We start from the raw sequence: 115,343 nt of genomic DNA, 5'->3' as shown, positions 1-115,343 counted from the left end.
ACGGTCTCGCTGTCGTGGAAGCGCCGGACCAGCTCCTCCTCGTGCTGCGGCACCCAGGGGGCGCCGTGGCCGGGGTAGAGCTCGCGCAGGACGTCACGGTCGGGGATGGGCTCGGAGACATCGGCGACGATCGCCAGGGCCCGCAGCGCGCGGTTGAGCGCGATCCGCAGCGAGGCGACGTCCTCGACCGGCAGCCGGAGCTTGCCGGAGGCGAGGGGCGCGGCGGCGGCCCCCTCGCGCCAGCCGGTCAGGGTGAGGGTGACCTCGCGGTCGTCGTCGCTGGCGAGTTCGATCCGGAAGACCTTGTCGCCGAGCGGGAGCTCGTTGAGATGACGGAATGCCATGGCAGGACCCCCAAGTGTCGTGCCAGGTACGCACCTTGGGGGTGCGCCCTGAACAACTACATTCTCTCGCGGGGGTCTGACAATCGGGCCCTCCGAGGCTGCCCGATCCCGGGGCTCAGCCCTTCTCCATGTAGGCCGCGCGGTCCTCGTCGATCAGGCTCTCCAGCACGGTGCGCAGCTCCGGGTGGGTGGCCAGCTCCGGGTCCTCGGCGACCAGCCGGGTGGCCTCGGCCCTGGCGGTGACGATGACCTCCTCGTCCTCCAGCACCGAGAGCACCTTGAGCGAGGACTTGACCCCCGACTGCGCCTGGCCCAGCACGTCGCCCTCGCGGCGCTGTTCGAGGTCGATCCGGGAGAGCTGGAAGCCGTCCAGCGTGCCGGCCACCGCCTCCAGCCGGGCCCGGGCGGCACTGCCCGCGGGCATGTCGCTGACCAGCAGGCAGAGCCCGGCCGCGCTGCCGCGCCCGACCCGGCCGCGCAGCTGGTGCAGCTGGGAGACGCCGAAGCGGTCCGCGTCCATGATCACCATGGCGGTGGAGTTGGGCACGTTGACGCCGACCTCGATCACCGTGGTGGCCACCAGGACGTCCACCTCGCCGCCCGCGAACCGGCGCATCACCTCGTCCTTGGCCTCGGGCGCCAGCCGCCCGTGCAGGATCTCCACCCGCAGCCCGGCCAGCGGGCCCTTCAGCAGCATCTCGGCGGTCTCCACCACCGAGAGCGGCGGCCGGCGCTCGTCGCTGTCGGCGCCGACGTCCTCCAGGTCCGCGCCGGCCGCGGCCTTGCGCCGCTTCTTCGGGTCGGCGGGCTCCTCGTCCCCGATCCGGGGGCAGACCACGTACGCCTGGTGGCCCTTGCCCACCTCCTCGCGGACCCGCTCCCAGGCCCTGGCAAGGAAGTTGGGCTTCTCCACGGCCGGGACGACATGGGTGGAGATCGGCGAGCGGCCGGCCGGCAGCTGGTCCAGCACCGACGTCTCCAAGTCCCCGAAGACGGTCATCGCGACGGTCCGCGGGATCGGGGTGGCCGTCATCACCAGCAGGTGCGGCGGCTGTTCGCCCTTGGCCCGCAGCGCGTCCCGCTGCTCGACGCCGAAGCGGTGCTGCTCGTCCACCACGACCAGGCCGAGGTCCTGGAACTGCACCCTGTCCTCGATCAGCGCGTGCGTGCCGATCGCGATCCCCGCGTCCCCGCAGGCCATGTCCAGCAGCGCCTGGCGGCGAGCCGGGACGCCCATCGAGCCGGTCAGCAGCGCCACCTTGGTACCGAGGTCCGAACCGCCGAGCATGCCGCCCTCGGCGAGGTCCCCCATCATCTCGACGATCGAGCGGTGGTGCTGCTGGGCCAGCACCTCGGTGGGCGCCAGCAGGACGGCCTGGCCGCCCGCGTCGACGGCGACCAGCATGGCGCGCAGCGCGACGAGGGTCTTGCCGGAGCCGACCTCGCCCTGGAGCAGCCGGTGCATCGGGTGCTCGCCCGCGAGGTCGGCGAAGATCTCGGTGGAGACGGCCTGCTGGCCCTCGGTGAGGGTGAACGGCAGCCGCTCGTCGAAGGCGTCCAGCACGCCGCCGGCCCGGCGCGGGCGGGGCTTGGCGGGCAGCGCGGAGTCGGCCGCCCGGCGCTGGGCGAGGGCGACCTGGAGGACGAAGGCCTCGTCCCAGCGCAGCCGGCTCTGGGCGCGCTCGCGGTCCGCCTGGCCGCGCGGGCGGTGGATCAGCTCCAGCGCCTCGGGCAGCGGGATCAGGTCGTGCCGCTCGCGCAGGTCGGCGGGCAGCGGCTCACCGACGTCGGACAGGTGCTTGGTGAGCGCCGTCTCGATGCAGATGGACAGCTTCCAACTGGGCATCTGGGAGCTGGCGCCGTACACCGGGATGAGCCGGCCGGCGAACTGCTGCGCGGCCTCGGAGCCGGCCTCCTCGTCGAGCAGCTGGTAGTCCGGCGAGACGAGTTGGCGGGTGCGGTTGAAGACCCCGACCTTGCCCGCGAACAGGCCCTGGGCGCCGGACCGCAGCTCCTTCTGCCGCCAGCCCTGGTTGAAGAACACCAGGGAGAGCCGGCTGCGGCCGTCGGTGACGACGACCTCCAGGCGGTCGCCCTTGCGGCCGCGGAACGGGATCAGGGTGACCTTCTCGATCCGGGCCAGCACGGTGACGTGCTCGTCGATCTCCAGCTCGTCCAGGCTGGTGAGCTGGCCGCGTTCGACGTAGCGGCGCGGGTAGTGGTGCAGCAGGTCCCCGACCGTGCGCAGCTTGAGGCTGTCGGCGAGCACCTTCGCGGTGCGGTCGCCGACGAGCTTGGTCAGTGGTTCGTCGAGAGCGCCCATCACCGCCCTGTTTACACCACCGGGCCGACAGTCCGGGCGCTACTCCACCCCGATGAGCAGCGGCGCGGACTCCTGGCCGCCGTGGAAGACCACCGCGTCCACCTCGGGCCGCCGGTGCCGGGCGTGCGCGACCAGCCCCTCGGCCAGGCCCTCGGGTGCGCCCTCGCCGAGGATCAGGGTGACGAGTTCACCGCCCGCGCCGAGCATCCGGTCGAGCACGCTCGTGCCGACCTCGGCCAGCCCGGCGCCGATCACCGCGACGTCCCCGTCGATCAGCCCGAGCACGTCCCCGGCCTGGCAGACCCCGGCCATCGTCCAGGACTCCCCCTCGGCGAAGGCGAGTTCGGCGTACCGGGTGGCGCCGGCGGCCGAGGTCATGGCGACCACGTCCTCGTCGAAGCGCCGGCCGGTCTCGTGGACGGCGAGCGCGGCCAGGCCCTGGACCGGCGAGCGGGTGGGCAGCACGGCGATCCGCACGCCCTCCTCGCGCAGCTGGTCGGCGGCGGCCCCGGCGGCGGCCCGCAGTTCGGGGTCGTTGAGCAGCAGCACGACCTCGCGGGCGGCGGACCGTCGGACGGCGGCGGCGAGTTCGGCGCTGGCCGGCGGGCGGTCCGGGTCGGCGTGCAGGACGACGGCGCCGGCCTGTTCGCAGAGTTCGGCCAGGCCCGTGCCGGAGACCACGGAGAGCACCGCGCGGGTGCGCTCCTCCCGCTCGCCCCGCTCGTCGGCGGTCCCGGAGCGGGCGGCGGCCTCGGCGAAGTGGGTGATCCGGATCTGGTGCGGCCGCCCGGCCCCGACCCCGGCCTCGACGGCGGCGCCCGCGTCGTCCACGTGCACGTGGACGTTCCACAGGCCGTCGCCGCCGCCGACCACCAGGGAGTCGCCGAGTTCCGCCAGCCGGGCGCGCAGCGCGGGCAGCGCCTCGTCGGGGGCGTCCAGCAGGTAGATCACCTCGAACGCGGGGTGGCCGGGGCCGGGCGGCCGCACGTGCCCCTCGCAGCTCTCCGCGATCCGCACGTCCCCGCGCAGCGCGACCGGGCCCATCGGCTGGTGCCCTGCGACGGCGTCGGCGAGCGCGCCGAGGACGGCGACCAGGCCGCGTCCGCCGGCGTCCACCACCCCGGCCTCGGCGAGCACGGCGAGCTGCTCGGGGGTGTGCCGCAGCGCGTCCCGGGCGGCCCGGTAGGCGGTGTCGGCGACCTGGGCGAGGCCGCCCCCGGCCCGGACGGCCTCCCGGGCGGCGACCCGGGCGACGGTCAGCAGCGTCCCCTCGACGGGCTCGGCGACGGCCTGGTAGGCGGAGTCGGAGGCCCGCTGGAGGGCGGCCCGCAGCTGGTCGGCGCCGCCGCCCTCGGCGAGCGTCTCGGCGGTGCCGCGCAGCCACTGGGCGAGGATCACGCCGGAGTTGCCGCGGGCGCCGATCAGCGCGCCGCGGGCCATCGCCCGGGCGGCCTCGGCGAGCCCGGGTGCGGCGCCCCCGACCGGATCGGTGAAGCGGGTCTCGACCGCGGCGGCGGCGGACTCCACGGTCAGGTAGAGGTTGGTGCCGGTGTCGCCGTCGGGGACGGGGTAGACGTTGAGTGCGTCGATCTCCTCGCGGGCCTGGCCGAGCGCGCGCAGGGCCAGCTGGCACCAGGTGCGCACGGCCGGGGCGTCGAGCGTGTGCAGCACCAGGTCTCCTCCGGATGGGACGCCGCGATGGCCTCAGGATGAACGGCGAGGGGTGATACCGGCAGGTTATCGGGGGCCGCGGGCGGGTGCGGGGGGCGGCGAGCGCAGCGATCACCTGCGCGGTCGTGGTAGTTTCGTTGAACGGAAGCAAGCGTTGTATGCTCTTCCGGTTGCCTGGAACAGTCCAGGCTCACCCCATTAGTCCAGTCTGGTTCACGTGAGTGCTCCGGTGGGTTGGCGGGGTTTTCGAACGTAAATGATCTGAAGTCTTGGAGTGACTCCTGTGGCTGCCAACTGCGACGTCTGCGGCAAGGGGCCGGGCTTCGGCAACAGCATCTCCCACTCTCACCGCCGTACCCCCCGTCGTTGGAACCCCAACATTCAGACGGTGCGCGCTGTGATTGGGCGGACGCCGAAGCGGCTCAACGTCTGCACCTCGTGCATCAAGGCCGGTAAGGTCTCGCGCTGACGCGCAGACCGGTAAGCCGGTCCTCCAGTAAGCCGGTTCATCCTCGGATGGGCCGGCTTCCTGTTTTTCCTTCCGCGCCTGCGCACCTCCGGTGCCTTCCGCGCCTTCCTGGGCGGGCCCTCGGGCCCGCCCAGGGCCGTTCTCAGCGCCAGCGCCAGGCGTGGTCGACCGGTCCGATCCCGGCGCCCAGCGCGAACCCGCCGGCGATGGCGCCGGTGATGTACTCCTTGGCGGAGGCCACCGCCCCGGGCAGCGGCTCGCCCTTGGCCAGCCCGGCGGCGATCGCGCTGGCCAGTGTGCAGCCGGTGCCGTGGGTGTGCCGGTTGTCGTAGCGGGGGGCCCGGTACCAGTACTCCTGGCCCGCGCCGCCGTAGAGCAGATCGGCGGCCTCGCCCTCCAGGTGTCCGCCCTTCACCAGAACCCAGCGCGGCCCGAGGTCGAGCAGCGCCTTCGCCGCGTCGAGCATCTGTGACTCGTCCTCGACGGTGCGGCCCGTGAGCTGCGTCACCTCGTGCAGGTTGGGGGTGGCGAGGGTGGCGACGGGCAGCAGCCGCTCCCGGACGGTCGCGACGGCCTCGGCGGCCAGCAGCGCGTCCCCGTGCTTGGAGACCCCGACCGGGTCGACCACCACCGGCGCGGACACCCCGGCCAGCAGCTCGGAGACGGTCTCCACCAGTTCGATCGAGGCGAGCATGCCGGTCTTCACGGCCTGGACGCCGATGTCGTCCACCACGCTGCGGAACTGCGCCCGGACGGCCTCGGCGGGCAGCTCCCAGTAGCCCTGGACACCGAGCGAGTTCTGCGCGGTGACGGCGGTGATCACGCTCATGCCGTGGACGCCGAGGGCGAGCATCGCCTTCAGGTCGGCCTGGATGCCGGCGCCGCCGCCGGAGTCCGATCCGGCGACGGTGAGCACGCGGGGAGGCGCGAGGGAGGGGCCGCGCGAAGCGTGGCCGCCGGGGGCGGGGGTGGGCGACGGGAGAGCCATGGGGCCAAACCTACCCGGGCCGGTTCAGAGCACGGCTTCGGATTCCACCCAGCGGTCCTGCGGCACGGTCTTGAGGCGGGTGACGGCCTCCGCGACCGGCACCAGCTCGATCTCGTTGCCGCGCAGCGCGGTGAAGTGGCCGAACGCCCCCTTGTGGACGGCCTCCACGGCGTGCCAGCCGAACCGGGTGGCGAGCACCCGGTCGCGGGCGGTGGGGGTGCCGCCGCGCTGGGTGTGACCGAGGATGACCGGCCGGGCCTCCTTGCCGAGCAGGTTCTCCAGCTCGTGGGCGAGCCGGTTGCCGATCCCGCCGAAGGTCCGGTGGCCGAACCGGTCGACCTCGCCGTGGTCGAAGCGCATGGTGCCGGGCAGCGGGGCGGCACCCTCGGCGACGGCGATGATGGCGAACTTCTTGCCCCGGGAGAAGCGGTCCTCGACCATCCGGGCCACCGCCTCGATATCGAAGGGCTTCTCCGGGATCAGGATGCCGTGGGCGCCACCCGCCATGCCGGCGGTGAGGGTGATCCAGCCGGTGTGCCGGCCCATCAACTCCACCACCATCACGCGCTGGTGGGACTCGGCGGTGGTCTTCAGCCGGTCGATCGCGTCGGTCGCGACGTGCACGGCGGTGTCGAAGCCGAAGGTGACGTCGGTGGCGTCGATGTCGTTGTCGATGGTCTTCGGCACCCCGACCACCGGCAGCCCGGCGTCGCTGAACATCTTGGCGGCGGTCAGCGTGCCCTCGCCGCCGATCGCGATCAGCGCGTCGATGCCGATGTTGCCGGCCAGCGTCCGCGCGTTGTCCACCGCCCAGGCGATCCGGTCGCGCTGGACCCGGGCCGAGCCGAGGATGGTGCCGCCGAGGGTGAGCAGTCCGGTGACGTCGTCGTGCGAGACCGGCCGGGTGCGGCCCTCGATCAGACCGAGGAAGCCGTCCTCGATCCCGACGATCTCGTCACCGTGCACATCGGTGCCCCGGTGCACCACCGAACGGATCACCGCGTTGAGGCCGGGGCAGTCGCCGCCGCTGGTCAGGACACCGATGCGCATGGTGGCTGTGCTCTCCTGCTCCGCCGTGGTTCAGACCACCTGCCCGGACAAACCGGGCAGGCTCAGGTGACCGCAAGCCTACGCGGTCACCGCCCTGGGACGGCGTCACGTCCACGGCCCGGACGTCACTCGGCGAAGTGGTCCCAGCCCGCGGCGCGGTCCCAGGCCTCGCCGTCCACCGTGACCCGGCCGCCGCGCCGGCCGCTGGGCCGACCGGTCACCTCGCCCACCACCCGCCAGCGGGCGGGCAGTTGGATCCCGCGCGGGAAGGTCGCCACGATCGCGTGGTCCTCGCCGCCGGAGAGCACCCAGACCAGCGGGTCCACCCCGACCGCCTGGCCGATGTCGGCCATCTGGGCCGGGACGTCGAAGTCGGCCGCCTTCAGGTCGATGTCCACCGCGCTGGCCCGGGCGACGTGGCCGAGGTCGGCGACCAGCCCGTCGCTCACGTCGATCATCGCGGTGGCGCCCAACTCCGCACCGGCCGGGCCCGCGTGGTACGGCGGCTCGGGTCGGCGGTGCGCCTCCACGAAGGCCCGCGGGGAGCGGAAGCCGCGCTGCAGCACCGTCAGTCCGGCCGCGGACCAGCCGAGCCAGCCGGTCACCGCGACCACGTCGCCCACCTGGGCACCGGCGCGGGTCACCGGCGCGCGCCCCTGGAGGTCCCCGAGCGCCGTGATGGCCAGGGTGATGGTGTCGCCGCGCACCACGTCGCCGCCGACCACCGTCGCGCCGGCCACCTGGCACTCGTCGCGCAGCCCGTCCATCAGCTCGGTGGCCCAGGTGGTGGGCAGGTCGGCGGGGGCGACCAGGCCGAGCAGTATCGCGGTCGGCACCGCGCCCATCGCGGCCACGTCGGCGAGGTTCTGCGCGGCGGCCTTGCGGCCCACGTCGTACGCGGTGGACCAGTCCCGGCGGAAGTGCCGGCCCTCGATCAACACGTCTGTGGTCGCCACCACCCGGCCGTCCGGCGCCTTCACCACGGCGGCGTCGTCACCCGGGCCCAGGTCGACCGCATCGGTGAGCGGTACCCGGGCGGTCAGCTCCCTGATGAGTCCGAACTCGCCCAGCTCACCCACGGTCCCCTGCATCTGCCGTCCTCTCGCGTCTTCCAACGTTTCAAACCCGACGTCTGCGGGCAGTCCGCTCCCCCGCGCGCAGCGTACGCCCTCCGGTGGTGCAGAGGTCTCCCCTCCCCGCCCCACCGCGCGGTAGCGTGGTGATCAGACTGCCGGTGAGCCCGTTTCCCACCCCGGGAGCCGCCCGGGTGATCACGGCGGCGTTCCTCCGTACCCCAGCCGCCGGGAGGCCCCCGTGGTACAGGCATACATCCTGATCCAGACCGAGGTCGGCAAGGCCACCGCCGTGGCCGAGTCCATCTCCAAGATCCAAGGCGTGCTCCAGGCCGAGGACGTGACCGGGCCCTACGACGTGATCGTCCGCGCCGAGGCCGAGACGGTGGACGACCTCGGCCGTCTGGTCGTCGCGAAGGTCCAGCAGGTCGAGGGCATCACCCGCACCCTCACCTGTCCGGTGGTCCACCTGTAAGCCCCGGCTACCATCGGCGGGTGGCCCGAGAACTGCGCGTCCCCCGCTTCCTGGCGGCACTGCCGGCCCCCGTCCGATGGCTGGCCCTGCCGCTCGCGCTGACCTGCACCGTGGTGGTGCTGGTCGGCAGCTGGGGCGCGCCCGAGCAGATCGAGGTACCGCAGCCCAACGCGCGCCAGGCCGAGTACTGCCGCGCGCTGAACGCCGCGCTGCCGCCGACCCTGCTCGGCCACCCGCGCCGGGACCCTTCACCGGTCTCGCCGCTGGTGGCGGCCTGGGACAGCACCCCTCGCATCGTGCTGCGCTGCGGCGTGCCGCACCCGGAGGGGCTGACCGAGGAGCGCCAGCAGGAGATCTCGCCCACCGTCAACGACGTCACCTGGTGGCCGGAGCAGCTGACCGACGGCGGCTACCGCTTCACCGCCACCCAGCGCGCCGTCTTCGTCGAGGTGACCGTCCCCGGCGGGGCGACCGCCAACCCGCTGGACGCGGCGGCCTCGCTCTCCGACGCGGTGAAGGCCGCCATCCCCTGACGCGGCGACCCGCGGCGACGGCGGTCCGCGACGACACGGAAGGAGGGCGGGCCGGGATTACCCGGCCCGCCCTCCTTCGAACAGGTCCTAGCGCAGGCCGGTGGAGCGGCGCAGCGCGGTCTGGAGCAGCCGGTCGATCAGCTCCGGGTAGGCGAGGCCGGTGGCCTCCCACATCTTCGGGAAGGCCGAGATCGGCGTGAACCCGGGCATGGTGTTGATCTCGTTGATCATCCAGCTGCCGTCGTCCAGCAGGAAGAAGTCGACCCGGGCCAGGCCCTCGCAGCCGAGCGCCTCGAAGGCGGCGATCGCCTGGCGGCGGATCTCGGCGGTCTCCTCGGCGGAGAGCTCCGCCGGGATCCGCACCTCGGAGGAGTCGATGTACTTGGCCTCGAAGTCGTAGAACTCGTAGCCGCCGCCGACCAGCACCTCGGCCGGGACGCTGGCGCGCGGGCCGTCCTCGAACTCCAGGACCCCGCACTCGATCTCGCGGCCGGAGACGCCCGCCTCGATGATCAGCTTGGGATCGTGCCGACGGGCCTCCTCGATCGCGGCGTCGAGGTCGGCGAGGTCCTTGACCTTGGTGATGCCCATGCTGGACCCGGCCCGGCAGGGCTTCACGAACAGCGGCAGCCCGAGCTCCGCGACCCGCTCGCGCACCGCGGTGCGGCCGGCCTCGCTCTCCCACTCGCGCGGGCGGACCACCGTGTACCGGCCCACGCCCAGGCCGTGCGAGGCCAGGACGCGCTTGGTGAACTCCTTGTCCATGCCGACCGCGCTGGAGAGCACGCCGTTGCCGACGTACGGCACTCCGGAGAGCTCCAGCAGGCCCTGCAGGGTGCCGTCCTCGCCCCACGGACCGTGCAGCAGCGGGAACACCACGTCGACCTCGCCGAGCACCTTGGGGGCGGCCCCCGGCTCGCTCCAGACCACCTCGCGGCTGCCCGGGCCGACCGGCAGGACCACCTGGCCCTCGACGGCCTCGGCGACGTGGGCGACGTCCGGCAGCCGGCCGTCGGTGATGGCCATCCGGGACGGCTCGTCACTCACCAGCGCCCAGCGGCCCTCGTGGGTGATGCCGATCGGCAGCACGTCGTACTTCTCGCGGTCGATCGACCTGAGCACACTGCCCGCGGTGGTGACCGAGATGGCGTGCTCGGAGCTGCGTCCGCCGAAGACGAGCGCTACGCGCGGCTTCGCGGACCGGTTCGGGGAGGACTGTTCGATGCTCATATCGGGTTTGAGACTACCGTGCGAGCTGTTTCCGGAAAGTCACCCGGCGCTGTGATTCGCCGGTGCTCTTCCGGGCCGCCCGGAGCCGGCGCCGCCCCACTCGGTCGCGCTGGGTGCCGTCTCAGCCGGCGCCGTCCCGCTGGGTTCCGTCCCGCTGGGTTCCGTCCCGCTGGGTTCCGTCCCGCTGGGTTCCGTCCCGGTCAGTGCCGCTCCGACTTGGCCGAGCGCGACATCAGCGCCTGCAGCGCCTCCTGGGTGGGCCGGCCGTTGTGCACCACGTCCACCACGGCCTCGACGATCGGCATGTCGACGCCGCTGCGCCGGGCCAGGTCGAGCACCGACTCGCAGGACTTGACGCCCTCCGCGGTCTGCCGGGTGGCCGCGATGGTCTCCGCCAGCGACATCCCCCGGCCCAGGTTGGTGCCGAAGGTGTGGTTGCGCGACAGCGGGGAGGAGCAGGTGGCCACCAGGTCGCCCATCCCGGCGAGCCCGGCGAAGGTGTAGGGGTCGGCGCCGAGCGCCAGCCCCAGCCGGGTGGTCTCGGCCAGCCCGCGGGTGATCAGCGTCGCCTTGGTGTTGTCACCGAGCCCCATGCCGTCGGCCATGCCGACCGCCAGGCCGATGACGTTCTTCACCGCGCCGCCGAGCTCGCAGCCGATCACGTCGGTGTTGGTGTACGGGCGGAAGTACGGGGTGTGGCAGGCCGCCTGGAGCCGCTTGGCGACCGCCTCGTCGGTGCAGGCGACCACACTTGCGGCAGGCTGCCGGTTGGCGATCTCGCGGGCCAGGTTGGGCCCGCTGACCACCGCCACCCGGTCCGCGGCGACCTTGCCGACCTCCGCGATGACCTCGCTCATCCGCTTCGCGGTGCCGAGCTCGATGCCCTTCATCAGGCTGACCAGCACCGTCTGCGGTTCGATCAGCGACGCCCAGGCCGCCAGGTTCTCGCGCAGCGTCTGCGAGGGCACCGCGAGCACCGCGAAGTCGGCCCCGGCCAGCGCCTGCGCCGGGTCCAGGGTGGCCCGGATCGAGGCCGGCAGCGGGACGTCCGGCAGGTAGTCCGGGTTGACGTGGGTGGTGTGGATCGCGTCCACCAGCTCCCAGCGGCGACCCCAGAGGGTGACCTCGCAACCGGCGTCGGCCAGCACCATCGCGAACGCGGTCCCCCAGGAACCCGTTCCGAACACGGCGCATCGGGTCACTTGCCGACCTCCTCGGTACCGCTGTCGCGCGAGCCGGCGGCCCGCTGCCGCTCGGCCGCGGCCGCCGTGGCCCGGTCGCGGGCCGCCGTCCGCATGTCGTAGCGCTCGGCCGGCGGCTCCTCGCCGCGGACCTCGGCCAGGACGGCGGTGATCGCCGCCATGATGTCCTCGGTGGCGTCCCTGAGCACCTGAGCGGTCAGCTCCTGGCCCTGGTACTTGCTGAGGTCCACCGCCGGCCCCGCCGTCACCGTCACCTTGTGCCGCGGGAAGAGGTTGAACCGGCCCTTGCCGGATCCGCCCCTGCCGTAGGGCGGGATGATCTCGTGCGCACCCCAGTGCGCCACCGGGATGACCGGGGCGCCCGTCATCAGCGCCACCCGGGCCACCCCGCTCTTGCCGGTCATCGGCCACAGGTCGGGATCCCGGGTGAGCGTGCCCTCCGGGTAGAACTGCACGCACTGGCCGCCGTTGACGGCGTCGATCGCCGAGCGGAACGCCTGCGCCGCGTCGGTCGACTCCCGGAACACCGGGATCTGGCCGGTCTTGCGGAGCATGAACCCGATGAACGGCACCGAGAACAGCGAGGACTTGCCGAGGATCCGCGGCGGCCGCCCGCTGTTGTACTGCCAGTGCGCGTAGACCAGCGGGTCGATGATCGAGTTGTGGTTGACCGCGGTGATGAAGCCGCCCTCCTGCGGAAGGTGCTCCCAGCCCCGCCAGTCGGGCTTCACCAGCGCGGTCGTCACCGGCTTCACCAGCACGGCCGCGAAGCGGTACCAGATGCCGTAGTCGGCGTTGCCGAAGCTGGCGTACGAGCGGCGGGCCACCCCAGGTCCTCCTCATCCGGTGCGGCACGTGGGGTGCCGCAGTCCTAGCCTCCCGGCGCCGCGCACCGGGGACGGTGCCCGGGCCCGGGCGCGGAACAGTCTCGCCCGATCGCTCATCGGCTGTCGAGCAGCCCCGCCAGCCGGACGGGCAGGCGTGATCAAACGCACGTCCGCACAGTTCGGACGGCCTGGCGAGGGTTCCGGGACCGGCGTCACAATGACGCCGATGACCCAGGACACCGTACGCCCCAGCGGGCCCGTCGCGCCCCCCGCACCCACCGCCGGCTGGTCGCTGGTGCTGCCGCTCAAGCCGCTCGCCGTGGCGAAGTCCCGGCTGGCCCCGTTCGCCGGGCCGCACCGGGCGGACCTGGCGCTCTCCTTCGCCCTCGACACCGTCACCGCCGCGCTGGCCACCCCGGGCGTGTCCCGGGTCCTGGTGGTCACCCGGGACGCCGAGGCCGGCGCGCGGCTGGCCGCGCTCGGCGCGGTCGTGGTCGCCGACGAACCCGGCGGGGGCCTCAACCACGCGCTGGCGCACGGCGCGGCGGCCGCGCTGGTACTCGACCCGCGCGCGCCCTTGGCCGCGCTCTCCGCCGACCTGCCCGCGCTGCGGCCGGCCGAACTGGCCCGGGTGCTGGCCGCCGTACCGCCGAGCGGCCGGGCCTTCCTGGCCGACTCCCCCGGTCTGGGCACCACCCTGCTGGCCTGCACCCCCGGCAGCCCGCTCTCCCCCGCGTTCGGGGACGGCTCCCGGACCCGGCACGCGGCCGGCGGCGCCCGCGAACTGCGCCTGGACGGTGTGGAGTCGGTGCGCCGGGACGTCGACACCGGGACGGACCTCGCCGAGGCCCTCGCCCTCGGGGTGGGCCCGCACACGGCCGCCGCCTCGGACCGGCTCGGCCGGCCGCCGGAGGCCCGCCGACCCGCACGGTGAGATGCCGCCGGGACTGTCGGACCCGCTCGCTATGCTGCTTTCATGCAGGCCACCTCGTTCACCTTCGACCCCGCCACCCGGGCCGGCTCCGTGCTGCTCGACGACGGGACGCCGGTCCCGTTCGACGCGGACGCCTTCGACGCCGGCGGCCTGCGGCTGCTGCGCCCCGGCCAGCGGGTGCGGATCCGCACCGAGGGCACCGGCGAGGCCCGCCGGGTGGTCTTCGTGACGCTGCAGACCTTCCCCGACCCGGCCGACGCGGTCTGACGCCCCTCCCGGCGCCGCTCCCCGGCGCTGCGCGGAGGCTGCGGACGCCGTTGGCCGGGCGACCGCCCCAGGTGACCGGAGGCCTCCGGTCACCGACCGAGCGCCCGGAAAGCAGAAGAGCCGTGGCGGCCCGGTCGCCCGGAATTCCGGGAGAGGGTGCCGCCACGGCTCTGGAAAACCGCCCGTTACTACTTCGCGGTGGTCTTGCGCGCGGTGGTCTTGCGGGTGGTGGTCTTCTTCGCCGGAGCCGTCTTCTTGGCCGTGGTGGCCTTCTTGGCGGCGGTGGCCGTGGTCTTCTTGGCGGCGGCCGTGGTGGTCGCCTTCTTGGCGGCGGCCGTCTTCTTCGACGCGGCGGCCTTGGTCGCAGCGGCCGTGGTGGTCTTCTTGGCGGCGGCGGCCGTGGTCTTCTTGGTCGCGGTCGCCTTCTTGGCGGCGGTGGCCGTGGTCTTCTTGGCGGCGGCCGTGGTGGTCGCCTTCTTGGCGGCGGCCTTCTTGGTCGCGGCGGCGGCCGGAGCGGCGGCGGCGGCCGAGGCGGCACGCTTGGTGGCGGCGCGCTTGGCGGCCGGGGTCGCGGCGACACCGCTCTTGCCCGGGGTGAGGGAGCCCTTGGGGGCCTTCTTGACCGACGGGCCCTCCTTCGGCAGCTTCTTGCTGCCGCTGACCAGGTCCTTGAAGCCCTGGCCGGGACGGAAGCGGGGCACCGAGGTCTTCTTGACCTTGACCTTCTCGCCGGTCTGCGGGTTGCGGGCGAAGCGCGCAGAGCGCTCCACCTTCTCAAAGGTGCCGAAACCGGTGACCGACACCCGGTCACCCGCCACAACGGCACGCACCATGGTGTCGAGCACTGCGTCGACGGCCTCTGCGGCAGCCTTGCGACCGCCCAGCTGCTCGGCCACCGCTTCGACAAGCTGAGCCTTGTTCACGTCTTCCCCTTCGGAAACGGGCGCCGGATGATTCCATCCGTTCATTTCGCACGTTAGGTATGTATCTGCGGACTTTCAATTACCAAACGCGCGAATCACCCTAGTGTCGCAATGGATTTGCGCGTCGGCGACCTCAGTCGACGGGCGGGCGCCCCTCGTCGAGGTCCTGCACAAAGCGACTCAACCGCCGTGCCGCCCCCGGAAGATCGCGCTTGGCGGTCTCGGTGACGATCAGCAGTTGACGGGTGAGAGCGGTCTTTGCATCGGCAGACACGTTCAGCGCATGCACGCGGGCGTGAGCTTGCTTCAACCGCTCGGCCACAAGCGCGTAGAGCGCTGCGACTTCCGGGTCGTCCAGCCCCTCAGCAGCTGAGGTGGCGGCGTCCGGCCGGTCGTCAATTCGGCGTTCGGCTCCCCGGCCCGTGGACTCCGGTGACGCGGGTTCGCCGCCCGCGTACGGAGGTTCATGGTGCCGGTGCATGTACTGATTGTGCCATCTACCCGCAGTTGTGCTTGCCCGGGCCCCTCTGCGGCAATGCCAAATCGGCAATCGGGGTCCGGTTGCGGACCCGAACTCCGGCTCCGCAACGGCGGATGGCCCGCCCCCCCGAGGGGGGAGGCGGGCCATCCGGCGGAACGTCAGAATGCTTGTTCTCAACGGACTCCCGGTGAACCGGGCGATCCGCGGGAACCGGCGCCGGACTCTCAGGCCACCGGGAGCGTACGCGGCTTGAAGGACGGCCGGGTCGCCTCGAAAGCCGCGATGTCGGACTCGTTCTGCAGGGTGATGCTGATGTCGTCCAGGCCGTTCAACAGCCGCCAACGGACGTTGTCATCCAGCTCGAAGGCGGCCGTGACGCCCTCGGCGCGCACCTCGCGGGACTCCAGGTCGACGGTGATCTCGGCGGTCGGGTCGGCCTCGGTGAGCTCCCACAGCCGCTCCACCGTCTCCTGCGGCAGCACGACCGTGAGCAGGCCGTTCTTCAGCGAGTTGCCACGGAAGATGTCGGCGAAGCGGGAGGAGATCACGGCGTGGAAACCGTAGTTCTGGAGCGCCCAGACGGCGTGCTCCCGGGAGGAGCCGGTGCCGAACTCGGGGCCGGCCACCAGGACCGTGGCGCCCGCCCGCTCGGGGCGGTTGAGGATGAACGACTCGTCCTTGCGCCAGGCCTCGAACAGCCCGCCCTCGAAACCGGAACGGGTGACCTTCTTCAGCCAGTGGGCCGGGATGATCTGGTCGGTGTCGACGTTGCTGCGGCGCAGCGGGACGGCCCGGCCGGTGTGGGTGGTGAACTTCTCCATGCTGCTCAGGCCTCCACAGCGACGTTGGACGGGAGATCGACGGGCGCGGCCAGTCGGCCGAGCACCGCGGTCGCGGCTGCGACCTGCGGGGAGACCAGGTGGGTACGGCCGCCCTTGCCCTGCCTGCCCTCGAAGTTGCGGTTCGAGGTGGAGGCGCAGCGCTCGCCGGGGGCCAGCTGGTCGGGGTTCATGCCCAGGCACATCGAGCAGCCCGCGTGGCGCCATTCGGCGCCGGCCGCGGTGAACACCTTGTCCAGGCCCTCCTCGACGGCCTGCAGGGCGACCCGGACGGAGCCGGGGACGACCAGCATCCGTACCCGGTCGGCGATCCGGCGGCCCTCCAGGATGGCGGCGGCGGCGCGCAGGTCCTCGATCCGGCCGTTGGTGCAGGAGCCGACGAAGACGGCGTCGACCTCGACCTCGCGCAGCGGGGTGCCGGCCTCCAGGCCCATGTACGCCAGGGCGTTCTCGGCGGCGGTCCGCTCCTGCGGGTCGGCGAAGGACGCCGGGTCCGGGACGTTCGCGCCGAGCGGGGCGCCCTGGCCCGGGTTGGTGCCCCAGGTGACGAACGGGGTCAGCTCGCTCGCGTCGATGAGGATCTCGTGGTCGAAGACCGCGTCCTCGTCGGTGACCAGGGTCTTCCAGTAGGCGACCGCGGCGTCCCAGTCCTCGCCCGCGGGGGCGTGCGGGCGGCCCTCCAGGTAGTCGAAGGTGGTCTGGTCGGGGGCGATCATGCCGGCCCGGGCACCCGCCTCGATGGACATGTTGCAGACGGTCATCCGGGCCTCCATGGAGAGGCTGCGGATGGCCGAGCCGCGGTACTCCAGGACGTAGCCCTGGCCGCCGCCGGTGCCGATCTTCGTGATGACGGCCAGGATCAGGTCCTTGGCGGTGACGCCCTCGGGCAGTTCGCCCTCGACCGTGATCGCCATGGTCCGGAAGGGGGCCAGCGGCAGGGTCTGGGTGGCCAGCACGTGCTCGACCTGGCTGGTGCCGATACCGAACGCCAGGGCGCCGAAGGCGCCGTGGGTGGAGGTGTGAGAGTCCCCACAGACCACGGTGGTGCCGGGCTGGGTCAGGCCCAGCTGCGGGCCGACCACGTGCACGACGCCCTGCTCGACATCGCCCAGGGAGTGGATCCGGACGCCGAACTCGGCGGCGTTCCGGCGCAGCGTCTCAAGCTGCACCTTGGAGACCGGGTCGGCGATCGGCTTGTCGATGTCCAGGGTCGGGGTGTTGTGGTCCTCGGTGGCGATCGTGAGATCGGTACGGCGGACCGGGCGGCCGGCCAGTCGCAGGCCGTCGAAGGCCTGCGGACTGGTCACCTCGTGGAGCAGGTGCAGGTCGATGAAGAGCAGGTCGGGCTCGCCCTCCGCGCGCCGCACGACGTGGTCGTCCCAGACCTTCTCTGCGAGTGTCCGTCCCATCGGATTCCCTCCAGCCGGCCGCGTTGCCGGCCTTCTCTTGTCGTCGAGGTCAGTGCTTTCGCCGCCCTGTGAGGCACGCGTCGCGCGACCTGCACGCCGGATCGGTGTCCACGATGCGGACGCCTTGTCGAGGCCGCATCCTGGATGTCTCCCGGGCTGCTGCATCCAGAGTGGCGCTTTTCGCGGAAGATTGAACTTGCGTCTCGCGGAATGAGACTGCAGTCTTAGGGCATGGACAACTCTAGCGGCGTCGGCGTTCTCGACAAGGCCGCTCTGGTGCTGAGCGCACTGGAGTCGGGCCCCGCCACGTTGGCGGGGCTGGTCGCCGCCACCGGTCTGGCGCGGCCCACGGCCCACCGGCTCGCCGTCGCACTCGAACACCACCGACTGGTCACCAGGGACATGCAGGGCCGGTTCATCCTCGGCCCCCGTCTCTCCGAACTCTCCGCCGCGGCGGGCGAGGACCGGCTGCTCGCCACCGCGGGCCCGGTCCTGACCCACCTGCGCGACGTCACCGGCGAGAGCGCACAGCTCTACCGCCGACAGGGCGAGATGCGGATCTGCGTCGCCGCCGCCGAGCGGCTCTCCGGTCTGCGGGACACCGTCCCGGTCGGCAGCACCCTGCCGATGAAGGCCGGCTCGGCCGCCCAGGTCCTGCTCGCCTGGGAGGAGCCCGAGCGCCTCCACCGCGGCCTGCAGGGCGCCCGGTTCACCGCGACCGCGCTGAGCGGTGTCCGGCGGCGCGGCTGGGCGCAGTCGATCGGCGAGCGCGAGCCGGGCGTGGCCTCCGTCTCGGCCCCGGTACGCGGCCCCTCCAACCGCGTGGTGGCCGCCGTCTCGGTCTCCGGTCCGATCGAGCGCCTGACCCGCCACCCGGGCCGACTGCACGCCCAGGCCATCATCGAGGCCGCCAACCGGCTCACCGAGGCCCTCCGCCGCGGCTGACACCCTCCTCCCCCGAAACCGGAAAGGGCCCGCTCACCTCGTGAGCGGGCCCTTTCCGGGAGAAAGCCGGGAAATGCAAAAAAGCCCCGGTGACCGGGGCTTCCTTCTTTACTGGCTGGGGTACCAGGACTCGAACCTAGACTAAATGAACCAGAATCACTCGTGCTGCCAATTACACCATACCCCAACAAAGCATCGAGCCGATGGGCACGCCTCTCACAAGGACACAGCCATCGGCTTTCCTGCTCTGGTACCCCCGACCGGATTCGAACCGGCGCTACTGCCGTGAGAGGGCAGCGTGCTAGGCCGCTACACAACGGGGGCTTTCTTGGTGATCCCTTGCGAGATCAGTACCCCCGACCGGATTCGAACCGGCGCTACTGCCGTGAGAGGGCAGCGTGCTAGGCCGCTACACAACGGGGGCTTTCTTGGCGGCCCCTTGCGGGACCAGTACCCCCGACCGGATTCGAACCGGCGCTACTGCCGTGAGAGGGCAGCGTGCTAGGCCGCTACACAACGGGGGCTTGTACTGCTTGATACTACCTTGGTACTGCGGTGGTGCTGGGTACTGCGCTGGGGTACCAGGACTCGAACCTAGACTAAATGAACCAGAATCACTCGTGCTGCCAATTACACCATACCCCACCGGAGTTCAACCCCTCGACGGGGTCTTGCTCGGCGCTGCTCCGGCCGTTCGGTCCTGACGAGGTTTCTGGTCCCTCGCCGTTCCCTCCCGGGCGGCGCAGAAAGAACATTACCCGATGCCGGGCGCCGCTCCAAAATCGATAACCGCAGGCAGGGCCGGGGACGCCGCGGGCCCGGCACGCTGCCGGGCCCGCGACCTGCTCAGAGCCCGCCTCAGGAGGCCGGGACGGCCGCCAGGGCGGCGGTGAGCCGGCGCAGCGTCTCGGGGCGCCCGAGCAGCTCCATCGACTCGAACAGCGGCGGGGAGACCCGTCGGCCCGTGACGGCCACCCGCAGCGGCGTGAAGGCGAACTTGGGCTTGATGCCCAGTCCGTCCACCAGCGCCTCGCGCAGCGCGGCCTGGATCGGCTCCGGCGAGAAGTCCGCCAGCTGCTCCAGCGCCGCGATGCTGGCCTCCAGCACCGGGCGGGAGTCGGCCGTGAGGACCTTCGCCGCGTCGTCCGGGTCGAGGGCGAAGTCGGCCGGGTCGACGAACAGGAAGCCGGCCATGCCGACGATCTCGCTCAGCACGACCATCCGCTCCTGGGTGAGCGGTGCCACCTTGGCCAGCAGCTCCAGCTGCTCGGCGGTCGGCTCGGCCGGCAGCAGGCCGGGGGCCTGCAGGTACGGCACCAGGCGGCGGACGAAGTCCTCCGGGGCCAGCCGGCGCACGTGCTCGGCGTTGATGTGCTCGCACTTCTTGAGGTCGAAGCGGGCCGGGTTGGCGTTGACGTCCGCGATGTCGAACGCCGCGACCAGCTGCTCCACCGAGAAGATGTCGTCGTCCGCGGAGAGCGACCAGCCCAGCAGCGACAGGTAGTTGAGCAGGCCCTCGGGGATGAAGCCGCGCTCGCGGTACAGGTTGAGCGAGGCCTGCGGGTCTCGCTTGGAGAGCTTCTTGTTGCCCTCGCCCATCACGTACGGCAGGTGGCCGAAGCGCGGGGTGGTGCCGTCACCGACGCCGATGTCCGCGAGCGCCGCGTACAGCGCGATCTGCCGGGGGGTGGAGGAGAGCAGGTCCTCGCCGCGCAGCACGTGGGTGATGCCCATCAGGGCGTCGTCCACCGGGTTGACCAGGGTGTACAGCGGCGCCCCGTTGGCCCGGACGATGCCGTAGTCCGGCACGTTCTCCGGCTCGAAGGTGAGCGTGCCGCGCACCAGGTCGTCGAAGGAGAGCGTGCGGTCGGGCATCCGGAAGCGCAGGATCGGCTCGCGCTTCTCCAGCTTGTAGACCGCGACCTGCTCGTCCGTCAGCTCGCGGCAGTGGCCGTCGTAGCCGGACGGGCGGCCGGCCGCGCGGGCGGCCTCGCGGCGGGCGTCGAGCTCCTCGGTGCTGCAGTAGCAGTGGTACGCGTGGCCGGCCTCGTGCAGGCGGCGGGCGACGTCGGCGTAGATGTCCATCCGCTGCGACTGCCGGTACGGCGCGTGCGGGCCGCCGACCTCCGGGCCCTCGTCCCAGTCGAAGCCCAGCCACTTCATGGCGTCGAGCAGCTGCTCGTACGACTCCTCGGAGTCGCGGGCCGAGTCGGTGTCCTCGATCCGGAAGACCATCGTGCCGCCGTTGTGGCGGGCGAAGGCCCAGTTGAAGAGGGCGGTCCGGACCAGGCCCACGTGCGGGTTGCCGGTCGGGGAGGGACAGAAGCGGACCCGGACGGTGGGGTCGGTGTTAGCCACGCTTGATCACCTTGTTGGTGAGAGTGCCGATGCCTTCGATGGAGACGGCGACCTGGTCGCCGACGTTGAGCGGGCCCACCCCTGCGGGTGTGCCGGTGAGGATGACGTCGCCGGGAAGCAGCGTCATGGCCTCGGAGATGTGGACGATCAGCTCGGCGACCGAGCGGACCATCTGCGAGGTGCGGCCGGTCTGCCGCAGCTCGCCGTTGACCGTGCAGGTGACGGCCAGGTCGGCCGGGTCGAGGTCGGTCTCGATCCACGGGCCGAGCGGGCAGGACGTGTCGAAGCCCTTGGCGCGGGCCCACTGGCCCTCGCGCTGCTGGATGTCGCGGGCGGTCACGTCGTTGGCGCAGGTGTAGCCGAGGATCACCTCGGGCACCCGGTCCAGCGGGACCTCGCGGCACATCCGGCCGATCACCACGGCCAGTTCGGCCTCGTGCTGGACGTCCGAGGAGAACGGCGGGTACGCGATGGACTCGGTCGGGCCGATCACCGCGGTGGACGGCTTGAAGAAGGTCAGCGGGGCGGCCGGGACCTCGTTGCCGAGTTCGGCGGCGTGCGCCGCGTAGTTGCGGCCGACCGCGACGATCTTGTTGGGGAGCATCGGGCTGAGCAGCCGGACGTCCTGGAACCGGTAGCTCTCGCCGGTGGGCTGGGGCTGCCCGAAGGGGTGGCCGGCCAGCGCGTGGACGACCAGAGACTCGGGCTGGGCGGGGTCGCCCTCGACCACGCCGAAGGAGACGGTGCCGGCGGCAGGGCTCCCCTCTCGGACGGAAAACCTGGCAATGCGCACGGCTGGGCTACCCCTCGCTTCGTCGGCCGCCCGGGGCGCGCCCGGGCGCTGGTGGGCGCCGCGCCGTCCTGGCCACGGGCCCGCTCAATCGTCGACCAGGCTATCGCGTGAGCCCCTGCCTGCCCGCTTTGCCCCTGTTCAGCGGGGTTGCGCCCCTCCCCGGCGGCGGGTGGCGTCACGGCGAAGGGCGCCGCGGCCGCACGGTCGGGTGCGGCCGCGGCGCCCTTCGCTCGGGGCCGGGCGGTGTCAGTCCTGCGGGACGGCGACCACCGGGGCGACCATCAGCCTGGTGCGGCGCGGGTTGGCCGTGTTCGTGGGCAGCTCGGTCGCGTACGTCGCGACGTCCGCGGAGCCGCGGGCGCCGGGGATCTTGCTGAAGTCCTCGACCGAGGCCAGCGTCGTCCGGCGCGGGTTCGCCGTGGAACGGCTGGACTGCGTGGACGTGGTGGCCGTGTTCGCCTGGGACATCGCGTCAGCACCTTGGAGGTCGCGGCCGGGCGGATCCACACGGATCGGCCGAGGCCTGAGTGGTTCGGGGGGTTTGCGGGCAGGCTGAATCGAGGCCGTGCTCCGGACAGCCAGGTTACGGATCTCTTTCCACAGCCACCGTGACCAAAGCTACACATTGGCCTGTGATTTTGCTCACTAATTGAAGAGCAATTCTCTTATATCCGACATATCGCTTCATCAGGTTTTACCGACATAGCGGCAATAACGGACAAACCGGAACCACTGCACTTCCAGTTGATCTCGGGTCGGCTTGGCATGTATCCGGCGAGTGTCCGAAAAAGGCGGTATTCCGGTCCGGTTACCGCACAGTCAGTGAGACCGCGCACGCATTCGGTAGCGCCGCGCGGTGAGCCCTGGCGGCCCTTGTTGGGATTCCCCGGCTGTGCTGGAATGCCACGGACCGTGGGTAGGGAGTAGTCCACCCCGGTGACCCGCTCTCCCGGACCGGCCGGGGTGCGGAGGAAACTCGACACCGTCCAGGCCGCGGCGACGCGGCGGGACGCCCGGTCCAGAGGTTGCGACGCCAGTGCAGGGACGTTTCAAAAGGGGTAGCGGCGCCGCGGGTGACCCGGAGTCGCGTGAGCCGTTGGCAGCCCCCCAGCAGGCGGCGACGCCCGGCGGTCCGGCCGAACCGGCGCCCGACGGGCCCGGCCGTCCGGAGGTCGACGGGCCCGAGGACCGGAAGTCCGCCCGGGACAAACTCCGCAAGACCCTGACCAGGCGCCGCGCCAAGGGCATGAGCCGGCTCGCGATGCGCAACTGGCGGATCCGTACCCGCCTGATCGCGCTGCTCGCGCTGCCCGTGCTCGTCGCCCTCGTCCTCGGTGGTCTGCGCATCCAGACCTCGCTCGAGACCTCGCAGCAGCTCGCCCAGATGGCCAACCTCTCCGATCTGGCGAAGAAGGCGACCAGCCTCGCCGACGCGCTGCAGACCGAGCGGGACATCAGCGCCGGTCCGATCACCAAGGACCCGAACGCCACCCTCGACGACGAGATCACCAACGCCCGCAAGATCACCGACGATCTCAGCCGCACCTTCACCGCGTCCTCGGACAAGTTCGAGAACCTCGAGCTGTCCGGCGGCAAGGCCCTGCTCTTCCAGGTCCGCAAGGACCTGAACTCGATCGCCGACGCCCGCAACACCCCGTACCAGAACAACCAGAACATCCAGGCCACGATCACCGCGTACGACGTGATCATCCGCGACCTGCTGTCGATCACCCAGGACATCGCGCTCGCCTCCAACAACCGCGACCTGGTCCGCGCCACCCGCGCGCTCCAGCAGTTCTCGCTGGCCAAGAACGCCACCTCGCAGCAGCGCGCCCTGATCAGCGCGGCGCTCGCCAACCCGAAGGCCCCCGACCTCAGCCTGAGCGACGAGTCCTTCGGCATCCGCCTGCGCGCCTCCTACGACAACGCGCTCACCAGCTTCAACAACATCTACACCTCGCACGACCTGGACAACCTGCGCGGCCAGCTCAGCTACAACTCGGTGGTCGCCGACGCCGACCGCTACTCGCGCTCGATCCTCCAGCAGAGCGGTATCCGCCAGACCGAGCCGCGCTCCTACAAGGACTGGTACGAGCAGTCCTCCGCCAAGATCAGCGCCGAGCGGCGGATCGAGGCCAAGCTGATCGAGGACCTCGACGGCAAGGCCCAGGAACTGCAGTCCGCCGCCGACACCGAAGCCCTGATCATCGGTGCCGCGGTCGCCCTGGTGCTGCTCGTCGCCCTCGGTGGCGCCGGTCTGATCGCCCGCTCGATGGTGCGCTCGCTGACCCGGCTGCAGACCGCGGCCGAGGACGTCGCCGAGCGGCGGCTGCCCGAGCTCGTCAAGACGCTCTCCGAGAGCGACCCGCACGACGTCGACGTCACCGTCGAACCCGTCGGCGTCGACTCCTCCGACGAGATCGGCCACGTGGCCCACGCCTTCGACATGGTGCACAGCGAGGCCGTCCGCCTCGCCGCCGAGCAGGCCCTCCTCCGCGGCAACATCAACGCGATGTTCACCAACCTCTCGCGCCGCAGCCAGGGCCTCATCCAGCGCCAGCTGTCGCTCATCTCCGAGCTGGAGAGCCGCGAGGCCGACCCGGACCAGCTGGCCAACCTCTTCAAGCTGGACCACCTCGCGACCCGTATGCGCCGCAACGGCGAAAACCTCCTCGTCCTCGCCGGTGAGGACCCGGGCCGCCGCTGGACCCGCCCGGTGCCGCTGGTCGACGTGCTCCGCGCCGCCGCCTCCGAGGTGGAGCAGTACGAGCGCATCGAGCTCGCCGCGGTGCCCTCGGCCGAGGTCGCCGGCCGCGTCGTCAACGACCTCGTCCACCTGCTCGCCGAGCTGCTGGAGAACGCCACCTCGTTCTCCAGCCCGCAGACCCGCGTGCGGGTCACCGGCCACGCCCTGCCGGACGGCCGGGTGCTGGTCGAGATCCACGACACCGGTATCGGTCTGAGCCCCGACGACCTCGCCGACATCAACGAGCGCCTGGCCAACCCGCCGACGGTGGACGTCTCGGTCTCCCGCCGCATGGGCCTCTTCGTGGTCGGCCGCCTGTCGCTGCGCCACGGCATCCGGATCCAGCTGCGCCCCAGCGACTCCGGCGGCACCACCGCGCTCGTCATGCTCCCGGTGGACGTCACCAACTCCGCCGACCGCCGTGCCCCGGCCCGGCCCGGTTCGGCGCAGGCCAAGCAGCAGCGCGGGGTCGCCCCGACGCCGCGCCAGCAGCGCCAGGTGCCCGGCGGCCCGAACGGCGGCCCGGCCGCGCTCGGCCAGGGTCCGGCGGGCGGCGCCCCGCAGGGCCGTCCGCAGCTCGGCCAGGGCGGCCCGGGTGCGCCAGGCGCCCCGGCCGGCCAGGGCGGCTTCGGCGGCGGCCCGAACGGCCCCGGTGGCCCCGGCGGTCCGAACGGCCCCGGCGGGCGGAGCGGCGGCGGTCTGCCGACCCGTCAGGTCGGCCAGTCGCTGCGCGGCGAGGCGCCGTCGGCGCTGAGCCCGCAGGGCGGCCTGCCCCCGCAGGGACCCGGTCGCCAGGGCCAGCCGCAGGGCGGCCCTGGTGCGGGTCAGCCGCAGGGCGGTCCCGGTGGCGGCCTGCCGCGCCGCGGCCAGCAGCCCGGTCGTCCGCAGCCCGCCCAGGGCCGCCCCGACGGCGGTCGGCGCCCCGGCCCGGAGCGTGCGCGCCCCGGTGACGGCGGCAACGGCGCCCCGGGGGCCCGTACCGGCGAGCAGCCGCAGCACGGCTGGGCCGACCAGTCCGGCCGTCCGGGTGCCCAGCAGGGCAGCCGCCCCGGCAACCGGCCGCAGGACGGCCTGCCGCAGCGCCGCCCGGCCGGCCAGGGCCCGCAGGGCGCCCAGGGGCCGCAGGGTGGCGCCCAGGGCCCGCAGGGGCCCGGCGGTCAGCCTCCGCAGGGTCAGCAGGGCCCCGGCGGTCAGGGTCCGCAGGGCCCGCGCCGCCCGCAGCGGCCCGGCCCGGACGCACCGCAGCGCACCCGCCAGCAGCAGCTCCCGCAGCAGGCCCAGCCCCAGCAGCCGCAGCCCCAGCAGGCCCAGCAGCTGCCGCCGGCCGAGTCGGCGTCGATGGAGAGCACCCAGCAGTTCGCCCGGCCGCGCTTCGAGGCCAGCGAGATCGACCCGCGCGACCCGCTGGGCCTCGGCCTGGTCGAGCCGGTGCTGCCGAGCGTGCCGAACCCGGCCCGTCCGGAGCCCGTCCGCCAGGAGCAGGTCCGGCCCGAGCCGACCCGCCAGGAGCAGTTCCGCCAGGAGCCGATGGCCCTGCCGACCGGCCCGTCCGACGGCGGTGCCCACGGCGGTGCGCCGCTCTTCCAGCCGGCCGAGCAGTCCTGGCCCCAGCAGGGCCACGACCAGCAGGCCCGCCCGCGGCCGTACCAGCCGCGCCGCCCCGGGACCACCGCCCCGGACGCCCGGCAGCAGGCCCAGCCTCAGCAGGCCCAGCAGCCGCAGCACCAGCAGGCTCCCCAGGGCCAGCAGCCCCAGCAGGGCCCGCAGGGTGGTCAGGGTCCGCAGGGCGGCCCGGGTGACGCACCGTGGCGCCCGTCGGCGAACGACGAGCGCTGGCGCCGGGCCGAGCAGGTCCGCGAGCCCTCCACGAGCGGCGTGACCATGTCCGGTCTCCCCCGGCGGACCCCGCAGGCCAACCTGGTCTCCGGTACCGCCGAGGCGTCCCCTCTGACCGGTCCGCAGGTCTCCCGCGCCCCCGAGGAGGTCCGCGGCCGTCTCACCAACCTGCGCCGCGGCATCCAGCAGGGCCGCAGGGCCGGGGCCGAGCAGGCCGCGGGCCAGGGCGGCCAGCAGAGCAACCAGCAGGGCAGTCAGCATGGTGCCCAGCAGCCCGGGTTCGATAGCTTCGGAGGCCGGACCGACGGCAACGGCGCAGATCATCAGGAGCGTTGAGTTGAATCAGATGAGCCAGGCCGCACAGAACCTGAACTGGCTGATCACCAATTTCGTGGACAACACCCCCGGGGTGTCGCACACGGTGGTGGTTTCAGCCGACGGCCTCCTGCTGTGCATGTCGGAGGGTTTCCCCAGGGACCGCGCCGACCAGCTCGCCGCCGTCGCCTCCGGCCTCACCTCCCTCACGTCCGGCGCCAGCCGGATCTTCGAAGGGGGCGAGGTCAACCAGACCGTCGTCGAGATGGAGCGCGGCTTCCTGTTCCTGATGGCCGTCAGTGACGGCTCCTCGCTCGCCGTGCTGGCGTCCCCGGACTCCGACATCGGCCTCGTCGGCTACGAGATGGCACTGCTCGTCGACCGGGCCGGCGCCGTTCTCACCCCCGCACTCCGCGCAGAGCTCCAGGGCAGTCTGCTGCACTGAGCGGACACCACACCGTCCCACCTCCCGCCGGGTCTGACCCGACCAGGCCCGGCGCTTCACCCTCAGCTACCCTCAGGCAGCTGATTTCGCCTCAGCTGGTATTGCCCCAGCTGGAACCGGCTGCCCAAGGCTGCAGCACAAGGAGGACCCATGACCCCGCCTTCGACACCCGCCGGCTCGTACGGCAGCGGGTACGGCAGCGGCTACGGCGGGCAGCAGTCCGACGGCTACGAGCAGCAGCCGCTGGTCCGCCCGTACGCGATGACCGGAGGCCGCACCCGGCCCCGGTACCAGCTCGCCATCGAGGCGCTGATCTCGACCACGGCCTCCGCCGACCGGACCGGGGGCCTGCTGCCGGAGCACGCCCGGATCGTCGGCCTCTGCCGTGAGGTCAAGTCCATCGCGGAGATCTCCGCACTGGCCGGCGTGCCGCTCGGAGTGGCCCGCATCCTCGTGGCCGACCTGGCCGAGGCCGGCCTTGTCGCCATCCACCAGCCCGCCGCCGCGGGCGAGTCGGGCGGAACGCCCGATGTCACGCTGCTCGAAAGGGTCCTCAGTGGACTTCGCAAGCTCTAACGCGGCCGCCCCCACCCGCGCCACCACCTCCGCGAAGATCGTCGTCGCGGGCGGCTTCGGTGTCGGCAAGACCACGCTCGTCGGCGCCGTCTCCGAGATCAACCCGCTGCGCACCGAAGCCGTCATGACCTCCGCGTCCGCCGGCATCGACGACCTCAGCCACGTCTCCGGCAAGACGACCACCACCGTCGCCATGGACTTCGGCCGCATCACCCTCGACGAAGACCTCATCCTCTACCTCTTCGGCACCCCCGGACAGGACCGCTTCTGGTTCATGTGGGACGACCTCGTCCGAGGCGCCATCGGAGCCGTCGTCCTCGTCGACACCCGCCGCCTCGCCGACTGCTTCCCCGCCCTCGACTACTTCGAGAACAGCGGACTCCCCTTCGTCGTCGCCCTCAACGGCTTCGACGGACACCAGCCCCACACCCCCGACGAAGTCCGCGAAGCACTCCAACTCGGACCCGACACCCCCGTCATCACCCTCGACGCCCGACGACGCGACTCCGCCAAGAGCGCCCTCATCACCCTCGTCGAACACGCCCTCCTCGCCCGCCTCCGCTGACCGGAGAACCGCAGGCCGGGAACCCCGGCGGCCCGCCACCAGAGCGGGCCGCCGGGACACGCGCGTGTGCGAGAGGTGTCACACCGGCGCATCGCGCAAGACCCGCGCATAAGCAGCGGATAACAGTTCGGTAGGCATTTGGTGATCAACAGTGACTCTGTGTAGCCAAACCACGTCACTCAGCGCCAGAAGACCACGGTTATGCCCCCGCATGTCGGCGAATGTCCGAAATGTGTCACAGTCGGCCGCCGTCGAGAGCTGTTTGTCCCCCATCCCTGCACGTGCTGAAATTCCAGCTACCCCTAAATCCTGTTCGTCAGTCCCACCCAGCAGCGGGCAGCTGCCAGGGGTAGCGCTGGATTGATCCATGGCCGCCGAGCGGCCGAGAGGTTGTTGTCGAGTGAGGCGTAAGCAGCAAGTCGCCCCGCAGCGGCGCTCCGAGCCCCGCCAGAGCGAGCCGAACGGTACCGCAACGGACCAGGCCGGGTTCTCCGCGTTCACACCCGCCGAAGAGCGGCCCCCGACCGCCGCACAGCCCGCGGCCGTGTCCGCCAAGGACCGCCGCGACGGCGGCTCCCAGGCGTCCGACGCCACCCCGCAGGGCGGCAGCCGGTACGACTTCGTCCGGCCGCGCAACTGGCGCGTGCCGACCCGCCTGGTCGCGATCCTGCTGATCCCGGTGATCGTCGCCCTGGTCTTCGGTGGTCTGCGCGTCAACACCTCGGTCGACGGCTACATCAAGGCCTCCCGAGCCGAGAAGACCGCCCGCCTGGCCAAGGCCGCCACCGAACTCGCCGAGGCGCTGGAGACCGAGCGTGACAAGACGCTCATACCCCTGCTGACCAACCAGGACCCGGGCGGCGACGTCGCCAAGACCCGCGCCACCACCGACAACGCGCTCAAGGCCTACAACGCGGCCTACGCCGCCACCAACGGCGAGGGCGAGCTGTCCCGCCGCCACGAGGCCTTCCAGGGCTTCGCCAACGCGCTGCCGCACCTGCGCCAGAACGCCTACAAGCCCGAGCTGTTCGCCACCGCGACCCAGTCCGCGTACTCGGTGATGGTCGCGCCGCTGCTGTCCTACGACAACTCGGTCGGCCTCGGCAGCTCCAACATCACCAGCAAGGGCCGCGCGATCTACGCGATGTCCCTGGCCAAGGCCTCCGCCTCGACCCAGCGCGCGCTGATGCTCCACCTGCTGGTCGGCATCTCCGCCAACGCCACCACCCGGTACGAGAACAGCGACCTGATCCAGCAGCTGCTGGTCTCGGCCAAGCTGGAGCAGGTGTCGCTCGCCGAGTTCAGCAGCGGCAGCGCCCCCGAGGACCTCAAGACGTACGCCGACGCCCAGGTCGCCCAGGCCAACGCCGACCAGCGCGCCGCCTACCGGATGCCCAACGGCAGCGCCCCCACCATGCTGGGCCTGCTGGCCCTCGGCGCTACCTACACCCAGAACGCCGCCGACGGCATGACCAAGGGCAAGGCCGCCGCCGACGCCGCCTACAAGGACGCCAAGGACTCCGGCCTCACCCCCGAGAACTGGAACCAGGCCTCCAACACCCACATCGCGACCCTGCGCGCCACCGAGGTCGCGCTGCTCGACGACGTGCTCCAGGACGCGGCCGGCCTGCGGGACCGCGCCCTCTACGACGCCATCCTGAACTCGGTCATCGTCCTCGTCGCGCTGATCCTGGCCGGCGTGCTGACCGGTTTCACCGCGCGGTCGATGATCCTGGGCATGCGCACCCTGCGCAACGGCGCCCTGGAGATCGCCGACCACCGCCTGCCGGACCTGGTCGAGCGGCTCTCCAAGACCGACCCGGACCGGGTGGACACCTCGGTGACCCCGATCCCCCTGCACGGCAAGGACGAGATCGGCGAGGTCGCCCGCGCCTTCGACCAGGTCCACCAGCAGGCGGTCGCACTCGCCGCCGAGCAGGCCCTGCTCCGAGGGAACGTCAACGCGATCTTCACCAACCTGTCGCGCCGCAGCCAGAGCCTCATCCAGCGCCAGCTGGCACTGATCACCGACCTGGAGAACAACGAGGCCGACCCGGACCAGCTGGAGAACCTCTTCAAGCTGGACCACCTCGCCACCCGTATGCGCCGCAACGGTGAGAACCTGCTCGTCCTCGCGGGCGAGGAGGCCGGCCGCCGCTGGAACACCCCGGTGCCGCTGGTCGACGTGCTCCGCGCCGCCGCCTCCGAGGTGGAGCAGTACGAGCGCGTCGAGCTCGCCGGCATCCCCGAGGCCGAGGTCGTCGGCGCCGCCGTGACCGACCTCGTCCACCTGCTCGCCGAGCTGCTGGAGAACGCCACCTCGTTCTCCAGCCCGCAGACCCGGGTGCTGGTCAACGCCACCCGCCTGCCGGACGGCCGGGTGCTGGTCGAGATCCACGACAAGGGCATCGGCCTCACCGCCGAGGACTTCGCCGAGATCAACGAGAAGCTGGCCGAGCCGCCCACCGTCGACGCCACCATCTCCCGCCGCATGGGCCTGTTCGTGGTCGGCCGGCTGTCCCAGCGGCACGACATCCGCGTGCAGCTGCGCCCGTCCGGCGAGTCGGCCGGCACCACCTCGCTGGTCATGCTCCCGCCGTTCCTGACCCAGATGGGCGCGGTACCGGAGCCGGAGGAGCAGTTCACCGTCTCCCGGATCTTCGCCGACCAGGAGCCGACCGCGGCCGACTGGGCCGCCGAGGTCCAGAACCGCCCGCGCAGCGCCGCAGAGCTGGGCTTCGACGACCACCTCACCGGCAACGGCGGATCGGGCTTCAGCCCGGCCCTGGAGGCCGTCCAGCGCTCGCAGCGGCTGGACCAGGTCCGCCGCGCCGCCCTGGAGTCCGGCCCCGGCACCGACGGCGAGCCGCCGGTGCTGGACGCCGAGGTCGAGGAGGCCCCGTACCAGCCCGAGGCCGGCTACCAGCAGTACGGCTACGAGGACGACCAGTACGGCCAGAACGCCCAGAACGGCCAGTACGACCAGGGCGGGTACGGCAACGAGCAGTACGCCGACGGCCCGTACGGCCAGGACGACCAGTACGGCGGGTACCAGCAGCAGGGCTACGGCGACGAGCAGTACGCCCAGGGCGACCAGAACGGGCAGTACGCCCAGGACGGCCAGTACGCCCAGCAGGGCTACCAGGACTACCAGGGCTACGACGGCTACGCCGACGAGCAGTACGGCCGGCAGGGCGAGGAGGCCCCCTCGGGCCACCCGTACAGCCCGGAGCCGGCCGCGCTGCCCACCGCCCAGCCCGCCACCACCCTGCCGTCCGGCCTGCCGCAGCGCCGCCCCGGCCAGCAGCTGGCCAGCGGCGGCACGACCGTGGGCCCGGGCCGGAACGACGGCCAGGACACCGGCGAGACCCCGAACTGGTTCACCGGCGCCAAGGACACCTCCGGCCCGGTCGAACCGCGCGGTCACGACGTGTCGGCCCTCGGCGGCTACGGTCCGACCGGCCCCACCGGTCCGACCGGTCCGACCAACTCGCCCTGGCAGTCGCCCAACGACGGCGACTGGCAGCGTGCCGAGCAGCTGCGCGAGCCGGCCTCCGGCGGTACCACCGCCTCGGGCCTGCCCCGCCGCGTACCCAAGCAGAACCTGGTGGCCGGCAACGCCAAGCCCACCCCGCAGGACGGGCCCCAGGTCTCCCGCAGCCCCGAGGAGGTCCGCGGCCGGCTCACCAACCTGCGCCGCGGCGTCGAGCAGGGCCGCAGCGCAGGCAGCACCGGAAGCTTCCGGATCGACCCCGATCAGGCAGACCCGTCCGGCAACGGACAGCAGAACCGCAGCACCGATCTCTTCGGCGGCTCGAACCACCAGGAGCGTTGAGTTGAGTCAGATGAGCCAGGCCGCACAGAACCTGAACTGGCTGATCACCAATTTCGTGGACAACACCCCCGGGGTGTCGCACACGGTGGTGGTCTCCGCCGACGGCCTCCTGCTGTGCATGTCGGAGGGTTTCCCCAGGGACCGCGCCGACCAGCTCGCCGCCGTCGCCTCCGGCCTCACCTCCCTCACGTCCGGCGCCAGCCGGATCTTCGAGGGCGGTGACGTCAACCAGACCGTCGTCGAGATGGAGCGCGGCTTCCTGTTCCTGATGGCCGTCAGCGACGGCTCCGCCCTCGCCGTGCTGGCGTCCCCGGACTCCGACATCGGCCTCGTCGGCTACGAGATGGCACTGCTCGTCGACCGGGCCGGCGCCGTCCTGACCCCCGCGCTTCGCGCAGAACTCCAGGGCAGTCTGCTGCACTGACGGTTCGTCGGATACCGTCCTGGTATTCGAAGCACCTCCACGCCCGTCCCGGGCCCGCTTCGGCGGGCTCGGGTTCGGACGTTGTACGGCCTTCGCACCACCGGCTGGGGACCTGTGCCCGAGCTCGCACCGCACCGCCGCACCCTGTGAGGAGAGGAACCGTGACACCGCCCGACGACCGCAGCGGCCAATACGGCGTTCCGTACCCTGGCACAGGCCATGACGCCTTCGGAGCACCCGGCGTCGTCGGCCACGGTCAGCAGTACGGCCGGCCGCAGAACGGCCACCAGAACGGCCAGCAGAACGCCCCGCAGTACGGTCAGCAGCAGCAGTACGGCCAGCAGTACCCGCAGCAGGACCACTACGGCCAGTACGCCCCGCAGCAGCCCTCGTTCGACGCTCCCCCGGCCGGCTACCCGATGCCCGGCCGGACCGTCCCCGGCCACGGGCCCGGCTACGCGCCCGCCCAGCAGCCCGGGCACGTCGAGGAGTACGAGGACGAGGAGGACTCGGGCCCGCTGATCCGGCCCTTCGCGATGACCGGCGGACGCACCCGGCCGCGCTACGAGTTGGCGCTGGAGGCACTCGTCTCCGCCGACGTCGACCCGCAGCGCCTGGCCACCCTGCTCCCCGAGCACCAGCGGATCTGCACCCTGTGCACGGAGGTCAAGTCCGTCGCCGAGGTCTCGGCGCTGCTCTCCATTCCCCTGGGGGTGGCCCGCATCCTCGTGGCCGACCTGGCCGAGGCCGGCCTGGTCGCCATCCACCAGCCCGCTTCCGGCGGCGAATCCGGAAACCAGCCCGACGTCACGCTGCTCGAAAGGGTCCTCAGTGGACTTCGCAAGCTCTAACGCGGCCGCCCCCACCCGCGCCACCACCTCCGCGAAGATCGTCGTCGCGGGCGGCTTCGGTGTCGGCAAGACCACGCTCGTCGGCGCCGTCTCCGAGATCAACCCGCTGCGCACCGAAGCCGTCATGACCTCCGCGTCCGCCGGCATCGACGACCTCAGCCACGTCTCCGGCAAGACGACCACCACCGTCGCCATGGACTTCGGCCGCATCACCCTCGACGAAGACCTCATCCTCTACCTCTTCGGCACCCCCGGACAGGACCGCTTCTGGTTCATGTGGGACGACCTCGTCCGAGGCGCCATCGGAGCCGTCGTCCTCGTCGACACCCGCCGCCTCGCCGACTGCTTCCCCGCCCTCGACTACTTCGAGAACAGCGGCCTGCCCTTCGTCGTCGCCCTCAACGGCTTCGACGGACACCAGCCCCACACCCCCGACGAAGTCCGCGAAGCACTCCAACTCGGACCCGACACCCCCGTCATCACCCTCGACGCCCGACGACGCGACTCCGCCAAGAGCGCCCTCATCACCCTCGTCGAACACGCCCTCCTCGCCCGCCTCCGCTGACCGGAGAACCGGACGAACGGGCGCGCGCCACACCGGACCGCGCCGAAACGGTACGGCCCACGGCCCCTGCGGGGGTCCGTGGGCCGTACCGGCCGTCCGCGGGCTACTCCCCGGGCTCCAGCCCCGCCCGGATCAGCCCGTAGGTGTAGGCGTCGTCCAGGGCCAGCCAGGAGGCCGCGATGACGTTGTCGGCCACCCCGACCGTGGACCAGGCCGCGGAGCCGTCGGTGGACTCGATCAGCACCCTGGTCTTGGACCCGGTGCCGTGCTCGCCCTCCAGGATGCGGACCTTGTAGTCCACCAGCTCCAGCTTGGCCAGCTGCGGGTAGATCCGCTCCAGCGCGGTGCGCAGCGCCCTGTCCAGCGCGTCCACCGGGCCGTTGCCCTCACCGGTGGCGATCTTCCGCTCGCCCTTGGCCCAGAGCTTCACCGTCGCCTCGTTGCCCGGATTGCCGTCCGGGCCCTGCTCGCTGATGGTCCGCCAGGACTCCAGGGTGAAGAACCGCTCGCGTTCGCCGCGCACCTCGTCGCGGAGCAGCAGTTCGAAGGAGGCGTCGGCGGACTCGTAGGTGTAGCCGAGGTTCTCCTGCGCCTTGACCCGGGCGACCACCCGGCCGGCCAGGTCGCGGTCGGTGGAGAGGTCGTAGCCGAGCTCCTTGCCCTTGAGCTCGACCGAGGCGCGGCCGGCCATGTCGGAGACCAGCATCCGCATGGTGTTTCCGACCACCTCGGGGTCGATGTGCTGGTACAGGTTCGGGTCGACCTTGATCGCGGAGGCGTGCAGGCCGGCCTTGTGCGCGAAGGCCGAGTAGCCGACGTACGGCTGGTGGGTGGAGGGGGCCAGGTTGACCAGCTCGGCGATGGCGTGCGAGATCCGGGTCATCTCGGCGAGCCTGCCCTCGGGCAGGACGGTCCGGCCGTACTTGATCTCCAGCGCGCCGACCACCGGGAACAGGTTGGCGTTGCCGACCCGCTCGCCGTAGCCGTTGGCGGTGCACTGGACGTGGGTGGCGCCGGCGTCCACCGCGGCCAGGGTGTTGGCCACCGCGCAGCCGGTGTCGTCCTGGGCGTGGATGCCGAGCCGGGCGCCCGGCTTGTACGTGTGGCAGTCCCGGAGCACGTCGGCGACGATCTCGTGCACCCCGGCCGGGAGCATCCCGCCGTTGGTGTCGCAGAGCACGACGACGTCGGCGCCGGCCTCGTGCGCGGCGCGGACCACCGCGAGGGCGTAGCCGCGGTTGGCCTTGTACCCGTCGAAGAAGTGCTCGCAGTCGATGAAGACCCGGCGGCCCTGGGAGCGCAGGTAGGCGACGCTGTCCCGGACCATCTCCAGGTTCTCGTCGAGGGTGGTGCGCAGCGCCAGCTCGACGTGCCGGTCGTGGGACTTGGCGACCAGGGTGATGACGGGGGCGCCGGAGGTGACCAGGGCGGCCAGCTGCGGGTCCTCGGCCGCGTTGCCGCCGGCCCGGCGGGTGGCGCCGAACGCGACCAGCCGGGCGTTCTTGAGGTCCAGCTCGGCGGCGGCCCGGGCAAAGAACTCGGTGTCGCGCGGGTTGGCGCCGGGCCAGCCGCCCTCGATGAAGCCGACCCCGAAGTCGTCCAGGTGCCGGGCGATGGCCAGCTTGTCGGCCACCGTGAGGTTGATGCCCTCGCGCTGCGCGCCGTCACGCAGGGTGGTGTCGAAGACGTGGAAGCTGTCGTCGGTGGGGCTACTGGCCTCGGTCATGGCCCTGGGTTCTCCGTTCGGGGAGGCGGGTACTGCTCTGCCGGTATGGGATCCGGCTCCACTGTCCAGCATCCCGCGCGCTTCCCGGTGTCTGTCGGTCCCTTGTGGGGACGTCGGCCGGTCCGGGACAAAACAAAAGACCCCTCGCGGGTGCGAGAGGTCTGCGCGCGGGTCTGGACGCTGGTGGTCGCTCCGCATCGGGTCGTGCGGGAGCGGTCACTGCGGACCGGCGCGCCTGCTGCTAATAATCAGCGAAAGCGAGGACACGCTCGGAGTCTGGCACATCCATCCGGCATCCGGCCCGACCGTCTCGGCATCCGAAACGGTCAGGCCGGGCGCGGGGCTCCGGGTCAGACGATCTTGTGCAGCCAGCCGTGGGTGTCGGGGGCCTGGCCGCCCTGGATGGCCAGCAGCGCACTGCGCAGCTCCATGGTGGTCGGGCCGGGCTCGCCGGCGCCGACCGTCCAGTCGCCGCCGCGGGACTTGACCGAGCCGACCGGGGTGATCACGGCGGCGGTGCCGCAGGCGAAGACCTCGGTCAGGGTGCCGTCGGCGTTGCCCTGCTTCCACTCCTCGGTGGAGATCTTCCGCTCCTCGACGGCGTAGCCGAGGTCGGAGGCGAGCTGGAGCAGCGAGTCGCGGGTGATGCCGGGCAGCAGCGCGCCGGACAGCTCCGGGGTGACGATCTTCGCGTCCTTGCCCTCGCCGAAGACGAAGTACAGGTTCATGCCGCCCATCTCCTCGATCCACCGGTGCTCGGCGGCGTCGAGCCAGACGACCTGGTCGCAGCCCTTGGCGGCGGCCTCGGCCTGGGCGACCAGCGAGGCCGCGTAGTTGCCGGCGCACTTGGCGGCGCCGGTGCCGCCGGGCGCGGCGCGGACGTAGTCCTCGGAGAGCCAGACCGAGACCGGCTTGACGCCACCGGGGAAGTAGGCGCCGGCCGGGGAGGCGATGATCATGAAGATGTAGGAGTTGGCGGGGCGGACACCCAGGCCGACCTCGGTGGCGAACATGAACGGCCGCAGGTACAGGCTCTGCTCGGGCTCGTTCGGCACCCAGTTCTGCTCCTGCTGGACGAGCAGCTCGACCGCCTCGACGAAGGTCTCGACCGGCAGCTCGGGCATCGCCAGGCGGCGGGCGGAGGCCTGGAAGCGGGCGGCGTTGGCCTCCGGGCGGAAGGTCGCGATCGAGCCGTCGGTCTGACGGTAGGCCTTGAGGCCCTCGAAGATCGACTGCCCGTAGTGCAGGGTCATGTTCGCCGGGTCGATCTCCAGCGGCGCGTACGGCGTGAGCTGGGCGTCGTGCCAGCCCAGGCCCTCGGTCCAGCGGATGGTGACCATGTGGTCGGTGAAGATCCGCCCGAAGCCGGGGTTGGCCAGCCGGGCCTCGCGCTCCGCGTCGGACAGCGGGTGGGCGGAGGGCTTGAGGTCGAACGGGATGGGCGCCTGGGTGGGCGTGCTCATGGCTGTGTGTCCTTCACCGTGGGGTTGGTCCGGGCCGCCTCCGTCGGAGATTCGTTTCGGCGAACGAACGCACGACGGCACGGCCCACTGTCGATACTCGCATCCAGAGGGCCGTGCCGAACAGTTGCCGGCTCCTTGGGGAGCTGCAAGCTGCGGTTATGCGGTCCGGCCCTGACGGCCGGAACAGCTGTTCCCGGCCGTCAGCCGGATACCCGGGCGGCGAGCGCGTCGCCGACCTGGGACGTCGTACGGGTGCCGGTGCGCTCGGCCAGGTCCGCGGCGACCGCGGCCTCGACCACGGCGGCCTCGGCGGCGTAGCCGAGGTGCTCCAGCAGCATGGCGACCGACAGCACGGTGGCGGTCGGGTCGGCCTTGCCCTGGCCCGCGATGTCGGGCGCCGAGCCGTGCACGGGCTCGAACATCGACGGGAAGGCGCCGCTCGGGTTGATGTTGCCGCTGGCGGCCAGGCCGATCCCGCCGGTGACGGCGGCGGCCAGGTCGGTCAGGATGTCGCCGAACAGGTTGTCCGTGACGATCACGTCGAACCGCTCGGGCTGGGTGACGAAGAAGATCGTCGCCGCGTCGACGTGCAGGTAGTCGGTGGTGACCTCGGGGAACTCCCGGCCGACCTGCTCGAAGATCCGGGTCCACAGGTGGCCGGCGTGCACCAGCACGTTGTTCTTGTGGACGAGGGTGAGCTTCTTGCGCGGGCGGGCCTGGGCGCGGCCGTAGGCGTCCCGGACGACCCGCTCGATGCCGTACGCGGTGTTGAGGCTGACCTCGGTGGCCACCTCGTGCTCGGTGCCGGTGCGCAGCGAGCCGCCGTTGCCGACGTACGGGCCCTCGGTGCCCTCGCGGACGACCACGAAGTCGATCTGCGGGTCACCCGCCAGCGGGGACTTCACGCCGGGGAAGAGGCGGCCCGGGCGCAGGTTGATGTGGTGGTCGAAGGCGAAGCGCAGCTTCAGCAGCAGCCCGCGCTCCAGGACGCCCGACGGCACGCTCGGGTCGCCGATGGCGCCGAGCAGGATCGCGTCGTGGGTCTTCAGCTCCTCGAGCACGCTGTCCGGCAGCGTCTCACCGGTCCGGTGGTAGCGCCGGGCGCCGAGGTCGTACTCGGTGGTCTCCAGCTTCACGTCGGCGGGCAGCGCGGCGCCCAGGACCTTGAGGCCTTCGGCCACCACTTCCTGGCCGATGCCGTCGCCGGGGACAACTGCGAGACGAATGGTGCGAGACATGGTCGGACCCTACTCCGGCGTCCCAGGGGCTGACACCTGACGTCCACTATCCGGACGGGTGATCAGTCCAGATCGACCTCGACCTCGAACGGGCGGTCGACCTTCAGCTGCTTGTGGTGGATCCCGGTCAGGCCGTAGGACATGGTGGCCGGGTCGAGCTCGTAGGTGTGGACGACCGGACGCCCCTCGTCGTCGCTCTCGACGCGCCAGAAGTGGCGGATGCCGGCCGCGGCGTACTTGCGCGGCTTGACCTGGCGGTCGCGCTCCCGGGACTCCTCGGAGACGACCTCGACGGCGAGCAGCACGTCCTCGGCCTCGCAGGACGTCCGCGTGAAGTCGACGCCGGCGCGTTCGTCGACCACGAGCAGGTCGGGCTCGGGGCGGTTCCGCAGGTTCAGCCTGACCGTCATCTCCCGCCAGACCTCCCACCCCTCCGGAACCGCGGCATCCAATGCCTGTTCCAGCCGGCGGAGGGTGCGCATGTGGAATCGCGTCTGCGGACTCACGAAGATCAGGCTCCCGTCGAGCAGCTCGGTGTGCGGCGGGAGATCCGGCAGCCGGTCGAGGTCCTCGGCGGTGTACCCCTCGGCCGGGGGACGGATCCAGGCCGGGTACGGCTCGATGGTCATGATTCCTCCCATGCGGGCATCCTGACGGCGTTCTCAGGCTACTCGGCGGGGTTCTTCCGCACGTCCCTCCCACGAGGGAGCGCGTACGCCGCCGCCCGCGCCGGGGGCGCGCTTATGCTCACGGGCATCCGGTCCGGCATTCCTCGCAGAAGGGGGCAGATCACCATGGAGGCGCGCTGGCGGGAGGCACGGGTCTGCGCGGTCGCCGCTGGACTGGCCATGGCCGGGTACACCCTTGCCGCCGGGCTGCGCGGGGCCTGGCCGCCCGGGGCGGCGCAGACCGCGGTGCCGTTCCACGCCCAGCTGTGGGACCTCGCGCACGGGAGTTCGACCGGGGATCTGCTGTTCAACTGGAACAGCGGCTACGGGGCGCCGTTCCTGGCGGACTTCTTCGCCTTCCTGATGAACCCGTTCTCCTGGTTGACGCTGCTGCTGCCGCGTTCCCAGGGGCAGCTCGCGGTCTTCCTGGTCGCGCTGTTCAGCATCGGGCTCGGCACCGGCCTGATGGCGCACGCACTGGGCCGGCTGCACGCCGGGCCGCACTGGCTGCGGGCGGTGACGGCGGTCGGCTACGGGCTCTGCGCCTGGGTGCCGGACAACGGCGGCGCCGCGCCGATGTGGCTCTGGGGGCTGGTCTCACTGCCACTGCTCTGCCTGGCCGCCGACTGGTGCCTGCACGAGCGCCGCTGGGTGGCCGGCGCGCTGTGCGTGACCCTCGCTTGGGCCGGCAACCTGTACACCGCCGCGATGGCCACCATCACGGCCGGCCTGGTGCTGGCCGTGCGGCTGGCGGCCGCGCGGCGGCCGTTCCGACAGCTGGTCCGGGTGACCGGACGGGCGGTGACCATGGCCGCCGTCGGGGTCGGACTCGCCGGGCCGGTGCTGTTCGTCGGCATCCGGGCCGCGCAGGGCGCCCAGCCGGAGTCCCCGCTGTACCCGTTCGGCCCGTCCGGGCTCGGCGAGCACCTGGCGCAGCTGCTGCCCGGCACCCACACCGGCCGGCTCCTGCCGGACGTCTCGGTGGGCCTGCTCGGCCTGCTGCTGGTGGCCGGGCTGCCGTTCAACCGGCGGGTGCGGGTGCGCGAGCGGCTCGCCTGGGGCGGGCTGCTGGTCCTGGTGGTGTTGAGCTTCGTCTGGACCCCGACCGTGCTGGTCTGGCACGGCCTGGCGATCCCGGCCGGCGGCCCCTACCGGGTGGCGTTCGCCCTCAGCGGCCTGCTGGTGCTGGCCGGCTGGGTCTCGCTGGCGCACCGGCCCGACCCGCTCACGCTGGCCGGCGGCGCGGGCGTGGTGCTGCTGGTGGCGGGCCTCGCCGCGGGCCGGCCGGCCGTCCACGCCTCAACCTGGGTACTGCTGGCGGTCGGCGGCGCCGTGCTGCTCGCCGCGCTGTGGACGCTGGACCACCGGCACACCGACCGGCGGGCGGGGGCCGCCGCCACCCTGGTGCTGGGCTGCGCGGTGTTCGGCGGCGCGGTCTGGTCGGCGTACGCGGCGATGGGCGCCCCCTCCCCCGGCACCGCCTCCGGGCCGGCCGTCCGGGCCGCCCACGCCACGCTGCGGCAGGCCGCCGACTGGCCGCAGGACCGGGCCGACCCGGGCCCGCACGCCTTCACCCCGAACGACCCGATGCTGCTCGGCGGCCAGGGCGGCGGATACTCCAGCGGCTACCTGCCCACCGTCACCGCGCTGCTGCTGCACGACCTCGGCGCGGGCTGGACGGCCGGCGGGCGGCAGACCGAGAGCGTCACCGACCCGGTCGGGCGGGCGCTGTTCGCCGTCCGGACGTATCTGGACGACGGGCCGCCGCCGGACGGCTTCACGCCCGGCCGGACCGCCGGCAACCCGCCGCTGGTGACCGTGCTGGCGCCCGGTGCCACCACGGACACCTCCTCGGTCTGGGCGCGGCAGGAGTCACTGCTCGGCGGCAGGGTCTACGACGTCCCCGAGCCCGCGCCGGGCGGCGACCCGCTGCCGACGCTGCACGGCAGCAGCGGCTGGTCCGTCCCGGCCACCCCGGCGGGGGCGGCGGGCACCGTGTTCACGGCGGCCTGCAGCCCGGGCGGCACCGCCTACTTCCACGGGGTCTGGTTCAACGGCACCGTGGGCGTCCCCGGCGAGGGCACCGGCTACCGCAGCGACGGCGTGCAGCCCACCACGGCGGTCCCGATCCACCTGCTGGGACCGGTGCCGGCCGACGGCCAGGTCCGGGTGGTCCTGCGGGCGGACGCCGCCACCCAGGTGCCGGCCCGGCCGATCGGCTGCCTGCGGCCGGGCGCCCTGGCCGCGGAGCTCGCCCGGCTCGCCGCGACCGGGGCCACCCGGGTCACGGCCGGCGGGCACTCCCTCACCGCCGACCTGCCGCCGGGAAGCACGGGCACGGCGCTGATCTCGGCCCCCGCCACCGCGGGCTGGACCTGTTCGGCCGGCGGCGGCCCGGCGGTGGTGCCGCAGTCGGTGCTGGGCATGATCGGCGTCCCGCTCGGCGCCGACGTGGACCGGGTCAGCTGCTCGTTCCGCCCGCCCGGTCTCACCGAGGGCCTGACCCTCGCCCTGGCGGCCGCCGCCACCACCGTCCTCGTGGTCGTCTTCGGCCGCCTGCGCCACCGCCCGACCCGGCGGCCCCGCTCGGCCCGCCGCGCGGCGGCCCGGGGGCACTGAGGCATCGAGACACCGGGATACGCAGGGCCAAGACGCAGGGCCGCCGACCGGAGTGCTGCTCCGGCCGGCGGCCCCTCGGCGGTCCCGTCAGGGCAGCGTGACGATCTGGGCGCGCCGGTCGCCCGGGTTCAGGTGGTGCAGGAGCAGCAGCCGGGCGGTGTCGCCGGCGGCCCTGCGGACGTCCAGCGCGGTGCCCGGCTGGGCGGGGGCCGCGATGGCGGCGGGGCCCCCGGGGGTCGCCCGGACGTCCAGTGCCGGGTGCAGGACGTCGATGGCGAGGGTGGGCCGGGTGCCGCGCAGGCCGATGGCGGAGAACGCCTCGGCGGGGTCCGGCTTGCCGGCGGTCGCGATGCCCGTCCAGAGGCCGTAGCGGACGGTGCTGTGGCCGGCCGTCACCCCCGGCAGGGCGCTCAGCCGCACCGGCAGGACCAGCACCTCGCTGTCCAGCAGGGCGGTGTCGGTGTCGCCCCAGCGCGCGTTGAGCGGCTGGACGTCCAGCTCGGCGCCGGTCCGGGCGTCCACCGTCCGCGCCACCAGGACATCGCTGCCGCGCTGGCGGTCCGCCTTGACGAAGACGTCGGTGACGCCGTCCCCGTCGGTGTCCAGCGAGGCCCGGACGGCGAACAGGCCGACCGGGGTGGCGGCGGGCGCCCACACCTGGGCGGCGAGGTAGAGCACGCCCTCGCCCTCGGCGACGGCGGGTGCGTCGGAGGCCGCACCGGCGGCCCGCAGATTGGCGGCCCGGTCGCCGGGGCGTTCCACGCAGACGTCCTGCGGGGCCTGCGGCTCGGTGGCGTCCTCCGGCAGGATGCCCGCGCCCGGGCCGGCCGCGGCGCCGCTGTTGGGCGGGCAGTCGTCCCAGCGGGCGCCCTCCCCGCCGAGCGCGAAGGCGCTGACCAGGCCCGGATCGTCCCCGGGCGCGGCGGAGCCGTCGAGTACGACCAGCGCGCCCGCCTGCGGGGTCCGGGCCCGGACGCCCGCGCTCAGGTCGGAGGCCGGGCGCGGGGCGGCGAACACCGGGACCTTCAGCTCGGGCAGCGCGCTGTCCTCGGCTGGGGTGAGCAGCAGCCGTCCGGAGAGCTCGCCGCGGTAGCTGCGGGCCCGGCCCCCCTGCCGGGTGTCGATGGTCGGGTCGGGGGCGCGGCCGAGCTGCCCGGGCACGGCCAGGGTGACCTGCACCCGCACGGCGCCGCCGGCCGGCACCTCGACCCGGTCGGGCGTCACCCGGAAGCCGGCGCCGGGGAGTTCGGTGGCCGCCTGGTAGCCGGTGCGGTAGCTCAGGTCGGTGCCGGACAGGTTCCGCACCTCGACCTCCCGGGTCGCGGTGAACGGCCCGCCCACCTCGACCGGGCCGAAGGAGACCCCGACCGCGCCCTCGACCGCACCCGCCCCGGCCGCGTACGCGACGGCGGGGGTGCGCACGGCGCGGTCCGCCTGGGCCCGGCCGGCACCGGTGCGCTCCGGCCCGTAGACCGGGCCGCCGTGCCCGTCGCCGAGCCAGGTGTCCCCCGCGGTGTTCATCAGCGCCGCCTTGACCTGCTCGACCGTCCAGTCGCGGTGGGCGGCGCGGACGAGTGCGGCGAGGCCGACCACGTGCGGGGTGGCCATCGAGGTGCCGTCCTCGCGCTGGCCGGCGCTGCCGCTGCCGGCCTTGGCGGACCAGATGGTCTCGCCGGGGGCGGCGAGGTCCGGCTTGACCACGCCGGGCACGCCGATGCCGCGCGAGGTGAAGTCGGTGAGGGTGTCGGCCCGGGCGGGCTGGTCCTGGGACACCACGCCGTGCAGCGGGTTGCCGGGGGCGGCGAGCCGGACCTGTACCGGGCCGGCCGCCGCGCCCCGCCGCAGCCGCTCGCCGTCCTCGCGGGCGAGCAGGGCGAGCGGGACGCGGTCGTTGCCGGAGATCTCGGCGAGGTGGTCGTCGTCGGCGGCGAGCAGGGCGCCGATCGCCCCCGTGTCGGCGACGTGGTCGGCGCGCGGGCCGGAGCCGCAGGCCCGCTCGGACTCCCGGGTGCGCCAGGCCAGGACGGCGATCCTCCCGGTCAGCCGGGCCCGGTCGGCCTCGGTGAAGGCCGTGCAGCCGTCCGCCTGGTCGACCGGCAGGGCGAGTTCGCCGACCACGTCGCCGGTGGCCCAGCCCTGGTAGCGGGCGCTCCAGTGGGCGGGGACGACGGCGGCGAGCGGCTCGGGGGCGAGCACCCGGATGCCGTCGGCGTCGCTGTGCGGGTCGACGGAGGCGGCGACGGCGATCGCCCGGGCGGCGGTGCCGGGGCTGCCGCCGATGCCGTACACGTCGCCCTCGTTGCCGGCCGCGGCGACCACCACGGTGCCGAGTTCGGAGAGGTGGTCGACGGCGATCGCGTCGGCGTCGTCGGTGGCGCCGAAGCGGCTGCCGAGCGAGAGGTTGACGATGTCGAGGCGGTCGCCGAGGTCGCCGTCGCCGTCGGGGTCGGCGGCCACGTCGAGGGCCTGGGCGAGCTGGTCGGTGGCGCCCTCGCAGCCGAACACCCGGATCCCGTACAGCTGGGCGCCGGGCGCGGCGCCGGGGCCGATCAGGAAGCCGGCCGGGTCGAGGCCCGGCCGGTAGGGGCCGGTGTAGGGACGGCCGTCGGCCGTGACCCCGAGGCCGGCCGCGCTGCCGGCCACGTGGGTGCCGTGGCCGTTGACCGCGCAGTCGATCGGGTTGTCGTCGGGGTGCGGCACGGGCTGGTGGTGCGGGGCGGACGGGTCCGGGTTGTAGTCGTCGCCGACCAGATCGCGGCCGCCGACGACCTTGGCGTTCGGGAAGAGGCCGGCGGGCGCGGGCTTGGCCCCGTCCACCGCCCTGAACGCCTCCTCGGTGCCGGGGCCGCCGAAGTCCGCGTGGGTGTAGTCGATGCCGCTGTCGATGATGCCGATCCGCACGCCCTGCCCGGTGGTGCCGCCGCCGCCGTCGCCGGACGTTCCGGCCCAGACCTGCGGGGCGCCGGTGAGCGGGACGGAGTAGGCGTTGTCCCGCTGCTTGCGGACGATCGGGTGGACGGCCCGGACACCGGGCAGCGCGCGCAGGGCGGGCAGCCGGTCGGCGGGCACGGTGACGGCGAGGCCGGTGAGCAGGGTGCGGGTCCGGTAGAGCTCCCGGGCGGTGGGCGCGGCGCCGTGCACGGCCTCGGCCAGCCGGTCGAGCGCGCCGGACCCGAGGGCCCGCTGGTCGGCGCCGGCCCGGGCGGCCTCGCGGCGGACGGCCTCCGGGGAGCGCTGGGCCCGCCGGGCCTCGGCGGCGGCCCGCCGCCAGGCGGGGCCGGCCGCCTCGGTGCCGAGCTCCAGCAGGACGGAGGCCTCGCGGCCGGGCGCCGACGTCGGTGGACTGCCGGCCGCGGGGGCGGCGGCTAGCGCGACCGGTCCGGCCAGCAGAGCCAGGGTGAGGCCGATCCGGGCGATCGGACGACGGACGGGTGGCTGACGCACTGGGCCCTCTCCCCCGGTAAGGGGGACTGATCCGCACGCCGTGCCGCTGACGCCCGCCCGTGCGGCCGTCGATCACCCTTCCGGGGGCCCCAAATTAGGATGATCGCGCCGGACAGCGCGAGCAACTTCCCTCGAACGGGGGCTACTTGCACTCTCCGGAGTGACCAGGCGTCAGGCCGGACGGCTCATTCGGAGGATGAACGCCACCGCCCGGTAGCGGACCCTCAGGAGGACGGGGGCGACCATCAGTGGTGGCCGGTGACGCCGCCGTTGTCACGGCGGTCCAGCGCGCGCTGCAGGGCGGCGGCCGCGAAGGGGCTCCGCTCGGCCGCACGGCGGCGGCGCGGGCCGCGGGCGGGGGTGGCAGCGGGGGCGGGAGTGGCGTGACGGTCTGCGGTGGGGGGCATACCGGGCTCCTTGGGGCAGCGCGCAGGCGCGAAGAGGGTGGGGAGGGGTACACGGGGCGGGGATCGCCTGCCCTCGACGCGTACGGACGCACACGGGCCGCACACCCTGGCTACAGGGGCGGCACACCGTATGGCCCTTCCACGGTACGACTCCTGGATTGCCCTGTCTGCACGAATACTTGGATTTCCTAGTATCTGAGACGGGTGTCACCCGGAGTGCCGAACAGGCCTCGAACACGGCAGGGCCCGGACCACCGGGAGTCGGTGGTCCGGGCCCTGTCGGGTGGGCCGGGCCGGGTCGTCGGACCGGGCCCCGGGCGCGTCGGAGGCGCCCTGCGGGGCTCAGGCGCCCAGGTCGACCGAGCGGGCGAAGCGGGCGCCGATCTCGGCGGCGATCGCGTTCAGCACGTCCTGCGGGATCTGGGTGTCCACGGTGAGGGAGGCGAGCGCACCGCTGCCGTCCCGGGCCACCTGCATGCCGGCGATGTTGATGCCGGCGTCGCCGAGGTGGCGGCCGAGCACGCCGACCACGCCCGGGCGGTCCTCGTACTTGAAGAACGCCATGTGGTTCGTCAGCGCCACGTCGACGTCGAAGGCGTCCACGCCGACGATCTTCTGGGTCTGCTTCGGGCCGGCCAGCGTGCCGGAGATGGCGATCTCGCTGCCGTCGGCCAGGGTGCCGCGCACGGTGATCACGTTGCGGTGCTCAAGGCTCTCGCTGGAGGTGGTCAGACGCACCTCGACACCGCGCTCCTGGGCGAACAGCGGGGCGTTGACGTAGGACACCGTCTCGGCCACCACATCCTCGAACACGCCCTTGAGGGCCGACAGTTCGAGCACCTTGACGTCGTGCTGGGTGATCTCGCCGCGGACCTCGACGTCGAGCCGGACGGCCACCTCGCCGGCCAGCGCGGTGAAGATCCGGCCGAGCTTCTCGGCCAGCGGCAGACCGGGGCGCACGTCCTCGGCGATCACGCCGCCCTGGACGTTGACCGCGTCCGGTACCAGCTCGCCGGCCAGCGCCAGGCGGACCGACCTGGCGACCGCGATACCGGCCTTCTCCTGCGCCTCGTCGGTGGAGGCGCCCAGGTGCGGGGTGGCGACCACGTTGTCGAAGGCGAAGAGCGGGGAGTCGGTGCACGGCTCCTTGGCGTACACGTCCAGGCCCGCGCCGGCCACCCGGCCGTCGCGCAGGGCGCTGGCGAGTGCCGCCTCGTCCACGATGCCGCCGCGCGCGGCGTTGACGATGCGGACGGTCGGCTTGACCTTGTGCAGCGCCTCGTCGCCGATCAGGCCGATGGTCTCCGGGGTCTTCGGGAGGTGGACGGTGATGAAGTCCGAGACCTCCAGCAGCTCCTCCAGCGAGACCAGCTTGACGCCCATCTGGGCGGCCCGGGCGGCCTGGATGTAGGGGTCGTACGCGACGATCTTCATGCCGAACGCGGACATCCGCTGGGCGACCAGCACGCCGATCCGGCCGAGGCCGACGACGCCGAGGACCTTCTCGCTCAGCTCGACGCCGGTGTACTTGTTGCGCTTCCACTCGCCCTGCTTGAGGGCGGCGTTGGCCGGCGCGATGTTGCGGGCCACCGAGATCAGCAGGCCGCAGGCCAGCTCGGCGGCGGTGACGATGTTGGAGGTCGGCGCGTTGACGACCATCACGCCGGCCTTGGTGGCGGCGGAGACGTCCACGTTGTCCAGGCCGACACCGGCCCGGGCGACCACCTTGAGCTTGCGGGCGGCGGCCAGCGCCTCCGCGTCCACCTTGGTGGCGGAGCGGATCAGGATGGCGTCCACATCGGCGATCGCGGTCAGCAGCTCGGTGCGGTCCGCACCGTTGCAGTGGCGGATCTCGAAGTCGGGCCCGAGGGCGTCGACGGTGGCGGGCGACAGCTCTTCGGCGATCAGAACGACGGATTTGCTCACGACAGTGTTGTCCTTAACTGTCCGGTTCTCCCCGGCACGTAGGTGGCGTGGAAAGCGGGGGGAAGGTGGCATGCCGCGTAGGTAGACGCACGACGCTGTGGGCCTGACGCGCACTCGGAAGTGTATCGACGGGCTGGGTGCCAGGCTGCTCCCGTCCGGCGAAATCACCCGGACGGGAGCAGCCTAGTTGTACAAGGGAGTTACGCCCTGGGGCGAGGTCCCGGAGAGGCTCAGGCCTCTTCCTTGACCCAGCTCATCAGCTTGCGCAGCTTCTTGCCGGTGGTCTCCAGCAGGTGGTCCTCGTCGGCCTTCTTGTACTCGTTGTACTTGGGCAGGCCCGCCTTGTACTCGGCGATCCAGGTGTTGGCGAAGGTGCCGTCCTGGATCTCGGCGAGGACCTTCCTCATCTCGGCCTTGGTGGCGTCGGTGATGATGCGGGGGCCGGTGACGTAGTCGCCCCACTCGGCGGTCTCGGAGACCGACCAGCGCATCTTCTCCAGGCCGCCCTCGTACATCAGGTCGACGATGAGCTTCAGCTCGTGCAGGCACTCGAAGTAGGCGATCTCCGGCTGGTAGCCGGCCTCGACCAGGGTCTCGAACCCGGCCTTCACCAGGGCGGCGGTGCCACCGCAGAGGACGGCCTGCTCACCGAACAGGTCGGTCTCGGTCTCCTCGGTGAAGGTGGTCTTGATGACGCCGGCCTTGGTGGCGCCGATGCCCTTGGCGTAGGACAGCGCCAGCTCCAGGGCCTTGCCGGAGGCGTCCTGCTCGACGGCGACGATCGCGGGGACGCCGCGGCCCTCCTCGTACTGGCGGCGGACGAGGTGGCCCGGGCCCTTCGGGGCGACCATGCAGACGTCGACGTCGGTCGGCGGCTTGATGAAGCCGAAGCGGATGTTCAGGCCGTGGCCGAAGAACAGGGCGTCGCCCGCCTTCAGGTTCGGCGCGATGGACTCCTCGTAGACGTCGCCCTGGATCGGGTCCGGCACCAGGATCATGATGACGTCGGCCTCGGCCGCGGCCTCGGCCGGGGTGACGACGCGCAGGCCGGCCTCCTCCGCCTTGGCACGGGACTTCGAGTCCGCCTTCAGGCCGACCCGGACGTCCGCGCCCGAGTCGCGCAGGGACAGCGCGTGGGCGTGGCCCTGGCTGCCGTAGCCGATGACCGCGACCTTGCGGCCCTGGATGATGGACAGGTCGGCGTCGTCTTCGTAGAACAGCTCGGCCACGGGGGCACATCTCCTTGCGTGGTGGTGTTGCCGGGTACTGCGGTTCCTACCGTAATGCGCACCCGGCAGGGTGTGGGGCGTTGCTTCAGGGTGTGAGACGGGCGCGCCGCGTACGGCGCCGCCACCGCCTACGCGCTGCGGTCGAGAGCACGCAGCGAACGGTCGGTGATCGAACGGGCGCCTCGCCCGATGGCGACCAGACCGGACTGGACCAGCTCCTTGATGCCGTACGGCTCCAGCATCCGGAGCATGGCCTCCAGCTTGTCCGAGCTGCCGGTGGCCTCGATGGTCACCGCGTCGGGGGACACGTCGACGGTCTTGGCACGGAACAGCTGGACGATCTCGACGATCTGGGACCGGGTCTCGTTGTCCGCCCGGACCTTCACCAGGACCAGTTCCCGCTGGATCGCAGCGGACTGGTCGAGTTCGACGATCTTTATCACGTTCACGAGCTTGTTGAGCTGCTTGGTGACCTGCTCCAGCGGGAGGTCCTCGACGTTGACCACGATGGTCATCCGGGAGATGTCCGGGTGCTCGGTCGGGCCGACCGCGAGGGAGTCGATGTTGAAGCCCCGTCGGGAGAACAGCGCGGCGATGCGGGCGAGCACGCCGGGCTTGTTCTCGACCAGGACGGAGAGGGTGTGCTTGGACATGGGGTCTCTGTTCCCTTGGTCGTTCTGGAGGGGGGGCTTCAGTCGAGGTCGTCGCCGAAGTCGGGCCGGACGCCCTTGGCGAACTGGATCTCGTCGTTACTGGTACCGGCCGCGACCATCGGCCAGACCATGGCGTCCTGGTGGACGATGAAGTCGATGACCACCGGGCGGTCGTTGATCTCCATCGCCTGCTTGATCACCGCGTCCAGGTCCTCCGGGCGCTCGCAGCGCAGGCCGACGCAGCCCATCGCCTCGGAGAGCAGCACGAAGTCGGGGATCCGGGTGCCCTGGGCCGGCGGCTCGATGCCGTCGTGGCCCGGGCCGGCGTGCAGCACGGTGTTGGAGTAGCGCTGGTTGTAGAACAGGGTCTGCCACTGGCGGACCATGCCCAGCGAACCGTTGTTGATGACGGCGACCTTGATCGGGATGTCGTTGAGCGCGCAGGTGACCAGTTCCTGGTTGGTCATCTGGAAGCAGCCGTCGCCGTCGATCGCCCAGACCGCCGTCTCCGGGCGGCCCGCCTTGGCCCCCATCGCGGCCGGCACGGCGTAGCCCATGGTGCCCGCGCCGCCCGAGTTCAGCCAGGTGGCCGGCTTCTCGAACTGGATGAACTGCGAGCTCCACATCTGGTGCTGGCCGACGCCCGCGGCGTAGATCGCCTCCGGGCCGACCAGCTGGCCGATCCGCTCGATGACCTGCTGCGGGGAGAGCTGCCCGGCGGGGGCCGGCTCGTAGCCCAGCGGGTAGGTCTTCTTCCACTCGTTGAGCTTGACCCACCAGTCCGTGTAGTCGCCCTTGTGGCCGGCGTCGAACTCGGCCTGGACGGCGACGATCAGGTCGGCCAGCACCTCGCGGGCGTCACCGACGATCGGCACGTCGGCCGGGCGGTTCTTGCCGATCTCGGCCGGGTCGATGTCGGCGTGGACGATCTTGGCGTACGGGGCGAAGCTGTCCAGCTTGCCGGTGACGCGGTCGTCGAAGCGGGCGCCGAGGGTGAACAGCAGGTCCGACTTCTGCAGCGCGGTGACGGCCGGGACGGTGCCGTGCATGCCGGGCATGCCCAGGTGCTGCGGGTGGCTGTCGGGGAAGGCGCCGAGCGCCATCAGCGTGGTGACCACCGGGGCGCCGGTCAGCTCGGCCAGGATCCGCAGCTCGGCCGTGGCGTTCGCCTTGAGCACGCCGCCGCCGACGTACAGCACCGGGCGCTTGGCGCCCACCAGCATCTTCGCTGCCTCGCGGATCTGCTTGGCGTGCGGCTTGGTGACCGGGCGGTAGCCGGGCAGCGAGGTCTCGACCGGCCACCGGAAGGTGGTGGTGGCCTGCAGCGCGTCCTTGGCGATGTCGACCAGGACCGGGCCGGGGCGGCCGGTGGCGGCGATGTGGAAGGCCTCGGCGATCACCCGGGGGATCTCGGCCGGGTCGGTCACCAGGAAGTTGTGCTTGGTGATCGGCATCGTGATGCCGCAGATGTCCGCCTCCTGGAAGGCGTCGGTGCCGATCGCCTTGGAGGAGACCTGGCCGGTGATGGCCACCATCGGGACGGAGTCCATGTAGGCGTCGGCGATCGGGGTCACCAGGTTGGTCGCGCCGGGGCCGGAGGTGGCCATGCAGACACCGACCCGGCCGGTCGCCTGGGCGAAGCCGGTGGCGGCGTGGCCGGCGCCCTGCTCGTGGCGGACCAGGATGTGGCGCACCTTGGTCGAGTCCATCAGCGGGTCGTACGCGGGAAGGATGGCCCCGCCCGGGATGCCGAAGACGGTGTCCGCGCCCACGGCCTCCAGCGAGCGGATGAGCGACTGGGCGCCGGTCATGGTCTCGACGACGTGCTGGGGAGCGGGAGCGTGGGCGGCCGGGGTGTCCCCGCGGCGGGGGGATGCGGCGTGCTCAGTCATCTGCCTGTCTCTTCTCGGGTTCTGCCGGCCCGGGGTAGCGAGGGTTCTATCCGGTTCGGGCCGATCGCCGGCTCTGCCCCAATCGTCCCCCTTTTCCCACGAGATCGGGGTGGTGAGGGCGGCTGGGGCCAGGGGTCTTGCGGTGGTGGAACAGCGTCAGTGCAACAAAAAACCCCTCGTGCCAAGGGCATGCGAGGGGTGGCGCGTCGGTCTGTCACAAGCGGGACGTTCAGGCCCGCTCAGCCGACGCGCCCGCCAAGTACGAGAATTCGGGTGCGCATGGCAACGACCTTCCTCCCGTGCGGGGGCGACTGTCAAGCAGGTGGGACGACAGTCTCGCCATGCGGACCATGTCCCGGACCTGCCACGGCGCGGTGTTCGGGCAGGTCGGAGGCCCCGTGGTGATGTGCGACACGGGTCGGCCCGCCCTCCCCCCGGCCACTCGTCCGGGTGTCGGCGGCGAGGTGCGGACGACGGGGCGCGAGCGGGCCGGGCGGTCTCGGCAGCGGGTAGACCCGGCGGGCCAGGGCGCGGCGCAGCCTGGTCTCGTCGAGCGGCGGGGCGAAGGCCGAACCCTGGCCCTGGCGGCAGCCCAGCTCCTGGAGGGCGGAGACCTGCCGCGGCAGGTCCACCCCCTCGGCGGCGGTCACCAGCCCGAGGTCGCGGCCGAGCCGCAGGGCGTGCCCGGCGAGGGTCCGGCTGAGGGCGGACTCCCCCAGGTCCTGGACGAGCGTGCGGTCCAGCTTGAGCCCGTCGAACGGCAGCCTGGCCAGGGCGCCGAGCGAGCCGCTGCCCGCACCGAACCCGGCCAGCGCGGTGGAGACGCCGAGCCTGCGCAGGGCCGCCAGCCGGCGGCCGAGCTCGTCCGCCAGGGCGTCCGGCCCCATCCGGGCCACCTCGATCACCAGCTGGGTGGCGGGCAGGCCGGTGTCCCGCAGCGCGGCCACCACCGCCTCGTACATGCCGGGCGAGCAGAGCCGCTCGGCGGAGAGCCGGACGCAGACCGGGACGGGCGCCTGCGCCGGGCGGATCCGGCCCGCCGCCGCGCGCCGCAGCACCGCCGCCGCCACCGCCTCGTGGATCAGCCAGCGGGAGAACCGGGTGGCCGCGTCGCCGAACTCGGCCGAGCGCAGGAACTCGGCGGGGGTGAGCAGCAGGCCCTGCGCGGAGCGCCAGCGGGCCTGTGCCTCGACGGAGGCCACGGCGCCGTTGACGAGGTCCACCACCGGCTGGTGGAGCAGGGTGAAGCCGCCCTCGCGGACGGCCACCCGCAGCCGCTCCTCCAGCTCGGTGCGGCGCTCCAGGTCGGCGCGCATGGCCGGGGTGTAGAGCACCACCCGGCCCTTGCCCTCGGACTTGGCCCGGTACATCGCGAGGTCGGCGTTGCGCATCAGTTCGTCGGTGGCGGCCCTCGGGTCGGCGGCCGGGCCGCGCTCGGGGGTGCCGAAGGCGATGCCGATGCTGGCCGCGACGCTGAGTTCGGCGCCGCCGATCCAGTACGGCTCGGAGAGCGCGACCCGCAGCCGCTCGGCGAGCTCCTGGACCTGCAGCCGGCCGAGCGGTCCGCAGACCAGGGCGGCGAACTCGTCGCCGCCGAAGCGGGCGACGGTGTCCCCGCAGCGCACCGCGCCCTGGAGCCGGCGGGCGGCCTGCACCAGCAGCTCGTCGCCGACCTGGTGGCCGGCGCTGTCGTTGACGGCCTTGAAGCCGTCCAGGTCGAGGAAGAGCACCGCGACCCCGGTGCCGCTCTCGCCCTGCTGGCCGCGGGCGCCGAGCGCGGCCCGCACCCGCTGGGAGAACAGCGCCCGGTTGGGCAGGTCGGTCAGCGGGTCGTGGAAGGCGTTGTGCTGCAACTGGGCCTGGAGTATCACGCGTTCGGTGACGTCCCGGCTGTTGAGGATCAGGCCGTCGCGGTACCGGTTGACGGTGGACTCGACGTGCAGCCACTCGCCGCCGCCGGAGCTGATCCGGCACTCCACCCGGGCGGAGGGCTCGGCGGCGCCCGGGTTGCGGTGGGCCGCGCGCCGGCCGCGGGCGAGGAAGCGGCGGACCTCCAGCAGCACCCGGTCCACGTCCTCGGGGTGGACCAGGTCGAGCAGGTTACCGCCGACCAGCTCCTCCGGGTCGCGGCCGTAGACGCCGAGCGCGGCCGGGGAGACGTAGGAGAGCACGCCGTTGGCTCCGGCGATCATGATGACGTCGCTGGAGCCCTGCACCAGGGAGCGGAAGTGCGCCTCCTTGTGGGCGAGTTCCTGCGCCAGCGAGAGGTTGTCGAGCAGCATCACGCCCTGCCGCAGGATCAGCGCGAGGCCGACGGTGCAGGCGGCGGCGGCCACCACCCGGTCCAACGGCCGTCCGCCGAGGGCGTTGTAGAGGATCCCGGCGGTGCAGACCGCGGCCGCCGCGTACGGGGTGAGCGCGCTGAAGGTGGTGGCCACCCGGCGGCGCGGCAGGCCGCCGACCGAGGGGTGCTCGCGCAGCGGGCGGCGCCAGCGCGGCGACCACGGCGCCCAGGCCAGCAGCAGGCTGCCGGCGAACCAGCCGGCGTCCAGCAGCTCGCCCGAGTGGTAGCTGACCCGCAGCTCGGGCGAGGTGAACAGGGCGTCGCAGAGCACCGTGACGGCCAGGCCCACCATCGCGGTGTGCACCGCCGCCCGGTTGCCGTCGCGGCCGCCGAAGCGCAGCCCGACGACCAGGCTGACCAGCAGGATGTCCAGGACGGGGTAGGCCAGGTTGAGGGCGAGGCGCAGCGGGGAGCCGACCTCGCCGGCGGCGGTGCGCCCGAGCGCCAGGCTCCAGCTGAGGGTGAACAGCGAGCCTGCCACCAGCCAGCCGTCGAGCAGCAGGCAGAGCCAGCCGGCCGCGCTGCGCGGGCGCTGGGCGAGCACCAGGACGCCGGTGATGGCGAGCGGGGCGAACAGCAGGAAGGCGTACTCGGCGAGCGAGTCCTGGGGCAGCGGGGTGCCCTCCACCAGCTCGTACCAGCCCCAGGTGCCGTTGCCGAAGGAGACCATCAGCGAGGAGAGGCCGAACAGCAGCCAGGCGGGGCGGGCGTGGCCGCCGACCGCGCAGCCGTACGCGAGGCAGGACAGCGCGGCCGCGAGGGCGGCCGCGGCCAGGCCGAAGTCGCCCATGAAGACCGATAGTTGGGGAGACCCCCAGCCCAGGGACGCGCCCAGCGCGTAGGTCAGGCAGAGCGCGCCGAGCGCGGCGCCGGGCAGGCCGCGGCTGTGCAGCAGCCTGCGGGCCGGGCCGCCCGGGCTGCCCGGGGCGGTCGTGGACGCGTCGGATTCCGGCACGCCGGGCCGTCCGGCTCCGGGCAGCACCGCATCGGTGGAGCTCACTCGGCCTCTCCCCCTCCGGCCCGGGACCTCGCGCCCCGGCCACGGTCCACCGGCCGCGCACCAGGTGGCCGTACGCGGTGACCTGGCGCCCCGTCAGGGCGGTGGCCCAGGGGGTGGGCGACCTTCCGGTCGCCGCACCGCACCGATGTTCCCTGATGGGACCCTACACCACTTCGGTCACTCAATGACACGCACACTCAACTTAGAGTAATGGTGCGGGGGTGGGGAATTGCACCCGATTCCGCCGGATCGGCCCGGTTGGCGGCGGCGCGCGGGCGGGGGCTCACGCGGCGCGCACGGGAGCACGCGGCGGCGCCCGCCGCCGGCCGCACCCTTCGGCGCGGTCCCGGCGGCGGGTCGGCGGATCAGCGGCCGGCCGGGGCGAGGTCCTCCGGGAAGAGCCGGAGCCGGTGGGCCAGCGCGGCCGCCTCGCCCCGGCCGGTCACCTCCAGCTTGCCGAGGATGTTGGAGACGTGCACGCTCGCGGTCTTCGGCGAGATGTACAGCTCCTCGGCGATCTGCCGGTTGGTACGGCCCCGGGCGAGCAGTCGGAGCACGTCCCGCTCACGGGGGGTGAGGCCGAGGGACTCCCCGGCGAGCGGCGCCTTGGCGGGGGCGGCCCGGCGCGCGGTGAGCGCCAGGCCGGCCCGGTCGGCCAGCGCGGCGATCTCGGCGAGCAGCGGGGCGTCACCCCGGGCCTTGGCCAGCTTCCGTGCCTCGCGCAGCAGTTCGCCGGCCTCCTCGCGGCGCCCGGCCAGCACCTCGGCCTCGGCGGTGCGCAGCAGCGCCCAGGCCAGCGGGTACGCCAGTGCGGTCGGGCGCAGCGCCTCGACGGCGGCCGACCAGTGCGCCGGGGTGTCGGCGCCCTCGGCCCGGGCCAGTTCGGCCTCCAGCAGCCGGGCCCAGCCGTGGTGCAGCGGCGCCTTGGGGGTCAGCCCGGCGGCCGCGGCGGCGATCCTGGCCAGCACCTCGGCGCGGCCGTCCTCGGCCTCCGGCAGGCCCCGGCAGTCGGCCTCCACCGCGGCGCCCTCCACCAGCAGCGGGTAGAGGTCGGCCTCCTGCCCGATCGGCAGGTCCAGCGCCGCGAGCAGCTCGGCGCGGGCCTCCATCGGGCGTCCGCTCAGGGCGGCGATCCGCACGGCCAGCCGGCTGATCGGCACCGAGTGCTGGAGCTGGCCGATCCGGTTGGCCGCCCGGGCCTGCGCCAGCAGTCCGGTCGCGGCCGACAGATCGCCGCTCAGCAGGGCGAGTTCGCCGCGCATCCGGTCCAGGAACTCCGCGTGGGTGCCGTGCGGGCGGGTCGCCTCGGAGTCGGCCAGCACCCGGGCGGCCTCCTCGGTGCGGCCGAGGTCGATCAGCGCCTCGGCCAGGTTGCCGATCAGGATGGTGCCGGTGTTGCGCAGCAGCCCGGTGCTGTCGGCGGCCTCCAGCCCCTCGCGGGCGAGCGCCACCGCCTCCTCGGAGCGGCCCAGCCCGCGCAGCATGCTGGCCAGGTTGTTGATCCCGCGCAGCAGGACGTCGGGCACCCCGAGCCGGCGGGTGGCCTCCACCGCCGCGGTCAGTTCGGCGACGGCCGCGTCCGGGTCGTTGCCGAGGTCGTTGTGCAGGCTGGAGAGGGTCATCCGGGCGTGCTGCTCGACCGAGTGCGCGCCGACCTGCCGGGCGATCGCCACGGCCCGCTCGGCGAGTTCGATGTGCTCCGGCCCGGGGTGCTTGAGCATCGCGACGCCGGCCCCGAGCGCGAACACCTCGGCCTGGACGGCGGACGGCGCGAGGTTCTCGACCAGCCGGTGGGCGTGCGCGATCTCCTCGTCGTCGCCGGAGCGGCGCAGGTGGCCGAGCATCCGGGCCCGGTTGATCCGGAACCAGGCGGCGCGGGCCGGGTTCTCCTGCTCGTCGACCAGCTTCAGTGCGCGCCGGGACAGGCTCAGCCCGCGCTCGCGGTCGCCGCTGCGGCGGGCCGCGACCACCGCCTCGGCCAGGACGTCGATCAGTTGCAGCCGCGTGCAGGAGGCGTCGTGCGTGTCGTGGTCGCAGCCGCAGGGCGGGTACGTCTCGGCCCAGTCGTAGGGGCGCAGGGTGTGCTCCAGGACGTCCTCGGACACCTGGTCCCACAGCTCCAGGGCGCGCTCCAGCATGCCCAGCTGCTCGGCGAAGGCGTTGCGCCGCCGGGCGGCCCGGGCGGCGTCCAGGGCGGTCGGCAGGGCCCGCGCCGGATCGTGCGCGTGGTACCAGTAGTTGGCCAGCCGGGCCGGGCGGACGTCGCAGGCGACCAGGTGGGGCTGGGCCTCCAGGGCGGTGGCGAAGTGGCGGTTGATCCGGTGCCGCTCGCCGGGCAGCAGGTCGTCCGAGACGGCCTCCCGGACCAGCGCGTGCCGGAAGCGGTAGCCGTCGCCGTCGGTGTCCGGGCGCAGGATGTTGGCGCCGACGGCGGCCCGCAGCGACTCGATCAGCTCCTCCTCGTCGTCCAGGACGGCGGCGAGCAGCGCGTGCTCGACGTAGGAGCCGCCCTCGGCGGCGATCCGCACGGCCCGCTGGGTCCCCTCGTCCAGGCTCTCGACCCGGACCAGCAGGATGTCGCGCAGCGAGTCGGTCAGTCCGGAGAAGCAGCCGTCCTGGAAGGCGGTGGCGAGCTCCTCGACGAAGAACGGGTTGCCCTCGGAGCGGCGGTGGATCCGGTCGACCAGCTGGCTGTCGGGCGCGCCGGTGCCGAGGATGCCGGCCAGCTGGGCGGCGACCTCGCCGCGGCGGAAGCGCTCCAGCTCCAGCCGCTGGACGGTGCGCAGCCGTTCGAGCTCGGCGAGGAAGGGCCTCAGCGGGTGGCGGCGGTGCAGGTCGTCGGTTCGGTAGGTGGCCACCAGCAGGACCCGGGCCCGGTGCAGGGTGCGGACCAGGTAGGCGAACAGCTCGCGGGTGGAGCGGTCGGACCAGTGCAGGTCCTCGACGGCGAGGACGAGGGTACGGTCCACGCCGAGTCGCTCGAACAGCCTCGCGGTGTGCTCGAACAGCCGGGCTCGGCCGTACTCGTCGTTGGGCTCGCCGTCGGCCTCGCCGAAGTCGGGCAGCAGCCGGGCGAGATGGCCCTCGCTGCCCTCGGCGGCGGCCTCCAGTTCGGCACCCAGGGCGCGGTGCAGCCGGCGCAGCGCGGTGGACAGCGGCGCGTACGGCAGGCCCTCGGCGCCGACCTCCAGGCAGCCGCCGACGGTGGTGACGACCTGTCCGCCGCCGTCGCAGGCCTGCTGCAGGAACTCCTCCAGCAGCCGGGTCTTGCCGACCCCCGCCTCGCCGCCGATCAGCACGGCCTGCGGGCTGCCGGCCCCGGCCCGGCGCAGCGCCTCCCCCAGTGCGGTGATCTCGGTGCCACGGCCGACGAAGACGGGACTCACCGATATCTGCTGCATGGATGCGAGCATGCCATAGGCCCAGTCGGCAGGCCGACCGGTTATCCCGTCCCCCGGACGGCCGGAAGGGGAGGCGCCGGTGGGCACCTCCCCTTCCTTCTCCCCCTCGGCACCCGAGGGGTGCCGGTCTGTCAGCACTCGCGGAGGTGAGCGGCGCGCCGCTCGGTGCGGGTGCCGACCAGGCGGCGCAGTCCGCGCCCGGTCCGCGGGGCCCTGGCCTGGAGGACCAGCCGTTCCTGCTCGGCGCGGTGGCGCAGCTCCCGCTGGTGCTGCTGGATGAGCTCGTACTCGATCACGGTGTTTCCCCTCGTGGTTGTCTCTCGTTCTGAGGTAAAGATTCCTCTCCCAGTGGGGGGTGCCACATCGGCAGCCTGCCGGATCTTGCGGGCGGCCTTCGGCTTAGGCCCGGTACCCCGGGTACGGCAAAGGCCCGGATCCACCCCACTTACGAGGTGAATCCGGGCCCTGAGTCGACCTAAGGTGCCTTAGAAGGCCTTAGATGCCTTAGAACCATAGGCAAAACCGCGGTTCTGCGGACAGTTCCTACTGATCGCCGTTTACGCCGAGGCGCTCCGGGCTGTGCCTACTGGCCTTCCACGCCGAGGCGCTCCAGGATGAGGTCCTTCACGCGCGCCGCGTCGGCCTGGCCCCGGGTGGCCTTCATGACCGCGCCGACCAGCGCGCCCACGGCCGCGACCTTGCCGTCGCGGATCTTGGCGGCGATCGCCTCGTTGCCGGCGATGGCCTCGTCGACGGCGGCACCGAGCGCGGAGTCGTCCGAGACCACGGCCAGGCCGCGCTTCTCGACGACCTCGTCCGGCTCGCCCTCGCCGGCCAGCACGGCCTCGATGACCTGGCGGGCCAGCTTGTCGTTCAGCTTGCCCTCGGCGACCAGCGCGGTGACCCGGGCGACCTGCGCCGGGGTGATCGGCTGCTCGCTCAGCTCGGTGCCGGTCTCGTTGGCCCGGCGGGCCAGCTCGCCCATCCACCACTTGCGGGCCTGGTCGGCCGGGGCGCCGGCGGCGATGGTCTCCAGGATCGGCTCGACCGCGCCGGCGTTCAGCACCGACTGCATGTCCTTGTCGGACAGGCCCCAGTCGCCCTGCAGCCGGGCGCGGCGCACCCGCGGCAGCTCGGGCAGCCCGGCGCGCAGCTCCTCGACCCACTCCCGGGCGGGCGCGATCGGCACCAGGTCCGGCTCGGGGAAGTAGCGGTAGTCCTCGGCGTTGTCCTTGATCCGGCCGGAGGTGGTGGAGCCGTCCTCCTCGTGGAAGTGCCGGGTCTCCTGGATGATCGTGCCGCCGTCGGTCAGCACGGTGGCGTGCCGCTGGATCTCGAACCGGGCGGCCCGCTCGACGCTGCGCAGCGAGTTGACGTTCTTGGTCTCGGAGCGGGTGCCGAACGTGGTGGTGCCGTTGGGGCGCAGCGACAGGTTGACGTCGCAGCGCATCTGGCCCTTGTCCATCCGGGCCTCGGAGACGCCCAGCGCCTTGATCAGCTCGCGCAGCTCGGCGACGTACGCCTTGGCGACCTCGGGGGCCCGCTCACCGGCGCCCTCGATCGGCTTGGTGACGATCTCGATCAGCGGGATGCCGGCCCGGTTGTAGTCCAGCAGCGAGTGCGAGGCGCCGTGGATACGGCCGGTGGCACCGCCGACGTGGGTGGACTTGCCGGTGTCCTCCTCCATGTGGGCGCGCTCGATCTCCACCCGGAAGGTCGAGCCGTCCTCCAGCTGCACGTCGAGGTAGCCGTTGAAGGCGATCGGCTCGTCGTACTGCGAGGTCTGGAAGTTCTTCGGCATGTCCGGGTAGAAGTAGTTCTTCCGCGCGAACCGGCACCACTCGGCGATCTCGCAGTTCAGCGCCAGACCGATCTTGACGGCCGACTCCACGCCGATCGCGTTGACCACCGGAAGCGAGCCCGGCAGGCCGAGGCAGGTCGGGCAGACCTGGCTGTTCGGCTCGGCGCCCAGCTCGGTCGAGCAACCGCAGAACATCTTGGTCTTGGTGCCCAGCTCGACGTGGACCTCCAGGCCCATCACCGGGTCGAACGACGCGAGAGCGTCCTCGTAGGAGACCAGGTTCATGACGCTCACAGCGTCCCTTCACTAAAAAGTCTTTGGGAGGTACGGGCCCGGCCGCCGCTCGCACGGGGCCGGGCCGGGGCGCTCAGCCCAGCAGGACGTCGTCGTCGCCGAGGCGGCGCAGCTCGCGCACCAGCAGGGCCGTACCGGTGACCAGGGCGGCGGCGCCGACCAGGGCGTTGATCAGCTTGAGCGTGTCGTTCTCGCCGCGGGCGCGCTTGACGTCCTTGACGATCGACACCGCGCCGAAGGCACTGGTGCCGATGGACAGCCACAGGCCTGGCTTGCTGTGCTTCCACCCCTTGATGGACGTCGGGGCCTTGGCCTTCTCGATCTTGCTCACAGTGCCGGTGCCTCCTCCAGCAGGGGGTGCCCCCACTTGTCGTTGAGTGCGGCCTCGACGGCGCCGCCCACGCGGTACAGGCGGTCGTCCGCCATCGCGGGTGCGATGATCTGCAGGCCGACCGGGAGATTGTCCTCCGGGGCGAGCCCGCAGGGCAGCGACATGGCCGCGTTGCCCGCGAGGTTCGACGGAATCGTGCAGAGGTCGGCCAGGTACATCGCCATCGGGTCGTCGGCGCGCTCGCCGATCGGGAAGGCGGTGGTCGGCGTGGTCGGGGAGACCAGCACGTCCACGCCGGCGAAGGCGGCGTCGAAGTCGCGCGAGATGAGCGTGCGGACCTTCTGGGCCGAGCCGTAGTAGGCGTCGTAGTAGCCCGAGGAGAGGGCGTAGGTGCCGAGGATGATGCGGCGCTTCACCTCGGGGCCGAAGCCGGCCTCGCGGGTGAGGGCGGTGACGTCCTCGGCGGAGCGGGTGCCGTCGTCGCCGACCCGCAGGCCGTAGCGCATCGCGTCGAAGCGGGCCAGGTTGGAGGAGGCCTCGCTGGGCGCGATCAGGTAGTACGCCGGCAGCGCCAGGGTGAAGGACGGGCAGGAGACCTCGACGACCTCGGCGCCCAGCTCGCGCAGCAGCTCCACGGACTCGTTGAAGCGCTGCATCACGCCGGCCTGGTAGCCCTCGCCGGCGAACTCCTTGACCACGCCGATCCGCATGCCGCGCACGTCGCGCAGCTTGGCGGCCTCGACCACGGCCGGAACGGGCGCGTTGATCGAGGTGGAGTCCAGCGGGTCGTGCCCGGCGATCGCCTCGTGCAGCAGCGCCGCGTCCAGCACGGTGCGGGCGCAGGGGCCGCCCTGGTCCAGCGAGGAGGAGAACGCGACCAGGCCGTAGCGGGACACCGAGCCGTAGGTCGGCTTGACGCCGACCGTGCCGGTGACGGCGCCGGGCTGGCGGATCGAGCCGCCGGTGTCGGTGCCGATCGCCAGCGGGGCCTCGAAGGCGGCCAGCGCGGCGGCCGAACCACCGCCGGAGCCGCCGGGGATGCGGGAGAGGTCCCACGGGTTGCCGGTCACGCCGTAGGCGGAGTTCTCGGTGGAGGAGCCCATCGCGAACTCGTCCATGTTGGTCTTGCCGAGGATGACGACGCCGGCGTCCTTGAGACGCGTGGTCAGCGTGGCGTCGTACGGCGGGATCCAGCCCTCGAGGATCTTGGAGCCGCAGGTGGTCGGCACGCCCTTGGTGGTGAAGACGTCCTTCAGCGCGAGCGGGACGCCGGCCAGCGGGCCCAGCTCCTCGCCCCTGGCGCGCTTCTCGTCGACCGCGCGGGCGGCGCTCAGCGCGCCCTCGGTGTCGACGTGCAGGAAGGCGTTGACCTTCTGGTCGACGGCGCCGATGCGGTCCAGGTGGGCCTGGGCGACCTCGACGGCGGAGACCTCGCCCTTGGAGATCGCGGAGGCGGTCTCGGCGGCGGTGTAGTGGATCAGGTCGGTCATGGTGGGTCAGTCCTCCCCGAGGATCTGCGGCACACGGAAACGCTGCTCCTCGGCGGCCGGGGCGCCGGCCAGCGCCTGGTCCGGGGTGAGCGACGGCCGCACCTCGTCCGCGCGCATGACGTTGGTCAGCGGCAGCGGGTGGGAGGTCGGCGGGACGTCCTGTCCGGCGACCTCGGAAACGCGGGCGACCGCGCCGATGATCACGTCGAGCTGCTCGGCGAAGTGGTCCAACTCTTCGGCCTGCAACTCAAGACGCGACAGCCGAGCGAGGTGGGCGACCTCCTCGCGCGTGATGCCAGGCATGCAGCGATCCTCAGGGTGAGTTCTGGTGAGACCCGGCGACGCGCTCAGGCGGTGCCGGGCCCGGGCAGGAGCAGCCGGCTCGGCGCTCCCGTCCTCTTGGTCTGTGGCCCCATCCTATGGGGCACGGCCCGGCCACCGGCCAACGAGTAACCGCCGGGCCCGGTCACCGCGGCGCCGGCGGCGGCCGCCGCGGCCTGGTCGGGGCCCGGTCACCGTGGTGCCGGCGGGCGCTACTGCGGCCTGATCGGCGCCCAACTCGGCGCGGCGGGGGCCTGGATCTCCAGGTGCGCGGCCTGGACGGCCTGGATCGCCGGCGGCAGGACGGGCGGCATGGCCGGCGGGATCGCCGGCTTGACGACGGAGGGCAGCTGCGGGGGCGAGGTCAGCCGCTCCACCGGCGGGGCCCCGGTGCGGTGCACCCGCAGCCAGGCGGTGGCCTGCTCGGCCGGCAGCGCCGCCGAGACCAGCCAGCCCTGGACGGCGTCCACGCCCATGCCGTGCAGCCGCTCCCAGGTCTCGTCGTCCTCGACGCCCTCGGCGACGACGGTCAGGCCCAGCGAGTGGGCCAGCTCCACCGAGCAGCGGACCACGGCCGCGTCGTGGTCGTCGGCGACCATCCGGGAGACGAAGGAGCGGTCGATCTTCAGCTCGCCGACCGGCAGGCTGCGCAGCCGCACCAGCGAGGAGTGGCCGGTGCCGAAGTCGTCCAGGGACATCCCGACGCCGTAGCCGCGCAGCTCGGCGAGGGTGTCGGCGGCCCGCCGGGAGTCGTCCAGCAGCAGCCGCTCGGTGATCTCCAGCTGGAGTGCGTGGGCCGGCACCTGGTGGCGCACCAGGTGCCCGGCGACCCGCTGGGCGAAGCCGGGGTTGAGCACGTCGCGCGGCGAGACGTTCACCGCGACCTGCACCTGGAGGCCCTGCTCGCGCCAGTAGGCGAGCTGGCCGACCGCCGCCTCCAGCACGTAGTCGGTCAGCCGGGGCATCAGGCCGCTGGACTCCGCCAGTCCGACGAACTCGTCCGGGGAGACCTTGCCCTGGCCGGGCCGCTCCCAGCGCAGCAGTGCCTCCAGGCCGACCACCCGGCCGTCGAAGGCCACCTTCGGCTGGTAGTGCAGCTGCACCTCGCCGGTCTCCAGGGCCCGCCGCAGATCGCCGAGCAGCCCGATCCGGTACGGCGTGTCGGCGTCCTGGGCCTCGTCGTACTGCTCGACGCAGGTCCGGCCGCGCTGGGCGTGGCCCATCGCGACGTCGGCCCGGCGCAGCAGCGCCTCGGCGTCCTGGGCGTGCTGCGGGTAGACGCAGACGCCCGCGCTGGCCTCCAGCACGAGCAGCAGGCCGTCCAGCCGGATCGGTGCGCCCAGCTCGGCGATCAGCGCCTTGGCGACCCGTTCCAGGGTGTCCGGGCAGCCGATGCCGGGCAGCAGGACGGCGAACTCGTCCCCGCCCATCCGGGCGACCAGCGGGCGGCCGCGCCGGTAGTGCCGGGGCAGCCCCGCGAAGACGTCGTCGATCGACTCCCGGGTCGCGCTGCCCGCGTGGCCGCCGGAGCGCAGCGCCCGGTGCAGTCGGCGGGCGATGTGAACCAGCAGCCGGTCGCCGGCCGTGTGTCCGAGTGTGTCGTTGAGCGACCGGAAGCGATCGAGGTCGAGGAGGATGAGACCGACGCTGTAGCCGTCCTCCTGCTCGGCGATCGCCTCCTGGGCGGCCAGGAGTAACGCCTGACGGTTGGGCAGATCCGTCAGCGGGTCGGTCAGCTGGTCACGGGCGCGGTCCCGGGCGATCCGCCAGGCCGCGAAGAGCACGGCCAGCGGCACCGCGAACAGCGGCAGCAGCTCGGGTTCGTACCGGTAGACCAGGACGGCCAGCGGGATGAGCGGCGCGGCGCCGGCCAGCAGCACGCCGAGCAGCAGGACCGCACCTGCCACCCCCTGCGGCGGGCGTGTGGGCGCACCGCCGGTCGTACGATCCATAAGCCCTGTCCTCCGTCGGGCCCGCCCCGTCAGGCCGCCTTACGGTGAGGCACCGCACTGGTACCGGCAGCTGCCGGGCATGGAGCGACCCCGCGGAGACCGGCTCAGCCGGTGCCCCCACCCCTGCTGACACTCTGTTGCGCTCCAGGGTATTCCCGGGCCCACCCGGCGGGCAGACTTTCGGACAACCGGGAACGCGCCACCGCGTTCCGGTGCCGCACGGTGACACAATGCCCGCTTTCACCGTGCGGCACCCGATGACGTTGCATCAGGACGATAACAAGCGTCGGCCGACCCTCCCGCGCGCGGGTCAGCCTTCGGCCGGGGCCTCCTCGGGCGCCTGCTCCAAGGCCTGCTCAGCGGCCTCTTCGGCGGCCTCGGGGGCTGCGATCCCGAGGTGGGTGCGGGCCGCCTGCGGGCCCTGCTCCAGCAGGACGGTGAAGCCCGCGTCGTCCAGGACGGGCAGGCCGAGCTGAACGGCCTTGTCGTACTTGGAACCGGGGTTGTCACCGGCGACGACAAAATCGGTCTTTTTGGAGACCGACCCCGTCACCTTGGCACCGCGCGAGGTCAGCGCCTCCTTGGCGCCGTCCCGGGTGTGCCCGGCCAGCGTGCCGGTGACGACGACCGTCAGGCCCTCCAGCGGGCGCTCGCCCTCCTCCTCGGTGCGCTCCTCGACGAACCGCACGCCGGCGGCGCGCCACTTCTCCAGGATCTCCCGGTGCCAGTCCTCCTGGTACCACTCGATGATCGAGCGGGCCGTGCCGGAGCCGACGCCCTCGGTGGCGGCCAGCCGCTCCTCGTCGGCCGCGAAGACCGCGTCCAGGTCCCGGAACTCGCGTGCCAGCGCGTCGGCGGCCACCGGCCCGACATGGCGGATCGACAGGCCGTTGAGGAACCGCCAGAGCGGCTGCCGCTTGGCCTTCTCCAGGTTCTCCAGCAGCAGGCCGGTGGTCTTCTTCGGCGCGCCCGTGGTGGTGGCGAAGAAGAAGACCTCCTTCTCCTCCCCGGTGGTGTCGTCCAGCTTGGGCATGCCCGTCTTCGGGTCGCGCACCAGCACCCGGATCGGCAGCAGCTGCTCCTCGGAGAGCCCGAAGATGTCGCCCTCGTCCCTGACCGGCGCCTCGGCCGGCTCCAGCGGCTGGGTCAGCGCGGTGGCCGCGACATAGCCCAGGCCCTCGATGTCCAGCGAGGAGCGGCCGCCGAGGAAGGCGATCCGCTCGCGGATCTGCGCCGGGCAGAACTGCGCGTTCGGGCACCGCAGGTCGATGTCCCCCTCGGCCATCGCGCGCAGCTCGGCGCCGCACTCGTGGCAGTTCGAGGGCATCACGAACTCCACCTCGGTGCCGTCCCGCAGGTCGTACACCGGCCCGAGGATCTCGGGGATGACGTCCCCCGCCTTGCGCAGCACCACGGTGTCGCCGAGCATGACGTCCTTGGCCTTCACCACCTGCTGGTTGTGCAGCGTCGCGTACTGGACCATCGAGCCGGCCACCTTCACCGGCTCGGCCAGCACCGCGTACGGGGTGGCCCGGCCGGTGCGCCCGATGCCGACCTTGATGGCGGCCAGCCGGCCGGTCACCTCCTCCGGCGGGTACTTCCACGCGATCGCCCAGCGCGGGGACTTGGAGGTGGCGCCGAGCCGGCCCTGGAGGGCGATCTCGTCCACCTTGACCACGACGCCGTCGATCTCGTGCTCGACGGAGTGCCGCTGCTCGCCGAAGTGCCTGATGAACTCGCGGACCTCCGCCAGGGTGCCGACCACCCTGTTGTGCCGGGCGGTGGGAAGGCCCCAGTCGTGCAGCAGCCGGTAGGCGTGGGACTGGCAGTCGATGTCGAAGCCGGAGCGCGCGCCGATGCCGTGCACCACCATGTGCAGCGGACGGGAGGCGGTGACGAGCGGGTCCTTCTGGCGCAGCGAACCGGCCGCGGCGTTGCGCGGGTTCATGAACAGCCGGATCATCGCCCGGGGCCGGCGGCCCTCCTTGGCGCGCTCCTCGTTCTCCTGCCGGCGGCGCTCGTTCTCCTGCGCGAACGAGGCGTTCAGCGCGTCGAACTCCTCGGTGGGGAAGTACACCTCGCCGCGGATCTCCACCAGCTGCGGGATGTTCTCACCCTTGAGCTGGTGCGGGATCTCCTTGATGGTGCGGATGTTGGCGGTGATGTCCTCGCCGACCCGGCCGTCGCCGCGGGTCGCCGCCTGCACCAACTGGCCGTTCTCGTAGGTGAGGTTGACCGCCAGGCCGTCGACCTTGAGCTCGCACAGGTAGTGGTAGTCGATGCCGTGCAGCTCGGTGGCGACGCGCTCGGCCCAGGCGGCGAGCTCCTCGTCGTCCATCGCGTTGTCCAGGCTGAGCAGCCGCTCGCGGTGCTCGACCGGGGCGAACAGCCCGATGGGCGCCCCGCCGACCCGCTGGGTCGGCGAGTCCGGCGTGACCAGTGCCGGGTGCTCCGCCTCGATCGCCTCCAGCTCGCGCATCAGCACGTCGAACTCGGCGTCGCTGACGACCGGCGCATCCTGCTCGTAGTACCTCGACCGGTGGTCCTCGATCTCGGCCGCCAGCTCGGCGTGCCGCCTGCGCACCTCCGCCGGGATCTCCGCCCAGCCCTCGACAGCCACCACCGCAAGCCCTCCTACGCTCTTATTCCGGGTTGTCCACCAGGCTCTGGGCCGCCCTCACGCTCAGTGACAGCGCATTGCGCGCATACGCCGGGGAGGCCCCGGCGAGCCCGCAGGTGGGCGTCACCAGCACACGGCGGCCCAGCAGCTCCGGGGCGAACCCGAGCCTGCGCCACAACGTCCTGACACCCTGGACACTACCGGCCGGGTCGGACACTGCCGTTGATTGAGAGGACGCCTGGTCAGTGGAGGGCACGACCCCGGCGAGGATCATGGTGCCCGCCTCGACGGCCTCGCCGAGGTCCTCGTCGCTACGTTCCGTCAGGAGCGAGAAGTCCAGCGAGATCCCGGCCACTCCGGCCCGGCGCAGCAGCGGGATCGGCACGGAGGGGGCGCAGCAGTGCACCACCACGGGCGCGTCCAGGCCCCGGACCACCTCGCGCAGCACCTCCTCGGCGACCTGGCGGTCCACCGAGCGCAGCCGCTGGAAGCCGCTGGCGGTCTTCACCGCGCCGGTCAGGACGGCGGGCAGCGAGGGCTCGTCGAGCTGGAGCACCACCTGTGCGCCGGGGATGCGCGTGCGGACGTCGGCGAGGTGGCGGCGCAGCCCCTCGGTGAGCGAGCCGGCGATGTCGCGGCAGGCTCCGGGGTCGGCGAGCGCCTTCTCCCCGTGCTTGAGCTCGATCGAGGCGGCCAGCGTCCACGGCCCGACGGCCTGCACCTTGAGCGCGCCCTGGTAGCCCTGGGTGAACTCCTCCAGCGCGTCCAGGTCCTCGCCGAGCCAGGAGCGGGCGCGCCGGGTGTCCCGGCCGGGCCGGTCGGTGAACCGCCAGCCGCTCGGCTCGGTCTGCGCGAACAGCTCGACCAGCAGGCCGGCCCCGCGTCCGATCATGTCGGCGCCCGGCCCGCGCGCGGGCAGCTCGGGCAGGAACGGCAGCTGCTCCAGGGCACCGGCGGAGGTCTTGGCAGCCTCCCGCGCGTCGGTGCCGGGCAGCGAGCCGACGCCGGTGGCGGCGCCGCGCAGGTCGGGGAAGGGGTGTCCGTTGGTCACCCCGGAAGCGTACGAGATCGGAGCTGCGCCGGCGGACGGGCCGGGGGCGGGCCGAGCACGGCCGCGGCCCCGGTACCGGGCGCGTGGCTCGGTACCGGGGCCGCGGGGAGTGCGGGTGTGCGGGATGTGCGGGTGTGCGGCTCCGGCGGTCAGTAGACCTGGAGGCCGAAGATGTCGACCACCACGTGCACCGGTGCGTCGCTCGCGTTGTAGAAGGAGATCCGGCCGTCCTTCACCGGGACGACGACCTGGTTGGCGATGGTCTCCCCTGGGAGGAAGTTGAGGTTCGAGGCGTTCGGCGCCGCGTCCCCGTGCGGGTACACGGTGAGGTGGCCCTCGGCGCCCGGCCCGGTGACCGTGACGTTCAGGACCGCCGCGCCCAGGTTCGGCACGCCGCTGACGTCGACGTCGAGGGTCCCCCAGGCCGCGACGGCGCCCGCCGGGCGGTCCCCGCCCTCGCCGTGGCTGACCTCGCGGGTGTCCATGATCCGCGACGGCCCGGCGGTGTAGTAGGTCAGGCGCCCCTCGGCGGCGTAGTAGCCGGCCAGGTCGGCGATCACGTGCACCGTGCCGCCCGAGGCGTTGTAGAAGGACACCTTCCCGTCCTCCACCGGCACCGTCACCAGGTTCGCAATCGTGCGGCCGGCGGGCCAGTTGAGGTTGGAGGCGTTCGGAGCGGCGGCGCCGTGCGGGTAGACCGTGAGGTGGCCCTCCTGCTCGGGATCCGTGACGGTCACGTTCATCGTCACCGCCGTCACCCCGCTCGCCGGCACCCCGGCCACGCCGGCGACCTGCAGGTCCACCGTGCCGTACGCCGGGACGGCCTGCGCCGACGGCACCCCGATCGGCGCCCGGGTGTCCAACAGCCGGGCCGGGCCCTGCGGGTGGAAGAGGTCGCCCTTCGGGCCGTAGTAGCCGGCCAGGTCGGCGATCAGGTGCACCGTGCCGCCGGAGGCGTTGTAGAAGGACACCTTGCCGTCCTCCACCGCCACCGTCACCTGGTTCGGGATCGTGCGGCCGGCGGCCCAGTTGAGGTTGGAGGCGTTCGGTGCGACGTACCCGTGCGGGTAGACCGTGAGGTGGCCCTCCTGCTCGGGATCCGTGACGGTCACGTTCATCGTCACCGCCGTCACCCCGCTGGCGGGGATCCCCGCCACGCCGGCGACCTGCAGGTCCACCGTGCCGTACGCCGGGACGGCCTGCGCCGACGGCACCCCGATCGGCGCCCGGGTGTCCAGCAGCCGGGCCGGACCGGCCGCCGTGAAGAGGCTGCCGAAGTTCAGGGACTCGTACGCCCCCCGGTCGCGGACGCCGCTGCCGGTACCGGTGTTGGGCACGGTCGGGTCGTCGGTGGCCGCGGTGCCCCAGTTGTCGGTCGCCAGCATCCCCGGCGCGGCCTCGTCGGCCGAGTCGATCATGTGGTTGACCGGCTGGTCGGGGCCTCCGCGCGCCAGGGTGGTCAGCGCGATGAAGTCGTGGGCGCCCTGACCGCTCGCCGCGGTGAACGCCGGCTGGTCGGCGTACGGGGCGCCGGCCCAGCCGTAGGCGCTGCCGCCGCCGGTCGGGTCGACCAGGTTGTAGTCCGCCCTGGTGCCGCCGGTGGCGCTCTGGGCCACGGCGATTCCGGTGGCGCGCGCGGCACTTGCGCCGCACGGCTGGGTGGCGGACTTCGCCGTGTTCACCGTGTTGTTCTCGACGACGGCGCCACCCGAGGCACCGTTCAGCGTGATGCCGGCGAAGCACTCGGTCTGCACGGAGTTGGCCACGACGACGGTGTTCGGGGCGTCCTCGACCACGATCCCGGTGCCGTCGGCGCCGGCAACGGCGCCGGGCGTGACCAGGTTCGTGGTCAGCACCGTCCCGGTGGAGCCCCCGTCGACCCGGAAGGCCGGACCGCCCAGGTGGTGGAGGCTCCCGGCCGCGAAGACGACCCGGTCGGAGCCGTTGGTGATGTGCACGCCGCTGCCACCGGAGCCCTGGACGCCGGTGAAGGACACGTCGTGCCCGCCGTCGACCACCACGACCGGCTTGAAGTACGACCCGAGGCTCAGGTTCTCGAACCTGATGTGCTCGGCGCCCTTGACCACGATCGCGCTGGTCGGGGCGTTCGGCGCACCGCCGGTGAGGTTGGCGTTGCCGTGGTTCCGGTCCGGGCCGCGGAAGGTGATCGGCGCCTCGGCCGTACCCGAGCGCGTCACGATCACCGCGGTGTCGACGTAGCCGCCCGCCGCGATCTCCACCGTCTGCCCGGGCAGCACCACCGCGGCCGCGGCGCCGACGTGGCAGAACGGCGCCGCACGGGTACCGGTACCGCTGTCGGTGCAGTTGGCGCCCGCGCCGTTGTCGACGTAGAGCGTGGTGGCCGCGGCGACCGCGCCACCCGCTCCGACGGCCGGCAGGCCGATCGCGCCGAGCAGTGTCGCGCCGACGGCCAGCGCTGTGCGGAGTCTGGAAATGGGATTCCCCCCTGGGAGTTCGAAGCTCGGATCGCGCCTGCGACCCGGCCCGTTCGAGCCGGTCGAACAGCGGCGGAGCGGATCATTCCACAGCGGACAGACCGCCGCCAACGCGGTTTTGACGCCCCGCCGGACGCCCCGCCGGACGCTCTGCCGACGCCCCCTCCGGACTCCCCGCCGACGCCCCTCGCGCACCCCGTGAAACAGCCCCGGCGCCGAGCACGGGGCTCGGCACCGGGGCCGCGGGTGAACCGTCGGCCGGCTGCGGTCAGTAGCGCTCGGCGCCGTAGTAGTCGACCACGAGGTGCACCGGCGCGTCGCTCGCGTTGTGGAACAGGACGGTGTCCCCGCCCGTCCGGACGACGACCTGGTTCGAGATCGTCTCCCCCCGCAGGAAGTTGAGGTTGGACGTACCGGGCACGGGGCCTCCCTGCGGGTACACCGTGAGGTGACCCTCGGCGCCCGGCTCGGTGACCGTCACGTTCAGCGTCACACCGGGCGGGTAGGACCCGTAGGCCGGGATGACCGCCAGCGTGCCCCAGGCCGGAACGGGCGCCGCCGGATGCGAGTTGGGGCTTCCCTGACCCACGCGGGTGTCCATCAGCCGCCTCGGCCCGCCCGGGTGGAAGGCGAGTCGGCCCTCGGTGCCGAAGTACCCGGCGAGGTCCGCGATCAGGTGGACCGTCCCGCCGGAGTGGTTGTGGAAGGACACCTTGCCGTCCTTCACCGGCACCGTCACCAGGTTGGCGACGGTCCGCCCGGCCGTCCAGTTCAGGTTCGACGCGGTCGGCGCCGCGTCACCGTGCGGGTGGACGGTGAGGTGGCCGCCCTGGCCCGGGTCCACGGCCGTGACGTTCATCGTCACCGCCGTCACCCCGCTCGCGGGGATCCCGGCCACGCCGGTCACCGGCAGGTCGATCGTGCCGTACGCCGGGACGGCCTGCGCCGACGGCACCCCGACCGCCTCCCGGGTGTCCAGCAGCCGGGCCGGACCGGCCGTCGTGAACGCGCTGCCCACGGCCGTGTACTCCACCGCGCCCCGGTCCCGGGTGCCGCTGCCGGTACCGGTGTTGGGCACGGTCGGATCGTCCACCGGTGCGCCGCCCCTGCGGTCGGTCCGCAGCATTCCGGGCGCGTTCTCGTCGGCCGAGTCGGTCAGGTGCGAGGCCGGGATGTCCTCACCGTGGAAGGGCGTGGTCAGGGCCACGAAGTCGTGGGCGCCCTGACCGGTGGCCGCCGTGAACTCCGGCTGGCCGGCGTACCCCGTACCCGCCCAGACGTAGGGCGTGCCGCCGCTGCGCGAGTCGACCACGTTGTAGTCCGCCCTGGTGCCGGCGGTCGCGCTCTCGGCCACGGTGATGCCGGTGGCCCAGGCCGCGTTGGTGCCGTCGTACGCCCCGTACGGCCCGCCGTAGGCGTGGCCGCTGTTGACCGCGGCGCGCGGATTCCCGGCGGTCGTCCGTACCCGCCCGGGGCAGGAGGCCGGACCGGCCGACTTCCTGCTCCGGGGGGAGCCGCTCAGCGGCCCGGGCGGACGGTGACGTCGGTGATCTCGGCGTCGCGCGGGAGGTCGAGGGCGGTGAGCAGGGCCTTCACCACGGACTCCGGGTCGATCCAGCGGTCGGCGTCGTACTCCTTGCCCTCCTGCTGGTGGACCTTCACCTGCATCGCGGTGGCGACCCGGCCCGGGTAGACCGAGGTGACCCGGACGCCGTTGCCGTGCTCCTCCTGGCGCAGCGCGTCGGCCAGGGCCTTCAGGCCGTGCTTGCTCGCCGCGTACGCCGACCAGTCGCCGTGCGCGTTGAGGCCCGCACCGGAGTTGACGAACACCACGTGGCCCTTGACCAGCCGCAGCGAGGGCAGCAGGAGGCGGGTGAGCTCGGCGGGGGCGACCAGGTTGACGTTGAGGGTCTCCTGCCAGGCCTTGACCGGCAGTTCGCCGACCGGGCCCAGCTCGACGACGCCCGCGATGTGCAGCAGGGAGTCCAGCTCGACGGGCAGCGCCTGGTGGCCGAAGGCCCAGGAGAGCTTCGCCGGGTCCCCGAGGTCGCCGACCAGGGTGCGGGCGGTGGGGAACCGCTCGCGCAGCTGGGCGGCCCGGCGGGCGTCGCGGGCCAACAGCCAGAGTTCGTCCCCGCGTTCGGCGAGTCGCTCGGCGAGGACGGCGCCGATGCCGGAGCCCGCGCCGGTGATCAGATGTGCAGCCATGGTCCTGATCCTCTCAGGCCGCGGTCTTGAGCTGCTCGAACACCTCGGCGGGAGTCTCCGCGAAGCCGATCAGCTCGCCGAGCGGGCGCGGCAGGAAGCCCTCCGCGTCCATCCGCTCCAGCTGCGTGCGCAGGCCCGCGTAGAACCCTTCGGTGTCGAGGACGATCACCGGCTTGTCGTGCAGCGCGTGCTTCTTGAGCTCCAGCACCTCGGTGACCTCGTCCAGCGTGCCGAGGCCGCCGACCAGCACGACGACGGCGTCGGCCCGCATCAGCAGCTGCGCCTTGCGCTCGGCGAGGTCCCGGGTGGTGATCAGCTCGTCGGCGCCCTGGTAGGCCTTGTGCCTCAGCAGCTCGACGGACACCCCGACCAGCCTGCCGCCCGCCGCCTTCACCCCGTCCGCGAGCAGCCCCATCAGCCCGGCGTTCGAGCCGCCCCAGACCAGCGTGTGCCCGCCCTCCCCGAGCAGCCGGGCGAACTCGGCGGCGGGGGCCGTGTAGCGGTCGTCGAGGGAGTACGCGGAGCAGAAGACAGAGATATTCATAGTGCTCCCCGGTCTATCACGGACCGGGGATTCCTCCGACCGGCTTTTCGCCTGCCAGCCGAGCAGGTGCCGGCCGTCCCCGCGGTTCGACGGCGCCGCACGACCGCCCCCGCAACGGACACCGAGTGGAGCGGCGTTGGCTGGGACTTCCCGGCGCTTGACCGCCCGTCCGCGCCGCCTCCTCGGCGGCGCGGACGGCACAGCCGGCCGGACGCTACGCCGGGACGGCCGGGCGCCGGGTGGTGGCGATGGTGGCGGAGCCGACGACGCGGGTGCCGTCGTAGAGGACGACGGCCTGGCCGGGCGCGATGCCGCGCACCGCGGAGTCGAGGGCGACCCGCAGCTCGCCGTCGACGACCGAGGCGGTGACCGGGACCTCCTCGCCGTGGGCGCGCAGCTGGGCGGTGTAGCGGCCGTCCGCCGCCGGGGATCCGCCGCACCAGCGCGGGCGGATGGCGGTCAGCGCGGTGACGTCCAGGCCCTCGACCGGGCCGACCGTGACGGTGTTGTTCACCGGCGAGATGTCCAGCACGTACCGCGGCTTGCCGTCGGCGGCCGGGCGGCCGATCCGCAGCCCCTTGCGCTGGCCGATGGTGAAGCCGTACGCGCCGTCGTGCTCGCCGAGCTTGGTGCCGTCCGCGTCGAGGATGTCGCCGGTGGCGGTGCCGAGGTGCTTGGCCAGGAAGCCCTGGGTGTCGCCGTCGGCGATGAAGCAGATGTCGTGGCTGTCCGGCTTCTTGGCGACGGCCAGGCCGCGCCGCTCGGCCTCCTCGCGGATGACGTCCTTGGTGGTGTCGCCCAGCGGGAACAGCGAGTGGGCGAGCTGGTCCGCGTCGAGCACCCCGAGGACGTAGGACTGGTCCTTGGCGGCGTCCGCGGCCCGGTGCAGCTGGCGCTCCCCGGAGGGCAGGTCGACGATCCGGGCGTAGTGGCCGGTGCAGACGGCGTCGAAGCCGAGCGCGATCGCCTTGTCCAGCAGCGCGGCGAACTTGATCTTCTCGTTGCAGCGCAGGCAGGGGTTGGGGGTGCGGCCGGCCGCGTACTCGGCGACGAAGTCGTCGATCACGTCCTCGCGGAAGCGCTCGGCGAGGTCCCAGACGTAGAACGGGATGCCGATCACGTCGGCGGCGCGCCGGGCGTCCCGGGAGTCCTCGATGGTGCAGCAGCCGCGGGCGCCGGTGCGGAAGGACTGCGGGTTGGCGGACAGCGCCAGGTGCACGCCGGTCACCTCGTGCCCCGCTTCGGCCGCGCGGGCGGCGGCGACGGCGGAGTCCACCCCGCCGGACATCGCCGCGAGCACGCGCAGGCGGCCAGTGGACGGAGCGGTCGGGGCACCCGGGAAGTCAGTCATGATGCCAACAAGAGTACGTGGTCTCGACGAACGCCCGGCCGGGGTTTACCGGGCGCGGGCGGCCGCCGCGAGGCCGGCCCGGCGAGCCCGCTGGACGGCCGGCTCGATGGCCGCGGCGAGCGCCGTGACGTCCTCCCGGGTGGAGGTGTGGCCGAGCGAGAACCGCAGCGAGGCGCGGGCCAGCAGCGGGTCGACGCCCATCGCCAGCAGCACGTGGCTGGGCTGCGGCACCCCGGCCGAGCAGGCCGAGCCGGTGGAGCACTCGATGCCCTGGGCGTCGAGCAGCATCAGCAGCGCGTCGCCCTCGCAGCCGGGGAAGGAGAAGTGCGCGTTGGCCGGCAGCCGGCCCTCGGGCGACGGGTCCCCGTTGAGCACCGCGTCGGGGACGGCGGCCAGCACCGAGGCGACCAGTTCGTCGCGCAGCAGCCCGGACCCGTCGGCGTGCTCGGCCCGCCGCTCGACGGCGATCGCCGCGGCGGCCGCGAAGCCCGCGGCGGCGGGTGCGTCCAGGGTGCCGGAGCGCACGTCGCGCTCCTGGCCGCCGCCGTGCAGCAGCGGGACGGGGGTGGCGCCGCGGGACAGCAGCAGGGCGCCGATGCCGTACGGGCCGCCGATCTTGTGGCCGGTGACGGTGAGTGCGGTGAGCCCCGACTCGGCGAAGGAGACCGGCACCTGACCGAGCGCCTGCACCGCGTCGGCGTGCATCGGAATGCCGTACTCGGCGGCCACGGCGGCGAGTTCGACGACCGGCTGGACGGTGCCGACCTCGTTGTTGGCCCACATCACGGTGACCAGCGCGACCGTGGACGGATCCCGTTCGACGGCCTCGCGCAGCGCCGCCGGGTGCACCCGGCCGAGGCCGTCGACGGGCAGGTACTCGACCGTGGCGCCCTCGTGCTCGGAGAGCCAGTGCACCGCGTCCAGCACCGCGTGGTGCTCGACCGGGCTGCACAGCACCCTGGTCCGGGCCGGATCGGCGTCGCGCCGGGCCCAGTACAGGCCCTTGACGGCGAGGTTGTCGGACTCGGTGCCGCCGCCGGTGAGGACGATCTCGCTGGGTCGGGCGCCGAGCGAGTCGGCCAGCGACTCGCGGGACTCCTCGACCACCCGGCGGGCCCGGCGGCCGGACGCGTGCAGGGAGGAGGCGTTGCCGACGACCCCGAGGTGTGCCGTCATCGCGGCGATCGCCTCGGGCAGCATCGGCGTGGTCGCCGCATGGTCCAGGTATGGCATAACCATCCGATTGTAGAGGGCGGCCGACAGGAGGTACGGCCATCGCGGCGATCCGGCCATTGCGCCGACTGCAACGCCCCGTTGGCCGGGAGGCACCCCGCCGTTGGCCTGCCGCCCGGGGAAGCGGTTAGCCTGACGCCCCACCGCAAATCGGCCGCAGAGGACAGGACTGGGGGCGGCATGTCGCAGTCGGTCGACCGCGCACTCACCATCCTCGGCTCGCTCGGCGACGGCCCGGTCACGCTGGAACAGGCGGCGACCCGGATCGGTGTGCACAAGTCCACGGCGCTGCGGCTGCTGCGCACCCTGGAGGAGCACGGCTTCGTCCACCGCCAGTCGGACCTGCGCTACCGGCTCGGCGGCCGGCTGCTCTCGCTCGCCCACCAGGCGCTGGAGGAGATCGACGTCCGCCAGGTCGCGGCGCCCTATCTGGCCTCGCTCAGCGAGCGCTGCGGCCACACCGTGCAGCTGGCCGTGCTGCAGGACGGCGAGGTGCTGTACCTGGACGAACTGGCCGGCCGTGGCTCCCCGGCCCGGCCGTCCCGGATCGGGCGGCGCGCCCCGGCGACGGGCACCGCGATCGGCCGGGTGCTGCTGGCCGGCCTGCCGGAGGGGGAGGCCGGGACGGCGGCCCTGACCGCGGAGCTGGCGGCCGTCCGCCGCCAGGGCTGGGCGGCCGAGTCGGCCGAGCACCGGGAGGCCGTGACCTGTGTGGCCGCCCCGGTGGCGGGCAGCGGCGGGCGGACCATCGCGGCCTGCGCGATCAGCGCCCCGGCGGACCGGGTGGCCCCGGCCGAGCTGGCCCGGCTGCTGCCGGAGCTGCTCTGCACCGCCGAGGCGGTCTCGCTGGCGTACGGCGGCTCGCCTACTCCTCGCTGGTGCGAGAACCGTTGCGGTGCCAGGCCCGCGGCGCGCGCCAGCCGTACCTGAGGGCGCACATCCGCAGGACGAAGGCGGTCAGCGCGGCGGCCGTCCCGGTGACGGCGGTCAGGTGGTCGAGGCCGATGAGCAGCACCACCAGGGCCGAGCCGACCAGGGCGGGCACCGCGTAGATCTCCCGGTCCCAGCGCAGCAGCGAGGGGATCTCGCCGGCCAGCATGTCGCGCATCACGCCGCCGCCGGCCGCCGTCACCATGCCGAGCGCCATCGAGGAGACCGCGCCGAGCCCGAAGTCGTGGGCCTTCACCGTGCCGGTGACGCAGAACAGGCCGAGGCCGAGTGCGTCGAGGGTCTGCACGGCCCGGTTGATCCGCTCGACCTCCGGGTGCAGGAAGAAGACCACCAGGCCGGCCACGAGCGGGGTGCTGAAGTAGCCGAGGTTGCTGAAGGCCGCCACCGGCGTGGCCCCGATGACCAGGTCGCGCATCACCCCGCCGCCCAGCGCGGTCACCTCGGCCAGCACGCAGATGCCGAAGATGTCCATGTTCTTGCGCACGGCGAGCAGCCCTCCGGAGAGGGCGAAGACGAAGATTCCGACCAGGTCCAGGGTCTGCTGCACGTCGGAGGGGAAGATCTGCGAGGTCACCGGACAACTATGGACCCCGCGGAACCCTCCCCTCCGCCTGCGTCACGAGGAGGCCTCGCCCCGTCACCCGGCGTTACCCGGGGCCGCGCGAACGCCACCCCGGGCCGGGCCGGCGCCACCCGGCCGTCACCCCGCCGTCACGCCATCACACCGTCACGCCGCGGCGAGCGGCTTCCCGCCCTCGGTCGTGCTCGGCGCGTTCTCCGGGAAGTGGCAGGCCACCTGGTGGCCGCTCTTCAGGGCGGTCAGCGGCGGCTCCTGGCTCGCGCAGACGTCCTGGGCCTTCCAGCAGCGGGTGCGGAACCGGCAGCCGCTGGGCGGGTTGATCGGGGACGGCACGTCGCCCTTGAGCAGGATCCGCTCGCGCTGCAGCCGCTGCTTGCGGCGCGGGTCGGGCACCGGCACCGCGGACATCAGGGCGTTGGTGTACGGGTGCATCGGGGTCTGGTAGAGCGAGTCCCGGTCGGCGATCTCGACGATCTTGCCGAGGTACATCACCGCGACCCGGTCGGAGACGTGCCGGACCACCGAGAGGTCGTGCGCGATGATCAGGTAGGTGAGGCCCAGCTCGCGCTGGAGGTCGTCGAGCAGGTTGACCACCTGCGCCTGGATGGAGACGTCCAGGGCCGAGACCGGCTCGTCCGCGACGATCATCTTCGGCCGCAGGGCGAGCGCCCGGGCGATGCCGATGCGCTGGCGCTGGCCGCCGGAGAACTCGTGCGGGTAGCGGTTGTAGTGCTCGGGGCTGAGCCCGCACAGCTCCAGCAGCTCCTGGACGGCCTTCTTCACGCCGCCCTCGGTCTGCACCTTCTGCAGCCGGAACGGCGCCCCGACGATGGTGCCCACGGTGTGCCGGGGGTTCAGCGAGGAGTACGGGTCCTGGAAGATCATCTGGATGTCGCGGCGCAGCGGCCGCATCGCACCGGCGCCCAGGTGGGTGATGTCGGTGCCCTCGAACTCGACCTTCCCGCCGGTCGGCTCGTCGAGCCGGGTGACCAGTCGGCCCATGGTCGACTTGCCGCAGCCGGACTCGCCGACGACGCCCAGGGTCTCGCCGGGGTTGACCGTGAAGTCGATGCCGTCGACCGCCCGCACCGCGCCGCTCTGGCGCCGCAGCAGCCCGCTGTGGATCGGGAAGTGCCGGGTCAGGCCGGTCACCCGGAGCAGCGGCTCGCGGTCGGGGGCGGGTGCCGGCGCGGGCACCTTCTTCATGGGCTCGGGGGCCGCCGCCTGAGTGTCCGTCATCGGTTCTCTCCAGAATGGTGGTACGAAACCGGGCTCACAGCCGGGGCGCGATCTCTTCGGTGAAGATGCGGTGCCGGTCGGCGGCGGCGAGGTGGCACGCCGCGTGGTGCCCGGGGGCGGCCTCGGTCAGTACGGGGATGTCGCTGGTCGAGCGCCCGCCGGTCAGCTCGGCGTACGGGCAGCGCGGGTGGAAGGCGCAGCCGGACGGGACGTTGATCAGGCTGGGCGGGGTGCCCTTGACCGGCAGGAGCCGGTCCTGGAGCTCCCGGTCGAGGCGCGGCATCGAGCCCAGCAGGCCCCAGGTGTAGGGGTGTTCGGGCGCGTCGAAGAGGGTCTCGGCGGGCCCGCGCTCGATGCACTTGCCGCCGTACATGACGAGGATGTCGTCGGCGAGCTCGGCGACCACCCCGAGGTCGTGGGTGATGATGATGACGGCCGAGCCGAACTCCTGCTGGAGGTCGCGGATGAGGTCCAGGATCTGCGCCTGGACGGTGACGTCCAGCGCGGTAGTGGGCTCGTCGGCGATCAGCAGCGAGGGGTCGTTGACCAGGGCCATGGCGATCATGGCGCGCTGGCGCATGCCGCCGGAGAACTGGTGCGGGTAGTCGTCGACCCGGCGGTCGGGTTGCGGGATGCCGACCCGGTCGAGCATCTCGACGGCACGGGCCCGGGCCTGCTTCCTGGTGGCCTGCGGGTGGTGCACCCGGTAGGCCTCGACGATCTGCGCCCCGACCGAGTAGTACGGGTGCATCGCGGTCAGCGGGTCCTGGAAGATCATCGCCAGCTGGCGGCCGCGCAGCTGCCGGACCCGCTCGGGGCCGGCCGCGATGAGCTCCTCGCCGTCCAGGTGGATCTCGCCGCTGATCCGGGCCCGCTTGGAGCGGTGCAGGCCCATGATGCCGAGCGAGGTGACGGACTTGCCGGAGCCGGACTCGCCGACGATGCCGAGCGTCCTGCCCTTGTGCAGGTCGAAGCTGACCCCGTCGACCGAGCGGACCAGGCCGTCGTCGGTGTCGAAGTGGATCCGCAGGTCCCGCACCGAGAGGAACGGGTCCCCGGCCGGGGCGGCCACGGGCGCCGGGGTCTTCTGGAGCTCGGTCACGACAGCCTCACCCGGGGGTCGACAGCGGCGTACAGGAGGTCGACCACGAGGTTGCAGACGACGATGAAGAAGGCGGCGAGCAGGGTGACGCCGAGGATCTTCGGCAGGTCGTTGTCGGCGATCGCGGAGACCGCGAAGGCGCCGACACCCTGGAGCGAGAACACCTGTTCGGTGATCAGGGCGCCGCCGAGCAGCAGGCCGAGGTCCATGCCGAAGATGGTGACGACCGGGGTGAGCGCGGAGCGCAGCCCGTGCCGCACGACCACCTTGCGTTCGACCAGGCCCTTGGCCCGGGCGGTGCGGATGTAGTCCTCGCTCATCGTCTCCAGCATTCCGGCGCGGGTGAGCCGGGCGTAGAGGGCGGAGTAGAGGAAGGCCAGCGAGATCCACGGGAGGATCAGGTTGCGGGCCCACATCAGCGGGTCGTCGGTGAAGTTGACGTACTGCAGGTTGTCCAGGATCGGCCACTCGTAGCTGAAGAGCGTGAGCAGCAGGGCGCCGGTGAAGAAGACCGGCAGCGAGACGCCGGCCAGCGCGATGCCCATGGAGAGCCGGTCGAAGATCGACTTCGGCTTGAGCGCGGAGATGACGCCGGTGGACACGCCGGAGACCAGCCACAGCACCGCGGCACCGACGGCCAGCGAGAGCGTGATCGGGATGCGCTTGGTCAGCTCGGGCCAGACCTCAAGGTGGTTCTTGAAGGAGTAGCCGAAGCAGGGCACGTGGCAGGTGGCCGCGTCCGGACCGAACTTGTACTCGGCCCCGGTGACCAGCGCCTTCAGGAAGCGCCCGTACTGGACGAAGATCGGCTGGTCGAAGCCGAGGTTCTTCTTGACCGCCGCGACCGCTTCGGGTGACGGGTTCTTCCCGATGTACTGCGTGGCCAGCTGGTCGGTGGTCTCGCCGGCCAGGCGCGGCAGCAGGAAGAAGATCGCGAAGGTGACCGCGCTGACCACCAGCAGCAGCACCACGGCCGCGAGCGTCCTGCGGAGGATGTAGGCAAACACAGTTGGGCGGCTCCGGCGGCCCGCCGCCGTCCGGGATCTTCCGGACGGCGGCGGGCGCCGCTGCCTTCACCTGCCTTCAGGGATGCGGAGCCAGGCTCTTACTTGGTCGTACCGATGTTCAGGTAGTCGTACTCACCCGAGAAGGCCGAGGTGGAGACGACGTTGGTGGCGGTGTCCGAGCGGTACAGGAACACCTTGAAGTAGGTCAGCGGGACGTAGACCGCCTGCTCCATGACCTTCTTGTCGATCTCCGCGTAGATCTTCTCGCGGGCCGCCTTGTCGGTGGTGACGGCGGCGTCGTCGATCAGCTTGTTGATCGCCGGGTCGTTCAGCGAGGCCAGGTTGTTGTTACCGGCCTCCTTGATGGCGCGGCCGTCGACGATCTGCTGCAGGAAGCCGTAGCCGGTCGGCCAGTCGGCGCCCCACTGCATCATCATCAGGCCGATGTTCTTCTCCTTGTTCTTCGCCGGCACGCCGACGTTGTCGGAGAGGTACTTGCCCTGCGGGAACTGCTGGATCTCGGCGTTGATGCCGACCTTCTTCAGCGCGGCCTGGATCGAGGTCGCGGCGGCGACCTCGGTGGCGCGCTCGGTGCGGGCGCTCAGGACGGTGTTGAAGCCCTCGGGCTTGCCGCAGGCCTTGAGGGCCTCCTTGGCCTTGGCCTCGTCGCCCTTGTTGTCCTTGGTCTCGTACAGGTTGATGTCCTGGTGGCCCGGGATGTCCGCCGGGAGCACCGAGTTGGCGATCTGGCCGCGGATCGGGCCGCCGACCGCGGTCTGCACCGAGACCTTGTCGATCGCGAACTGGACGGCCTTGCGGCAGTCCACGTTGTCGAACGGCGCGACGTGGCTGTCGATCGCGGTGTAGACCAGGCGGCCGCCGTAGGCGTTGTCGGTCTTGGCCTTGAGCTTCGGGTTCTGCAGGATCTGCGCCTGGGTCTGCGGGTCGACGCCGCCGCCGACGAGGTCCACCTGGGCGTTGCCGGCCAGCAGGTCCTTGTCGATGGTGGACTGCTCGATGTTCATCTTGAGCAGGATCTTGTCCGCGAGCTGCTTGCGGATCGGGTCGGACTTCGGGTCCCAGTTGGTGTTCGGCACCAGCGTGAGCTGCTTGCCGTCCTCGTAGGACTCGAACTTGTACGAGCCCGAGGCGAGCGGGTGCTTGACGTAGTCGGCGCCCTTGTCCTTGTCCTTCGGGACCGGCACGGTCTGCGGGGCGGAGACCAGGTAGTCGAAGTCCGCGAAGGCGTGCTTCAGGTGGAAGACGACGGTCAGGTCGTCCGGCGTCTCGATGGACTTCAGGTCGCCGGTCGCGTCCTTGTACGGCCCCTCGTAGGGGGTCGGGTTGTCGACCAGCAGCTCCTTGAAGTACGTCGGACCGTTGGAGAACACGTCCGGCGCGAAGTTGGAGCGCTCCACCGCGTACTTCACGTCCTTGGACGTGATCGCGCTGCCGTCCTCGTACTTCAGGCCCGCACGCAGCTTGTACGTCCAGGTCAGGCCGTCCGCGCTGGGCTGGCCCACCGACTCGGCGAGGTCCGGGACCAGCTTGTTGCCCTCGTCGCCGGGGCCCGGCGCGAAGGTCGTCAGCGAACGCCCGTAAAGGCGCGAGAAGTTGTAGATGTAGGCGTAGTACGTGTTGCCCGGGTCCAGGGAGTCCGGGGTGCCCTTCATCTCGTAGGTGACCGTCCCGCCCTTCTTGTCCGAGGCGTTGACGATGCCCTTGGTGGCCGCGTCGGCGCCGCCACCGGCAGAGGCCGAGGAGGACGAGTTGTCCCCGCTCTTGGAGGAACCGGAGGAACAGCCGGTGACGACCAGGACAGCGGCGGCGGCCACTGCGGTCAGCGCGACGGTACGGGACCTGCGCATGGTGAGATCAACCCCTTGAGGAGTGGTGGCGGATCGGAAACCCTGACGTTGAGTCAGTTGCTCTTGGGATCGAGGGCGTCACGCAGCCCGTCGCCGAGCAGGTTGAAGGCGAGGACGGTGAGGAAGATCGCCATACCGGGGACCACCATGTACTGGGGGTCCACCTGGTAGTACTTGATCGCGTCGTTGAGCATCCCGCCCCAGGAGGCCTGCGGGGCCTGGATGCCGACGCCGAGGAAGCTGAGGCCCGCCTCGAAGAGGATGTTGGTCGGGATCAGCAGGGTCGAGTAGACCAGGATCGGACCGACCAGGTTGGGCAGCAGCTCCTTGAACAGGATGAACGGGCCGCGGGCGCCCAGGCTGCGGGCGGCGTAGACGAACTCGCGCTCGCGCAGCGAGAGGGTCTGGCCGCGCACGATCCGGCCCATGTAGGGCCAGTTGAAGAAGCCGATCACGAAGATCAGCACCATGATGTGCAGCGGGAGGCCGTGCAGGCCGAACGCGCCGCCCTGGAGCGAGGCGGAGATCGCGATGGCGAAGAGCAGCAGCGGGAACGCCAGGAAGACGTCCATCACCCGGCTGATCAGGTTGTCCACCCAGCCGCCGTAGTAGCCGGCCATCACGCCGAGCACGGTGCCGATGGTGTTGGAGAGCAGCGTCGCGCCGAAGGCGACGAGCAGGGAGACCCAGGAGCCCTCGATGATCCGGGAGAGCAGGTCACGGCCCTGCAGCGGGTCCACGCCGAGCGGGTGGTCCGCGCTCATCCCGCCCCAGTCGCCCATCGGCAGTCCGCCGAGGTTGGCGTCCAGCAGGTCCTGGTTGAGCGCGTCGGGGTCCAGGTCGAAGAGCGACTCGATCGGCCTGGCCAGCACGGCGAGCACGATCAGCAGGATCACCACGATGCCGCCGGCGACGGCGGCCTTGTCCCGCTTGAAGCGGATCCAGGCGATCTGGCCGAGCGAACGGCCCTCGATCTTCTTGGCCGGGATCGCGGCGGCTGCTGCCCCCGGTTCGGTTCCGGCGGTCTTGATGGGTGCGGTCATGGTCAGTTCGGTCCCCTCGCCGACGGTGGCCGGCCCACGGGTGCCGGTCGCCGGTTCGGCGGTACGGCTGGTGCGGACGTGCGGAGGTGCAGATGCGGAAGCGGAAGTGCAGGTGCGAGTACGGGTGTTCACGGCGGTACGGCGTGCTGGGTCCTGCGGCCGCGCGGGATGGGCATCACGAGGCTCAAGCGGTCCGCCTGCGCGTTCACCTTCGTGGGGCTGCAAGTACGCGCGGTGCGTTGCGCAGAACTCTCTGCCATCCGAACTGGCTTGCGCCAGCCCTGACAACCGAGAGAAACCCAACTGTGATCTGTCGGCATGCACCTCCTGACCTCCGGCATATCCCTCTTCACACAGCTGTTACATGCATGTCAAGGGGGAGGACGGCACCGACTGAAAAATCGTCCGGAAAGCGCGGAAGCCGATCCGACATGTCGTCAGATCGGCTTCTCTGATGGGATTACAGCCCTCGGGCGGGATTCCGAAGGCCGGGGCCCGGAGGGCCCCAGGTCCCGTCCGGTCGATCTTGGCGGATCAGCGCGCGGCAAGATCGGCCGGACAGGGCCTAGCGCCCCGGGTATCCCGGCCAGGGCTGCTGCGGCGGCGGCTGCTGCCCCGGCCAGCCCGGACCGGGCGGCTGGGTGCCGTAGCCGTAGCCCGGCCCCGCCTGCGAGGCGTACGGCGGCGGCGGCACCGGCGGGTAGGGCGCCTGCGGACGGCCCTGCACCGGCGCCTCGCGGTCGTAGAACGGCCGCGCGTTGGCGCGCATCCAGAGCGCCACCGGGTCGTACTCGTCCCCCATCGCCACCGTCGAGACCGCCAGCCCCTCCGGCGCCACCGCGATCGCCCGCTGCATCAGCGCCCGGACGGCCTCCACGGTCGGGGGCGAACTCTCGTACAGCTCAAGACCGATGGCCAGATACGGTTCGCCCACGGAGGGCTGCACCCAGGCCCGGCGCAGCGCCTTGACCGCGCGCACCTCGCCCGCCTGCCGCTCCAGCAGCGCGAAGAACTGCTGCGCCGGCACCTGCGGTTCGCTCAGTCTCAGCGGCCCGGCCGGCAGCCGGTCCAGGCCCGCCGCGATCCGCCGCAGGTCCGCCCACGGCACCCCGACCCCGCCGCCCGGCGCATGCGGATTCAGCCACAGGCCCCAGCGGGTGCGGTACAGCGAGGCGGCGATCTCCCGGCCGGAGATCACCTCGTGCGCCCGCGCCCAGCCGGACGCGGCCAGCTGCTCGGGCGAGGTGACGGCCGGCGCGTAGCCGTGGCCGCTGATCTCCATGTTCCCGTACTGGGCGTCCTGGCTGCCGGGCGTGCCGTGCCAGAGCAGCATCCAGACCTGGCCCGCGGCGAGCGCCTGCAGCAGCGCCTCGTACGCCTCGTAGCGCTCCGGACCGACCTCGCGCAGGGCGCGCTCCAGCGCACCCGGATCCGCGCCGGGGCGCCCGGCGGAGGACTGGCCCCAGGGCCCCGGTGCACCGCCCGCTACCGCTCCCGCACTCATGCGCCCACCTCGCTGCGCCTCTTCTTCTCTCACCTGCCGCCGGCCCGGCGGGTGTCTGCACGCACCCTATGGGGCGCCACCGACCGCCGCCACGCCGACGTGCCTACAAGGGGCCCTCCTCCCCCGTGGCGGGTGAGGAGGGACGCGTCACATCCGGGCGTAGAACGGCCGGACCCGGTTGAGCATCCACTCGACGACGGGATCGTCCGCGAGGTCGAGCAGTACGAGGTGGACGCCCCCGGGCAGCGGCGCGGTTCCCAGTGCGCGGCCGAGCGCCTCGTTCACGGCGGCCGGTGCGACCGGGGCGCCCTGGTCCAGCTGGACGCCGATGAACATCACCGTCGGCTCGCCCTCGACGCTGGCCAGCGCGCGGCGGGCGGTCAGCACCCCGGGCAAGGCGGCCAGCTCGGCCCGGCAGGCGGCCAGGAAGGCCTCCGGGTCCTCTCCCGCCACCGGCTCCCGCAGCGCCACCCGGCCGCCGGTCGGCCCGTCCGGGGCCTCCCAGCGGTCCTCGCGCGGGCCGCGCCGCAGTTCCGCCACGCCCTGCGGCGGGACGGGGATGCCGACCGGCGCCTCGGGGTTCACCGCGATGCCCACGCCGAGCGGCAGGCCCCGGGCGAACTCCCAGACCGGCGCGACCGCGAAGGCCATCCCGGGCGCCTGCCGCAGGAACACCTCCTGCGAGGAGAACACCGGCACGTACGGGTCGCCGGCCAGCTCGATCGTCGGCAGGTCCAGCGCCTGCCCCTGCGGGTCGGCCCCGGACGGCAGCGGGATCCACACCTGGCTGCGGGCGAGCACCTCGAACACCCGGGGGGTCGCGCCCGGATCACCGAGCGCGGCGCTGAGCACCTGCTCCAGCTCGTTGGCCGGCCATCCGCCGCCCGGTGGCGCCGCCTCCGGGCCGCCCCACCCCTGCTGCTGCTCCACCGGGTACCCCATGCGCCCTGTACCGCCCTACTGGCTCGTCGACGCGTGCAGCCTAGCGCCCTCCCCCCTCCCCCCTCTCCCGCGTGGGGCGCAGACGTGCCATGATGTGCGCGTCTCCGCGTGTTTCCACCGGAGGCCCCTAACTCCATACCGGCCGCTCGAACCCGCGCGGGAGAGCCCGGAGTACCCCGAGAGGCGGTACAGCCGGCGCCGAAGGAGCAAGTCCTCCCCGGAATCTCTCAGGCACCCCTACCGCACGGGTTAGGCACATCTGGAAAGCGGAACACGGCCCTGCCGTGCGCCCACCCACGGTGCAAGCCGCCATGCTGTCCTGTTAGCTGTAAGAGCTGCGGGCCCGCGTGCGGTGAAGCTCTCAGGTTCGACGACAGATGGGGAGGCCCTGCCGCCGCATGCCCGCGCGCAGGCCGTGCCCCCGAGCGGGACCGGTCCGGCGTGCGCACCCCTGAGTGCCCAGACCGAGGAGTTCCAGGCCATGTCGTCCCTCCGCCTCACCGCGCTCGACGCGCTGCACCGCGCCCTCGGCGCGACGATGACCGACTTCGCCGGCTGGGACATGCCGCTGCGCTACGGCAGCGAGCGCGAGGAGCACCTCGCCGTCCGCACCAAGGCCGGTCTGTTCGACCTCTCCCACATGGGCGAGATCACCATCACCGGCCCGCAGGCCGGCGAGATGCTGGACCACGCGCTGGTCGGCTTCGTCTCCGCGCTCGGCGTGCTGCGCGCCCGCTACACCATGATCTGCGCCGAGGACGGCGGCATCCTGGACGACCTGATCGTCTACCGCCTGCGCGAGGACGCCTTCCTGGTCGTCGCCAACGCCTCCAACGCCCAGCTGGTCCTGGACGAGCTGATCGGCCGCGCCAAGGGCTTCGACGCCGTCGTCACCGACGACCGCGACACCTACTCGCTGGTCGCCGTCCAGGGCCCCGAGGCCACCGCGATCCTGGCCGCCACCACCGACGCCGACCTGGCCGGCCTCAAGTACTACGCGATCCTCCCGGCCCAGGTGGCCGGCCGCGAGGTGCTGCTGGCCCGCACCGGCTACACCGGCGAGGACGGCTTCGAGATCTTCTGCGCCCCCGGCGACGCCGAGCGGATCTGGACGGCGCTGACCGAGGCCGGTTCGGACCGCGGTCTGATCGCCTGCGGCCTGTCCTGCCGCGACACGCTGCGCCTGGAGGCCGGCATGCCGCTGTACGGGCACGAGCTCTCCACCGAGCTGACCCCGTTCGACGCGGGCCTGGGCCGGGTGGTGCGCTTCGACAAGACCACCAACGAGGGCGCGTTCATCGGCCGCAAGGCGCTGGAGAAGGCCGCCGCCGAGGCCGACGCCAACCCGCCGCGGGTGCTGGTCGGCCTGGTCTCCGAGGGCAAGCGCGTCCCGCGCGCCGAGTACACCGTGGTCTCCACGGACGGCGAGCCGATCGGCCGGATCACCTCCGGCGCGCCCTCCCCCACCCTGGGCAAGCCGATCGCGATCGCCTACGTGGACGCGGCGCACTCCGCCCCGGGCACCACCGTCGCGGTGGACGTGCGCGGCAAGCACGAGCCGGTCCAGGTCGTGGCGCTGCCCTTCTACAAGCGCGCCCGCTGATCCACCGGCGCGCCCGGTGAGGCCCGGTTCCCGGCGAGCCCGCCGAGGCCTGGTTCCCGGCCCGCACATTTCCACAGATCATCGTCGAAGCCGTCCGCCCGGCGGCCCGCTTCGCCGTACCCGCTTCCCATCCTGGAGAATGACGCCATGAGCAACCCCCAGCACCTGCAGTACACCAAGGAGCACGAGTGGCTGACCGCCGCCGAGGCCGGTGTCTCGACGATCGGCATCACCAAGCACGCGGCCGACGCCCTCGGTGACATCGTCTACGTGCAGCTTCCCGCGGTCGGCGACACGGTGACCGCAGGTGAGACCTGTGGCGAGCTCGAGTCCACCAAGTCGGTCAGCGACCTGTACTCGCCGGTCACCGGTGAGGTCGTCGAGGCCAACCAGGCCGTTCTCGACGACTTCGCGCTGGTCAACAGCGACCCCTTCGAGGGTGGCTGGCTGTTCAAGGTGCGCGTCGAGGCGACCGAAGAGCTGCTGAGCGCCGACGAGTACGACGCCATCATCAACCCGGCCTGAGCCACCGCCGGGGCGGCCGCAGCGCGGCGGCCGCCCCGCCCCGCCGGCCGCCCTCCCTCCTCCCCTGGGAAGACCACACCATGACGGTTCTGAACCAGTCCCTGCACGCTCTCGACCCCGAGATCGCCGCCGCGGTCGATGCCGAGCTGCACCGCCAGCAGACCACCCTGGAAATGATCGCCTCCGAGAACTTCGCCCCGGTGGCGGTCATGGAGGCCCAGGGCTCGGTGCTGACCAACAAGTACGCCGAGGGCTACCCCGGCCGCCGCTACTACGGCGGCTGCGAGCACGTCGACGTGGCCGAGCAGATCGCCATCGACCGGATCAAGGCCCTGTTCGGCGCCGAGTACGCGAACGTCCAGCCGCACTCCGGCGCGCAGGCCAACGCCGCCGCGATGTTCGCGCTGATCCAGCCGGGCGACACCATCCTGGGCCTGAGCCTGGCCCACGGCGGCCACCTGACCCACGGCATGAAGATCAACTTCTCGGGCAAGCTCTACAACGTGGCCGCGTACCACGTCGACGAGAAGACCAACCGGGTCGACATGGACGAGGTCGAGCGCCTCGCCAAGGAGCACCAGCCGAAGCTGATCATCGCCGGCTGGTCCGCCTACCCGCGCCAGCTCGACTTCGCCGCGTTCCGCCGGATCGCCGACGAGGTCGGCGCCCTGCTGATGGTCGACATGGCGCACTTCGCCGGCCTGGTCGCCGCCGGTCTGCACCCCAACCCGGTGCCGTACGCGGACGTGGTCACCACCACCACCCACAAGACCCTGGGCGGTCCGCGCGGTGGCGTCATCCTCGCCAAGGCCGAGTTCGCCAAGAAGATCAACTCCGCGGTCTTCCCCGGCCAGCAGGGCGGCCCGCTGGAGCACGTGATCGCCGCCAAGGCCGTGGCCTTCAAGGTCGCCGCCTCGGAGGAGTTCAAGGAGCGCCAGCAGCGCACCCTGGACGGCGCCCGCATCCTGGCCGAGCGCCTGCTGCAGGCCGACGTCGCCGAGGCCGGCGCCTCGGTGCTGTCCGGCGGCACCGACGTCCACCTCGTCCTGGTCGACCTGCGCAACAGCGAGCTGGACGGCCAGCAGGCCGAGGACCGCCTCCACGAGGTCGGCATCACGGTCAACCGCAACGCCATCCCGAACGACCCGCGCCCACCGATGGTCACCTCCGGCCTGCGGATCGGCACCCCGGCCCTCGCCACCCGCGGCTTCCAGGCCGAGGACTTCCGCGAGGTCGCCGACGTCATCGCCGAGGCCCTCAAGCCGGCCTTCGACGAGACCGTCGCCGCCGCGCTGAAGGCCCGGGTCTCCGCGCTCGCCGCGAAGTACCCGCTCTACCCGAACCTCTAGTTCGGCCACAGGTGACCGGGCTCACCCCGCCGGGCCACCTGGGATTCCGGGGCACCGCGCACACTGGACAGTGCGCGCGGTGCCCCGATCCGTGTCCACCCCGCTTGTCCTTCCACGAGACCAGACAAGGACGTCCCCCGTGGCCATCAGCGTCTTCGACCTCTTCTCCATCGGCATCGGCCCGTCGAGCTCCCACACCGTCGGCCCGATGCGCGCGGCCCGGATGTTCGCCCGCCGGCTGAAGTCCGAGGGCCTGCTGGCCGAGGTCACTTCCGTCCGCGCCGAGCTGTTCGGCTCGCTCGGCGCCACCGGCCACGGCCACGGCACCCCGAAGGCCGTCCTGCTGGGCCTGGAGAACAACTCGCCGCGCACGGTCGACGTCGACCAGGCCGACGTGGACGTCGAGCGGATCACCGCCGAGAAGCGCCTGCGGCTGCTGGGCACCCACGCCATCGACTTCGACCCCGACACCCAGCTGATCCTGCACCGCCGCCGGTCGCTGCCGTACCACGCCAACGGCATGACGATCTGGGCGTTCGGCGCCGACGGCTCGACGCTGCTGGAGAAGACCTACTACTCGGTGGGCGGCGGCTTCGTGGTGGACGAGGACGCGCTGGGCGCGGACCGGGTCAAGCCCGACGACACCGCCCTGAAGTACCCCTTCCGCACCGGCGACGAGCTGCTGCGGCTCAGCCGGGAGACCGGCCTGTCGATCTCCGGCCTGATGCTGGAGAACGAGAAGGCCTGGCGCTCGGAGGAGGAGATCCGCACCGGCCTGCTGGAGATCTGGCGGGTCATGCAGGAGTGCGTGCGGGCCGGGATGTCCCGCGAGGGCATCCTCCCCGGCGGCCTGAAGGTGCGCCGCCGGGCAGCCTCGGGTGCCCGCGCCCTGCGCGCGGAGGGCATCGGGCCGGCCAACGCCATGGAGTGGGTCACCCTCTACGCGATGGCCGTCAACGAGGAGAACGCCTCCGGCCGCCGCGTGGTCACCGCCCCCACCAACGGTGCGGCCGGCATCATCCCCGCCGTCCTGCACTACTACCTGAACTTCATCCCGGGCGCCGACGACGACGGCATCGTCCGCTTCCTGCTCGCCGCCGGGGCGATCGGCATGCTCTTCAAGGAGAACGCCTCCATCTCCGGCGCCGAGGTCGGCTGCCAGGGCGAGGTCGGCTCCGCCTGCTCGATGGCCGCCGGCGGCCTCGCCGAGGTGCTCGGCGGCAGCCCGGAGCAGGTCGAGAACGCCGCCGAGATCGGCATCGAGCACAACCTCGGCCTCACCTGCGACCCGGTCGGCGGCCTGGTCCAGATCCCCTGCATCGAGCGCAACGGCATGGCCTCCGTGAAGGCCGTCACGGCCGCCCGGATGGCCCTGCGCGGCGACGGCCGCCACCACGTCTCCCTCGACAAGGCGATCAAGACCATGAAGGAGACCGGCGCGGACATGAAGATCAAGTACAAGGAGACCTCGCGCGGCGGCCTCGCCGTCAACGTCATCGAGTGCTGACCCGGCCGACGCCGCGCGCCTGAGCCCCCGGACGGGATTCCGTCCGGGGGTTCAGGCGTTGCGGCGGGCGGACTCGTTCTCCTGAGCCAGGCGGCGCAGGGCGAGTCCGAGCACCTGGTGCTGCTCGCCCTGGTGGGCCGAGACGGCTCCCAGCACCTCCTCGCCGGTCGCGGCCTCGCCGGTCGGGGCCGACGCAGGGGCCGGCTCCGGGCCCGCCACCCCGGGCACCGCCGGGGCGGGCGCTCGGCGGCCCGCCAGGGCGGCCACCAGGGCGAGGGCCGCCAGGACCGCCGCACCGAGCAGGGCGCCGTGCAGTCCGTCCGTCACCGCCGCGCCGACCGCCGCCCGGACCTCGGCCGACATCCGGGCGAACGAAGCCGGGGTCAGCTCGCCGCCCGCGGTGAGCCCGGCGGCCTGCGCCTCGCCGAGGCGGTCGACGAGGACCGCGGCCATCCGGGCCGAGTAGACCGCGCCGAGGGCGGCCATGCCCAGCGAGCCGCCGACGCTGCGGACCAGGGTGACCGTGCCCATCGCGGCGCCCATGTCCCGGGGCTCCACCTCGCGCATCGTGGCGAGCATGGTGCTCTGCATGATCAGGCCGATCCCGATCCCGGCGACCGCCGTCAGGCCCGAGGCCAGCGCCTGCGGGGTGCCCGTCCCGAGGCCGAGCAGCAGCAGCACACCGAGCAGCAGCAGCGCGCCGCCGAGCAGCGGGTAGCGGCGTTGCCCGCCGCCCCGGGCCATCAGCCGGCCGGTCGCCACCTGGCTGCCGATCATGCCGAGCATCAGCGGCAGCAGGAGCATCCCGCCGGTGGTCGGGGTGACGCCCTGGACGAACTGCAGGTACTGCGGCAGGTAGCCGACCAGGGCCAGCATCACCGCGCCCGCCAGGAAGCCGAGCACCTGCGAGACGGTGACGTTCCTGCGGCGGAACAGCCGGGGCGGGATGAGCGGTTCGGCCGCGCGCAGCTCCACCCGGACGAACCAGGCCAGCGCCGCCACGGCCACGGCGGCCGCCCCGAGGACCCGGGGCGACGTCCAGGCGTGGGCGCTCCCGCCCCAGCTGCCGATCAGGGTGAGGGCCAGGATGCCGGTGGTCAGCAGTCCCCCGCCGGCGTAGTCGATCGGCACCTTCCTTCGCGGCGTCCGCAGTCCGACCCCGAGACCGGCCGCCACCAGCGCGAAAACGCCCACCGGCACGTTGACGTAGAACGCCCAGCGCCAGCTCAGGTGGTCGGTGAGGAACCCGCCCAGCAGCGGCCCGCCGACGAAGGCGATCGGCATCAGCACACCGATCACCGACTGGACGCGGCCCCGGTCCTCGGCGGGCACCAGCACCCCGATCACCGAGAGCGCGCCCACCATCAGCCCGCCGGCGCCCAGCCCCTGGACGGCCCGGAAGGCGACCAGCTGACCCATGTCCTGGGCCAGGCCGGAGAGGATCGAGCCGATCAGGAACAGCACCACCGCGCACTGGTAGGCGCCCTTGCGGCCGAAGAGGTCGCCGAGCTTGCCCCAGATCGGGGTGACCGCCGCGGAGGTGAGCAGATAGGCGGTCACCGCCCACGACAGGTGCTCCAGCCCGCCGAGGTCGCCCACGATGGTGGGCAGCGCGGTGCTGACGATCTGCCCGTCGAGCGCCGCGAGGAAGATCCCGAGCATCAGCCCGAGGATGCCGAGCCAGGGAAGGCGCGACCGGACCGGATCCGGCCGCTCCCCCGTCGCGCCACCGGCTCCCGTCGTGCCACCGGCTCCCGTGGTGCCGGTCGGCGCCGTCGTGCCGGTCGGCGCCGTCGCATGGGCGGTCATGGCTACCCCCTGAGGATGGGAAGGCCGCGTCAGGCGGCGAACGGACGGGTTCGCTTGGCGGAACGCAGGGCCTGCGCCCACCAGGTGAGCTGGTTGATCAGGGCCTTCGCCGCGACGTCGGCGGCCGGGTCGATCGCCCCGCCGTCGGCGTCGAACCGGGCGTGGGCGCCGTGGAAGCTCACGGTGTTGCGGATGGTGACGGCGTTCAGCTCGGCGAGCACGACCCGCAGCTGCTCGACCGCGCGCAGGCCCCCGGAGAGCCCGCCGTAGGACACGAAGCCGACCGGCTTGGCGTGCCACTGGTGGTTGTGCCAGTCGATGGCGTTCTTCAGTGCCGCCGGGAAGCTGTGGTTGTACTCGGGGGTCACCAGGACGAAGGCGTCGGCCGCCTCCAGCCGCGGGGAGACCGCCGCGAGCAGTTCCTCGGTGCCCGGCGCCGGCGGGGCGCCGAAGGACGGGAAGACGGTGGGCAGCGGGGTCTCGACCAGGTCGACGACGTCCACGTCCAGGTCGTCGTACTCGGCGAGGTGCGCGGTCAGCCACCTGGTGACGACGGGGGCGAACCGGCCGTCCCGGGTGCTGCCGACGAGGACCGCCACCCGGAGCCGGTCCCGACCGGCGGCCGGGTCGGTCGGGCTCTCGGCCGTGGTCTCGACGGCGGTCTCGATGCTGCTGGACATGGGGGTTCCCCTCCGCTGTGTACGTCGTATCGGATAGATACAACGTACACATCACTGCGTACAACGTCTACTCCTGATACGGTGTACGCAGAAGATTCGCCGGAAGGAGCCCGCCCCATGACCGCTCAGCAGCCCCCCGCCGGGCCGGACGGCCAGGACGGCGAGAAGCCCCGCACCTCCCTGTGGGAGCGCCTCGAACGCCCGGCACCCGCCCCCCGCACCACCCTCACCCCACAGCGGATCGCCGAGGCGGCCATCGCGATCGCCGACGCGGAGGGCCTCGACGCCGTCACCATGCGCCGACTGGCCACCACCCTGGGCGTAGCGCCGATGGCCGCGTACCGCTACGTCTCCGGCAAGGACGAACTCATCGAGCTGATGGTCGACTCCGTGTACGGCGAGCTGGCCCTGCCGGATCCGGCCGCCGGCTGGCGCGACACCATGCGGACCCTCGCCACCCGCCTGCGCGCCAAGACGCTGGCCCACCCCTGGACCGTCCGGGCCACGGCCGTCCCGCTCACCCCCAACCAACTGGCCGTCCCCGAGCGGGCGTTCGCCGCCCTCACCGGCCAGGGGCTGGACGCGGACACCATGATGGCGGTCTTCCGGACGGTCACCGGCTACGTCCGCGGGGCCGTCGCCGCCGAGATCGGCCTGGCCGACCTGATGCGCGAGAACGGATGGTCCGACGGCGACGACACCCGGGTCGGACTGGCCCCGCAGATGTCCTGGCTGATGGGCACCGGCCGCTACCCCGCCTACCAGCGCTACCTGGGGGAGGCCACCCGCAAGGACGACCAGGACTGGCAGTTCGAGACCGGCCTGGACTGCGTCCTCGACGGCGTCGCCGCCCGACTGGGCATCTGACCGGGCATCCGGCCGGGCGTCTGACCGGACCGCCGATCCGGCCCTGCCCGGCCCGGTACGGTGGCCCCATGACCGTCGATCACGTGCACAACTCCCGTCCCCCGAGCGGCGATGCGCTCCTCCACGACACCTCGCAGCCGTTCGCGGCACGGCTCGGCCGGCTGGTCCGCGCCTGGACGGAGTCGGGCCGGGAGGCGGACTGGCTGGTGAGCGGCGACGCCTTCTTCGCCGCCTGGTGCTGGCACCTGGCGGACGCCCGCCGATCCGAGCAGTACGACGGGGAGACCGTCGCCTATCTCCGCAGCGCCCACGCGGCGATCGGCGGCGCGCCCGGCTGGAACGCCCTGCTCCGCCGGCGGGACTTCTGCTCCTGCCACGGCGATCAGTGGCGGTTGGAGAACATCTCGATCTGCCTCGGCTGCATGCGCTACGTCTGCTACCAGCTCGACGGCCCCTGCCCCTGCGGCCGTTCGGAGATCGTCGGCTGAGCCGGGCCCGCCACCGCCGCTCGGTGGCGCGCCCGGGCCGTCGTCAGGCCAGCCGGTCGCGCTCCCAGATGACGAGGTCGGCGATCTCGGTCGGGTCGACCAGCAGGCCGAAGTGGTCGCCCAGGTCGTCGGGGTCGGGCGCATCCACCTCGGGGCGGAAGACCCGCTCGACGGGCGGGTTCCCCTCGATCGCGTTGAGCTGGCCGATCAGCGTGTCGGCCTTGTCCGGCGCGACCCGCTCGTCGCCCTCGGCCTGGGAGATCCGGTCCCTGTCGATGCCCGGGTCGCCGCCGAACACCCCGTTGGTGAACAGCGCGTAGAAGCCGCCGAGGTCGCTGACCGGCACCGGGCCATGGCAGGCGAGGAAGAGCCCCTCCCGCAGGTTGGAGGCCGGCGCGAGGGCGGCAGCGCCCGCGAGTCCGCCCCCACCGGGTGGCCCTCGGCCACGTGGGCGCCGAACAGTGTCGCCCGGCCGCCCTGGGAGTGGCCGACGATCACGAACCGGGCCGGGGCGTCCGTGCCGGCGAGCTGCCCGACCACCGGGACGATGTCGAGGATGCCGCGCCCCTCGGAGTCCCCCAGCAGGAAGGGGTGGACGCCATAGGTGCCCAGGCCCTCGTAGTCGGTCATGGCCACCGCCCAGCCCTCCTCCAGGAAGGCGTTGAGCAGCTCGTGGGGGGCCTTGTTGATCTTGCGGAGGAGGCCGAACGCGGTGCGCCCGGGCGGGCCGAGCGCGTCGGAGTCCATCGACGGCGCGCACCTGTCGGCGCTGCCGACGGTGCCGTGGACCCAGGCGACCCGGCCCCGATCACCCGATTCTGCTCACGCGCCACCGGCCTGCCCGTTCGGGGCGAGCCGCCACAGCCGCCACGACAGCCACGCCCCCGGCCGTGACGCCGCCCATAAATAGTAGCCATGGACATAGTAGCCATGTACTCTATTCGATATGAGCAAGGGTTCACCGGGCCCCACGCCCGGCTTCCTGGTGTGGCGACTCGCCAACAAGTGGCGCGTCGCCGTCGATCGCGCGCTGGCCCCGCTGGGCCTCACCCACGCGCAGTACTCGCTGGTCGCGTCGCTGCACGGCATGCAGCGCGCCGGCGAGCGGCCCAGCCAACGCCGACTCGCCGACCACACCGGACTGGAGGCGCTGTACGTCTCGAAGCTGGCGCGCGCCCTGGAGTCGGCCGGCCTGATCGAGCGGACCCGCGATCCCCGCGACCCGCGCGCCGTGCAGCTCGCCCTCACCGAGCAGGGCCAGGCCGTCACACGGCAGGCCATCGCCGCGGTCCAGGAGCTGCTCCAGCAGCTGATGGAGCCGCTCGGCGGCCTGGACGCCCCGCGGACGCACGCCTTCACCGCCGAGCTGACGGCCCTGCTCGACGTACCTCTCGCTCCATCCCTACCGACCGACGAGAGCACTCAGGGGACAACACCGTGACCATCGGCACCGCACTCACCAGCACCGCACCCCTCGCCGACGCCCGCGCGCTCGGCCTGGCCCACTACGCCGCCCGCGGTGTCCTGGAGCACGTCCTGGCCCGGCACGGCCTCACCTTCCAGGAGCAGGTCGCCCTGCGCGCCGCCATCACCGCCGACGCCCCGCAGACGCCGGACGGTCTCGTCGCCCGGGTCCAGGGCTCCCTCAAGGCCGATCCGGCCGACCTCCACGCCACCCTCGACGGCCTGCTGGCCAAGGGGCTGCTCGTCGCGGACGGCGCGTGCCTGCACCCCACGGACGCCGGGCGCGAGCTGCTCGCCGCCGTCGGCGCGGAGACGGCACCCGTCTCCGCCCGCATCTGGGGCGGGATATCCGAGGAGGACCTGGCCGCCGCCGGCCGCGTCCTCGCCCTGGTCACCGAGCGCGCCGACGCGGAGCTCGCGGCACTGACCGCCTGATCACCCGACCGGCCGACCGACCACCTACCTGCCCGCCCGCCCGCCCGGAACACGGGAGTAGGAGGTCGGACGGGCCGACTTCCTACTCCCCGGAGTTCTTCGGGGCCACCCAGATCTCGCCGGGCTGCGGGCGGTCGGCCGGGACGGGTTCGCCGAAGCCGCTGAGGGTGAAGGTGCCGGACGGCTCGCGACCGGACGAGTCGAACTCCACCTTCAGGGGGTACGGAGTGCCCTCAGCCGCCACCGAGACCTTGGTGATCCCGGACAGCCCCGCCGAACGCAGGACGATCACCGGGGTCCCGCCGACCGTTCCGGTCGCGATCCGGGCGACCTTGAGGGTCTTCGTGGTGGGCGACTCGCTGCGGATCAGGTCGGCGACGAACTGGGCGGAGCACCGCGCGCGCCACTCCTTCAGCACGGCCTCGTCGTCCGGCTGCCACTTCGACATCAGGGCGAACACCTCCTCCCGGTCCTCGGGAGGGGTGTGGCTCCTGGTGTCCGAGTCGTACTCCAACCAGGCCCGGTCCGGGTGCGACCAACCCTCCTCGCCCACCTTGCGGAAGAGGAAGGAGCCGTGCTCGACCCTGGACTCCCCGACGCAGTTGCCCTGCTGGTCGAAGGAGACGCGGTAGCCCGGGTTCGCCGTCCGGCTCGGCTGCTCGGCGAGCAGCGTCACCGAGGGGGAGCCGAGCAGCGCCTCCCGGGCCTTCTTGGCGAGTTCCAGCGCCACGGTGTCCTCGCTGGGCGAGGCCGTGATGCTCGGGACTGCCGGGACTTCCGGGGGTGGACTCTTCTCGGCGGCACCGCACGCCGCCAGTGCCACCATCGCCACGGCGGCCAGACCGGCCGACAGGACTCCCGAAGTCCGCACGCTTCCACCCCTGTTCGATCCGGAGCCTTCACTGTCCCATACAGGGAATGGAGCGGCCGACGGGTGTCCACAGCTTCAGCTGGAACCAGACGGTCTTGCCGATGTAGCCGTCACCGCGGAGGTGGGCGCCCCAGGAGTCGGCGAGGGCGGTGACGAGTTCGAGCCCGCGGCCGCTCTCGTCGTCGGGGGTGGACCGGCGGGGTTGGGGGAGGTCCTCGCTGGCGTCGGTGACCTCGACCCGGAGGAGGGCCGAGTCGAGGACCAGGCAGCGGACCCCGATGAGGCAGTCCCGCGGGGTGCGGGCGTGACGGCAGGCGTTGGTGACCAGTTCGCTGAGAAGGATGTTCACCCAGGAGTCCACGGGCCGTTTGTCCTGCTGGAGACCCCCGACCACGAGTGCCTGGCGTACGAGGAGGGACAGTCGATGGGGATGCTTTACGCCGACCGGGAGAAAGTCAATCTGCCCGCCGCCTGGGGCGGACTTCCTCGCGTTCGCGGCCGAAGCTCAGGTGTCGGCGGCCGAGTGACCTCCTAGTGGAATGGGCGGGCAACCACCTCCCACCCACCCAAGTACCGCTGCTGCCAGCATGTATGACTAATCGTCACTATTGGCCACCATGCGTTCCCGACGTGTAGCGTGCGCACCAACGAATCAACCCCCGCCGGTGCGCCAACACCGAACGGGGGTTTGACCAGCACGATCGATGGGACTCGATCCTGTGGCTACCCACGACTTTAGCGTTCCCGCGCCCGCCATGGCCTCGTCCGGCTACGGAAAGCGCTCCGCGCCGGGTGAATCCGCCCGTAGCGCCGAGGACTTCGCACACCTGCCCGTCCGCGAGGCGTACCTGGCGAGCCTCATCGACCACCTGCCCGAAGGGGCGGCGATGGACACCAAGACGCTCGCCGCGGACCAGCCCCTCTACGGGCAGCAGGCCGTCCGGACGGCGCTGAACAGCCTCTCCGCCGCCGGGCACCTGCGCCGCATCCGCGAGCGGGTCGGCGCCGACCGCACCCAGTGGGTGTTCCGCACCTACTTCTCCCGCACGGCCCGCACCGACGGCTGGTGGGCCCACTTCCTCGCGACCGGCGAGGCCGGCGCCCCGGACGCGCCCGCCGAGGTTCACCCGGACGAGCGCCCGGCCCCGGAGCCGCCCCGCTCGCCCGCCTACGCCGCCCTCGCCGGGCTCGGCCTCGCCGACGCCCGCCTGCCGCTCTCGGCCGCCGACTGCGCCGCCCTGGAGCCGCTCGCCGCCCAGTGGCTGGCGCGCGGCACCACCCCGGACCTCTTCACGGCGGCCCTCGCCTCGGGGCTCCCGCCCTCGGTCCACAGCCCGGCCGGCTTCGTCCGGCGCCGGCTGATCGACAAGATGCCCCCGGAACGCGCCCGGCCCCCCGCCCCGGCCCCCACCGGCCGGGTCATGGAGTGCACCGCCTGCCGCACCCCGGGGCGCCCGACAGCCCTCCTCGGCGGCATCTGCCGGGCCTGCCGCACCGGCGCCACCACCGCACCCCCACCCCAAGCCCGCCTCGCCCCGACGGCGGTCCGTACACACGCCGCCCGCATCCGCACCACCGTCGGCTGGACCCCTGCCCCTCGCGCCTACCGGTCGACGGCCATGGCCCCGGTCCGCCGAGCGAACTCCCGCACACCGGGCAGCCCCACCGGCGCATAGAGAAGGTCCGAGGCAAGTGCCTGCAAGGCAGGTCGACGGACCTCCTCCGGCGCCACCTGCTCGACCATGCGAAGCGCGGCAAAGGTCTGGCGGTGATCGCCGAGGCGGTGCCACATGCGGGCGCAGTCGGTTCCGTACCTGGCACGGCGCTCTGCTGTCGGCAGGCGACCCGGGCTGATTCGCGCGGCGTGTGACACGGCCTGGTCGGGCGTTCCCAGCGCCGTGTGGACACCGATCCAGTACAGGTCGATCTGCGTACTGGTGGCGTCGACCGTGAACAGCGGGCCGGCAGCTCCCACCTCAGCACCTGCCAGGCGATCCACGGCATCCGTGGCTCCCGCCATGAGATCGAGCGCATCGCCGCGCTGCCGATCGCACGCGGCGGTGTAGGCGGCAGTCATCAGGAGCGTCGCCTCCACGGCCTGCGACTCGGCAGCCGCGTCCTGCGACAGCGAGGAAGCGGTGCGGCGCAGGAGATCGACCGCCGCCGCCGAACGCCCCGCACGCCTCATGGTGATGGCGAGGACGCGGGCGGCCTCGCCGAGTACGGCCGGACTCCCGCTGGCCCTGGCCGCAGAAACGGCCCGGTCTGCGGTAGCCCAGGCGACGTCGGCGTGTTCCTTGACGGCAAGCTCGGTGGCCAGGACATACGCGCGGGCCACACATGCATGGGCCAGATCCCTGTTCCGCCCGGCCGAGGCGTCCCTCGTCGCCTCGGCCGCACCGAGGAGGGCCGGCAGAGTCTGGGCCAGGGCGCGGTACCCCGCGGTGTTGAAGACGACACGCGCAGAGAAGAGCGTCCGCCGCAGCTGCTCAAGCGCGACGGGGGCTGCGGGCCCTGCCACGTACAGGGCCCCCTCGATGCGAGCCGCCGTATCGGGCACGGTCTCCGAGACGGCCACGGGCGCGGTGAGCAGTGACGCACCCGCTCCGGCCATACCCGCGAGCAACTGCCTCCGGAGCACAGCGGCCTCCCGACTTTGCGTCACATGTCCTGCCAGGGTAGCCCTCTGTTCACGTGCACGGCCGAATTCATTCGACAGCGCACGCGCCGGGTAGACAAGCCCAAGATCGGCCGGCGACAGATCCAGCGCCTCGGCGATCAGAAGCAGGGCCTGCTCGGTCGGCCGGAGCATTCCCGCCTCGACCCGACTCACCGCCGACGCGGAGTACCCGCACGCCTGACCGAGCTGCGCCTGGGTCATCCGCAAAGCGGACCGAGCACCCCGGATGACCGACCCAAGCCGGCAGGACGGCGGAATCGACACGGCCAGGCCCTCCAACTGTGCGGGCTGCCAACGCTAATGGTGAGAGCTCCGGACAGGGGAGGGCGTGCACGACGCATGCGAAGCACGCACACGGCGTGCGGGGGCGCCCTCGCTGCATTCCCGCGAGGAGTCAGGCCGTGTTGCCTGGTGAAGCCGGCCGGCACCCTCGTCCCGAGTCCCTCCCGGAGGAGACCGCCGTGAGCGTGATCCAGCTCGATCCCCCCGCTACGCCGAACCGCCCCTGCACCCCGAATCCGCCCGGTACGCTGCCCGAGAGGGACCTGGGCGCCTGCGCCCGCACCTGCCCGGTCTGCGGGTCGAGCTCGACCTACCAGACCATGGACGGCCGCTGGGGCTGCGTTCAGTGCGGTTCCACCTGGGCCTGACATCCTGAGCCCCAGACCAAGGAGGACCACCATGGCCGGAGTCGGCCCGGTCTGTGCGGAGTGCCGTACCGCGCCCGCCGTGATCGAGGATCTGGATCTGCAGCCGCCCCGGCCGTGGTGCCTCGCCTGCGCACTGGTCCTGATGAAGGTGGGCGAGCCCGTGACCAGCTACCGGGAGCTCGACGGCGGCGGCGCGTACACCCGCGCGCTCGCCGGGACGGGCACCACGCAGACCCTTCGCTTCGGCTGAGCCCGGCCCGCCTCGCCCCGACGGCGGTCCGTACACACGCCGCCCGCATTCGGGCTGGGCTGATCACCAGCCGATCATGAATATTCACAGGCGACGGCGTTAACCTATGCAAAATCCAAAGGTGAACTAGGTTACAAACCTTGCAATCAAAGCCACCCGGTTTGCCCACATGCTGAGATCCGTGCAATAGTCGAGGAAGTCCAAGGGCGGGCAACGATAAATCCCGCCGTGGACACCCAGAACTACGGCTGGCCCGACCTGGCGCAGCCGTCGACCATCGCACGGCACGCACCCCCTTGGCCGGCGCGATGACTTGCACGGGCCCCCACGCACCGGACCACGGTGACATCGGGGGCCCTGCGCGTTTTCCGGACCGGGTCGGGCGAACCGCGGTGAACCGGGGCCGGGCCTCAGTGCCGCTCGCGGACCTTCAGCTCGAACCAGACGCCCTTGCCGCGCGGCAGCAGGTCCGCGCCCCAGCGGTCGGCCAGGTCGTCGACGACCTTCAGCCCCCGCCCGAACTCGTTGATCGGCAGCGGCTCGGCGAGGATCAGACAGGGCAGCGCCCGCGAGGAGTCCCGCACCTCGACCCGCAGCCAGCCCGGTTTGCGCGTCACCTCAAGCCCGATCGTCCGCCCGGCCGCGTGCCGCACCGCGTTGGCGACCAGCTCGCTGGTGAGCAGTTCGCCCACCTCCAGCTGCTGGTGCAGATCCCACGACTCCAGCACCGAGAGCACCAGTCGGCGGGCCACCGGGCCGGACTCCGGCCGGGACGGCAGCCGGACCTCGCCCGGCTCGTCCTGGTCGCACAACTTGCCGTAGTACATCTGCTCCAGCTCCTTGGAGCTGCGCCCTTCCAGCGTCGCGAGCGCGTCTTGGAAGCACATCCAGGACGCGTCGGCGACCAAGCTGGACCCAGGAAGTGATGACTGATCTGTTTCGCCCCAACCCGCCATGCGGACCATCATTGCGGAACGCAAGCGGCCGCGTACGGACAATGAGCAAACGATCACCACCCGTTCGGCATATGCCGGACGCAACCCGGGTCCACGAACCGTCAAGCCCGGGTTGCCGCCGACCGCCTCCTACCAGGCGCTCCAGCCCAGGTTCCAGCCGCTCAGCCCGTTGTCCGGCTCGACCTGGCCGCGCGAGGAATTCTGCACCTTCACCACGTCCCCGATGAGCGAGCCGTCGTAGAAGGTGCCCGCGGAGGTCGAACCGCCGCCGCCCTTCACGTCCTTGAGACCGACGCAGCCGTGGCTGACGTTGTCCTCGCCGAAGGCGTTGCTCCAGTAGTTGCCGTGTACGTACGTCCCGGAGGTGGTCAGCCGCATCGAGTGCGGCACCTGGAGGTCGTACGGCGCGCCGGTCATCCCGGGCATGCTGCTGGACTGCATCCGCACCACGCCCTCCTTGGACATCACGACCATGGTGCCGTTCCAGGTCGGGTGCTCGGGCGAGCCGGAGGTGATGTCGATGACGGAGGTCTGGCCGGAGGTGACCACCGTCATCTCGTGCGTCTTGGCGTCAACCGTCGAGACCTGCGATCGCCCGATCGTGAAGGGCTCGTCCCGCTCCACTCCCCCGTACACGCCCGGGGCGATCTCCACGTTCTTCAGCCGGTAGTGCATGGTGACCTTCGTACCCGGCGCCCAGTACGCCTCGGGACGGAAGTCCAGCCGGCGGTCGCCGAACCAGTGGCCCTTCACCACCGTCCCGTTGTCGGTCTCGAAGGTGATGCCCTTGGCGACCGCCTCCTTGTTCTTGACGTCCTTGTCGAAGTCCACCGAGACGATCATGCCGACGCCGTAGGTGGCGTTGTCGGTGATGTTGTCGCTCGCCTTCGCCTCGCGCTCCGGCGTCAGCGTGGTGAAGCTGCTGTCCGCCGCGGCGACCACGCCGCCGGCGTCCGTCGCCATCGCGCTCACCTGGTAGGCGGTGCCGACCGCGAGGGGCCCGGACGGGGTCCAGCTGCCGCCGTCGGCTGCGATCGCCCCGGGTATCTCCTTGCCGGTCCTGTCGCTGACCTTGACCGTGGTGAGCTTGCCGCCCGCCACCGCGACCTTCAGCGCGCCGTTCGGCGCCACGTCCACCGAGCCGGCCTTCGGCTGGATGTCCAGCACCGCCTGCGAGGTCTTCGGCGCCGCGCTCGACGCGGCGGCCGCCGGGGCCGGAGCCTGCGCGGACCCGGTGGCACCCGCGGACGCGGTCGACGCGGCCCCCGCGGTCGCGCCACCCCCGAGCTCCGCCTTGGCCGCACTGCCGCCGCCCCCGCCGCTACCGCCGCAGGCGCTGGTCAGCACCATCACGCCGCCCAGCACACCGACGGCCATGACCCTGCGTATCGACTTCACGTCGACTTCCTCCCTCGATCCCGCCCCTGGTCCCCATGGACTCGACAGATACACGCGGGGACCACCGAAAAGGTTGCGCCATTCAGGTGGCAATTACCCCGGGAACCACGACCGGCCCGACCCCAACGAGTGAGGATCGGGCCGGTCGTCGTCAAACCGGGACTACCGGTGGCTACCGCCGGGTAGGGGTAACCGGTTCGGCTACCAGTTCGCCCAGGCGAGGTTCCAGCCGCTGAGCCCGTTGTCGGGCGCGACCGTCTTCTCCTTGGAGTTCACGACCTTGACCACGTCGCCGATCATCGAGTCGTTGAAGAACTTGCCCGCGACCGAGGCGTCGCTGCCGTCCTTGGTGTCCTGCATCGAGATGCAGCCGTGGCTGGCGTTGGTCTTGCCGAACGGGTTCGCCCAGTAGTTTCCGTGCACGAAGGTGCCGGAGTTGGTCAGGCGCATTGCGTGCGGCACGTCCGGGATGTCGTACTCGGCACCGAGATTGACGGTCTGCGAGTTCATCCGGGTGACCTTCTCCTTGCTGGAGATCACCATCACGCCGTTCCAGGACGGGTTCTTCTCGTCACCGAGGGTCACCGGCACGGTGTGCGGCTGGCCGTCCCGGACCACCGTCATCGTGTGGGCCGCGGAGTCGGCGGTGGAGACCTGCGAGCGGCCGACGGTGAACGGCTCGTCCTTGTCCACGTCGCCGTAGACGCCCGGCGAGACCTCGACGTTCTTCAGCCGGTACTTGATGACGACCTTGGTGCCCGGCTTCCAGTACTCGGCCGGACGGAAGTCCAGCCGCCTGGCGCCGAACCAGTGGCCCTTCACCTCGGTGCCGTCGCTGGTCTCGAAGGTGATGCCCTTCGCGACGGCCTCCTTGTTCTTGACGTCCTTGTTGAAGGCCACCGAGACGATCATGCCGACGCCGTAGGTGGCGTTGTCGGTGATGTTGTCGTTGGTGGAGATCTTCTTGTCCGGCGTCAGCGTGGTGAACGAGGTGGTCGACGCGGCCACCAGGCCGTCGGCGTCCTTGGCCTGCGCGTTCACCTTGTACGCCATGCCCACGGCCAGCGCGGCGTTGGGCTTCCAGCCGGAGCCGTCCGCGGCGATCGCGCCCTCGACCGGCTTGCCCTCCTTGTCGGTCACCTCGACCGCGGTGAGCTTGCCGTTCGCCACCGAGACGTTCAGCGCGTTGGTCGGCGCGACGTCCTGGGCGCCGTCCTTCGGCTCGACCGACAGCACGGCGGCCGAGGTCTTCGGCGCCGCCGAGGTCTGCCCGCCCGCCGGGGCGCCGCTGGCGCCCGCCGTCGCGGCCGCCTCGTTGGAGCCGCCGCCGTTGCCGTCGCCGCCCTTGTCGTCCCCGCAGGCCGCGGTGAGCAGCAGCACCCCGCCCATCATCAGCGCCATCGCTCCGCGGCGCATACGAAGGTTGGTGGTACGTATCGCGGCGTCGGCCGCCCTAACCTGCTTCACGGTCTCTCCCCTCCCGGTGTCCACCCTGATGGACGCGCGGATACCCGGACGGGTTGCACCCCGGCCGTGATCTTTCACGCCGGGCTTTCGGCGCGGCAAGCAGGATAACTGGGCCGAATGAGTGAACCCCGGGGGGAGGGCGGTGAACCAGGTGTGGAACCAGGGTGAAGATCTACCCGACCGATGGCGGTCTCAGGGCTGCCGGGCCCGGCCGGTCAGTGCTCCAGCGCGCTCCCGGCCCGCCACTGCTCCCAGGGCAGGTTCCAGCCGTTGAGCCCGTTGTTCGGCGGGACGAAGTCCCCCGTCGAGGCCTTCACCTCGATCACGTCCCCGGGGACGGTGTGCTCGAAAAGCCAGCCCGCCGGGCTGTCCTTGCTGGTGCCGCCCTTGGCGTCGGCCAGGCCGATGCAGCCGTGGCTGGTGTTGGCGGTGCCGAAGACCCCCGGGTCGGCCCAGTAGTTGCCGTGGATGAAGGTGCCGGAGTTGGTCAGCCGCATCGCGTGCGGGACGTCCTTGATGTCGTACTCGTCGCCCATCCCGACGGTCTGCGAGTTCATCCGGGTGACCTTGTACTTCTCCGACACCACCAGGACGCCGCGGTAGGTGGTGTGCTTGGGATCACCCCCGGACACCTTGAGCACCTTCACCGCCTTGCCGCCCGCGCCCTGCCGGACGGTGAGCGTGTGGGCGTCCAGGTCCGCCGTGGAGACCTGGGCCCGGCCGATGGTGAAGCGGACGTCCTTGGACTGGGTGCCGAACTCGCCCGGCGCCCCCTGCACGTCCTTCAGCCGCAGCGCCACCGCGACCTTGGTACCGGCCGCCCAGTACGCCTTCGGCCGGAAGTCCAGCCGCTGGTTGCCGAACCAGTGCGCGGCCACCTCGACGGCCGGCTCGGCCGTCACCGCCACCGCCCGCTCCACCGCCGCGCGGTCGGTGATCGGCCTGCTGAAGCGCAGCGAGACCGGCATGCCGACGCCGACCGTGGAGCCGTCCTCCGGGGTGAAGAAGGCCACGAAGGTGTGCGCCCGGGCGACGGTCGAGAACGCCGAGTGCTGGGCCGCCTTCTGGCCCTGCTCGTCCTCGGCCACCGCGTCCAGGGTGTAGGCGGTGCCCAGCGGGAGCGGGCCGTCCGGCGTCCACGAGGCACCGTCCTGGCTGATCGTCCCGGCCACCTCGGCGCCCTTGGCGTCGGCCAGCCGGACGGAGACCAGCCGGCCCGGCGCCGCCGAGACCCGCACCGGGCCCTCCGGCGGGACGTCCTGCGCGCCGTCCGCGGGCAGGGCGCTGATCGCCGCCCGGGAGGCGGGCGGCGGCGCGGCCCGGCCCGGCGGGGCCGCATCACCGCCGCCCGAGGGGGCGCGCCCGCCGGTGCAACCCGTCAGCACGGCCAGGCACAAGCCCAGCGCCGCCGTCCGCCGTGCCCAAACCCGTTGTCGGGGCCGCATCCCGGGGCCTCCCGCCGTTTCCGTCCGATACCCCGCTAACGAGGGCAATCACGACAGGACACGCAGAACGCTCACACCCACGGCCGTACCCCGACCACCGCCCGACCGCCGCCCGACCGCCGCCCCCGGCCGCCATCCGCCGGTAAGCCACCGTTCAGCGGCTTCCGATCAGCAGGATCAGGGAAAGAAAGGTGGGCGGGGTCCGGGACACCCCGCCCAGGGAGGGTGCGGCCATGGCGTCAGGGCAGGAGCTGGAAGCCGGTGCGCGGCGGCTCGACGGCGGGCCCCGCGCCGAACCGCCACCCTGGCCCGGCAGCTGGCAGCCGCTCGGCGCCCGCTTCCGCACCGACGCGCAGGGCCGCCAGGGCACCAACTTCGCGCTCTGGGCGGCCGGCGCCGAGGCCGTCGACCTCTGCCTCTTCGACGAGGACGGCCGGGAGAGCAGACACCGGCTCACCGAGCAGGACTTCCAGACCTGGCACGGCTTCCTGCCCGGCGTCGGACCGGGCACCCGGTACGGCTACCGGGTCCACGGCCGCTGGGACCCGTGGACCGGCGCCCGGTGGAACCCGGCCAAACTGCTGCTCGACCCCTACGCCCGGGCCGTCGACGGCTGCTACACCGCCCACGACGCCGTCTGCGGCTCCGTCCGCAACTGGCCCGAGGCAGACGTCGCCGACACCGTGCGGGACAACCGCGACTCCTCCCGCCACGTGCCCCGGTCCGTGGTCGTCCACGATGACGACGACTGGTACGACGACCACCGCCCGAAGACCCCGTGGGCCGAGACCGTGCTGTACGAACTGCACGTCCGCGGCTTCACCATGCGCCACCCCGGCGTCCCGCCCGAGCTGCGCGGCACCTACGCCGGACTGGCCCACCCCGCCGCGCTCGAACACCTCACCGGCCTCGGCGTCACCGCCGTCGAGCTGCTGCCCGTCCACCAGTACGCCAGCGAGGACCACCTCCAGGCCCGCGGGCTGGTCAACTACTGGGGCTACAACACCGTCGGCTACTTCGCCCCGCACGCCGGCTACTCCTCCTCCGGCAGCCGCGGCGGCCAGGTCGGCGAGTTCAAGCGGATGGTCCGCGCCCTGCACGCCGCCGGGATCGAGGTGATCCTCGACGTCGTCTACAACCACACCGCCGAGGGCGCCGAACTCGGGCCCACCCTCTCGCTGCGCGGCATCGACAACGCCGGCTACTACCGCCTCCCGCTGCACCGCCCGCGCGGCTACGCCGACTACACCGGCTGCGGCAACACCCTGGACACCCGCCGCCCGCACGTGGTCCGGCTGATCACCGACTCGCTGCGGTACTGGGTCACCGAGATGGGCGTGGACGGCTTCCGCTTCGACCTCGCCGCCGCCCTCGCCCGCGGCGGCGACGGCGTGGACATGGACCACCCCTTCCTCGCCGCCGTCTCCCAGGACCCGCTGCTCAGCCGGGTCAAGCTGATCGCCGAGCCCTGGGACGTCGGCCCGGGCGGCTACCAGGTCGGCGGCTTCCCGCCGTTGTGGGCCGAGTGGAACGACAAGTACCGCGACACCGTCCGGGACTTCTGGCGCGGCGCCCGCCCGGACGTCCGCGAACTCGGCTACCGGCTCTCCGGATCCTCCGACCTCTACCAGCGCGGCGGGCGACGCCCGTACGCCTCCGTCAACTTCATCACCGCCCACGACGGATTCACCCTGCGCGACCTCGTCTCCTACAACCGCAAGCACAACGAGGCCAACGGCGAGGCCAACCGGGACGGCACCGACGACAACCGCTCCTGGAACCACGGCACCGAGGGGGAGAGCCCCGACCCGGCGGTCCAGGGCCTGCGCCGGCGCCAACTGCGCAATCTGCTGGCCACCCTGCTGCTCTCCACCGGCGTGCCGATGATCACCGCGGGGGACGAGTTCGGCCGCACCCAGGGCGGCAACAACAACGCCTACTGCCAGGACAACGAGGTGAGTTGGCTCGACTGGTCGCTCCTGGACGACGCGGGCTGGCGCGACCTGCGCGACCTCACCGCCCGACTGGTCCGACTGCGCCGCACCCACCCGGTGCTGCGCCAGCGGGCGTTCTTCTCCGGCCGGGCCCCCGCACCGGGCGGCCAGCCCGACCTGGCCTGGTTCACCCCGCTCGGCAAGGAGATGACGGAGGCCGACTGGTTCTCCCCCACCGCCTGCCTGGGGATGCTGCTCTCCGGCGCCGCGATGTCCGAACGCGACGAGGAGGGGCGCCAGTTGACCGACGAGAGCTTCCTGCTGCTGCTCAACGCCGGCCCCGGCGAGCCCTCGTTCACACTGCCCGGCGAGCCCTGGGCCGCGCCGGACGCGGTGTACCGGACGGTGGTGGACACCGCCTCGGACACCCTGGACGACGCCGCCGCCTCCGCCGGCGCCGACCCGGACGCGCCGCCGCGGAGCTACCGCCCGCAGGAGGCCGTGCTGCTGGGCGCCCGCTCACTGCACCTGCTGCGCACCCCCGCCCCACGCTGAACCCCGGACGCGCCGGCCCCCTCCACCGCACCGGCCCCACCGAACGTCCGCGTGCAGAGGAGCCTTCGCCGCACCCGGCACCGCCGGTGGCCGGTTCTCGCCGACAGGTCCGAAAAACCGGATGAGAAATGACGCGCCCCCGGCCTACCCTCACCGCGATGGCCGATTACGAAGACCCAGCGCTGCCCGATCCACCACCCCGGACCGGGCAGCACCCCCCGGACCCACCCGGTCCGGAGCCCGCCTCGCGGACCGCCGACCCCGCCCACCGGTCGACGGTCCGCTCACTGCTGCGCCTGTGGCCCTACGCCCGGCAGATCCGCGGACGGCTGGCCGCCTCGATCGGCTCGGCCGTCCTCGCGATGTTCAGCGTGCTCGGCGTCTCCCTGGTGCTCGGCCGGATCGTGGACGGCCCGATCGCCCACCACGACCTCGACGCGCTCTGGCCGCTGATCGGCCTGCTGCTCGCCCTGGGCCTGGCCGAGGCGGCGCTCTTCTACACCCGCCGGGTGATCCTGGCCCGCCCGCTGGCCGGGCTGGAGACGGCTATGCGCGGCGACCTGTTCGCCAAGCTGCAGCGGCTGCCGATCTCCTTCCACGACCGGTGGGGCTCGGGCCAGCTGCTCTCCCGGGCGACGGCCGACATGTTCACCATGCGGCTGTTCCTGACCTTCCCGCTGGTGTTCCTGGTCGTGAACTCGGTGATGTTCCTGGCCGGAACGGCCCTGATGTTCACCCAGGACTGGCGGCTCGCGCTGATCGTGCTGGTGCCCGCCGTCCCGCTGATCGCCCTCACCCGGCGCTTCGAGGACGGCTACTCCGGCGCCGCCCGCCGCGCCCAGGACCAGAACGGCGACCTCGCCACGGTGATCGAGGAGTCCATCCTCGGCATCCGGATCCTCAAGGCCTTCGGCCGCCACCGCTCGATGGCCGAGCGGTTCCGGGCCCAGACCCGCGACCTGCGCCGCACCGAGCTGCGCAAGGCCGGCCTGCTCGCCAACCTCTGGGCGGTCATCGTCGGCCTGCCCGAGCTGGCCCTCGGCTGCGCGCTCGCGGCCGGCGCCTACCTGGTCGCGCACGACGAGCTCAGCGCCGGCACCCTGGTCGCCTTCCTCTCCACCGCCCTCGCGCTGCGCTGGCCGGTCGAGTCGCTGGGCTGGCTGCTCGCCTACGCCAACGAGGCCGCCACCGCCACCGACCGCTTCTTCGAGGTGCTGGACGAACCCGAACCGGACGACCGGGGCGCCCGGCAGGGCGCCGGCGGCACGACCGACGGCATCCGCCTCACCGGCGTCCGCTTCCGCTACCCCGACGCCCCGCCGGGCACCCCCGACCTGCTCCAGGGCGTCGACCTGCACATCCGCAGCGGCGAGACGATGGCCCTGGTCGGCGCGACCGGCAGCGGCAAGACCACCCTCACCGCGCTGCTCCCCCGGCTCTACGAGGCCACCGCGGGCAGCATCACCCTGGACGGCCTGGACATCCGCGAGCTGTCCCGGCAGCGGCTGCGCGAGCTGGTCGCGGTCGCCTTCGAGGAGCCCACCCTGTTCTCCGCCACCGTCCGGGAGAACGTCCTGATGGGCGCGCCCGGCGCCGGCCCCGAGCAGCTGCGCACCGCCCTGGCCACCGCCCAGGCCGACTTCGTCGACCGGCTCCCGGCCGGGGTCGACACCGAGGTCGGCGAGCAGGGCCTCAGCCTCTCCGGCGGCCAGCGCCAGCGGCTCGCACTGGCCCGCGCGGTGGTCGGCGACCCGGCCTTCCTGGTGCTGGACGACCCGCTCTCCGCGCTGGACGTGCACACCGAGGCACTGGTCGAACGGGCCCTGCGGGAGGTGCTCGGCTCCACCACCGCCCTGGTCGTGGCCCACCGCCCGAGCACCGTCCTGCTCGCCGACCGGGTCGCGGTGCTCGCCGACGGCCGGATCGAGGCCGTCGGCACCCACCAGGAGCTGCTGCACGGCTGCGCGCGCTACCGCGAACTGATGTCGGGCGAGGCCGCCCTCGCCACCGAGGGGAGCACCTCCCGATGACCACCACGATCGACCCCGCCGAGCGGACCGCGCCGAGCGAGCCGAACGAGCCGGCCGCGGAGGAGCTCCCGCCGCCGCCGGACGAGGAGGACATCCCCGTCCCGCCCGGCGCACCGCGCGCCCTGCTGCGCTCGCTGCTCGGTCCGCACCGGGCCCGGATCGTCACCGCCATGGTGGTGATCCTGGTCCAGCAGGCCGCCATGCAGTCCGGCCCGCTGCTGGTCGCGATCGCGATGGACCGGGGCATCCCGGCGCTGCGCGAACACGACGCGGGCCCGCTGATCGCGGTGATCTCCGCCTACCTCTCCTGTGCGGTGCTCAGCACCGTGCTCCAGTGGGTGTTCATCAAGGTCAGCGCCCGGATCAACCAGGACATCCTGCTGGAGCTGCGCGGCCGGATCTTCCGGCACGCCCAGCGGCTCAGCCTGGACTTCCACGAGCGCTACACCTCGGGCCGGATCATCTCGCGCGCCACCAGCGACGTGGACGCGCTGCGCGAGCTGCTCTCCGAGGGCCTCCAGGAGCTGCTGACCGTCTTCCTGTCGGTCTGCTACATCTCGGTCCTGCTGCTGGTGATGGACTGGCGGCTCGGCCTGGTCTCGCTGGCCTCGTTCCTGCCGCTGGCCCTGATCGCCCGCTCGTTCCGCCACCGCTCGCGCAAGGTCTACCGGCGCTCGCGCACCTCGGCCGCCTCGCTGATCGTCCGCTTCACCGAGACCATGAACGGCATCCGCCCGGTGCAGGCCTTCCGCCGCGAGCGCGCCAACGAGGCCGCCTTCGGCGTGGTGAACCGGCAGTCGGCCACCGCCATGGCGGACGGCCTGCTGGAGATCGCCCGCTTCGTCGGCCTGGCCCGCGCCACCGCCAACCTGTGGCTCGCCGGCGTGGTGCTGCTCGGCGCCTTCCTGGTCACCGACGGCGGCCTCGAACTGGGCGTGCTCACCGGCTTCGTGCTCTACCTGCGCCGGCTGTACGACCCGATCGACCAGCTGGCGATGTTCCTGAACAGCTACCAGTCGGCCGCCGCAGCCCTGGAGAAGATCGCCGGCCTGCTCGCCCACGAGCCGACGGTGGCCGAGCCCGAGCGGCCGGCCGAGCTGCCCGCCACCGCCCGCAAGGGCCGCGAGGTGCACTTCGAGAAGACCCGCTTCGCCTACCGGACGGGCAAGGAGGTGCTGCCGCCGTTCGACCTGGCGCTGCCTGCCGGGCAGACGGTGGCCGTGGTCGGCGCGACCGGCGCCGGCAAGTCGACGGTCGCCAAGCTGCTGGCCCGCTTCTACGACCCGACCGAGGGCCGGATCACCCTGGACGGCGTGGACCTGCGCGAGCTCGCCACCCCCGAGCTGCGGCGCGGGGTGGTGATGGTGACCCAGGAGTCCTTCCTGTTCTCCGGCACCGTCGCCGAGAACATCGCGATCGGCCGGCCGGGCGCCACCCGCGAGGAGGTCGAGCAGGCCGCCCGGGACATCGGCGCCTACGGCTTCATCGCCGAGCTGCCGGACGGCTTCGACACCGACGTGCGCAAGCGCGGCGGCCGGATCTCGGCCGGCCAGCGCCAGCTGGTCGCCTTCGCCCGCGCCCTGCTGGCCGACCCGGCGGTGCTGATCCTGGACGAGGCGACCAGCTCGCTGGACGTGCCGGGCGAGCAGGCCGTGCAGCGGGCGATGCGCACGGTGCTGGCCGGGCGGACGGCCGTGATCATCGCCCACCGGCTCTCCACCGTGGAGATCGCCGACCGGGTCCTGGTGATGGACCAGGGCCGGATCGTGGAGGACGGCACCCCCGCCGAGCTGATCGACGGCATCGGCCGCTTCGCCGAACTCCACCGGGCCTGGCGGGACAGCCTGGTCTGAGCCCGGCCTCCGGGGCCCCGGGATCCGCACTCCCGTGGGCGCCGTCGGCGGATCACCCGGTATGGCGGGTCGTGCCCGGTGCCCGGCGCAGCCGGGCCGGGTCGACCTCGGTCGCGGCCGTCCTCCCGTCCAGCTCCCAGCCGTTCCGGTACGCCGCTGCGAAGGCCTCCTCGCCCAGCGCGGCGCGCCCTCGTCGGGTGAGCTCGCCGACCTGCCGGTCGGTGCGGTCGTGAGCGCCGCGCAGCCGGGAGGCGGCGCCGAGCAGGACGGCCGACTCGTCGTACCGCCCGTGCGCCGCGGCGAGTGCGGCCGTGTTCACCGCCACCAGCGACAGGATGGGCAGGTCCCGGGTTTCCAGCGCCGCCGCGTACGCCTTCGCCAGCGCCTGCTCGGCGCCGGCCGGGTCGCCGGTCTCCAGGTACAGCGACGCCCTGGCGTTGCCGACCAGCGCCCGGGCGTGGTCGCCGGGGAACGGGGAGTCGCCGTCCAGGCCCCGTTCGGCTCCGTCGAGCAGGTCCCGTGCCCGGTCCAGGTCGCCGAGCCGCACCCGGAACGCGGCGTCCCACGCGTCGACCAGGACCCGCATCTCCGGCGAGTCCGCGCGCAGCGCCCGCTCCCGGGCCGAGTCGATCGTCGTGATCACCAGGTCGGTGTCGCCGCGCCGCAGGTGCAGGTCGATCCAGCGCAGGTCGCCGAACACCTCGTCGCCGGGGCTGAGCGGGCCGAACTCCCGTGCCAGCGACCGGGCCTCGCGCAGGTCGGCCAGCGCGCCGTCGAGGTCGTCGTCGTACTGCCGCAGCTGGGCGCGCATCGGCAGCACGTTGGCCTGGCCCCAGCGGTCGCCGACCTGCCGGAAGCAGGCCAGGGCCGCCGCCACGTCGGTGCGGGTCCGGTCGAGCTCGCCCGCGTTCTCGGCGAACCGGGCCCGGGACAGCCGGGCCAGCCCGGACAGCCACAGGTCGTCACCGTCGGCCAGGTGCTCGATGATCGCGGGCGTGCCCTCCGCCTCCGGCCGGAACGCGTGCGGGAGCGCGGCGAGCGCGCCGTACGGGCCGGGCAGCTCCGGGTACGCGAGCAGCCGGTCGGCCAGCGCGCGGATCCCGGCGTGGTCGGCCGCGGTCTCCTCCGCGGTCGCCCCCGACCGGGTGTCGATCCGGTTCAGCAGGTGGATCGCGTGGGCGCAGTCGCGGTCGGGCGTCGGCTCGCCGCCGGGCACCGCCAGGGCCTCGCCCAGCCAGTAGGCCGCGTCGGCGGGCCGGCCGAACATCTGCCAGTACCAGGTCAGGTTCAGGGCGAGGGCGACCGCGCCGGGGGCGTCGCCGCTGTCGCACCGCCGGCGCAGGGCGGCGAGCGTGTTGTCGTACTCCGCGCTCACGACGCGGATCGCCGCGAGCTGGCCGGGCCCGCGCAGCTGCGGGTCGTACCGGGCCATCAGCTCGGCGAAGTGGCCGGCCGCCAGGTCGCGGACGGTGCCGAGGCCGCCCGTGTCGGCCAGGCGGTCGGTGCCGTACTCGCGCAGCGTCTCCAGCATGCGGTAGCGGCCCGGGTCGGGCGCGAGCCGCAGCAGCGACCGGTCGACCAGGGCCGCGAGCAGCTCGGGGATCCCGGCCGCCGGCACGGCGGTGCCGGCGCAGACCGCGGCGGCCGAGGCCGGCGTGACACCGCCGGGCAGGACCGAGACGCGTTCGGCGACCGTGCGCTCCGGCTCGCTGAGCAGGTCCCAGCTCCAGGCGATGACCGCGCGCAGCGTGCGGTGCCGGGGCGGCGCGGTGCGGCTGCCGGTGGTGAGCAGCCGGAACCGGTCGGACAGCCCGTCGGCCAGCTCCGGCAGCGACAGGGTCCGCAGCCGGGCCGCGGCCAGTTCGAGGGCCAGTGGCATCCCGTCCAGGGCGCGGACCACCCGCCGGACGGCGGGCAGCGTCGTCTCGTCCACCTCGAAGCCCGGGCGCACGGCCGCGGCCCGCTCGGTGAACAGGCGTACCGACGCCGCCCGCCGGGCCTGCTCGACGCCGTCCTGTGGCCCGGGCAGCGCGAGCGGGCCGAGCGGCACCAACACCTCGCCGTCGACCGCCAGGGGCTCGCGGCTGGTGGCCAGCACCCGCAGCCCGGGGCAGCGGGACAGCAGGGCCGCGACCAGGTGGGCCACGGCGTCGATCAGGTGCTCGCAGTTGTCGACGAGCAGCAGGCTCTCCCGGCCGCCGAGCCGGTCGGCGAGGACGTCCAGCTCCCCGCCCTCGGCGCGCGTCCGGGCGTCGAACACCGCGCCGCCGCCCGGCCCCGTCCCGGCGAGCAGGGCCGAGCCGACCTTGGCCGGCTCGGTGACCGGGGCGAGGTCGATCATCCAGGCGCCGTCGCGGTACTCGTGGCGGTGGCGGCGGGCGGCCTCGACGGCGAGCCGGGTCTTGCCGGCACCGCCGGGGCCGAGCACGGTGACCAGACGCCCGGCGGCGAGCCGCGTGGCGATCCGGGCGAGGTCCTCGTCGCGGCCGATGAGGCCGGTCAGCGGCGCGGGCAGGTTGCCCGGACCGGTCCGCGCGGCGTCGGCGGGCGGACCGGGCCGCGCGGCGTCGGCGGCCGGGGCGGGCGGCTCGGCGCGCAGCAGGCGCAGGTGGCGCTCGCGCAGGGCGGCGCCCGGTTCGGTGCCGAGGGCGTCGGCCAGGGCTTCGCGGACCCGCCCGTACAGGGCCAGCGCCTCGGCCTGGCGGCCCTGGGCGGCGAGCGCGTCGATGAGCAGCGCGGCCGCCCGCTCGTGGACCGGCTGCTCGGTGAGCAGTGCGGTCAGCCGCGCGGCGGCCGCGTCGGCACGGCCGAGGGCCAGCTCGGCGTCGGCGAGGTCGGCGACGGCCTCGACCGAGGCGTGGGCCAGCCGGGTCGCGGCGGCGGGTGCCACCGCGGCGACGGCCGCGGGCTCGGCGCCGGGAGGATCTCCCCACAGCGCCACGGCCTCGCCGAGCACGGCCGCCGCAGCACGCGGGTCGCCGGCGCGCAGGCGGTCACGGCCGACGGCGGCGAGCCGCTCGAACCGCAGGGCGTCCACGTCGGCCGCGTCCACGTCCAGCCGGTAGCCGCCCGCGACCTGCGCGACGGCGCGGGCCGAGCCGAGGGCCCGGCGCAGCCGCGAGACGAGGGTCTGCAGGGCGTGGGCGGGGCCGGCCGGCGGGGCGTCGGCCCAGATCGCGTCGACCAGGACGCCCTGGGCGACCGGGCGGCCGCCGGCTAGCGCCAGCCGTACGGCCAGTGCCTGCAACCGCGCACCGGGAACGGACAGGGCGGCGTCACCGCGGGCCGCCTGGAAGGCGCCGAGCAGAGTGAGGCGAAGCCGCGTCCCCTCGTCCAT

At 72.8% G+C, this 115,343-nt stretch carries 90 protein-coding genes, 5 tRNA genes, 1 pseudogene and 1 riboswitch (1 of these 97 running past the window's edge); of the genes and pseudogenes, 29 read left to right on the top strand and 67 right to left on the bottom strand.

Going from position 1 to position 115,343, the window contains the following annotated elements; all coding sequences use genetic code 11:
- The 3 genes from ACGFZP_RS07445 to ACGFZP_RS07435 form a co-directional block, all read right to left on the bottom strand.
- Positions 1-344, bottom strand: partial view of a hypothetical protein gene (locus ACGFZP_RS07445; RefSeq protein WP_392929511.1) — the 5' portion only. 184 nt of this gene lie to the left of the window's left edge; 344 of the gene's 528 nt are visible here — the first part of the coding sequence; the start codon lies at positions 342-344; its stop codon lies beyond the left edge, outside the window.
- A gap of 115 nt (positions 345-459) precedes the next feature.
- Positions 460-2,667, bottom strand: coding sequence for an ATP-dependent DNA helicase RecG (gene recG, locus ACGFZP_RS07440; protein ID WP_392929509.1), 2,208 nt, complete (start codon positions 2,665-2,667; stop codon positions 460-462).
- Between the two features lie 39 nt (positions 2,668-2,706).
- Complete coding sequence (locus ACGFZP_RS07435) at positions 2,707-4,338, bottom strand: DAK2 domain-containing protein (protein ID WP_392929506.1); 1,632 nt, start codon at positions 4,336-4,338, stop codon at positions 2,707-2,709.
- Positions 4,339-4,621: 283 nt separating this feature from the next.
- Here ACGFZP_RS07435 and rpmB point away from each other — a divergent pair, with 283 nt between their 5' ends.
- Positions 4,622-4,807 carry a 50S ribosomal protein L28 gene (gene rpmB, locus ACGFZP_RS07430; RefSeq protein WP_014138233.1) on the top strand — a complete coding sequence of 62 codons (186 nt, stop codon included), beginning with the start codon at positions 4,622-4,624 and terminating at the stop codon, positions 4,805-4,807.
- Positions 4,808-4,949: 142 nt separating this feature from the next.
- On the opposite strand, the gene thiD is transcribed toward rpmB, so the two are convergent.
- The 3 genes from thiD to ACGFZP_RS07415 all read right to left on the bottom strand — a co-directional run bounded on the left by thiD (position 4,950) and on the right by ACGFZP_RS07415 (position 7,936).
- Complete coding sequence (thiD, locus tag ACGFZP_RS07425; protein WP_392929505.1) at positions 4,950-5,795, bottom strand: bifunctional hydroxymethylpyrimidine kinase/phosphomethylpyrimidine kinase; 846 nt, start codon at positions 5,793-5,795, stop codon at positions 4,950-4,952.
- Between the two features lie 24 nt (positions 5,796-5,819).
- The gene (locus ACGFZP_RS07420) at positions 5,820-6,845 is read right to left on the bottom strand and encodes a 6-phosphofructokinase (RefSeq protein ID WP_392929504.1); all 1,026 of its coding nucleotides are present in this window, start codon (positions 6,843-6,845) and stop codon (positions 5,820-5,822) included.
- 125 nt (positions 6,846-6,970) lie between these two features.
- Positions 6,971-7,936: a thiamine-phosphate kinase gene (locus ACGFZP_RS07415; protein WP_392929502.1), complete on the bottom strand. Its 966-nt coding sequence runs from the start codon at positions 7,934-7,936 to the stop codon at positions 6,971-6,973.
- A gap of 223 nt (positions 7,937-8,159) precedes the next feature.
- Here ACGFZP_RS07415 and ACGFZP_RS07410 point away from each other — a divergent pair, with 223 nt between their 5' ends.
- Positions 8,160-8,393, top strand: coding sequence for an Lrp/AsnC family transcriptional regulator (locus ACGFZP_RS07410; RefSeq protein WP_387950233.1), 234 nt, complete (start codon positions 8,160-8,162; stop codon positions 8,391-8,393).
- A 20-nt stretch (positions 8,394-8,413) separates the two neighbouring features.
- On the top strand, positions 8,414-8,926 hold the full coding sequence (locus ACGFZP_RS07405) for a DUF3515 domain-containing protein (RefSeq protein ID WP_392929500.1): 513 nt from the start codon (positions 8,414-8,416) through the stop codon (positions 8,924-8,926).
- 87 nt (positions 8,927-9,013) lie between these two features.
- On the opposite strand, the gene ACGFZP_RS07400 is transcribed toward ACGFZP_RS07405, so the two are convergent.
- From ACGFZP_RS07400 to ACGFZP_RS07390, 3 genes are all read right to left on the bottom strand, one after another.
- Positions 9,014-10,156 (bottom strand): D-alanine--D-alanine ligase family protein, encoded by a 1,143-nt coding sequence (locus ACGFZP_RS07400; protein WP_392929498.1) that lies wholly within the window; start codon positions 10,154-10,156, stop codon positions 9,014-9,016.
- A 200-nt stretch (positions 10,157-10,356) separates the two neighbouring features.
- Entirely contained in the window at positions 10,357-11,358 is a 1,002-nt protein-coding gene (locus ACGFZP_RS07395; protein ID WP_392929496.1) for an NAD(P)H-dependent glycerol-3-phosphate dehydrogenase, read from the bottom strand.
- A complete protein-coding gene (locus tag ACGFZP_RS07390) occupies positions 11,355-12,185 on the bottom strand; it encodes a lysophospholipid acyltransferase family protein (RefSeq protein ID WP_392929495.1) in 831 nt (276 codons plus the stop codon). Before ACGFZP_RS07390 ends, ACGFZP_RS07395 begins: the two co-directional genes overlap by 4 nt.
- A 226-nt stretch (positions 12,186-12,411) precedes the next feature.
- On the opposite strand from ACGFZP_RS07390, the gene cofC reads away from it, so the two are divergent.
- On the top strand, positions 12,412-13,119 hold the full coding sequence (gene cofC / locus ACGFZP_RS07385; RefSeq protein ID WP_392929493.1) for a 2-phospho-L-lactate guanylyltransferase: 708 nt from the start codon (positions 12,412-12,414) through the stop codon (positions 13,117-13,119).
- 42 nt (positions 13,120-13,161) lie between these two features.
- Entirely contained in the window at positions 13,162-13,386 is a 225-nt protein-coding gene (locus tag ACGFZP_RS07380; protein ID WP_392929492.1) for a hypothetical protein, read from the top strand.
- A gap of 188 nt (positions 13,387-13,574) precedes the next feature.
- On the opposite strand, the gene ACGFZP_RS07375 is transcribed toward ACGFZP_RS07380, so the two are convergent.
- The 4 genes from ACGFZP_RS07375 to leuC form a co-directional block, all read right to left on the bottom strand.
- Positions 13,575-14,309 carry an HU family DNA-binding protein gene (locus tag ACGFZP_RS07375; protein ID WP_392929490.1) on the bottom strand — a complete coding sequence of 245 codons (735 nt, stop codon included), beginning with the start codon at positions 14,307-14,309 and terminating at the stop codon, positions 13,575-13,577.
- Positions 14,310-14,442: 133 nt separating this feature from the next.
- A complete protein-coding gene (locus tag ACGFZP_RS07370; protein WP_392929686.1) occupies positions 14,443-14,667 on the bottom strand; it encodes a hypothetical protein in 225 nt (74 codons plus the stop codon).
- Positions 14,668-15,014: 347 nt separating this feature from the next.
- Positions 15,015-15,611, bottom strand: coding sequence for a 3-isopropylmalate dehydratase small subunit (gene leuD, locus ACGFZP_RS07365; RefSeq protein WP_392929488.1), 597 nt, complete (start codon positions 15,609-15,611; stop codon positions 15,015-15,017).
- Positions 15,612-15,616: 5 nt separating this feature from the next.
- Positions 15,617-17,038, bottom strand: coding sequence for a 3-isopropylmalate dehydratase large subunit (gene leuC / locus ACGFZP_RS07360; RefSeq protein ID WP_392929487.1), 1,422 nt, complete (start codon positions 17,036-17,038; stop codon positions 15,617-15,619).
- 231 nt (positions 17,039-17,269) lie between these two features.
- Between leuC and ndgR the strand changes: the two genes are divergently transcribed.
- Positions 17,270-17,983: an IclR family transcriptional regulator NdgR gene (ndgR, locus tag ACGFZP_RS07355; RefSeq protein ID WP_148642806.1), complete on the top strand. Its 714-nt coding sequence runs from the start codon at positions 17,270-17,272 to the stop codon at positions 17,981-17,983.
- Between the two features lie 112 nt (positions 17,984-18,095).
- On the opposite strand, the gene ACGFZP_RS07350 is transcribed toward ndgR, so the two are convergent.
- From ACGFZP_RS07350 to ACGFZP_RS07315, 8 genes are all read right to left on the bottom strand, one after another.
- Positions 18,096-18,170 (bottom strand) — tRNA-Gln (locus ACGFZP_RS07350).
- Between the two features lie 61 nt (positions 18,171-18,231).
- Positions 18,232-18,307, bottom strand: a tRNA-Glu gene (locus ACGFZP_RS07345).
- 27 nt (positions 18,308-18,334) lie between these two features.
- A tRNA-Glu gene (locus ACGFZP_RS07340) sits at positions 18,335-18,407 on the bottom strand.
- 27 nt (positions 18,408-18,434) lie between these two features.
- Positions 18,435-18,507, bottom strand: a tRNA-Glu gene (locus ACGFZP_RS07335).
- Positions 18,508-18,556: 49 nt separating this feature from the next.
- Positions 18,557-18,628: transfer RNA gene (locus tag ACGFZP_RS07330), tRNA-Gln, on the bottom strand.
- A 213-nt stretch (positions 18,629-18,841) separates the two neighbouring features.
- Positions 18,842-20,341, bottom strand: a complete 1,500-nt coding sequence (gltX, locus tag ACGFZP_RS07325; RefSeq protein WP_392929485.1) for a glutamate--tRNA ligase — start codon at positions 20,339-20,341, stop codon at positions 18,842-18,844.
- Complete coding sequence (locus ACGFZP_RS07320; RefSeq protein ID WP_392929483.1) at positions 20,334-21,134, bottom strand: fumarylacetoacetate hydrolase family protein; 801 nt, start codon at positions 21,132-21,134, stop codon at positions 20,334-20,336. The genes gltX and ACGFZP_RS07320 overlap by 8 nt, the downstream gene beginning before the upstream one ends.
- 246 nt (positions 21,135-21,380) lie before the next feature.
- Complete coding sequence (locus ACGFZP_RS07315) at positions 21,381-21,602, bottom strand: hypothetical protein (protein ID WP_392929481.1); 222 nt, start codon at positions 21,600-21,602, stop codon at positions 21,381-21,383.
- A gap of 628 nt (positions 21,603-22,230) precedes the next feature.
- Between ACGFZP_RS07315 and ACGFZP_RS07310 the strand changes: the two genes are divergently transcribed.
- From ACGFZP_RS07310 to ACGFZP_RS07275, 8 genes are all read left to right on the top strand, one after another.
- Positions 22,231-26,052: a nitrate- and nitrite sensing domain-containing protein gene (locus ACGFZP_RS07310; protein WP_392929479.1), complete on the top strand. Its 3,822-nt coding sequence runs from the start codon at positions 22,231-22,233 to the stop codon at positions 26,050-26,052.
- Positions 26,053-26,062: 10 nt separating this feature from the next.
- Positions 26,063-26,476: a roadblock/LC7 domain-containing protein gene (locus ACGFZP_RS07305; RefSeq protein WP_360642581.1), complete on the top strand. Its 414-nt coding sequence runs from the start codon at positions 26,063-26,065 to the stop codon at positions 26,474-26,476.
- A 150-nt stretch (positions 26,477-26,626) separates the two neighbouring features.
- Positions 26,627-27,052: a DUF742 domain-containing protein gene (locus ACGFZP_RS07300; RefSeq protein ID WP_392929478.1), complete on the top strand. Its 426-nt coding sequence runs from the start codon at positions 26,627-26,629 to the stop codon at positions 27,050-27,052.
- Entirely contained in the window at positions 27,033-27,617 is a 585-nt protein-coding gene (locus ACGFZP_RS07295) for an ATP/GTP-binding protein (protein ID WP_387945380.1), read from the top strand. The genes ACGFZP_RS07300 and ACGFZP_RS07295 overlap by 20 nt, the downstream gene beginning before the upstream one ends.
- 400 nt (positions 27,618-28,017) lie before the next feature.
- Positions 28,018-31,452: a nitrate- and nitrite sensing domain-containing protein gene (locus ACGFZP_RS07290; RefSeq protein ID WP_392929475.1), complete on the top strand. Its 3,435-nt coding sequence runs from the start codon at positions 28,018-28,020 to the stop codon at positions 31,450-31,452.
- Positions 31,453-31,462: 10 nt separating this feature from the next.
- A complete protein-coding gene (locus ACGFZP_RS07285) occupies positions 31,463-31,876 on the top strand; it encodes a roadblock/LC7 domain-containing protein (RefSeq protein WP_392929684.1) in 414 nt (137 codons plus the stop codon).
- A 161-nt stretch (positions 31,877-32,037) separates the two neighbouring features.
- Positions 32,038-32,727: a DUF742 domain-containing protein gene (locus tag ACGFZP_RS07280; RefSeq protein WP_392929473.1), complete on the top strand. Its 690-nt coding sequence runs from the start codon at positions 32,038-32,040 to the stop codon at positions 32,725-32,727.
- Positions 32,708-33,292: an ATP/GTP-binding protein gene (locus ACGFZP_RS07275; RefSeq protein WP_387945380.1), complete on the top strand. Its 585-nt coding sequence runs from the start codon at positions 32,708-32,710 to the stop codon at positions 33,290-33,292. Before ACGFZP_RS07280 ends, ACGFZP_RS07275 begins: the two co-directional genes overlap by 20 nt.
- Positions 33,293-33,395: 103 nt before the next feature.
- Here ACGFZP_RS07275 and cimA read toward each other — a convergent pair whose 3' ends face one another.
- The 4 genes from cimA to ACGFZP_RS07255 all read right to left on the bottom strand — a co-directional run bounded on the left by cimA (position 33,396) and on the right by ACGFZP_RS07255 (position 38,360).
- Positions 33,396-35,018 (bottom strand): citramalate synthase, encoded by a 1,623-nt coding sequence (gene cimA / locus ACGFZP_RS07270; RefSeq protein WP_392929471.1) that lies wholly within the window; start codon positions 35,016-35,018, stop codon positions 33,396-33,398.
- A 350-nt stretch (positions 35,019-35,368) separates the two neighbouring features.
- Positions 35,369-36,481, bottom strand: a complete 1,113-nt coding sequence (locus ACGFZP_RS07265; RefSeq protein WP_392929469.1) for a branched-chain amino acid aminotransferase — start codon at positions 36,479-36,481, stop codon at positions 35,369-35,371.
- 200 nt (positions 36,482-36,681) lie between these two features.
- Positions 36,682-37,719 carry a 3-isopropylmalate dehydrogenase gene (locus ACGFZP_RS07260; protein WP_392929468.1) on the bottom strand — a complete coding sequence of 346 codons (1,038 nt, stop codon included), beginning with the start codon at positions 37,717-37,719 and terminating at the stop codon, positions 36,682-36,684.
- A 62-nt stretch (positions 37,720-37,781) separates the two neighbouring features.
- Complete coding sequence (locus ACGFZP_RS07255; RefSeq protein ID WP_392929466.1) at positions 37,782-38,360, bottom strand: Uma2 family endonuclease; 579 nt, start codon at positions 38,358-38,360, stop codon at positions 37,782-37,784.
- A gap of 153 nt (positions 38,361-38,513) precedes the next feature.
- On the opposite strand from ACGFZP_RS07255, the gene ACGFZP_RS07250 reads away from it, so the two are divergent.
- Positions 38,514-41,006 (top strand): YfhO family protein, encoded by a 2,493-nt coding sequence (locus ACGFZP_RS07250; protein WP_392929464.1) that lies wholly within the window; start codon positions 38,514-38,516, stop codon positions 41,004-41,006.
- Between the two features lie 87 nt (positions 41,007-41,093).
- Here ACGFZP_RS07250 and ACGFZP_RS07245 read toward each other — a convergent pair whose 3' ends face one another.
- From ACGFZP_RS07245 to ACGFZP_RS07140, 22 genes are all read right to left on the bottom strand, one after another.
- A complete protein-coding gene (locus tag ACGFZP_RS07245; RefSeq protein WP_392929461.1) occupies positions 41,094-44,450 on the bottom strand; it encodes a S8 family serine peptidase in 3,357 nt (1,118 codons plus the stop codon).
- A 245-nt stretch (positions 44,451-44,695) separates the two neighbouring features.
- Complete coding sequence (locus ACGFZP_RS07240; RefSeq protein ID WP_392929460.1) at positions 44,696-44,857, bottom strand: hypothetical protein; 162 nt, start codon at positions 44,855-44,857, stop codon at positions 44,696-44,698.
- A 342-nt stretch (positions 44,858-45,199) separates the two neighbouring features.
- Positions 45,200-46,783, bottom strand: coding sequence for a phosphoglycerate dehydrogenase (serA, locus tag ACGFZP_RS07235; protein WP_392929458.1), 1,584 nt, complete (start codon positions 46,781-46,783; stop codon positions 45,200-45,202).
- A 230-nt stretch (positions 46,784-47,013) separates the two neighbouring features.
- A complete protein-coding gene (gene ilvC / locus ACGFZP_RS07230) occupies positions 47,014-48,012 on the bottom strand; it encodes a ketol-acid reductoisomerase (protein WP_392929456.1) in 999 nt (332 codons plus the stop codon).
- Positions 48,013-48,140: 128 nt separating this feature from the next.
- Positions 48,141-48,665 (bottom strand): acetolactate synthase small subunit, encoded by a 525-nt coding sequence (ilvN, locus tag ACGFZP_RS07225; protein ID WP_344442053.1) that lies wholly within the window; start codon positions 48,663-48,665, stop codon positions 48,141-48,143.
- Between the two features lie 38 nt (positions 48,666-48,703).
- A complete protein-coding gene (locus ACGFZP_RS07220) occupies positions 48,704-50,557 on the bottom strand; it encodes an acetolactate synthase large subunit (RefSeq protein WP_392929454.1) in 1,854 nt (617 codons plus the stop codon).
- A 314-nt stretch (positions 50,558-50,871) separates the two neighbouring features.
- Positions 50,872-53,796 (bottom strand): putative bifunctional diguanylate cyclase/phosphodiesterase, encoded by a 2,925-nt coding sequence (locus ACGFZP_RS07215; RefSeq protein ID WP_392929682.1) that lies wholly within the window; start codon positions 53,794-53,796, stop codon positions 50,872-50,874.
- A gap of 470 nt (positions 53,797-54,266) precedes the next feature.
- Positions 54,267-57,302 carry an AAA family ATPase gene (locus ACGFZP_RS07210; RefSeq protein WP_392929452.1) on the bottom strand — a complete coding sequence of 1,012 codons (3,036 nt, stop codon included), beginning with the start codon at positions 57,300-57,302 and terminating at the stop codon, positions 54,267-54,269.
- A gap of 131 nt (positions 57,303-57,433) precedes the next feature.
- Positions 57,434-57,598 (bottom strand): hypothetical protein, encoded by a 165-nt coding sequence (locus ACGFZP_RS07205; protein ID WP_392929450.1) that lies wholly within the window; start codon positions 57,596-57,598, stop codon positions 57,434-57,436.
- Positions 57,599-57,885: 287 nt separating this feature from the next.
- Positions 57,886-59,397: an Asp-tRNA(Asn)/Glu-tRNA(Gln) amidotransferase subunit GatB gene (gene gatB / locus ACGFZP_RS07200; protein ID WP_392929448.1), complete on the bottom strand. Its 1,512-nt coding sequence runs from the start codon at positions 59,395-59,397 to the stop codon at positions 57,886-57,888.
- A gap of 73 nt (positions 59,398-59,470) precedes the next feature.
- Positions 59,471-59,728: a hypothetical protein gene (locus tag ACGFZP_RS07195; protein ID WP_392929446.1), complete on the bottom strand. Its 258-nt coding sequence runs from the start codon at positions 59,726-59,728 to the stop codon at positions 59,471-59,473.
- Complete coding sequence (gatA, locus tag ACGFZP_RS07190; protein ID WP_392929444.1) at positions 59,725-61,218, bottom strand: Asp-tRNA(Asn)/Glu-tRNA(Gln) amidotransferase subunit GatA; 1,494 nt, start codon at positions 61,216-61,218, stop codon at positions 59,725-59,727. The genes ACGFZP_RS07195 and gatA overlap by 4 nt, the downstream gene beginning before the upstream one ends.
- Before the next feature lie 6 nt (positions 61,219-61,224).
- A complete protein-coding gene (gene gatC, locus ACGFZP_RS07185; RefSeq protein ID WP_030302932.1) occupies positions 61,225-61,521 on the bottom strand; it encodes an Asp-tRNA(Asn)/Glu-tRNA(Gln) amidotransferase subunit GatC in 297 nt (98 codons plus the stop codon).
- A 230-nt stretch (positions 61,522-61,751) separates the two neighbouring features.
- Positions 61,752-63,491, bottom strand: coding sequence for a putative bifunctional diguanylate cyclase/phosphodiesterase (locus ACGFZP_RS07180; protein WP_392929442.1), 1,740 nt, complete (start codon positions 63,489-63,491; stop codon positions 61,752-61,754).
- Positions 63,492-63,801: 310 nt separating this feature from the next.
- Positions 63,802-66,111, bottom strand: coding sequence for an NAD-dependent DNA ligase LigA (gene ligA / locus ACGFZP_RS07175; RefSeq protein WP_392929679.1), 2,310 nt, complete (start codon positions 66,109-66,111; stop codon positions 63,802-63,804).
- A 22-nt stretch (positions 66,112-66,133) separates the two neighbouring features.
- Positions 66,134-67,162, bottom strand: coding sequence for a methionine synthase (locus ACGFZP_RS07170; RefSeq protein ID WP_392929440.1), 1,029 nt, complete (start codon positions 67,160-67,162; stop codon positions 66,134-66,136).
- Positions 67,163-67,311: 149 nt separating this feature from the next.
- Positions 67,312-69,729 (bottom strand): right-handed parallel beta-helix repeat-containing protein, encoded by a 2,418-nt coding sequence (locus ACGFZP_RS07165; RefSeq protein WP_392929438.1) that lies wholly within the window; start codon positions 69,727-69,729, stop codon positions 67,312-67,314.
- Positions 69,730-69,886: 157 nt separating this feature from the next.
- On the bottom strand, positions 69,887-70,972 hold the full coding sequence (locus ACGFZP_RS07160) for a hypothetical protein (protein WP_392929436.1): 1,086 nt from the start codon (positions 70,970-70,972) through the stop codon (positions 69,887-69,889).
- 164 nt (positions 70,973-71,136) lie between these two features.
- The gene (locus tag ACGFZP_RS07155; RefSeq protein ID WP_392929434.1) at positions 71,137-71,826 is read right to left on the bottom strand and encodes an SDR family oxidoreductase; all 690 of its coding nucleotides are present in this window, start codon (positions 71,824-71,826) and stop codon (positions 71,137-71,139) included.
- A 13-nt stretch (positions 71,827-71,839) separates the two neighbouring features.
- Complete coding sequence (locus ACGFZP_RS07150) at positions 71,840-72,370, bottom strand: TIGR00730 family Rossman fold protein (protein WP_392929433.1); 531 nt, start codon at positions 72,368-72,370, stop codon at positions 71,840-71,842.
- Positions 72,371-72,584: 214 nt separating this feature from the next.
- The gene (gene mnmA, locus ACGFZP_RS07145) at positions 72,585-73,721 is read right to left on the bottom strand and encodes a tRNA 2-thiouridine(34) synthase MnmA (protein ID WP_392929431.1); all 1,137 of its coding nucleotides are present in this window, start codon (positions 73,719-73,721) and stop codon (positions 72,585-72,587) included.
- 45 nt (positions 73,722-73,766) lie between these two features.
- The gene (locus ACGFZP_RS07140) at positions 73,767-74,954 is read right to left on the bottom strand and encodes a cysteine desulfurase family protein (RefSeq protein ID WP_392929429.1); all 1,188 of its coding nucleotides are present in this window, start codon (positions 74,952-74,954) and stop codon (positions 73,767-73,769) included.
- A 180-nt stretch (positions 74,955-75,134) separates the two neighbouring features.
- Here ACGFZP_RS07140 and ACGFZP_RS07135 point away from each other — a divergent pair, with 180 nt between their 5' ends.
- A complete protein-coding gene (locus ACGFZP_RS07135) occupies positions 75,135-75,884 on the top strand; it encodes an IclR family transcriptional regulator (RefSeq protein WP_392929427.1) in 750 nt (249 codons plus the stop codon).
- On the opposite strand, the gene ACGFZP_RS07130 is transcribed toward ACGFZP_RS07135, so the two are convergent.
- From ACGFZP_RS07130 to ACGFZP_RS07095, 8 genes are all read right to left on the bottom strand, one after another.
- On the bottom strand, positions 75,820-76,479 hold the full coding sequence (locus ACGFZP_RS07130; protein ID WP_392929425.1) for a trimeric intracellular cation channel family protein: 660 nt from the start codon (positions 76,477-76,479) through the stop codon (positions 75,820-75,822). The two genes, ACGFZP_RS07135 and ACGFZP_RS07130, sit on opposite strands and share 65 nt — an antisense overlap.
- Before the next feature lie 153 nt (positions 76,480-76,632).
- The gene (locus tag ACGFZP_RS07125; RefSeq protein ID WP_392929424.1) at positions 76,633-77,724 is read right to left on the bottom strand and encodes an ABC transporter ATP-binding protein; all 1,092 of its coding nucleotides are present in this window, start codon (positions 77,722-77,724) and stop codon (positions 76,633-76,635) included.
- 34 nt (positions 77,725-77,758) lie between these two features.
- Entirely contained in the window at positions 77,759-78,826 is a 1,068-nt protein-coding gene (locus tag ACGFZP_RS07120) for an ABC transporter ATP-binding protein (protein ID WP_392929421.1), read from the bottom strand.
- Positions 78,823-79,833, bottom strand: a complete 1,011-nt coding sequence (locus ACGFZP_RS07115) for an ABC transporter permease (protein WP_392929418.1) — start codon at positions 79,831-79,833, stop codon at positions 78,823-78,825. The genes ACGFZP_RS07120 and ACGFZP_RS07115 overlap by 4 nt, the downstream gene beginning before the upstream one ends.
- A 98-nt stretch (positions 79,834-79,931) precedes the next feature.
- A complete protein-coding gene (locus tag ACGFZP_RS07110; protein WP_392929416.1) occupies positions 79,932-81,701 on the bottom strand; it encodes an ABC transporter substrate-binding protein in 1,770 nt (589 codons plus the stop codon).
- Positions 81,702-81,754: 53 nt separating this feature from the next.
- Positions 81,755-82,744: an ABC transporter permease gene (locus ACGFZP_RS07105; protein ID WP_392929414.1), complete on the bottom strand. Its 990-nt coding sequence runs from the start codon at positions 82,742-82,744 to the stop codon at positions 81,755-81,757.
- Between the two features lie 565 nt (positions 82,745-83,309).
- Positions 83,310-84,248 (bottom strand): enhanced serine sensitivity protein SseB C-terminal domain-containing protein, encoded by a 939-nt coding sequence (locus ACGFZP_RS07100; protein ID WP_392929412.1) that lies wholly within the window; start codon positions 84,246-84,248, stop codon positions 83,310-83,312.
- A gap of 147 nt (positions 84,249-84,395) precedes the next feature.
- Positions 84,396-85,178, bottom strand: coding sequence for an enhanced serine sensitivity protein SseB (locus ACGFZP_RS07095; protein WP_392929409.1), 783 nt, complete (start codon positions 85,176-85,178; stop codon positions 84,396-84,398).
- Positions 85,179-85,337: 159 nt separating this feature from the next.
- A riboswitch (glycine riboswitch) is annotated at positions 85,338-85,443 on the top strand.
- A gap of 228 nt (positions 85,444-85,671) precedes the next feature.
- On the opposite strand from ACGFZP_RS07095, the gene gcvT reads away from it, so the two are divergent.
- The 4 genes from gcvT to ACGFZP_RS07075 all read left to right on the top strand — a co-directional run bounded on the left by gcvT (position 85,672) and on the right by ACGFZP_RS07075 (position 90,174).
- Positions 85,672-86,793, top strand: a complete 1,122-nt coding sequence (gene gcvT, locus ACGFZP_RS07090) for a glycine cleavage system aminomethyltransferase GcvT (RefSeq protein ID WP_392929407.1) — start codon at positions 85,672-85,674, stop codon at positions 86,791-86,793.
- A gap of 147 nt (positions 86,794-86,940) precedes the next feature.
- Positions 86,941-87,318: a glycine cleavage system protein GcvH gene (gene gcvH, locus ACGFZP_RS07085; protein ID WP_392929404.1), complete on the top strand. Its 378-nt coding sequence runs from the start codon at positions 86,941-86,943 to the stop codon at positions 87,316-87,318.
- An 80-nt stretch (positions 87,319-87,398) separates the two neighbouring features.
- Positions 87,399-88,667: a serine hydroxymethyltransferase gene (glyA, locus tag ACGFZP_RS07080; protein ID WP_392929402.1), complete on the top strand. Its 1,269-nt coding sequence runs from the start codon at positions 87,399-87,401 to the stop codon at positions 88,665-88,667.
- Positions 88,668-88,806: 139 nt separating this feature from the next.
- Positions 88,807-90,174: an L-serine ammonia-lyase gene (locus tag ACGFZP_RS07075; protein WP_392929400.1), complete on the top strand. Its 1,368-nt coding sequence runs from the start codon at positions 88,807-88,809 to the stop codon at positions 90,172-90,174.
- A 51-nt stretch (positions 90,175-90,225) separates the two neighbouring features.
- Here the strand turns inward: ACGFZP_RS07075 and ACGFZP_RS07070 are convergent, their stop codons facing one another.
- Together ACGFZP_RS07070 and ACGFZP_RS07065 are read right to left on the bottom strand one after the other, a co-directional pair.
- Positions 90,226-91,983, bottom strand: coding sequence for an MDR family MFS transporter (locus ACGFZP_RS07070; protein ID WP_392929398.1), 1,758 nt, complete (start codon positions 91,981-91,983; stop codon positions 90,226-90,228).
- 29 nt (positions 91,984-92,012) lie between these two features.
- A complete protein-coding gene (locus ACGFZP_RS07065) occupies positions 92,013-92,663 on the bottom strand; it encodes an NADPH-dependent FMN reductase (RefSeq protein WP_392929397.1) in 651 nt (216 codons plus the stop codon).
- Positions 92,664-92,780: 117 nt separating this feature from the next.
- Here ACGFZP_RS07065 and ACGFZP_RS07060 point away from each other — a divergent pair, with 117 nt between their 5' ends.
- Positions 92,781-93,530, top strand: a complete 750-nt coding sequence (locus ACGFZP_RS07060) for a TetR/AcrR family transcriptional regulator (RefSeq protein ID WP_392929395.1) — start codon at positions 92,781-92,783, stop codon at positions 93,528-93,530.
- A 68-nt stretch (positions 93,531-93,598) separates the two neighbouring features.
- The gene (locus ACGFZP_RS07055) at positions 93,599-94,018 is read left to right on the top strand and encodes a hypothetical protein (RefSeq protein WP_392929393.1); all 420 of its coding nucleotides are present in this window, start codon (positions 93,599-93,601) and stop codon (positions 94,016-94,018) included.
- 43 nt (positions 94,019-94,061) lie between these two features.
- On the opposite strand, the gene ACGFZP_RS07050 is transcribed toward ACGFZP_RS07055, so the two are convergent.
- Positions 94,062-94,364: a hypothetical protein gene (locus tag ACGFZP_RS07050; protein ID WP_392929697.1), complete on the bottom strand. Its 303-nt coding sequence runs from the start codon at positions 94,362-94,364 to the stop codon at positions 94,062-94,064.
- A gap of 110 nt (positions 94,365-94,474) precedes the next feature.
- Positions 94,475-94,765: pseudogene (locus ACGFZP_RS07045) on the bottom strand (lipase family protein); the annotation flags it as partial.
- Positions 94,766-94,964: 199 nt separating this feature from the next.
- On the opposite strand from ACGFZP_RS07045, the gene ACGFZP_RS07040 reads away from it, so the two are divergent.
- Both ACGFZP_RS07040 and ACGFZP_RS07035 read left to right on the top strand, forming a co-directional pair.
- Positions 94,965-95,459: a MarR family winged helix-turn-helix transcriptional regulator gene (locus ACGFZP_RS07040; protein WP_392929391.1), complete on the top strand. Its 495-nt coding sequence runs from the start codon at positions 94,965-94,967 to the stop codon at positions 95,457-95,459.
- Positions 95,456-95,917 carry a MarR family transcriptional regulator gene (locus ACGFZP_RS07035; protein ID WP_392929390.1) on the top strand — a complete coding sequence of 154 codons (462 nt, stop codon included), beginning with the start codon at positions 95,456-95,458 and terminating at the stop codon, positions 95,915-95,917. Before ACGFZP_RS07040 ends, ACGFZP_RS07035 begins: the two co-directional genes overlap by 4 nt.
- A gap of 82 nt (positions 95,918-95,999) precedes the next feature.
- On the opposite strand, the gene ACGFZP_RS07030 is transcribed toward ACGFZP_RS07035, so the two are convergent.
- Positions 96,000-96,788 (bottom strand): hypothetical protein, encoded by a 789-nt coding sequence (locus tag ACGFZP_RS07030; RefSeq protein WP_392929388.1) that lies wholly within the window; start codon positions 96,786-96,788, stop codon positions 96,000-96,002.
- Between the two features lie 28 nt (positions 96,789-96,816).
- Complete coding sequence (locus tag ACGFZP_RS07025; protein ID WP_392929386.1) at positions 96,817-97,137, bottom strand: ATP-binding protein; 321 nt, start codon at positions 97,135-97,137, stop codon at positions 96,817-96,819.
- 406 nt (positions 97,138-97,543) lie between these two features.
- Between ACGFZP_RS07025 and ACGFZP_RS07020 the strand changes: the two genes are divergently transcribed.
- Positions 97,544-98,464: a MarR family transcriptional regulator gene (locus ACGFZP_RS07020; RefSeq protein ID WP_392929384.1), complete on the top strand. Its 921-nt coding sequence runs from the start codon at positions 97,544-97,546 to the stop codon at positions 98,462-98,464.
- On the opposite strand, the gene ACGFZP_RS07015 is transcribed toward ACGFZP_RS07020, so the two are convergent.
- Entirely contained in the window at positions 98,392-99,732 is a 1,341-nt protein-coding gene (locus ACGFZP_RS07015; protein WP_392929382.1) for a helix-turn-helix domain-containing protein, read from the bottom strand. The two genes, ACGFZP_RS07020 and ACGFZP_RS07015, sit on opposite strands and share 73 nt — an antisense overlap.
- A gap of 417 nt (positions 99,733-100,149) precedes the next feature.
- On the opposite strand from ACGFZP_RS07015, the gene ACGFZP_RS07010 reads away from it, so the two are divergent.
- A complete protein-coding gene (locus ACGFZP_RS07010) occupies positions 100,150-100,368 on the top strand; it encodes a hypothetical protein (RefSeq protein WP_392929380.1) in 219 nt (72 codons plus the stop codon).
- A gap of 410 nt (positions 100,369-100,778) precedes the next feature.
- Here ACGFZP_RS07010 and ACGFZP_RS07005 read toward each other — a convergent pair whose 3' ends face one another.
- The 4 genes from ACGFZP_RS07005 to ACGFZP_RS06990 all read right to left on the bottom strand — a co-directional run bounded on the left by ACGFZP_RS07005 (position 100,779) and on the right by ACGFZP_RS06990 (position 105,634).
- Entirely contained in the window at positions 100,779-101,255 is a 477-nt protein-coding gene (locus ACGFZP_RS07005; RefSeq protein ID WP_392929378.1) for an ATP-binding protein, read from the bottom strand.
- A 198-nt stretch (positions 101,256-101,453) separates the two neighbouring features.
- A complete protein-coding gene (locus ACGFZP_RS07000) occupies positions 101,454-102,722 on the bottom strand; it encodes an Ig-like domain-containing protein (RefSeq protein WP_392929377.1) in 1,269 nt (422 codons plus the stop codon).
- A gap of 201 nt (positions 102,723-102,923) precedes the next feature.
- Positions 102,924-104,189: an Ig-like domain-containing protein gene (locus ACGFZP_RS06995; RefSeq protein ID WP_392929375.1), complete on the bottom strand. Its 1,266-nt coding sequence runs from the start codon at positions 104,187-104,189 to the stop codon at positions 102,924-102,926.
- A gap of 215 nt (positions 104,190-104,404) precedes the next feature.
- Positions 104,405-105,634, bottom strand: coding sequence for an Ig-like domain-containing protein (locus ACGFZP_RS06990; RefSeq protein ID WP_392929373.1), 1,230 nt, complete (start codon positions 105,632-105,634; stop codon positions 104,405-104,407).
- Positions 105,635-105,867: 233 nt separating this feature from the next.
- On the opposite strand from ACGFZP_RS06990, the gene glgX reads away from it, so the two are divergent.
- From glgX to ACGFZP_RS06975, 3 genes are all read left to right on the top strand, one after another.
- Complete coding sequence (glgX, locus tag ACGFZP_RS06985; RefSeq protein WP_392929371.1) at positions 105,868-108,123, top strand: glycogen debranching protein GlgX; 2,256 nt, start codon at positions 105,868-105,870, stop codon at positions 108,121-108,123.
- Between the two features lie 158 nt (positions 108,124-108,281).
- On the top strand, positions 108,282-110,153 hold the full coding sequence (locus ACGFZP_RS06980; RefSeq protein ID WP_392929369.1) for an ABC transporter ATP-binding protein: 1,872 nt from the start codon (positions 108,282-108,284) through the stop codon (positions 110,151-110,153).
- Positions 110,150-112,006, top strand: coding sequence for an ABC transporter ATP-binding protein (locus ACGFZP_RS06975; RefSeq protein WP_392929367.1), 1,857 nt, complete (start codon positions 110,150-110,152; stop codon positions 112,004-112,006). Before ACGFZP_RS06980 ends, ACGFZP_RS06975 begins: the two co-directional genes overlap by 4 nt.
- Before the next feature lie 52 nt (positions 112,007-112,058).
- Here ACGFZP_RS06975 and ACGFZP_RS06970 read toward each other — a convergent pair whose 3' ends face one another.
- Entirely contained in the window at positions 112,059-115,343 is a 3,285-nt protein-coding gene (locus ACGFZP_RS06970) for a BTAD domain-containing putative transcriptional regulator (protein ID WP_392929365.1), read from the bottom strand.

The organism is Kitasatospora sp. NPDC048239, from assembly GCF_043202015.1.
Classification (GTDB): Bacteria; Actinomycetota; Actinomycetes; order Streptomycetales; family Streptomycetaceae; genus Kitasatospora.
Note: the sequence above shows the minus strand (reverse complement) of the source record. Positions and strands in the feature narration are given on the sequence as shown.

What these genes read in the sequence shown, in the direction of transcription:
- ACGFZP_RS07150 (WP_392929433.1), bottom strand. Translation starts at nt 72,370, where the DNA reads ATGAATATCTCTGTCTTCTGCTCCGCGTACTCCCTCGACGACCGCTAC.
- gcvH (WP_392929404.1), top strand. Translation starts at nt 86,941, where the DNA reads ATGAGCAACCCCCAGCACCTGCAGTACACCAAGGAGCACGAGTGGCTG.
- ACGFZP_RS07180 (WP_392929442.1), bottom strand. Translation starts at nt 63,491, where the DNA reads ATGGATCGTACGACCGGCGGTGCGCCCACACGCCCGCCGCAGGGGGTG.
- ACGFZP_RS06975 (WP_392929367.1), top strand. Translation starts at nt 110,150, where the DNA reads ATGACCACCACGATCGACCCCGCCGAGCGGACCGCGCCGAGCGAGCCG.
- ACGFZP_RS07100 (WP_392929412.1), bottom strand. Translation starts at nt 84,248, where the DNA reads ATGAGTGCGGGAGCGGTAGCGGGCGGTGCACCGGGGCCCTGGGGCCAG.
- ACGFZP_RS07140 (WP_392929429.1), bottom strand. Translation starts at nt 74,954, where the DNA reads ATGCCATACCTGGACCATGCGGCGACCACGCCGATGCTGCCCGAGGCG.
- ACGFZP_RS07285 (WP_392929684.1), top strand. Translation starts at nt 31,463, where the DNA reads ATGAGCCAGGCCGCACAGAACCTGAACTGGCTGATCACCAATTTCGTG.
- recG (WP_392929509.1), bottom strand. Translation starts at nt 2,667, where the DNA reads ATGGGCGCTCTCGACGAACCACTGACCAAGCTCGTCGGCGACCGCACC.
- ilvN (WP_344442053.1), bottom strand. Translation starts at nt 48,665, where the DNA reads ATGTCCAAGCACACCCTCTCCGTCCTGGTCGAGAACAAGCCCGGCGTG.
- ACGFZP_RS07125 (WP_392929424.1), bottom strand. Translation starts at nt 77,724, where the DNA reads ATGACGGACACTCAGGCGGCGGCCCCCGAGCCCATGAAGAAGGTGCCC.
- ACGFZP_RS07210 (WP_392929452.1), bottom strand. Translation starts at nt 57,302, where the DNA reads ATGCAGCAGATATCGGTGAGTCCCGTCTTCGTCGGCCGTGGCACCGAG.
- glyA (WP_392929402.1), top strand. Translation starts at nt 87,399, where the DNA reads ATGACGGTTCTGAACCAGTCCCTGCACGCTCTCGACCCCGAGATCGCC.
- ACGFZP_RS07040 (WP_392929391.1), top strand. Translation starts at nt 94,965, where the DNA reads ATGAGCAAGGGTTCACCGGGCCCCACGCCCGGCTTCCTGGTGTGGCGA.
- ACGFZP_RS07300 (WP_392929478.1), top strand. Translation starts at nt 26,627, where the DNA reads ATGACCCCGCCTTCGACACCCGCCGGCTCGTACGGCAGCGGGTACGGC.
- ACGFZP_RS07010 (WP_392929380.1), top strand. Translation starts at nt 100,150, where the DNA reads ATGGCCGGAGTCGGCCCGGTCTGTGCGGAGTGCCGTACCGCGCCCGCC.
- ACGFZP_RS06970 (WP_392929365.1), bottom strand. Translation starts at nt 115,343, where the DNA reads ATGGACGAGGGGACGCGGCTTCGCCTCACTCTGCTCGGCGCCTTCCAG.
- ACGFZP_RS07055 (WP_392929393.1), top strand. Translation starts at nt 93,599, where the DNA reads ATGACCGTCGATCACGTGCACAACTCCCGTCCCCCGAGCGGCGATGCG.
- ACGFZP_RS07380 (WP_392929492.1), top strand. Translation starts at nt 13,162, where the DNA reads ATGCAGGCCACCTCGTTCACCTTCGACCCCGCCACCCGGGCCGGCTCC.
- ACGFZP_RS07315 (WP_392929481.1), bottom strand. Translation starts at nt 21,602, where the DNA reads ATGTCCCAGGCGAACACGGCCACCACGTCCACGCAGTCCAGCCGTTCC.
- ACGFZP_RS07415 (WP_392929502.1), bottom strand. Translation starts at nt 7,936, where the DNA reads ATGCAGGGGACCGTGGGTGAGCTGGGCGAGTTCGGACTCATCAGGGAG.
- ACGFZP_RS06980 (WP_392929369.1), top strand. Translation starts at nt 108,282, where the DNA reads ATGGCCGATTACGAAGACCCAGCGCTGCCCGATCCACCACCCCGGACC.
- ACGFZP_RS07065 (WP_392929397.1), bottom strand. Translation starts at nt 92,663, where the DNA reads ATGTCCAGCAGCATCGAGACCGCCGTCGAGACCACGGCCGAGAGCCCG.
- cimA (WP_392929471.1), bottom strand. Translation starts at nt 35,018, where the DNA reads ATGACCGAGGCCAGTAGCCCCACCGACGACAGCTTCCACGTCTTCGAC.
- ACGFZP_RS07260 (WP_392929468.1), bottom strand. Translation starts at nt 37,719, where the DNA reads ATGTCTCGCACCATTCGTCTCGCAGTTGTCCCCGGCGACGGCATCGGC.
- leuC (WP_392929487.1), bottom strand. Translation starts at nt 17,038, where the DNA reads ATGGGACGGACACTCGCAGAGAAGGTCTGGGACGACCACGTCGTGCGG.
- ACGFZP_RS07240 (WP_392929460.1), bottom strand. Translation starts at nt 44,857, where the DNA reads ATGCCCCCCACCGCAGACCGTCACGCCACTCCCGCCCCCGCTGCCACC.
- ACGFZP_RS07265 (WP_392929469.1), bottom strand. Translation starts at nt 36,481, where the DNA reads ATGAGCACGCCCACCCAGGCGCCCATCCCGTTCGACCTCAAGCCCTCC.
- ACGFZP_RS07110 (WP_392929416.1), bottom strand. Translation starts at nt 81,701, where the DNA reads ATGCGCAGGTCCCGTACCGTCGCGCTGACCGCAGTGGCCGCCGCCGCT.
- ACGFZP_RS07020 (WP_392929384.1), top strand. Translation starts at nt 97,544, where the DNA reads ATGGCCTCGTCCGGCTACGGAAAGCGCTCCGCGCCGGGTGAATCCGCC.
- thiD (WP_392929505.1), bottom strand. Translation starts at nt 5,795, where the DNA reads ATGGCTCTCCCGTCGCCCACCCCCGCCCCCGGCGGCCACGCTTCGCGC.
- ACGFZP_RS07135 (WP_392929427.1), top strand. Translation starts at nt 75,135, where the DNA reads ATGTCGCAGTCGGTCGACCGCGCACTCACCATCCTCGGCTCGCTCGGC.
- gatC (WP_030302932.1), bottom strand. Translation starts at nt 61,521, where the DNA reads ATGCCTGGCATCACGCGCGAGGAGGTCGCCCACCTCGCTCGGCTGTCG.
- ACGFZP_RS07060 (WP_392929395.1), top strand. Translation starts at nt 92,781, where the DNA reads ATGACCGCTCAGCAGCCCCCCGCCGGGCCGGACGGCCAGGACGGCGAG.
- ACGFZP_RS07070 (WP_392929398.1), bottom strand. Translation starts at nt 91,983, where the DNA reads ATGACCGCCCATGCGACGGCGCCGACCGGCACGACGGCGCCGACCGGC.
- ACGFZP_RS07005 (WP_392929378.1), bottom strand. Translation starts at nt 101,255, where the DNA reads ATGTGCTTCCAAGACGCGCTCGCGACGCTGGAAGGGCGCAGCTCCAAG.
- gatA (WP_392929444.1), bottom strand. Translation starts at nt 61,218, where the DNA reads ATGACCGACCTGATCCACTACACCGCCGCCGAGACCGCCTCCGCGATC.
- ACGFZP_RS07155 (WP_392929434.1), bottom strand. Translation starts at nt 71,826, where the DNA reads ATGGCTGCACATCTGATCACCGGCGCGGGCTCCGGCATCGGCGCCGTC.
- cofC (WP_392929493.1), top strand. Translation starts at nt 12,412, where the DNA reads ATGACCCAGGACACCGTACGCCCCAGCGGGCCCGTCGCGCCCCCCGCA.
- ACGFZP_RS07220 (WP_392929454.1), bottom strand. Translation starts at nt 50,557, where the DNA reads ATGACTGAGCACGCCGCATCCCCCCGCCGCGGGGACACCCCGGCCGCC.
- ACGFZP_RS07250 (WP_392929464.1), top strand. Translation starts at nt 38,514, where the DNA reads ATGGAGGCGCGCTGGCGGGAGGCACGGGTCTGCGCGGTCGCCGCTGGA.
- ACGFZP_RS07400 (WP_392929498.1), bottom strand. Translation starts at nt 10,156, where the DNA reads ATGAGCATCGAACAGTCCTCCCCGAACCGGTCCGCGAAGCCGCGCGTA.
- ACGFZP_RS06990 (WP_392929373.1), bottom strand. Translation starts at nt 105,634, where the DNA reads ATGCGGCCCCGACAACGGGTTTGGGCACGGCGGACGGCGGCGCTGGGC.
- glgX (WP_392929371.1), top strand. Translation starts at nt 105,868, where the DNA reads ATGGCGTCAGGGCAGGAGCTGGAAGCCGGTGCGCGGCGGCTCGACGGC.
- ndgR (WP_148642806.1), top strand. Translation starts at nt 17,270, where the DNA reads ATGGACAACTCTAGCGGCGTCGGCGTTCTCGACAAGGCCGCTCTGGTG.
- mnmA (WP_392929431.1), bottom strand. Translation starts at nt 73,721, where the DNA reads ATGACTGACTTCCCGGGTGCCCCGACCGCTCCGTCCACTGGCCGCCTG.
- ACGFZP_RS07305 (WP_360642581.1), top strand. Translation starts at nt 26,063, where the DNA reads ATGAGCCAGGCCGCACAGAACCTGAACTGGCTGATCACCAATTTCGTG.
- leuD (WP_392929488.1), bottom strand. Translation starts at nt 15,611, where the DNA reads ATGGAGAAGTTCACCACCCACACCGGCCGGGCCGTCCCGCTGCGCCGC.
- ACGFZP_RS07105 (WP_392929414.1), bottom strand. Translation starts at nt 82,744, where the DNA reads ATGACCGCACCCATCAAGACCGCCGGAACCGAACCGGGGGCAGCAGCC.
- gcvT (WP_392929407.1), top strand. Translation starts at nt 85,672, where the DNA reads ATGTCGTCCCTCCGCCTCACCGCGCTCGACGCGCTGCACCGCGCCCTC.
- ACGFZP_RS07255 (WP_392929466.1), bottom strand. Translation starts at nt 38,360, where the DNA reads ATGGGAGGAATCATGACCATCGAGCCGTACCCGGCCTGGATCCGTCCC.
- ACGFZP_RS07420 (WP_392929504.1), bottom strand. Translation starts at nt 6,845, where the DNA reads ATGCGCATCGGTGTCCTGACCAGCGGCGGCGACTGCCCCGGCCTCAAC.